Consider the following 114,109-nt stretch of genomic DNA (forward strand, 5'->3'; position numbering starts at 1 on the left):
CGGCAGCTATTACTACACCGTCAAGGCGCTGAACAGCGGTGGCATCGGCACGGCCAGCAATGGAGTGAAGCTCACAGCCGTCGCTCCGCCGCCGCCACAAAGCGTCTGCACCGTACCCGGCAAAACGTTGCTCACCGATCCGGCCGGTGACAACTCGGTAGGCGGCACCGGAGCCCCGGCACCGGCCGGCACCGACCTGCTCTCGTTCCAGCTCGCCCAGCCGCTCGCCGTGGACGGCAACATCAAGCTGGTCTTCACCCTCAACACGGACAAGGGCCAATCGCCGCAGCCCTCGGGCTCGGCCTGGTACGTCGCCATGAAGATCGCCGACCCGCCGCCGGCGACGACGTTCCACTACCGCGCCGTGCACATGGCCTGGTACGGCACGGCGCCGACGGCGCCGACGTTCGAGTCCTATACGCCCGCCGCGAATACATCCGGCACGGTCGACGGGCGTTTCGTCACGGCGGGCAGCACCAAGCCGGCGGACCCCAGCAGCAGCTACGCCGCGCCGTTCAACCAGATGGTCATCGTGGTCAAGGCCAGCGATCTGGGCTTGAATCCCGGCGACGTGATCAGTGGCTTCGCGTCGGCCACCACACAGAGCACCGATGCCGGCGGCGTCGGCCCTGGCGCCACCGAAACCTACGACCAGATGCCCAACAGCCTGAGCTACATGAGTCCCTACACGGTCGGCAACAGCTTCGATTGCGACGTGATCTTCAGGAACGGCTTCGAGTAGCCGGACTTGCCTGGCGCCGATCCGCATCGGCGCCAGGCTCACGCCTGAAAGACCGCGAACATTTCCAGATACGAGCGCACCGAGCGGGAAACACTCTTCCGTGCGATCGCCGGATGGATCGCGAAGCACGCACCGGATCCGTCGCGGCAGCGGCCGTAGGAACGAACCGCAACCCGCGCCGGAGGTTCTGGCAAGCGCGGGGCTCAAGGACGAGCCCCGCATCCTGCGCCCGCCAAACCCGCGACATCGGGAGACGCGCTGGCACAGCACGGGCCCGGCGCCCTGACGCAAGCCCACGGATCGTGTGTCGCGAGACGATGCCCGACGCTGCACTGCCGCCGAAGCGACGCAGCGATCAGTCGTCGTCGGACTCTACTTCGGCCGCGGGGGCGCGCTTCGGCTGACGCGCTGCCAGCGCCGCGTCCGCGATCACGTGAGCGACGAAGGCGTCGCTGCGACCACGCGCGATGGGCGCGGTGGGCTGCCCGCGCACCGCGAGTTCCTTGCTGAACGCTCCGGCGACGAAGGCACCCCCGCGGGTATCGGGCGCGATGGCAAGAACCTGTTGCGTACCGCGCCCGGAGAATGCCAGCGCATCGTCGACGTCGAGACCGCGATCGAACACGGCGAACCAGGCATCGCCCCCCTCGGCCACGAGTTCACGGTGCCCAAGCGGCAAGCGGCCGTTGAAACTGCCGGCAGCCCACAACCGGCCATCCTGGCCATAGGCGAGCCGCTCCAGCGTCGTCGCGCCGGTGCCGGATATCTGCACGTGATCGCGCAGTGCCAGATTGGCATCGAGACGCAGCAGCAACGCGTCGCTGGCACCGCGACTGGCCAGATGCAGCGCCCGCTCGCCGATCGTGAGTTCGCGCGAACCGGAAAAATAGCCGCCGACAGCGATCCCTTCGGCATCGGCCGCGAGGGTTATGAAGTCGTCCGGCGCTTCGCTGCCGATGCTGCAAGCGGCGATCACCCGACCGTCGGCGGAAAATCGCAGCAGCAGGGCATCGTTGGCGCCACGCGCGACGAATTCACGTCGGCTGCCGGCGATGTCGAGCGCCAACCGCCCGCGGTAGCTCGCCAGCAGGTAGCCGCCGCCATCGGGCGCGGCGGCCAGGGCCAGCGTTTCGTCATCCTCGGCGCCACCGACTGAAATCGCCCAGCGCACCTGTCCATCGGCACCGAGTCGCAGCAGGAATGCATCACTGCCGCCGTGACTGACCAGCACCCGCGCGCTGCCGTCCTCCTGTTCGCCGAAGCGAGCGTTGAGGCGAAAGCTGCCGGCGACATAGACGCCGCCTTCGGGCGCCGGCAGCAGCGCGCGTGCCGTGTCGGCGTACTTGCCGCCGAAGCGCCGCAGCCAGCGCAGATGGCCGTCGGCGCCGAGTGCGGCGACGAAGGCGTCGCTGCCGCCGTCCGATTCGACCGACGGGCCACCATTCGGTGCCAGCAGGCCGAAGCGACCGCTGAACCAGCCGGCGCCAAAGATCGAGCCATCGGTACCGCTCGCGACCGCACGCACGGCCGGGTGTGCACCGGGTCCGCCGAGACCTTCGGCCCAAGTCAGATGGCCGCGGCGGTCATAGGCGGCGAGCACCGCCATCTCCTCGGCGGACGCCGAGATCGCTTGCACGGCGCGCCCGTCGAACCCCGGGGACCCCGCCGTCTCGATGCCGACCACTATGCCGCCATCCGGCGACACCGCGAGTGCATGCGCGAAATCCACACCGGGGCCACCGATGCGCGCGAGGCGCTCCACGGCAAGCGGAGCCGGCACCCGTGTCGGCGCGGATGCACATCCGGCGAGCACGCCGAAAAGGGCGAAACGCAGAGCGTGTCCAAGGGTCGTCGGCATCAACTCGTATCCGGGTGCAAGAAAAGGAAGATCGCGCGGCCCCCGCGGGAGCGGGAAGCCGCGCGATCCGGATGATCGTACGCCTCCCCGGCGCCGATCCTGCTTCCTGCCGTCCCACCCGATCGCACGCTCGATGCGGGCGGGACCATTCCGCCGACGCCGCGGCGGGGAAGCCGCGGCGCCGGTTCCTCCCTCAGGGAAGGTTCGGGTTCGGGCAGATGTGCCCGCCGTCGAAACCCTCGGCGAAAATGTATTCGGAGACACCGGCCGTATTGGTGTGGTCGTGGTGCACCACCACCACGGCGTGTGCAGTGTCGCCGTGGGCATTGGCGATCGTGTAGGCGAAGTGGTCCTCGCAGACCGTTCCGCTGGGCTGGTAGACCAGCGTGGTCTTGTCGGCGCTGATGCTGACCGTACCGGAAGCCGGCTGCCCCACCGACGTGATGGTCAGCGCATCGCAACTGTTGGCCTGGTCGTTCGCCAGCGGATGCAGGGCGACGCTCGGCTGGTCGAGGTCGACGCTGAAATGATCGTCGTTGGCGAGCGGCTTGCCGACCGGCCGGCACATGTCGTTGCCGATCATCTGGTACGACAGCGCTGGCGCGGTATCCGCGGCGGTCGTCGAGGTGACCGGCTGCCCGCTCACATTGCTGTTGAAGGTGCGCACTTCGAGGCCGGCAAGCTGGTAGCCCGGTCCGATGCTGCAGCCGCTGCCGCTGCAGTCGTCGATCAGGTGGGTCGGCACCGAGATCGTCAGCGTGCCGTTCGGCTTCAGTTCGCAGTCGCCGGCGGCCAATGTTGCGGCGTCATTGCCGAGGTTCGAGTTCGGCGCGACGATCTTGCCGACATGGCACTCCACGCCGGTTGCGGTCATGCGCGCGTTGACCATTTCGCGGTCGCAGGCGGCCGGCGTGCAGCTGGCATCCGGAACGACGCGGTTCCACAGCACGATCCATGCATTGCCGGCCGTGGTGGTCGACGCATCGGTGACGTCGACCGTGAACACCAGCTTCTGCGGCGAGGAGACCTTGCACTGCAGGGGATCACCGAGGAACGGTTCGCCCAGGAACAACGCGCGGATGTCGAGCTGGTTGCCGCCGATCTGGTCACCGGCCGGGTCGGTGCCACGCTGCGCGCCGGGCGCCGTGCACGGGTCCGCGGCAACCTGTTGCACGGCACACGCTTCATAAGCCAGCGCGGATGCGCCAACCGCATTGACGGCCTGCACCTGGTAGCAATAGCCGGTGTTCATTTGCACGGTCGTGTCGACGTAGTCGCGCACGTTCGCACCGACGCTGGCGATCTGCCCGTAGCTGCCGCCCGGATTGACCCGGCGCAGCACACGATAGCCGGTCAGCGGCGAGCGGCCGTCCCACGGCCTGGCCCAGGTGACGTTGACGCGTGCCTGAGTCTGGTTGCCGGTCTGGATGGCCTCGAGATACGGCTGCAGCGGCGCGACCGGCGCGCTCGGCTTGAACTCGCTGTCGAACGCCGCGTAGAGGCTGCGCGAGCCGGGTTCCTGGCGCGCGACGCGCGTGTACGCGGTGCCGCTGTTGTGGCCGCCGGTCACGCAACCGCCGATGCAGCCGTCGGCAAAACCTACGTAGACACGCCCCTTCTCGTCCTTCTGGACGTCCATGAAGTCGAGCAGATTGCGGTTCGACGCGCAGGTGGTGCCAGCCAGGCAAACCGGGCCTTTCTGCACCGGATCGTTCTGCGTGGCGGTGACCGTGGTCCAGGTCAGGCCGCGGTCGTAGGTGGTGGCGACATACAGATACCAGTTGCCGCTCCATGCATTGGGATCGGCGCCGGTCGCCGCCGCGCCGGCGGTTGAACTGCCGAGGAACGCGAACGCGGCGCGGTCGCCGTCGCCGGCCACCATCGTGGCGAACACGCAGTTCTTGATGCCGAGCGGGGCGCCGACATCGAGCGGCGCGCTCCAGTGGTCGCCGTTGTCGGTGCTGACCGCGATCAGCGCCGCGGCATTGTTGCGGCCGCACTGGCCGTAGTACAGCGTACCGTCGGCGCCGGCGGCGATCCCTGGATCGCTGCTGCTGCCGCCGATGCCGGCCACCTTGATCACCTGCCAGGTGGTGCCGCTGTCGCCGCTGCGCGCGAAGCCGGCATCGCCGCCACAGTTCCTGTTCGGCACGAACACGTTGCCATTCGGCGCCACCTCGATGTGACCGTGCAGACCGCCGCAGGTCGCGATGGCGTACATCGGCACGGCCGCGGCCCAGGTGGTGCCGCCGTCGCGGCTCAACCCGGCCTCGGCCGCGGCGATATCCTGCGACGCGTAGTAGGTGGCGGTCGGATAGCCGTTCAAGCCGCCGACCGGATCACTGGTGGGGAACTTGCCGGTGCCGATGGTCTGGTGATCAACGCCCGAATTGATGCCACTGCCCTGCGGACTGTCGCTCCACGTATCACCCTCGTTGTCGGACAGCGACATGATCGAGCGTTTGCCGGCGAGCTGGGTCGAGATCGTTCTGCCGCTGATCGGATCGACCTCGAGGATCGGGTCGAGCGAGGTCTTGTGCGTTGGCGAGCTCTTGTCGCTCCAGGTGCCGATCGCCGGCGAGACCATGCTGTCCACGACCAGACGCAGCGTCTGCAGCCCGGCCAGGTACATGACGCGTGACTGCGTCGGGAACACCTGCTGCAGGTTGAGGTTGTGCTTGACCGGCACGCCGAGGGTCGGCTCGCCGGCGGAGAGGCCGATGCTGCTTGCGCCAGCGCTCGGGGCGTACGCATCCCAGTGCGCATCGGGCTCGGTCAAACCGAGCGGCGCATAGACGCGGAACGCCAGCGGCTCGGTGCCGTTCACGCCGCCACCGCCGCCCGTCACCGCGGTCAGTTCAGCACTGCCCTTGTAGGCGGTGACCGGCGCGTAAGGCGCGGAGGCGACGGTGTAGGTACCCGCGACCGGATTCAGCAGCACGACCGTCTCCGGCGTGCCGGGCCCGTTGCCGGACTTGCCGACCAGCGTGCCGTCGGGACCGTAGACCTCCAGATCCCAGTCGTCGGCGGCGCCGGCGGTCTGAGTGATCTTGACCTGGAACGGATAGCCCGGCGTCGAGACAGTGAGCAGGAAGTTGTCGCAAGCCGCATTGTGCGGGCTCCCGCAGGCAGCGGCGGTCGCCGTCTTCATGTCCCCGTTCCAATGCACGAGCGGATTGGCGTCGCTGACGGTGCCGGTGGCCGGCTGCGCGGCGCGCAACAGGCCGGGCGTGAGAGCAGCGAAACAGGTCGCGAGGCAGAACGCCGTGAAAGATGTGCGCATGGTCGGATCGTCCCCAGCCGGATTGTGTCGCGGGGGCCGACTCCTGCCGGCCCGCCGCCCCCTTAGTTTCGGTACGCGGAGCGCTCCGGCTCTCCGCCACGCAGCGCAACCGGACCGGATCCCTCGTGCCGCGTCACCACGCATGCTAGGGCCGGTAACGGGTCAAAACAGTCCGGGGAAGCACTCAGGCGAGATAGGGGAAAACCCTCAAGGGGCGCACGGAGACAAATATTTAAGCGACAATCGCTGCGTGTGTGGCTAGGATCGCCATTGCGCTGCACGCAGGTGAATATCGGCATCACGCCGATCCGCTCCAATTTGCTGACGCATGGATGCGCGGGGAATCCATGATCATGACCACGCTCCTTCGCCGGTTTCTCGGTATCGCCACCCTGCTGCTCGCCGCGATCGCGCCAGCGGCGCAGGCCGATGTCACCGTCAGCGTCTCCGGCAACACCGCACTCGCGAACATCAGCCTGCCGGGCGGAATGGGTGCGGACGTGACGCTGGTCTTCGACAGCGTGCAGAACCTCGACGCGAGCACACTCAACATCAGCGCGCAGCTCGTCAACGTGAATGACCCGGCCCTGCTCTCACGCTTGCCCAGTCCGGCCGCATCGATTCCGGCCGCATTCCCGGTACTGATCACCGTGGAACCGCCCGCGGCGGGTGGCCTGTCATTCCAGAACGCATACACGCTCGAAGTGCACACGCACAACCTCGGTTACGCACCGGGCACGCCGCTGCGACTGTTCAAAGCACCGCTCGGCGGCAGTTTCGAAGACATAACCAGCGACGTACTCGCCGGCAGCGTTCGTGCACGCGGTCGCGGTGGCGCGTTCTCGCAATTCATGATCGTCGCCGACATGCGCGCGACCAACGACGTGGCCAACGCTAAATTCTCCGCACTCGACTACCGCCTCAACAACGCGGTGATGCCGGCGGATCTGCGCAGCCAGCTCAACAGCACGCTGGGCCTGGCGCGCACCGCGTACAACAGCGCCGACTATGTCGCCGCCATCGCACGAATCGACGACCTGTTGAGCCAGGTGCAGGCCGCCGCCGGCACAAGTCTCGCCAACGTCTGGCGTGCGCAGCGCGACCTCGACAACATCGCCGGCGGGCTGCTCGGACAGGGCTCGACACTGCGCTTCACCTTGGCCCGGCTGCGCGACTTCGGCGCCTGACCGGCATGCCATGACGGCACGCTTCGAGGCCTACCCGCCGGACCGTGCATCGCTGGTGCGGTTCCTCGAACCGGGTCGAATCTATCGTGTCGGACGCAACAGCGCCTGCGAGCTGCGCATCGACCACGACAGCATCTCGCGCTTCCATGCTGAGTTGCAGGACGACGCCCGCGGCTGGCATCTGTCCGATACCGGCAGCAAGAACGGCCTGCGCGTCGACGGCCATCTGGTCCTGCAGGCGCATCTGACCGATTCGATCTGGTTCGCGATCGGCGATGTCTATTGCCACTTTGAACCGCTGTCGCCGGAGCAGGTGCACGAACTGCGTTCGCAACACAACACGCGCCGCTCGATCTCGCGGGCGCTGTCCTCGCGCCTGTCGCCGGATCTCGGCTTCGAACCACTGCTCGCGCAGACGCTCGATGCGATGCTCGAGCTTTCCGGCCTCGGCCGTGGTTTCGTGCTGTACGGAGAAAGCGTCGATGCGCTACGCGTGCGCGCCAGCCGCGGCATCGATCTGGACGAACTGGCGCGCTCATCCTTCGCCGGCAGCGTCGGCGCGGTCGATCGCGCGCTGCGTGAGCGCCGCAGCGTGGTCTGCGGCGATACCGGCGACACGCCGTGGCTCGGCGTGCGCCCGAGCGTGCAGCTTGGCGGTATCCGCGCTCTGATCTGCGTGCCGCTGCTGCACGATGGCGAATTGCTCGGCGCCGTGTATGCCGACAGTCGCCGTCCCGGCACGCCACTGACCGAACTCGACCAGGAACTGATCGAGAGCATCGCCGGGCATGCCGTCGCCACGCTCGCCATGGCGCGTCTGCGCGATGCGGTGGACAGCCTGCTCCAAGCGAGCAGCGCTGCCGGCGCGCGCGCGCCACGCTGGCAGGAAATACGAAGCGCATGCCGGATGGCATGAGCGCAGTGGCCTCCGAAGCAGCTGTCCGCATCAGAGAGGCAGCGCGCGAATCGGGCGTCCGCCGGGCGAGGCGCGACGCCCTCGCCGATCGCGCCGCCGGACATATTTCACGCTATCGTGCGCACATGATCGAAGTGGCGCCCGAACCCCGTCACACTCCGGCCGACGCGGCCACAGTGACCGGCATGCTGACCACGGCCGAGCTGCGTTCCGGCGATATCGTCGCCGGACGTTTTCGCATCGACAGCATGATCGGCATCGGCGGCATGGGCGTGGTGTACCGGGCCACCGACCTGTCGCTCGGGATCGAAGTCGCGATCAAGCTGCTGCGCCCCGAACTCGCGCGCAAACCCGAGGCGTTCGAGCGCTTCCGTCAGGAGCTGCTGCTGGCGCGCCAGGTGTCGAGCCCGCATGTCGTGCGCATCCATGACATCGCCCAGCACGGCGAGCGCTGGCTGATCAGCATGGACTATGTGGCCGGCGAGTCGCTGGAACACCGGCTCGACCGCGAGCGCAAATTGCCGACCGAGGATGCGTTGCGCATCGTGCGTCATCTGCTCGGCGGGCTTGCCGCTGCACACCAGCGCAACGTCGTGCACCGCGATCTCAAGCCCGCCAACATCCTGCTCGACGCGGCCGGCGACGCGTACATCAGCGACTTCGGCGTGGCACGCAGTCTTGGCGCGACCGGCCTCACCCAGACCGGCCTCGTCATCGGCACACCGGAATACCTGTCGCCGGAACAGGCGCGTGGCGAGACGGTCGACGCGCGCAGCGATCTCTACACGGCCGGGCTGATCCTCTACGAGATGCTCAGCGGCCAGCTGCCGTTCGCTGGTGGCACACCGGCCGAGACCGTGATGCAACGGCTGGTGCGACCGCCGCCGCCGCTGGCGCAGGCGCGTCCCGACCTGCCGGCGTGGCTCGGCGCGTTCTGCGACCGCCTGCTGAGGATCCGGCCCGCGCAACGCTTCGCGTCCGCCGACGAAGCCCTGCGCGCGCTCGATGCGCGCAAGGTGCCGCGGCCACCACTGCCGCGCCGGATCTGGCTGGCGGCAGCGCTCGCGCTGGTTGCCGCGATCGGCGCCGGCGATTGGCTGTCGCATCATCCGCTGCACTGGCCAGCGCCGCCGCCGGCGACGATTCCCGCCACTCCCGCCGTTGCGGTTCTGCCGTTCGAGACCGACGCAAGCCTGGCGCCGCTGGGACGTGCATTCGAGGCGCACCTGCGCACATGGCTGCGCGGCGCAGCGGCGCTCGCGGTGGTTGAACGTCAACGCACGCTCGATGCGCTCGCGCGCACGACGCCGGACGCGCACGGCGAGGCATTGCAGCGCCAGTTGCCCGAGGTCGCGCGCGCCGCGAATGTCGCGCGCCTGGTGCGCGCCGAACTCGACGCCGACAACGGCCATTACCGGATCCGCTTCACGCTGTATCCGGCGACCGGCGCGACCGGCACGCAGCGCTTTGCCGCCGGTGCCGATTCGCCCGCGACGTTGCCTGCGGCTTACCGGGAAGCGGCCGGCGCGCTCGTCGCCGCAGTCGCCGGCACGCCGCCGCCGGCCCCTGCTTTCTTCGCCGATGACAAGGAGGTCGCCGCGTTCGGCAACGCGCTGCTCGCCGCGGACCGCAAACAACCGCAGGCCGCGGCCGAACTGCTTGCGCCACTGGCGAAGCCGTCGTCCGCACCGGCGCTCGCCTGGCTCGCGCTGCTGCGCGCCGAGCAGGAGGGCGGACAGACCCTGCCGGCGCAAGCGACCCGCACCGAAGCGTTGGCGCGCTTCGCGCGCGACGACGCGCTGGACGCACGTGCGCTGCGGATCGAAGCGCTCGCAGGGAACGGCGACAGCGCCGCCGCACTGACGCAATTGCAGCAGCTTGCCGATCGCTATCCGCACGATCCCGAGCTGGCATTGAGGCTCGCCGAGACACTGGCCGATGCCGGCGACGGCGCTCGCGCGATCGAAGCGCTCGATCGCCGCCTCGCCGCCGATCCGCAGGATGCGCGCGCGCTGTTCCTGCGCGGCAAGTACGCGATCCGGCAAGGCGACGCGCAGCGCGCGGTGGATGACTATCTCGTACGTGCGCTGGTGCTCGACACGCGCGCCGGCGATGCCGCCGCCGAGGCGGATGCGCACAACGCGCTAGGCGTTGGCTATGAGCGACTCGGCCAGCTCGAGGCCGCGTCCGAACAGTACGCGAGGGCCGTCTCGATGCGCGACAAGCTCGGCGATCGCGCCGGTTTCGCGCGTTCTCTGCGCAATCTCGCGATCGTGCAGGCCGTGCAGGGTGACAAGACTGGCGCCGAGCACAGCCTGGACCGCGCCAAGAGCGTGCTCGAAGCGCTCGGCGACCGCGGAAGCCTCGCCGACCTGCACAACGACCGCGGCGTCGTCGAGGAGGAACGCGGCGATTTCGCCGCCGCACTCGCGGCCTACCGCGACGCGCTCGCGCTGCGCCAGCAGATCGGCGATCCCGCTCCGATTGCCGAGAGCCTCAACAACATCGGCTTCTGCTACTACCACATGGGCGAGTTCGACAACGCGCTCGTCTACTGGCAACAGGGACTCGCGCAGTACCGCAAGCTCGATGACCAGACCGGTGCGCTGCACATCCAGCAGAGCATCGGGTTGCTCGAGATCGCACGCGGCCATTTCGACGAGGCGCGCAAGCAGCTCGCGATCTCGTTGCGCACAGCCGAGGACCATCAGTTGCCCGAAGAGGAAGCGGTGGCGCAGACCTACCTGGGTGAACTCGATCTTGCCGTTGGCCGTCCTTCGGATGCGCTCGCCGCGGCGACTCGTGCAGGCCAGATCTTCGCCCGCCGTTCCGACCGGCGTGGCGCGATTGAAGCGCACCTGCTGACTGCACGCATCGAAGGCGCACTCGGTGCGGCCGAACCGGCTCGCGCTGCGCTCGCCGCGATTGGAGCGGACGCCGGCACCGAACAACGGGCCGCCCTCGCGCTGGCGCAGGCCCGCCTGGCCGCATTGGATGGTGACATCAAGCTGGCGGACTCACGCTTTGCCGATGCGCTGAAGCTCGCCGGCGAAGCGCATGCCGGCATGCTGGCACTGGAGGCGCGAATTGCGCAGGCTCGCCTGGAACTGGTCGAAAACGACGGCGTGCGCGCCAGCGTGCTGGTCACGGCGCTGCACATCGAGACATCGAAACTCGGCCACGTGCCCCTGCGTCTCTCTGCGATCGAACTCGAACTGGCGCAGAGCCTGCGTACACGACGCTGGGCCGATGCAGCCGGCCACTATCGCGAAGCGCTCACGCTGCTGCAGCACACCGGTGGCTGGCGTGATGCCGCGCTGCTGCACGCGCTCGGCGCGGAAGCCTTTGCGCGGGTTGGCGACGCCAGCCAGGCCGCCGCCGCACGCGATGCGGCAGCCGCGGCGCGCGCCGCCCTGCTGGTCGCCACACCGGCGGATCGGCGCACGGGTCTCGAACACCGTCTCGACACGTCGTACCGCCAGGATTCCGGCCAATGAAACCGGCACATGACCCCACTGATATCGAGGCGCTGAACCAGCGCCTCGGCCAGTTGATGAACCAGCACCACGAGCTGTTCGAGCGCCTCAAGCAAGGGCAGCGGCATTTCCAGCGTCTCGCCCGCTCGGTCTGGCGCGTGCAGGAGGAGGAACGGCGGCGCCTTGCACGCGAGCTGCACGATGGCATCGGTCAGAACCTCACCGCGCTGATCCGCCAGCTCGACGCGGCGCTCGCCGTGCTGCCGCCCGACGCGACTGCGGCGCGTGCGCGCATCGAGCAGGCGTGCGCGTTGAACCACGCGACGCTGGAGGACACCCGAGCGCTGTCACGCCTGCTGCGTCCGCAGATCCTCGACGATCTCGGCCTCGAGGCAGCGCTGAGCTGGCTGGCGCGCACCATCGGCGAACATCATGGCCTGCGCGTCGTGCTGAATGTCTCGCGTTCGCTGCCGCCACTCGACAGTGACCTGTCCACGCTGATTTTCCGCGTCGTGCAAGAGGCGCTCACCAATGTCGTCAAGCACGCCGCCGCTGCGCACGCCGAGGTGAGCCTGCGCGTGGACCGCGACGCGATCGAGCTCAGGGTCGACGACGACGGCCGCGGCTGCGAGCCGAATGCGGCGCTGGCGAGCGGCACGCAGGGCCACAGCAGCGGTCTCGGTGGCATGCGCGACCGCGTGCACCTGTTCAGCGGCGAATTCCGGCTGGAATCGACACCCGGACACGGATGCCGCGTCGTGCTGCGGCTGCCGCTGCCGCCCGAGGAAGATCCGCCGTCATGATCCGCATCCTCGTCGCCGACGACCACACCATCGTGCGCGAGAGTCTGGTCGCGGTGCTGAACGCCAGTGGCGAATGCCGCGTCGTGGGCGAGGCCGCCGATGGAGCGTCCGCCGTCGAGCAGGCACTGGCGCTGTGTCCCGACGTGGTGCTCGTCGATGTCTCGATGCCGCGCCTCAACGGCATCGAGGTCGTGCGGCGTCTCGCGCAGGAATTGCCGCAGGCGCGCACGCTCGTGCTGACCATGCACGAGGAGGAGGAGTACGTGCTGCACATGGTTCGCGCCGGCGCTTCCGGCTATCTGGCCAAGCACGCGGCCACCAGCGAGCTGATCGCTGCGATCAAGGCGGTGGCGGCCGGCAACGTGCACTTCGGCCCCTACGCGGCGAAGATTCTTGCCGGGCAGGTGCAACGGCCGGATCACGCGCTTGATGATCCGTACGGCGCGCTGTCGCCGCGCGAGCGCGAGGCGTTCCACCTGATCGTCGACGGCCTGACCACGAAGGAAGTTGCGCGAAAGCTCGGCATCAGCGTGAAGACCGCGGAAAACCACCGCTCGCGCATCCTGGACAAGCTCGGTGTGCGCAACACCGCCGAGCTGGTGCGCTACGCGGCGCGCAAGCGGTTGCTTCACTGATGCACTTCGTGGTCAAGACAGCTTCGCTGTCGCCCTTGTCTTGATCGACCGATGCCTTTCGGCGAGTCAGGAAAAACGTCGGCAGGGTCGACGGCGAACGTGACGTCGTTCAGTCCAGAGGCTTGCTGAAAACGCGCTGGGTTTTGGCGCATGTGTAACCCGCGCGCTCGTAGAAGCGATGCGCGCGTTCGCGTTCGACGCGACTGCGCACGCGCAATCGTCGTATGCCTTTCGCATGGGCCCATGCCTCTGCCGCATCCACGAGCTGCTTGCCGATACCGGCGCCGCGCGCGGCTTCACCGACGACCAGACCGAGGATTTCCGCGTCGGCATCGCCGGTCAGCTGCGCGGTCTGCGCAACCTGCAGCCAGCCGACGACGCGGCCGTGTGTATCCTCGGCGACGAGTACGCACGCCGCCTTCGTCGCCTCGATCGCGGCGAGGCGCGCGACGATCTGTTGTCGGTTCGCTGGGTAGCCAAGCTCGCCATTGAGTTCGGCGAGCATGGGAGCGTCATAGGTGCGTGCGGCGCGGATCGTCGTCATGAAAGCCTCCGTTCAGCGCAGCACGCTAGTGCAGGAATCGGCGCGATTCGTGGCGCGCACATGGCGAGGCAGCGGCGATGCAAGACGAAGCACCGCGAAGGCTCCCTCCTGTCATTCCGGCTTGCACCGGGATGACAGCATTTCCATTCACCGTTCCTAGTCGCAGCAGCCGTCACCGCCCTTGACCGTGTGCGCATGCGACGCCGCGACGCCCTGCGTGAGCCCCTTGCCGCTGGCGATGTAGTGGTCCGCGATCACCTGCGCGACGCACATCGACATGCGCTTGCCGGTCGGGATGTGCAGGAATTCGTTCGGGCCGTGCGCGTTCGAGTGCGGACCGAGCACGCCGGTGATCAGGAACTGCGCGCCCGGGAACTTCTCGCCGAGCATGCCCATGAACGGGATCGAGCCGCCCTCGCCGTTGTAAGCGACGGGCGCTCCGAAGAATTGCTTCGAGGCCGCGTCGACGGAATGCTCCAGCCACGGCGCCAGCGCCGGCGCTTCCCAGCCGCTGCCGGCTTTCTCGAGCTCGAACGTGACCTTCGCGCCGTATGGCGGATTCTTTTCGAGCAGGCGCTTGAGGAACTCACCGCCCTTCGCTGCATTCAGCGTCGGCGGCACGCGCAGGCTCAGTTTCACTGCCGTGTAGGGACGCAGTACATTGCCGGCCGAATCCAGCGCCGGCAGGCCGCCGACACCGGTGATCGACAGCGCCGGTCGCCACGTGCGATTCAGCACGAGCTCGGCGAGGTCCGCATTCATCGGCTGCATGCCGTCGACCAGCGGGAACTTGGAATACACCGCGTCGCCGAGGATCTCGGCGGTACGCTTGGCCTGTGCGACGCGCTGCGCCGGGATCTCGACATGCAATTCCTGCGGCAGGATCTTGCCGCTCGTTTCGTCTTCCAGACGCGACAACACCTGGCGCAGGATGCGGAAGCTCGATGCGACCACGCCGGATGCGTCGCCCGAATGCACGCCCTCCTCGAGCACCTTGACCGTCAGGTTGCCGCCGGTCAGGCCTCGCAGCGAGGTAGTCAGCCAGAGCTGGTCGTAGTTGCCGCAGCCCGAATCGAGACAGACGATCAGCGACGGTTTGCCGATGCGTGCGGCCAGATGGTCGACGTAGTACGGCAGATCGTAACTGCCCGATTCCTCGCAGGCTTCGATCATCACCACGCAGCGCGCGTGCGGGATGCCCTGCGCCTGCAGCGCGAGGATCGCGGCGAGTGAGCCGAAGATTGCATAGCCGTCGTCGGCACCGCCGCGGCCGTACAGCTTGTCGCCTTCCAGCACCGGCTTCCACGGTCCGAGGTGCGCGGACCAGCCGGTCATCTCCGGCTGCTTGTCGAGATGGCCATAGAGCAGCACGGTGTCGGTACTCGCCGCATCAGTGCCGGGGATTTCGATACCCCCGCTACGCCCCGTAGCGGGGATTTCGATAAAGATCAGCGGCGTGCGGTTGGGCAGGCGCACCACTTCGAGCTGCATGCCCGGAATCGGCTGCGCCTTTGCCCACGCCTCCATCAGCGCGACGGCCTGGTCCATGTAGCCGTGCCTGGCCCAGTCGGCATCGAACATCGGCGACTTGTTCGGAATGCGGATATACTCGGTGATCTGCGGAACGATCTGCTCGTCCCAAAGACCGCCGACGAAGCCGCTGAGTGCGTTGGAATCCATCTGTTCACCTGTTGATCGTGAGCGGGGGACGCGCTGAGCGGGCAATGCCGCCGCACGACAAGGGCCGATCGGCCGCGCATCGCAAGCGGCGAATCGTAGCGGATCGGAGGTCTTTCTTCGCGTGCCGAAGCACGCACCGGCGATTGATCAGTTCGGCCACGCACGGATCGCGCCGCAGCCGAGCCATGTGAACAGGGCCAGCAGCCGGCGCCACGGCGAGCGCGGTGCTTCGGGCGCTGGCACGGCGGCGAGACGCTGTGCCAGATCGGGATCGGCGATGTGGCCGTGCAGGAACAGCAATCCGGTCCAGGGGGTCGGCATAGACGGTCTCCGTTTCGTTGGGCTGTGCACTGCTATTGGTCGTGCGTTTCGCCGGACAGCGCGGTCGCGCGCATCGATGGCCGCATGCAGAAGCGCTCGTACCATGCCGCGAGCCGTGGCCGGCCGTTGCCGAATGCGTAGACGTCGCGGAATTCGATCCAGCTCAACGCCGTCGCGACCGCGATGTCGCCGATGTCGGGCGGGCGATCGCCGTCGAGATCGTGTTCGAGGAAATCGCAGGCGGCGGCGATCTTCTGCAGCTGGCCGTCGCGCAGAACTGGCCAGCGCAGCGCCGGTGGCCGGCGCTCGACTTCCCAACGCACCGCGATGCCGGCATCGGCGATGCCCTGCGCGACCGCTTGCGCGCGCAGCGCGCGCCAGCGCCGCGGCGGATCATCCGGGATCAGGCGGCGATTCTCATGCAAGCCATCCAGGTATTCACAGATCACGTCGGAGTCGAACAGCACGAAGCCATCGTCGCAGATCAACACCGGCACCTTGCCTAGCGGATTGAGCGCGAAGATTTCTTCATTCCGCAGAAGCGGACTCGTTTCGTGATGGATGACGTCCAGCCTCTGGTCGAGCCCCATTTCATGGGCCGCGACGAGGACCTTGCGCGCGTAGGGGGAGTGCGTCTGATAGAGGAGCTTCATATGGATGTCTTCCAGAGAAAGTAACGACGAATAGCGGGAACGGCGCCCCACGATGGCAGGTGTGGCTAAGGCTGCAGCAACCGGTCGCGCAGCTCGATCGAGATGTTTCCACCGCACAGGATCGTCGCGACGCGCCGTCCCGCGAAGCGATGCGGCTCCGCCACGACCGCGGCGAGACCCGCGGCTCCGGCTGGCTCGACGACGAGGCCGATACTCCGATGGATCAGCTTCATCGCCTCGAAAATCCGATCCTCCGACACTGCGACCACGGCATCGCAGCAATCCCGCAACAGCGCCAACGTCGCTGGGATCGGGACGCGGACCGCGATGCCGTCCGCGATCGTGTTTGCGCAATCTGTTTCGATGACGCGCCCGGCCTCGAGTGAGCGCTTCATCGCAGGAGCATTTTCCGCAACCACCGCGATGATCTCCGCATTGGGAGCCGCGTGACGGAGAGCCGTGCCGACGCCGGCGAGCAGCGCGCCGTTTCCCAGTTGCACGACGATGACATCGAACGTCGCCGCCGCCGCGAGCTCAAGCCCGACCGTTCCTGCGCCCTCCGCGATCGCCGGCTCCGCGCCGTCCTCGACGAAACGCATGCCGCATTCGCTCGCATGGCGTCGCGCGGCCTCCTTGGCCGCATCGAAATCCACGCCGGCGAAACGGACCTCGGCGCCGAGTCGGCGCATCGCATCGACCTTGACGGGATTGGCCGTCTCCGCGACGAAGACCGTGCACGCGTGACCTCTCATTGATGCAGCCCGCGCGAGTCCCTGCCCGAAATTTCCGGCGGACGCGCAAACGACGGCTTCTCCACGCTTCAATGCCTTCGCCGCGAACAGCTCCGTGCCGCGTCCCTTGAACGAGCCGATCGGATTTGCGATTTCGACCTTGGCCAGCACATGGCAACCGAGCGCCGCATCGAGCGCTGTGTCGGTTGTCGTCGGTGTATCCAGGAACACCGGATCGATCCGACGTGACGCCGTCAGGACATTCGCGATTTCGACCGTGGACCCCATGCGGAAGACCCTTGCGCGTTGGCGTTTGGAAGTACCGCCCATGCTAAAGTCCGGCCGCGCGGCATGGCCGCGAATCCCGCCGCGAGCGCGGGAATTTCCCCCGCGTTTCGAACCGTTTGCGCTAAATGCCACTGGAACTCGACAAGTACGACAGCCGGATCCTCGCGCTGCTGCAACGGAACGCGCGTCTGTCTGCCGAGATGATCGGCGCCGAGATCGGCCTGTCGGCCTCCGCCGTGCAACGGCGCACCGCGCGCCTGCGCGATGAAGGGGTCATCACGGCGGAAGTCGCGATCATCGATCCGCGCAGCGTTGGCCGGCCGTTGACGATGATCGTCGACCTGGAGGTCGAAGGGGAACGGCTCGAGTTGGTGGCGAACCTGAAACGCTGGATCGCCGGCGAAGCGGCTATTCAGGAAGCCTGGTACGTCACCGGTGACGAGGATTACGTGCTGATCGTGACGGCCCGCGATGTCGACACCTACGAGGCGCTCATGCAGAAACTGCTCGTCGAGAACGCCAATGTGCGGCGCTACCGCACGCGTGTCGCACTCGGGACCCTGAAGCGTGGCATGAACGTCCCGGTGGACCTGTAGTCGTTGCACCCGGCGGCCAGCCGTTGCGCGTGCACGCATATCGTGCGCTTCGGATGCCGATGCTCCATGAAGGAATTCCACTCCATGCGGGTGCAGGAGTGCGCGTAGGAAATTTCCTACGCGCCACATCGCCGTGTTCCTACGCCGGGTTGCGCCGCGCTGCGCTGCCGGCAGCGCAGCGCCCTGCCTAGACTTCCGGTATCCGCGCCCATGCGCCCATCGTTCGAAACAAGCTTGCCGATGAAGACGCTCCGACGACTCCTCCTGACCCTGCTGCTCGCGCTCGCGCTGCCGACGCTCGCGGCCGCGCAGGTCGACATCAACCACGCCGACGCGAAGACGCTGGCCGAATCACTGAACGGCATCGGCCTGGTCAAGGCCGAGGCGATCGTCGCGTACCGCAACGCGAACGGCCCGTTCAGGAATGTCGAGGACCTTGCCAAGGTCAAGGGCATCGGCGCGAAGACGATCGATGCAAACCGCGATGCGATCGTGATCGTCACCGCCCCGGCGAACCCGCACAACGCCGCCAGCAACGACCGGCCGTACGCCGCGCAGTGACGCCGCGGTCGCGCGGCGCCTGAAGCCATCCGCGCAGCGACACCGCGCCGCAGCCACGGCCCGGGAGCCGGCGTGCTAGACTCGCGGCCCGCCGAAGGGCGGTCCAGCGCATGATCCTCCCCCGTTACCACATCGGCCCGTCGTTGATCACGGGCGCAGGGCAAGGCTTGTTTCTCGACGAGCCGGTCGCGCGTGGGCGCCTGATCACCGCGCCGGACGCGATTCCGCAGGTCTACACGTTCGCTGAAATCCTCGCCCTGCCGGATGCGGACAAGCTGCTGCCGGCCACCGTGCGCTGGTTCGAGGACCGTTACACGGTCACGCCGGAATGGCCGGACGAGTGCTACATCAATCACGCTTTCTTGCCGTGCGGAGTCTGGCATCTCGGTTTCGTGTTCGCCGTGGCCGACCTCGACGCGGGCACCGAGATCACCGTCGACTATCGCCATCTGCTTGCGCCGGGCCAGGAAGAAGATTTCCGCGACTCGCAAACCGGCGATCCCATCGTAGGCTTCACCTGGATCGAAAGCCTGCGCGCGTCCACCACCGCGCTCGCCGCATTGCTGGCTTGAACCTTCCGATGATCGAAATTCCTCGTATCGAGACCGAACGGTTGCGCCTGACCGCATTCGGCGACCGTCATTTCGAGGCATATGCCTCGATGCTCGCAGATGCGAGCAGCACGCGCTTTGTCGGCGACGGCCAACCGCTCGACCGCATGAACGCCTGGCGCTCGATGGCCATGCTGCTCGGCCACTGGGCGCTGCGCGGCTACGGCATGTGGGCGGTGGAACTCAAGGACAGCGGCGAATTCGTCGGCCGCGTCGGCCTGCACAACCCGGAAGGCTGGCCCGACCTTGAACTCGGCTGGATGCTGATGCCGGCGCGACGCCGCAAGGGCTACGCCACCGAAGCCGCGCGTGCCGCACTCGATTTCGCCTTTACCCAAGTGAAGGCGTTGCGCGCGGTCAGCCTGATACGCGTGGAGAACAGCGAGTCCGAACGGGTCGCGCGACGTCTCGGCGGACGCCAGGCCACGACGATCGACTTCCTCGGCCACGCAACGCTGGTCTACGTCTATCATCCACCGGAACTCGATTGACGGAGTGAAGCCGCGATGCGTCTGATCGCCGCGAAGGACTGCCATCGCACACGCTGGAAGAACGACGGCGGCTGGACCACCGAGCTCGCGCGCGATCCGGCCGATGACGCCACCGACTTCCGCTGGCGCGTCAGCATCGCCGAGATCGAGAGCGACGGACCATTCTCCGCGTTTCCCGGCATTGCCCGCGATCTGCTTCTGCTCGAAGGCAACGGCATCGAGCTCGACATCGACGACAACGCGCCCGTGCGCCTGACCCGGCGTTTCGAGCGCGTGCATTTCAACGGCGAGTCGAGAGTGCACTGCCGCCTGCTCGCCGGTCCGACCCGCGACTTCAACGTGATGGTACGTCGCGACGCGCTGCGCGCCGAAGTCGTCGCACGACCGCTGGTCGGTTCGATGGTGATCTTCCCGGAACCCGGCGTCGAGTGGTTCGTGCACGCATTCGCCGGCCACGCCAGCGCGCGCGGCGGAACCGGAGAACTCGCGCTCGAGACAGGCGCTTCGCTGCATCTCGATTTCCACGGCGCCGACGCGGGCCGCGTGCTGCTCGATGGCGCGGGCGAACTGGTGCTGGTGAAGTTCGCGCCGGTCGCAGGCGGCTGAGTCCGCGCGGCGCGGCATGCGTCGCGTGCCGTTGCATCCGGCCGGCCATGCGTCGACGCGCATGGCCGGCCACGCACGCCGGCGATCAGAAGCGCAGGTTCACGCCAACCCGTAGCGAACGCGGCGTGCCCGGCGTGATGTTGTTGTTGCTGTTCGCGTTCGCGTAGTACTTGCGGTCGAACAGGTTCTCGACGTTCGCCTGGATGCGCAGGTTGTCGTTGACCGTGTAGTAGACGGCCGCGTCGAAACGCGTGAACCCTGGCAGCGTGACGTGATTGTCGGTCGAGGTGAACATTGCGCTGCGATGGATCGTGCCGAGGCCGACGCCCCAGGCGGGCGAGAAGTCGTAGCGATTCCACAGCGAGAACGTGTGCTCCTGCAACTGTGCCAGCCGGGCGCCGGCCTGCGCGCTCGCCGACTGCGTGCGCGTGATCTCGCCATCCTGGTACGCGTAGCCGCCGATCACCTGCCACGCCTGCGTGAGGTTGCCGGCGACTCCTAGCTCGACGCCCTTCGTCGTCTGGCCGTCGACCAGGATGGACAGCGTCGGATCGGCCGGGTCGGGCACCGCCACGTTGCTGCGATCGAGCCGGTAGACCGCGAGCGTCGCGGCCAGGTCGGGACGCAGGTCCCACTTGGCGCCGATTTCGACGTTGCGGAACTTCTCCGGTTCGAGCGAACGGTTGCTCGCCGACAGCGACGACAGTTGCTCGCCGGCACGTGGCATGTAGGCGACGCTGTAGCTGGCATACAGCGACAGCGGTTCGAGCGGTTTGTAGACGAGGCCGGCGCGCGGCGACAGCGGCGAATCGGTGGCGGAAACCAGCGCGCCGTTGCGGTTGTTGCGCAGGTCGATCTCGAAGCGATCCTGGCGGACGCCCAGAATCGCGCGAAGCCCGGGCGTCAACTCGATCTGGTCCTGCGCATAGAGCGCCGCCACCGAAGCCTGTCCGCTGTTGTTCGCGTCGGTCGCACTGGGTGCGAACACGATCGGCAGCGGCGCGATCGGACGGGTTACCGGCACGTTGACCGAGGTCGCATTCGCGCCGAGCGAGGTGAAGTAGCCGGTCAGACGCAGGTTGTCGGTGTCCTGGCGTCCGATCTCGCCGCCGACCAGGACCTCGTGCCGCAGCGCGCCGGTCGTGAAATTGAACGTTAGGTCGGTCTGGTTGAACAGGTTCGTGCGATCGGTCGCGTTGCTGTAGGCAGACAGCGCCACCTCGGTGCCGGCCGCATTCACCGCGCCCGGAAACACGTTCTGGTAGAACTTCGTGTAGTCGGCATAGCGCGTGCGGTTGCGCAGCGTCGCACCGTTGCCGAACTCGTGATCGATCAGCAGGTTCAGCGCATCGACCTCGGCATGGGTCGGGCTCAACGCTGCGCTGCCGAAGAACGTCGAGGGATCGGTCTCCAGTGGCCGCCCCTGGAACGACGGGATGCCGCGATCGGCGGTGCGCTCGTCGCGAAAATGCTCGTAGCCGGCGGTGATCAGCGTGCTTTCGCCAGCGCGGAACGACAGCGTCGGATTGATGCCCCAGCGTTCCAGCGAATAGCCGTCGCGGTAGCTGTCGGAATCCTCATGGACGCCGGTCACGCGCAGCGCGAGCGTGTCGCTGAGCGCCTGGTCGACGTCACCGGTAATGCGGCGGTCGTTCCACGATCCGGCGGTCAGGCCAAGCTCGCGCGTGTTGGACCAGCCGGGCGCCTTGCTGACGCGGTTGATCACGCCGCCCGAGCCGCCACGGCCGAAGATCATCGCATTCGGTCCCTTCAGCGCCTCCACGCGCTCGATGTTGTAGAGGTCGCGGAAATACTGCGTGTCGTCGCGGATGCCGTCGATGTAGAAATCGGCGGTGGAACTGTTGCCGCGGAAGATCGCGGTGTCGCGATTGCCCTCGCCCTGCGCGAAGCCGATGCCCGGCACGTAGCGCACGGCCTCGGCCATGCTCTGGATCGCCTGGTCGCGGATCTGGTCCTGGGTGACGACACTCATCGACTGCGGGATGTCGCGCAACAGCGTATCGGTCTTCGTCGCCGTCGAAGAGCGCTCGGCGCGATAGCCCTTGCCAGAGGCGCTGACCTCGACTGCGTCCAGCGCGGTACAGGGAGCGTCGAGGCGGTCCGCGTCGGCGTCTCCGGCATCAAGCTCGGTGGCATCCGGCGCCTCTGCCGCACGCGCCTCCGTCAGCGTGAGGTCGGGGCACATGCAGGCGGCTCCGAGAGCGGCGACAAGCAGGTGTTTCGGCGTTGCCGAGCGCGCAGCGATGAAGGGAGCAAATGACATCGTTACAGTCCTTCGATGGGGAGATGAAATGTCGGACGCACGCTCAGGTCGCGCCCGCGTTGGTGTTGTGACGCGGCCCTGCTCACAGGCGTGCGAATGCGCCGTCACGGCGAGCCGAGTTGCGCCGCGCCAGCCACAGCCACCAGCCGCTGATCGCGAACAGCGGCATCAGCAGCGCGATCCCGCGGATCGCATGGGCCGGATACGCGGCCCGCGCACTCGCGATCCATTGGTCCGGCGTCGATGTGCTGCGACCTTCGGCGGTGATGTGCAGCTCGGGGTTGAGCAGCGCAAGGATCGGCTCCTTGAAGCCGAGCAGGCCGCCGGTGAAGCCGACCACGGCCAGCACCAGCCTCGCGATGAGGCCGGCAAGCCAGTGCAGGCGGTATAGAACGCGCTTGAGCGGCAGACGCTTGAACGGAAGCGGCATCGACATCGGCGACTTTCGGGGAGGCGCCGCATTCAATCATTAATGCGAATCATTCGCAACTGCGTTTGCAATTATGCACCACTCCTGCTGCGATGCGATCTCATGCGCGCCTCGCCGGATCAAGCCTTCTGTGCGGGCTTACGTGCCATTGCGATGGACTATGCGCCGCGCTGACTCCCGCGCGCACGCCGACCGCGCAACCCGTGCAACAGCAACGGCAACGGCAGCGCGAGCCCCACGAGCCAATGCACGAGCGCCACGACTTCGTGCATGCGGTCGCCGCCTGCGTAGTACAGGAGATAGCCGCTGAGCACGAGCACCGACAAGAGTCCGCTCAGCACGATGCCACTCGGCCGCCGTCGTGATTTCCAGCCCGGCACCAGATGGATTGCCCATAGCAGGCCGATCAGCCACAGGCCCGCGAACGCGCCTGCGCCATGCAGGCGCAGCCACCACGCTTCCAGCGGATGCGACATCTCGCCGAACTCGCCGGCCTGGCGCAGGAAATAATGGAATACCAGCCAGCCGATGCCACTGGTCCAGAGCAGGCCGAGAATCCAGTACACGAGCGCCTCGCGACGCGGCGACAGGCGTGCCCGTGCCAATGCCGGATGCGCAGGCTGATGGAAGCGACGATGCTTCACGTGCAACCGAGCATGCGCCAGCCGCGCTTCGCGTCGTGCAGGCAGGCGCTCGCGGCGTGGCGTCGCAACAGGCGCTCACCGACGCGCGCATCCGCGAGCACGACCTTGGTCAGCGCGTCGGCGATCAGGCAAGTCGGGGCGACGACGCTGACCGCACGGTGTGCGCGGATCGTGCGACGCGTGCGCGCGTTCAAATGTCCGCCTCGCCGGCGTCCGCCGACGCGATGACTCGCGGCGTCGACGGCGCTCGTCGCAACCGCCGCATCTGCCAGTTCAACGACCGGCAGCGCGACATCCGGCGCCAGTGCAAACCGCAGCTCCACACGCTCCGATTGCGCCCCGAAGCAACGCAGATCACCGCCTGCGTTGACGCAGGCCGCGACTGCACCGCGCTGCCGCAGCACACCGAGCGCACGATCGACCGCGTAGCCTTTCGCGATGCCGCCGAGATCGAGCCACAACGGCCGCTGGAAACGCACCAATGATCCATCGAGCAGCTCGATATCGCGCCAGGTCGCCTGCGCGTCGGGCGATGGCGAGGACGCCGGTGCCGGCAGGAAATCCCAGGCGACCAGCTGCGCGGCGATCGTCGGATCGAAACGACCATCCGATTCCGCAGCGAGACACAGCGCAGCCTCGAGCACGGCAAAAGTGCGCGCGTCGACCCGCACGGGCGCGGACGCCGCCGCGCGATGCAGGCGCGACAGGTCGCTGGCGGGTTCGTGAAAACTCATCAGCCGATGCACCTCGGCGACCTCGGCGAACGCCGCGTCGATCGCAGCCAGTGCGTCAGCATTGGCGAGTCCGGCGACGCGGATCTCGACGAAGGTGCCAAGCCAGGGTCGCGCGCGCCGCATCTCGTGCATCGCATTCAACCGGCAGCGCGCAGGACGCGTTCGTACAGCTGCAGCAGCCGGTGCACGCCTTCGGTGACATGCCGCGACGACAAGGTCGCGCCGGAAATGTTCTTGATGTCTCGGTCGAGCTGCACCGGTTCCTGCGCAGTCTTGCCTACGAACTGCTTGCGCCACGCCGCGAGCCGCACTTCGCCGCCGTGCGTCTCGCGGTAGTCGAGGATTTCCAGTGAGCGCACCGCACCCGTCGCCTCCAGCGCGAGTGCGTAGGTGATCAGCTCGCTCTTGCCGATCACGCGGTCAACGATCAGCCAGCCGAGGCGCCGGTCACCCGCACGCGCCTCGAAGAGCTGCGGCGACCAGCCCGGTGCGCCGAGCGCAGCCGCGGTCGCCGCATCGATCGGCGGCAGCGCATGGAACTCCGCGGCGTCCGCGAACGCTGCGCGCTGCGCCGCCTCGACGCTCATGTACTGCGTCGCGTACGCAGCGTGGAAGGCCGGCACGGCGACGAGGCCGACCGGCAACAACCAACGCGATCGCGGACTTTTCATCATGGTCAGAATTGGTAGCCGACGCCGAGGTCGAAGCGATTGCCGTAACCCAGCACTTCGTCGGCGATATTGAAGTGCTGGTAGTCCGCCTTGAACACAACGGATGGCGTCAGATAGTAATTCAGGCCGACCGTCCAGACGCGCTCGGTGTCCGCGGTGGGCACGCCGAGGCCCTGCGGCACGGGCGCATACGAGGCCGCCGTGTTGAACGCCTCGTAGCGCAGGAACGGCGCAAGTGACGAATCGCCGCGCTGCCAGACGCGCCACGCGCCCTGCACGTAGCCGCCCCAGAACGACTTCGGCACCGGCGTCGGGTGGCCGACGAAGCTCAGGTTCAGCGCCTCGGTGTCGCTGATCTGCCCGCGCGCATACAGCGCGGACAGATCGAACGGACCCGGCTGCCAGCGCACGTGCGCTTCGCCGAGGGTCAGGCGCGCATTCTTCGCGAGAAAATCCTTCTGGCCCTGACCAACGCCGCCGGTGAACACACCACCGCCAACCGTGAAGCCGGGAATGCCCTGCCAGTTCGCCGCCGCGTACATGGACACATCGCGGGCCTTCGCCAGCTGCATTTCCTGGTGAATGCTGAACAGCGGCGACGCGCGGCCTTCGGTGGCCGTCGCATCCCATTTGCCCAGGTTGAAGCCGGTGGTCAAGCCGACGTTCCAGCTCAATCCCGAGTCGGTGCTGCCGAGCAACGAGACGCCGCCCTCGCGCCAGGTCGAAGGAATGATCGCGGTCTCGACGAAGTTGCGCTCGACCCCGTAGTAGTTGGTCGGCTCGTGGCGCTCGTTGATGAAACCGAGCGGAATCAGGCTCAGGCCGGCGCGCACCGCGACCGCGGGAACCACCTGGTGTTCCACGTAGAGCTGCTCGACCTCGCTCTCGCCGGAATCGGTGGCGGAGACGACCGCGTGCTCCCATTCGAGTTCACCGTAGACATGCGTGTCCTCATCGAACGCATGGCTGAAGCCGATCACCGCGCGGCGCACATCGGCCTTCGCGGCGGACGCTTTCGAGGTCGGCCGGTTGTAGTTGAGTTCACCATAGCCCCAGAGCCGCGTGGAATCGCCGACGCCGATGCCGGCAGGCGACGATGCCGGTGCAGCCGCCACGCTGGCGGTGCCTGCCGCAGGCATGGGCGCCGTTGTGGTTGATGTCGCCGGCTGTGTCGCGGCGATCGATGCCGTGGACGGATTCGCCGTCGGGGCCGCCGCGCGCAGCTGGTTCACTTCGGCCTTGAGCGCACTGAGCTCGGCGCGCATGGCAGCGAGTTCCTGGCGCAGGCTTCCCTCGTCGGCGTGCGCCGGGGCGGTGGCGGCCAGCAGGGCCACGCTCAACGCGGCCATCGGCATTGTTGTTCGCAACATTCAGTCTCTCCAATCAAAAAGTCAGTGCGCCGCCGGCACGTTGCGTGCCGGATCGGCCGTGTCGGTCGCCGGGTCGTAGCCGTCGGTCAGTGTTTGCAGGAACGCGACGAGGTCGTCGATCTCGGCCGCGTCGAGACGCGGTGCCTGGCCGGGCCGCCGGTCGTACGGCACCTCTTTCGTGTTGACATTGCGCTGCAGTTCGAGCGGCAGGTCGTCGAACCTCGAAAGCGTTCCGTCCGCGGCGCGCGGGTAGAACTCCTCGGGATGCGTGTCGCGACGCACGTAGAAACGCACCGCGTCGCGCAGCGTCTTGAACAGGCCGTTGTGGAAGAACACCTGGCGCGTGGCGACGTTGCGCAAGGTCGGTACCTTGAACGCCCCGCACCGATCGCGCAGCGCGACCAAGTCGGTGCGGTCGGGGCCGCACAAACCGAAATCGAAATAGCCGGGGTCCGCGTTCGCGGGAATCTCCCGATTGCGCGGCACGCCGAGATTGTCGTAGGTGTAGTCGGTGAACAGCGGCGGCGAGCCGTCGCTGCCACGGGTGCTTGGATGGCAGGCCACGCAATTGCCCTTGTCCTTGCGGTTGAACAGCGTCAGGCCACGCAATTCGGCCGGCGCGAGCATCACCCTGCCTTGCAGGAAGTAGTCGTATTTCGAATCGAACGGATGCAATTCGGGAGCAGACTTCTCGAACGCGGCGATCGCGAAGCGGGCGCGCAGCAGTGCGCCCTCGGCATCGTCGAATGCATCGTTGCCGAACTGCTTCCGGAACTCGTCGGCGTAGCTGGCCGCGGCGAGCTTTGCGGCGACGGTCGCCGCGTCGCCATTCGCCATTTCGTGCGCGGCGAGGAATGGACGCTCGGCCTGGTCGATCAGGCTCGCCGCGCGGCCGTCGCGATTGAAGCCGGCGGTCGGCGTGCCGTCCTTGGCGAAGAAGAAGGCGCCGCCGTTGAGATAACGCAGCGAAGGCACGCTGCGGAAACCCGGCACGTCGAGTCCCGCGCCGCCTGACTGCACCGCGAGCGCGTTCGACTGCGCGTGCGCATGCGCCGGATCGTGGCAGCTCGCGCACGACATGCGGCCCGACGCCGATAGCGAGGGATCGAGGAAGATTTCGCGTCCCAGCGTGGCGACCGTCAGCGCTGACGAGGCGGCATCGGCTGCAACGGCACTGGCGGACAACACGGTTAGGAAAACGGCCGCACACAAGTGGCCACGCAGCCGGCGAACCGGCGCCGGACAGGAATGCCGCATGGGAACCCCGTCAACAAGTCGTTAAATTAGATGCGAACGATTCTCAATCGTTCTATTATTTTTGTCAACGCACGTGGACGGCTTGCCGTGACATCGCCCGCCCCATCGCGGTCGGGCTCGATCCTCGCGTTGATTCCTGGGCAGCACACTAGAATGCGTCGATGCGCGTACTCATCATCGAAGACGATGCCGCGATTGCCGATGCGATCGGTGCGGCCCTGACCAATGCCGGACACGTAGTCGATCGCCTCGCCAGCGGGCGCCAGGCGGATGCGGCATTGCGTGACCACCCCTACGACCTGATCGTGCTCGATCTCGGCCTGCCCGATATTGATGGCGTCGAGTTGCTGCGCCGGCTGCGCCAGCGCGCGGACGCGGTGCCTGTGCTGGTCGCGACCGCGCGCGAGGAGCTCGAGGAACGCGTGCGCGCGCTCGATCTCGGCGCCGACGACTACCTGGTCAAGCCCTTCGCGCTGCGCGAGTTCGAGGCGCGCGTACGCGCACTGCTGCGTCGGCGCACGACCCAGGGGGTGCCCGAACTCCAGCTCGGCCACCTGCGCCTGGACCTGCCGCGGCGCCGCGCACATGTCGACGATGCGCCGCTCGAACTCACCCCGCGCGAATTCGGCCTGCTCGAAGCGCTGGCGGCGCGACTCGACCGCGTGATGAGCCGCGAGCAGCTCGTCGACGCGCTGTGCAGCTGGGACACCACGCTCACCGACAACGGCCTCGACATCGCGGTGTACCGCCTGCGCCGCAAGCTCGAAGGCAGCGGTGTGCGCATCCGCACCGTACGCGGCCTCGGCTACCTGCTGGAGGCCGGCGATGCAGCGGCCGGTTAGTCTGCGGCGGCGCCTGCTGACGATCCTGGCCGTGCCGATGACGCTGGCCTGGCTCGGCAGCGGTGCGCTGATCTATGTGCTCGCGCTGCACTACGCGAACATCAACTACGACCGTTCGCTGGTCGACAGCGCACATGCGCTGGAGCGCATGATCCGCAGTGAATCGGGCGAGCAGGAGCTGAGCCCGCAGGTGCGCATCCTGATGGAGTACGACTCGGTCGACCCGAGCTACTACGCGGTACGCAGCCTGCGCCACGGCGTTCTCGCCTCGAATCTCGAACTGCCGCTGCCCAGCCCGGTGCCGGCCGTCGGCGCACCGGCGCGACTCGACTCGATCGTTCGCGCCGGTCGCAAGCTGCGCATGGCCTCGCTCGCGCTGGCCGACCATGAGACCGGCGACACGATCGTGATCTCGGTCGCCGAAACCCTGCGCGAGCGACACGCACTGGCGCGCGAGATCCTGGTCGGCACGCTGCCGATCGTGCTGCTGCTGGTTGCGTTCGTCCTGGTGCTGGTCTGGTTCGGCGTCAGCCGCGGCCTGCGCCTGCTCGATCCGCTGACCGAGCAGATCGCGGCGCGGCGCGCGCGTGACCTGTCCGCGCTCGACCAGAGCCAGGTGCCGGTCGAGATCCGGCCGCTGACGCAGACGATCGACGCGCTGTTCGCGCGCCTGCGCACCCTGCTCGACCTGCAGGAACGCTTCATCGCCGACGCCGCGCACCAGCTGCGCACCCCGCTCGCGGGACTGCGCCTGCAGGCCGAGCGCGCACTCGCCGATCCGCGCCCGGAGAGCGTGCGCGACGCGCTGACCCACGTCGAGCGCCTGTCCGCGGGTGCCGGCCGCGCCGCCGGCCAGCTGCTCGCACTGGCACGCGCACAGACCTCAAACGACGACGATGCGCCGAGCAGCCCGGTCGACCTCGCCCATCTCGCGCGCGACTACATCGGCGAACGCGTGCCCGACGCGCTGGCTGCGCGTGTCGATCTTGGCTACGAAGGCCCCAGCCACGGCGCCGAGGTCGCGGGCGATGCGGTGATGCTGCGCGAGGTGCTGGTCAACCTGGTCGACAATGCGCTGAACTACGCGGGCGAGCACGGCACGGTCACCGTATCGGTCACTTCGGAAGCGCGCACGGTCGCGCTCGCGGTCGAGGACTCCGGTCCCGGCGTGGCCGAGGAGTGGTGGCCGCGCCTGGGCGAACGCTTCTTCCGGCCACCCGGCAGCTCGCGCGAAGGATCGGGACTTGGGCTCGCGATCGTACGCCGTGTCGCCGAACGGCATCGCGCCGCCGTGGTATTCAGCCGCGGCCGCGACGCACTCGGGCTGCGCGTGACCTTGCGCTTCAGCGCGCTGCCGCAGGGCGACGCTCAGCGGTCGTCACGCGTGTAGACAATGCCGTCCTCGACCTTCACCGGAAACTTGGCGGTCGGCTCGTAGGCCGGCGGACACAGCACGTCACCGGTGCGGATATCGAAACGTGCGCCATGGCGCGGGCATTCGATCTCGTGGCCCTCGATCACACCGCCGGTCAGCTCGCCACCGTCGTGCGTGCACAGATCCTCGATCGCGTACAACTCGCCGTCGATGTTGAACACCGCGATCGGCGTGTCGCCATCGTAGACGTTGCGGTATTCACCGGGCAGTAGTTCGGCGGTCGCGCAGACCCTGACCCACCCGCTCATGCGTACATGCCGCTCACAGCGATTTCACCAACAGCTCGAAACGCAGGTCGTCGCGCTTCGGGATGCCAAATCGCGCGTCGCCATACGGGAACGGTTTGTACTGGCCGGTGCGCCGGTAGCCGCGGCGCTCGTACCATGCGATCAGCTCGTCGCGGATCGAGATCACGGTCATCTGCATCTCGTTGCATTGCCATTCCTCGCGCGCGATGCGCTCCGCCTCGGCCAGCAGCGCGCGGCCGACGCCGCCACCCTGCAGGTCCGGACGCACCGAGAACATGCCGAAATAGCCGGCCTCGTCGAGCTTCTCGACATGCGCGCAGGCGAGTATCCGTCCGTCCGATTCGGCGAGCAGGATGACGCTGCCGGGCCTGTCGATCAGTGCCGCGACGCCCTCCCGATCAGTACGCTGGCCATCGAGCATGTCCGCCTCGGTGGTCCAACCCTGCTTGCTGCCTTCGCCGCGGTAGGCCGACTCGACCAGCGCGACGATCACATCGATATCCGCAGGCCGCGCGGCGCGGAAGATCAGGCGAGCAGGTGCAGCAGTCGCGTTCATGCGGACTCCGGTTCGGTAGTGGTGTGTGCGGTTCCAGCCAACGCCGCGCGCAGGGTCGCCCAAGGCAGCATCGCGCATTTTCGCCGGGCCGGATAGCGATGCAATTCGCGCATCGCGTTGAGCGGCCCAAGCGAGGCATCGTCGTCGCCCGTTTCGATCAGGCGTTCGAAGCGCGCGCCGAGTTCGGCAATGTCCCGCTCGGCGAGATCCACCACGAGCGAGCTCAGCATCGACGCGGTCGCGGTCGCGATCGCGCAGGCCTCACCGGAGAATCGCAGTTCCGCAACGCGCTCATCGAGGCAACGCAGCTCGATGCGCAATGCATCACCGCACAACGGATTCGATCCGTCCGCCGCGTGCGTGCAATCAGCCAGCGCACCACGATTGCGCGGCCTGCGATAGTGATCGAGTACAGCCTGCTGATAGAGCGCGGAGTCGGCCATGAGATCGTCGTGGTCGCGTCGGGACGGTTTACGCGAGCAACTTGCGCACCTTGACGATCGCCGCGACGAAGCGATCGACCTCGTCCCGCGTGTTGTAGAACGCCAGCGAGGCGCGCACGGTCGCCGGCACGCCGTAGAAGTGCATCAGCGGATGCGCGCAATGATGGCCGGAGCGAACCGCGACGCCTTCGTGGTCCAGCAACGTCGCCAGATCGTGCGCGTGCGCGCCCTCGATGAGGAACGAGATCACCGAGGCCTTGCGCGCGGCCTCGCCGAAGATGCGCAAGCCCGGGATCTCCTTGAGCGCATCCGTCGCGTAGTCGAGCAGCGCGTGCTCGTAGGCTGCGATGCGCTCGCGACCGAGCGACTCGACATAGTCGATCGCCGTGCCGAGACCCACGAAGCCCGCGATGTTCGGCGTGCCGGCTTCGAAGCGGTGCGGCGGATCGGCGAACGTGGTCTTTTCGAATCGCACCTCACGGATCATCTCGCCGCCGCCGAAGAACGGCGGCATGTCGCGCAGCAGTTCCTTGCGGGCCCACAGCGCGCCGGTGCCGGTCGGGCCGAACAGCTTGTGCCCGGTCAGCGCATAGAAATCGCAGCCGAGCGCACGCACGTCGACCGGCAGGTGCGGCGCGGCCTGCGAGCCGTCGACCAGCAGCGGGATGCCGCGCTTGCGTGCCGCACGTGCGAGTTCGGCTACCGGATTGATCGTGCCGAGCACGTTCGAGATGTGCGTGACGGCGGCGAGCTTCACGCTCGGCGTCAGCGCGTCAACGAACTTCTCGACGATCAGCTCACCGCTCTGCGAGATCGGCGCGACCTTGAGCTTCGCTCCGGTGCGCTCGCAGACCAGCTGCCACGGCACGATGTTCGCGTGATGCTCCATCGTCGTGACCAGGATCTCGTCGCCGGGCTTGAAGCGCGGCAGCGCATAGCTGTAGGCAACCAGATTGATCGCCTGGGTCGTGCCGCTGGTCAGCACGATCTCGTCGCGCGACGGTGCGTTGATGAAGCGCGCCAGCTTGTCGCGCGTCGCTTCGTACGCGGCGGTCGCTTCCTCACCGAGCTGGTGCACCGCGCGCGAGACGTTCGCGTTCGTCTCGCGATAGAAGCGGTCGACCGCCTCGATCACCACGGCCGGTTTCTGCGCGGTGTTCGCGCTGTCGAAATAGATCAGCGGCTTGTCGTGCACCCTGCGCGTGAGCAGCGGGAAATCCGCGCGGATACGTTCGACATCGAACACGGCGGCGTCTTCGTGCGGACGCGCGGTCATGACAGCGCCTCCGCCTGCGGCAGGCTCGCGGCGAGCAGCGCTCCGATGCGTTCGCGGAGTGCGGCCGGCTCGATGCCGCTGATCACCGCGCCACAGAACGCCGAAACCAGGATGCGACGCGCCGCGTCGAGCGGAACGCCGCGCGAGCGCATGTAGAACAGCGCGCGTTCGTCGAGCTGACCCACCGTCGCGCCGTGTGCGGCCTTGACCTCGTCGGCGTAGATCTCGAGCACCGGCTGGGTGTCGATCTCGGCGAGCGGCGACAGCAGCAGGTTCTTGTTGCTGAGCTGCGCATCGGCGCCATCCGCACCCTCGGCAACCGTGATTGCGCCATGGAACACGCCGCGCGCGCGCTGGTCGGCGACGCCGCGCCAGACGATGTCGCAGGTGGTGTCGCGTGCGTTGTGATCCACGACGAGATGCGTATCGGCATGCTGCCGCCCACGCAAGGCGAACACGCCACGCGAATCGAAGCGTGCGCCACGGCCGGCCAGGTCGACGCGAAAATCGTGGCGCATCGTCTGCGCACCGGTCTCGATCGTGTGCGCGGACAGCGCCGCGTTGCGGTCGAGACGGAACGTATTGCGCCGGATCAGGGTCGCCGCCTCCGCCGCGTCCTGGATCTGTACGAGATCAAGCCGTGCGCCGGCAGCAATCGCGTAATGCGCGACCAGGTTGCCGAGATGCGCGTTCGGGCTCGCGCCGATGTGATGCTCGACCAAGGTGAGTACCGCGCCCTCGCCGAGTTCGATCAGCGCGCGTGCCTGCCATGCAATGTCGGTGTCGGCCGCAGCACCGGCGAAGACCAGATGCACCGGCTCGGCAACACGCGTTCCGCCAGCCACGCGCAGCAGGATGCCGTCAGCCGCGAGCGCCGTATTGAGACGCACGAACGCATCGGCTCGCGTTTCCGCGCCGGCGGGAGCACCGCGCAGCGTCGATGCGAACGCGTCGGGATGTTCGGAGAGTGCCTCGATCGTCAGCCCAAGCTGAGCCGGCGCGACCGACAGATCCCGCCGGAACACACCGTTGACGAACACCAGCCGCGCGCCGGCGACTTCCGGCAGCATGAATGCGCCGGTATTGATCGCCCGCGTTGCTGCATCGGCATCGCCGTCGCGGTAGCGGCGCTGCTCCAGCGCGCGCAGGCTCGTATATTTCCATGCCTCGTCGCGCGCGCCCGGCAGGCCGTCGCGCAGCAGTGCGGTGACAGCCTCACGCCGTACCGCGGAGGCATCCGCGACACGTTCGCCGAGCAGCGATTCGAGCAGCGCGCTGGCCATCTCAGGTCGCTCCAGCCCGGATGTTGTCGGGCACGTGGCGTCCGGCAACCCAGGCGTAGCCATGCTCTTCGAGCTTGTGCGCGAGCGTCCTGTCGCCGCTCTCGACGATGCGGCCGTCCGCGAGCACGTGCACGACGTCCGGCACGATGTAGTCGAGCAGGCGCTGGTAGTGCGTGATCACCAGGAACGCACGCGCCGGATCGCGCATCGCATTGACGCCGTCGGCGACCATCTTCAGCGCGTCGATGTCGAGGCCGGAGTCGGTCTCGTCGAGAATCGCGAGCTTCGGCTCCAGCAGAGCCATCTGGAAGATCTCGTTGCGCTTCTTCTCGCCGCCCGAGAAACCCTCGTTGACCGCGCGGTGCAGCAGTTCGTCCTTCAGGTGAAGCACCGCGAGCTTCTCGCGCACCTTCTTCAGGAACTGCATCGAGTCGAGTTCGGATTCACCGCGGTGCTTGCGCTGCGCGTTCAATGCCGCGCGCAGGAAATACGTGTTGTTCACGCCCGGAATCTCGACCGGGTACTGGAACGCGAGGAACACGCCTTCGGCGGCGCGTTCTTCCGGTTCGAGTTCGAGCAGGTTGCGGCCGTTGTACTCGACCGTGCCGGCCGTGACCTCATAACCCTCGCGCCCGGCCAGTACGTTGCCGAGCGTCGACTTGCCGGCGCCGTTCGGGCCCATGATCGCGTGCATTTCGCCCGCTTTCACCTCGAGCGAGACGCCCTTGAGGATTTCCTTGCCTGCGACACGGACGTGGAGGTTGTCGATCTTCAACATGCTTCGGACTCGATGGCTCAGGTGATGGCTAGCTCGTGGCGGCGGCGCAGCACGACATAGGTAAAGGGTTGCTCGCGGCCGGCCGGAGTCATGTGCACATTGCGGCTGTCGGCGATCTTCTCGAAATGCGGAGCGAACACTGCAGCCAGCGCAGCGGCGTCGTAACGGTTGACCGGCAGATCGCTGCAGCGCTCGGGACCGTCCATCGCGAACGTTGCAATCACGGCGTGGCCACCCGGACGCACCGCGCGTGCAACGGCCGCGACGTAGCGCGTCCGATCCGCCGCTTCGGTCATGAAATGGAAGACCGCACGGTCGTGCCAGAGCGCGTAACCCGCGGCCGTCAATTCAGTCTCGGTCACGTCACCAACGATCCAGCGCACGTTCTCACTCTGCGCGCCGAGCCGAAGCCGCGCTTCGGCCAGCGCAGTCTCCGAGAGATCGATCACGGCGATGTCCTGGAAGCCGCGCATCAGCAGATCATCGACCAGCGTCGCGCGACCTCCGCCGACATCGAGCACCGGCGCATCCGGCGACAGGGCAAGCGCATCGATCAGGCGCAGCGACTCCTCGAGATGCGCGCGGAACCAACTGGTCTGCGTCTCGCTCTTGCCGCGATACACCGTCTCCCAGTGCATCTGGTGCGATGCATTCATCCGATCGCGCCCTCCAGACTCACTTCAAGCAACTTCTTCGCCTCCACCGCAAATTCCATCGGCAGTTCCTTGAAGACCTGCTTGCAGAAGCCGTCGACGATCATCGACACCGCGTCTTCCTCGCCGATGCCTCGGGCGCGGCAGTAGAACAGCTGGTCCTCGGAAATCTTCGAGGTGGTCGCCTCGTGCTCGACGATCGCGCCGGGATTCTTGACCTCGATGTACGGGAACGTATGCGCGCCGCAGCGCTTGCCGATCAGCAGCGAGTCGCACTGGGTGTGGTTGCGCGCGCCCTCGGCGCCCTTCTCGACCTTGACCAGGCCGCGATAGGTGTTCTGGCCGTGACCGGCGCTGATGCCCTTGGAGACGATCTTCGACTTCGTGTTGCGGCCGATGTGGATCATCTTGGTGCCGGTGTCGGCCTGCTGGCGGTGGTGGGTCAGCGCGACCGAATTGAACTCGCCGACCGAGTCGTCGCCGCGCAGCACGCAGCTCGGGTACTTCCAGGTGATCGCCGAGCCGGTCTCGACCTGGGTCCACGAGATCTTCGAGCGTGCGCCGCGGCAGTCGCCACGCTTGGTCACGAAGTTGTAGATGCCGCCCTTGCCGTTCTCGTCGCCCGGATACCAGTTCTGCACGGTCGAGTACTTGATCGTCGCGTCGTCCAGCGCAACCAGCTCGACGACCGCCGCGTGCAGCTGGTTCTCGTCGCGCATCGGCGCTGTACAACCTTCAAGATAAGACACGCTGGCGCCTTCCTCGACGATCAGCAGCGTACGCTCGAACTGGCCGGTGTCACGCGCGTTGATGCGGAAGTAGGTGCTGAGCTCCATCGGGCAGCGCACGCCCTTCGGCACGAACACGAAGCTGCCGTCGGAGAACACCGCTGAGTTCAGCGCGGCGAAGTAGTTGTCGCCGGTGGGTACGACGCTGCCGAGGTACTGCTTCACCAATTCCGGGTACTCGCGGATCGCCTCGGAGATCGAGCAGAAGATCACGCCGACCGCGGCCAGCTCCTTGCGGAACGTGGTGCCGACCGACACCGAATCGAACACCGCATCGACGGCGACGCCGGCAAGGCGCGCGCGCTCGTGCAGCGGTACGCCGAGCTTGTCATAGGTTTCGAGCAGTTTCGGATCAACCTCGTCCAGCGACTTCGGCCTGTTCTTCGGCTGCGAGAAATAGCTGATCGCCTGGAAGTCGATCGGATCGATGCTGAGCTTGGCCCAATGGGGCGGCGTCATCGTCAGCCAGTGTCGATACGCCTTGAGCCGCCACTCGGTCATCCATTCCGGCTCGCTTTTGCGCGCCGAGATCGCGCGCACGGTGTCCTCGTCGAGGCCCGGCGGCAGGCTTTCGCTCTCGATATCGGTGACGAAGCCGGCGTCGTAGCGACGGTTGAGCGCCGCCTCGACCGCCTCGTTGCCGGAGGCGGCAGGCGCAGGGATGCGTTCGCGCAGTTCGCTTTCGATCTGGATGCGTTCGGTGGCCATGTTTCGGGGCTGCCTACTCTTTACTTTTGCGATCTTCCCTGATCGCGAGCGTCACTAAGCAGCCATCCGTGGCAGCACTTCTCAAAAAAAACCAACTACGCCGTTGCGACGCGCAACGGAATCGTCGCGCCACGCTTCGGCGGCGGCTTGACCATGTCGGCCAAGGTCACGTTTTCAAGCGCGCTCGCGATCGCCTGGTTGATGCGCTGCCAGTTCACGCGTACGCCGCAATGTGATTCGAGGTCGCACAGGCCTGCGTGCGCGCTGCACTCGGTCATGCCGATCGGGCCTTCCATCGCGGTCACGATGTCGGCGATCGAAATGAGGTCCGGCGCGCGCGCAAGCCGGTAGCCGCCGTTGATCCCGCGCGTCGACACCACAAGCTCGGCCTGCGCGAGCTGCTTGAGCAGCTTGCTGACCGTCGGCACCTCGAGCCGCGCACGCTCGGCGAGGCTCTGCGCGCTGAGCACGCCATCGCCGGCCGTGACCAGGCAGGTCATCACGACGGTGGCGTAGTCGGTGAGTCGGCTGACGCGGAGCATGGCAGTTCGCAGCGCAGAATGGCGGCACAGAGCCGCGGGAGATAATGAGTACCGAAATAGTACTATTTAGCGTCCAACCGGTCAAACGCCGCACGCCGCTGCGCTAGACTTTCGCTTTCGTCCCCAACAGGAATTGCAGTGCCTCCCACAGCTGCCCGCATGGACGCGCTTCGCCGCTTCGCCGCGAGCGCACTCGCCAGCGACGCCATCACGATCGAACCCGCCTCGGCCGATGCGAGTTTCCGCAGCTACTGGCGCGTCGGCGGCGCCCACGGCACGCGCATTGTGATGGATGCACCGCCGGACAAGGAGAACATCGAGCCGTGGCTCGATGTCGGGGCACGCCTGCACAACGCGGGCCTGCACGCGCCCGAGGTGTTCGCAGTCGATCGAGCGCAGGGTTTCGTGCTGATGGAGGATCTCGGCGCGCGCGATTATCTGTCCGCCCTGAACGACGCGACGGCTGACGCGCTCTACGCGGACGCGCTCGATGCGCTGCTGCGCATGCAGACGCGGATCGACCCGGCCGGATTGCCAGTGTTCGACGAAACATTCCTGACGATGGAACTCGAGCTGATGCCAGAGTGGTTCCTGCGCCGCCATCTCGGATACACGATCGAATGCGACGACTGGGATGTGATCGAGCTCGCGTTTCGCACCCTGATCAACACGACACGCGGACAGCCGCAGACGTTCATGCACCGCGACTACCACAGCCGCAACCTGCTCATCGTCGATGGCGCCGATCCCGGCAACGGCACGGGCACGCTCGCGAAGCCGGGCATCATTGACTTCCAGGGCGCGGTCATCGGACCGGTCGCCTACGACCTCGCCTCGCTGCTGCGCGACTGCTACATCGCCTGGGATGCCGAGCGCGTCGACGGCTGGCTCGATGCGTATCGCCAGCGACTCCGGCATGCGCACCTGCTCGACGCGCGTGTCGACGCGGCGCGCTTCCGGCGCTGGTTCGATTTCGCCAGCCTGCAACGCCACCTCAAGGTGCTCGGGATCTTCTGCCGGCTCTGGTATCGCGACGGCAAGCCGCAATACCTCGCCGACCTTCCCCTCGTATGGCACTACGTGATCACGGTCGCGCGCTCGCACCATGAGCTCGCGCCGCTGGCCGATCTGCTCGAACGCGCGCTCGACGGGCGCGACATAACGCAACCGCGCGTCGCGGTCGCCGCGCGATGATCCGCCGCGCGATGATCTTCGCGGCCGGCCGCGGCGAACGCATGCGGCCGCTGACCGATGCAACGCCGAAACCGTTGCTGCGCGTCGGCGGAAAGATGCTGATCGAGCATCATCTGGAAAAACTCGCTGCCGCCGGCATCGAGGAGGTCGTGATCAACACCTCGCATCTGGCCGACCAGTTCGCGGCCGCGCTCGGCGACGGCGCGCGCTGGGGCCTGCGCATCCGCTACAGCTACGAAGGCCCGCAGCCGCTGGAAACCGGCGGCGGCATCAAGCATGCGCTGCCATTGCTCGGCGATGAACCGTTCATCGCAGTCAGCGCCGACATCGTCAGCGACTACGACTACGCGCGCCTGCCCGTCGAACCGGAAGGACTCGCGCACCTGGTCATGGTGCCCAACCCGGCGTTCCATCCGCGCGGCGACTTCTGGCTCGACGGCGATAGCCTCAACGAGGACGGCGCCGGCGAACGGCTGACTTTCGGCAATATCGGCGTCTACCGGCCGGAGCTCGTCGCCGGCGAACCCGCGGAACGTTTCAAGCTGCTGCCGGCGTACCAGCGCGCGATGCGCGCGGGACGATTGAGTGGCGAACGCCACGACGGGTCCTGGCGCAATCTCGGTACGCCGGAGCAACTGGCGGAACTCGCAACGACAATACGAGAACGCCCCCACCTCTCTTCGTAGGAGCGGCTTCAGCCGCGATGCCTTTCACTACCAGAAGCATCGCGGCTGAAGCCGCTCCTGCGAAGGAAGGATTGTTTCAGTCGGGGTCACGCAGCAGCCCGCGCAGGAACGGCACCGTGACGCGGCGCTTCGCCGCGAGCGAGGCGGCGTCGATGCGGTCGAGCAGTTCGAGCAAGGTCGCGATGTCGCGCTTGCGCCGCGTGAACAGCCAGTCGAGTGCCGGCTCGTCGAGTTCGATGCCGCGGGCGAGTGCGCGCTCACGCAGCAAGCTGCGCCGTTCGACTTCGCCGAGCGGCTTCAGCACAAGCTGGGTGCACGCGGACAGCCGCGAGAGCAGATCCGGCAAGCCGATACCGAGTTGCGCCGGCGCCGCGCTCGCGGCGAACAGCAGGGTTGCCTGCTCCGCCTTGCAGCGGTTGTAGAGGTCGAACAGCGCGTGCTCGGCGGCGCGGTCGCCGGCGATCGCATCGAGGTCGTCGATCGCGAGCAGGTCGCTGCCACCGAAGCCGCGGATCGCCTCCGCGCGGGGCGCGCGCAACGTGGCCAGCGGCAGATATTGGGCGCTGCGTCCGCACGCGTTCGCAGCAGCACAGGCTGCGATCAGCAGGTGTGTGCGACCGCTGCCCTGGGCGCCGGCGAGGTGCAGCCACGGACCACCGGATTCATGTGCGGCGGTACGCAGCAGCTCGATCGCGACGCCATTCGGCCCCGCGACGAAACTCTCGAAACGCTGGTGTGCAGGCCAGCGCAGTGCAAGCGGAAGCTGTCCGGTCATGGTTCCGTCGGTGACGTGCCCGCGCCGGATGGCGGACGCTCGACGGCCGCTGCATCGTTCCCGCCGATGTCCGCCATCGGCGTGCCGGCGACGACGATGACCGGCTCGGCGCGCGTCGTGTACAGCTCGCTTTGCGTATAGCGCTGATAGAGATAGCGCAGCATGACCATCACCACCGAGGCGACCGGCAGCGCAAGCAGCACGCCCAGGAAGCCGAACAGTTCACCACCGGCGAGCACCGCGAAGATCACCGCGACCGGATGCAGACCGATCTTCTCGCCGACCAGGCGAGGCACCAGCACGTAGCCCTCGAGGGTCTGGCCGACCACGAACACGCCGAGCACGAGCAGCACGTGATACCAGTCCTGGTATTGCACGAGCGCGGCGATCACGCCCATCACGACACCGGTGATCGCGCCGAGATACGGCACGAAGCTGATCAGGCCGGCGATCATGCCGATCAACGGGCCGACGCTGACGCCGACCAGCCACAGGCCGGCGCCATAGAACACGCCGAGCGCTACCATCACGCTGAGCTGGCCGCGCAGGAACGCGCCGAGCACGTCGTCGGATTCGTGCGCGAGCCGCGACACCACCGGTTCGATCGAGCGCGGAATCAGCGCATGGATGCGTTCGACCAGCACATCCCAGTCGCGCAGCAGATAGAACGCGACGACAGGGATCATCACCAGGTTCAGCACCCAGCCGACCACCGTGAGGCCGGATTTCGACACGCGCGCGAGCGCGCTGGCCGCGAACCCGCCGGCTTCCTTCCAGTTCGCCTGCAGTGCGCCGATCAGCTTCTGCGTGTCGAGCACGTCCGGCGAGATGCCGAAGCGCGCTTCCAGCCACGGGGTCGCACGGGTCTGGAACCAGTCGATCCAGACCGGCAGTTGGCCGAGAAACGCACTGATCTGACGCTCGATGAACGGCACCAGCACCAGCACGATCGCGGTCACCACGACCGCGACGACGAAGAACACCAGGCTGACCGCGAAGCCGCGGCCCATCCAGCGTTCGAGCCGGTCGACGATCGGATCGGCGAGATACGCGAACAGCGCCGCGGCGACGAACGGCATCAGCACCGGCGATAACAGGTACACGACTGCGCCGAGCACGAGCAGCAGGATCAGCCATTGCCAGCGCAGGTCGAGCCGGAATTCGTTGCGGCTGGCTTCGCTGCGGCCATTTTCGCTCATCTCGGATTCTCCGTACGCGATCGCGCTGCGCGCAGGGCTCGCGCGCTCCAGACGACCACGTAGTGCAGGCCGCTGGCCAGCGTGAGGCCCGCGGTGATCGCGATCAGCACCGCGCGCAGCGGCGACGGCACCTCGATCCAGTGCGACAGGTGCAGCAGCTCGGCGAGCACGAACACGATCTGGACCACAGTGGTCAGCTTCGACAGTCGGCTCGGCGCGGCATCGAAGCGCCCGATCAAGGCATGGTAAGCGACCGCACCGGCGACGATCGCCAGATCGCGCCCAACAACCAGCGCGGCCAGCCAGATCGGCAGTTCACCGGCCAGCGCGAGCCAGACAAACGCGGCGGTCAGCAGCAGCTTGTCGGCGACCGGATCGAGCATGCCGCCGATCCAGCTCTGCCAGCCGAAGCGCTTGGCGAGGAACCCATCCACCGCATCGCTGAGACCGGCGATTGCAGCGATCAGCAGCGCGCCTTCGTAGCGACCCGCTCCGATCAGCCAGCACAACGGCACGACCAGCACGATGCGCAGCGCGGTGATCAGGTTCGGAAGATGGCGCAGCATCAGCGCCGCCCGTTACGGCACGAGAGAGAGCGTCGCGTCGACCTTGTCGCCGGACGTGGGCGCGCTGGCCACCGTGAGCGTGCGCTCCATGCCGACCGCGTCGAGGAACCGCGCGAGGTCGGTCGCCAGCGACAGCTTGACCAGGATGCCGTCGCCATGCGCCTGCATCGGCTGCGCCCCGCGCACGAAATTGTTCTTGCCGAGGTAGCCGATCACGCGCGCATAGTCCTCGGCGTTGCGGATGCCGCCAATCCACACGGTCGCCTCGCTCGGCGTCTCCGACACGGCGGCCTTGCTGTCGGCGGAACCCAGGCCGAGCCGCTGCAGCATCCTGTCCACCGCCGCGCTGTCGAACTGCGCAACCAGGGTCATCTTCGCCTCCCCGGCGTCGCCAGCTACCGGGTTGCGGCGGTACTGGTACTGCAGCACATAGCGCTCCGCCTGCGCGACGGCCTTGGCGACATCCGGCCGCGCCAGCACGCCGCTGTCTCCGGTCTGCGCGACGACGACGTTCGCCAGCGCGGTCTTCAGCGCCTCGGCGCGCTCGTCATCGGACTGCGAATTGACCGGCGCGGTGCCCATGTAGCCGGTCGGGGCCGCCGCCCATGCGGCCGGGGCCAGCAAGGCCAGTACGAGCGCGCACACGCACAGCGGAAATTGGAATCGCATCTCGTCATCCGTCACTTCGGCGATGCCTGCCAGTCTGCCCAAAGCACGCCGGCACGTCCATTGCGAGCGGCCGCCGCATGCACCGGTGCTATCATGCGCGCCCGCAAAACCGCCGTTCCGCCATGTCCGCCGAGCACGAAGCCCTCAGTTACCGCGCCGCCGGCGTCGACATCGACGCGGGCAACGAAGTCGTCGAGCGCATCAAGCCACTGGTCAAACGCACGTTCCGGCCCGAGGTAATGGCCGGGCTCGGAGGTTTCGGCGCGCTGTTCGAGCTGGGCGGGCGCTACCGCGAACCGGTACTGGTCTCGGGCACAGACGGCGTCGGCACCAAGCTCAAGCTGGCCCAGCAACTCGGCCGCCATGACACGATCGGCATCGACCTCGTCGGCATGTGCGTCAACGACGTGCTCGTGCAGGGCGCAGAGCCCTTGTTCTTCCTCGACTATTTCGCAACCGGCAAACTCGACGTCGACACCACGGTCAGCGTGGTCGGCGGCATCGCGAAGGGTTGCGAGCTCGCCGGCTGCGCGCTGGTCGGCGGCGAGACCGCCGAGATGCCGGACATGTATCCATCCGGCGAATACGACCTGGCCGGCTTCACCGTCGGCGTGGTCGAGAAGTCCGCGCTCGTCGACGGCTCGCGGATCAAGGCCGGCGACGCGATCATCGGCATCGCTTCCAGCGGCCCGCACTCGAACGGCTATTCGCTGATCCGCAAGATCGTCGCGCGTGCCGGCATCACGCCCGACAACGGCGGGTTCGACCTCGATGTCGGCGGCGTGAGACTTGCCGACGCGCTGATGGCGCCGACCACGATCTATGTGAAACCGATCCTGCAGCTCCTGAAGCAGCAGGTCGATCATGCGAGTCCCTCGCAAAGTCCCGCACGTCCCGGTGCGGACTCTCAGATTCACGGCATGGCGCACATCACCGGCGGCGGCCTGAAGGAAAACATCATCCGCGTCGTGCCCGACGGCCTCGGCATCGCGCTCGACAGCAACGCCTGGAAGCTGCCGCCGGTGTTCGACTGGTTGCAGCGCGAGGGCAAGGTCGCGCGCGACGAGATGCTGCGCACGTTCAACTGCGGCATCGGCTACACACTGATCGTGCAGCGCGACCAGGTCGGCATCACGCTGGACGCACTGGAGACGCTGGGCCTGACCGCATGGACGATCGGCGCGGTCGAGGCGGCTCGCGGCGACGAGCGCGTGCACATCGCCTGACGAGGCGGACACCATGGCCGAGCGCTTTCCGATCGCAGTGCTCGCCTCCGGCCGCGGCTCCAACCTGCAGGCGCTGATCGACGCGCAGCGCGCCGGCCATCTGCCGATCAAGATCGTGCTGGTCGCCAGCGATAAGGCGCACGCGTACGCGCTGCGCCGTGCCGAGGAGGCTGGCATCGCCACCCTCGCACTCGATCCGAAGAGCTACCCGGACCGCGCCGCGTTCGATGCGGAGCTGTTTGCGCGCATCGCTGAGTACCAGCCGGGATTGATCGTGCTCGCCGGTTTCATGCGCATCCTCGATCCCGGCGCGCTCGCTCCGTGGGTCGGGCGCATCGTCAATATCCATCCCTCGCTGCTGCCGAAATACCGCGGCCTGCATACGCACCAGCGCGCGCTCGACGCTGGCGATGCGACGCACGGCGCCAGCGTGCATTACGTCACCGCCGAACTCGACGGCGGGCCGACGATCGCACAGGCCGAAATCCCGGTGCTCGCCGGCGACACGTCGGAGACGCTGGCCGGGCGCCTGCTGGACCAGGAGCATCGACTGCTGGTGGCCAGCATCGCGCTGATCGCGGCTGGCCGCGTCGCGCTCGCGGATGCCGGCGTGCTCTGCGATGGCACCCTGCTCGGCTCGCCGCTGCGCCTGGCTGTGGATGGAACGCTCGCGCGCGCTGCGTGAAGTGCCGTTCAGCCACCTGCGACGACACTGAGGCGATTCCACGTGGACGCCGCCTGATGAAAACCTTGTTGACCGTGCTCGCCCTGAATCTTTGCGCGATCGCCCCCGCCTTCTCCGCTGACCCCGCGATCAAACCGTTCCACGCCGAATACGCGACCCTGCGCAACGGCAGCGAACTCGGCCGCACGACGCTGGATCTCACCGACAACGGCGACGGCAGTTGGACCCTGCGCAGTGAGACCAAGGGCACTTCCGGCCTCGCCAAGATCGCCGGCGTGCATATCGTCGAGACCTCGCGCTTCCGCTGGAAGGACGGCCGTCCCGAAGCGCTCGTGTATGACTACCGGCAGGATGGCGCGTTCAAGCAGCGCACGCGCCATGCGGACTTCGACTGGAAGGCCGGCGAGGTTCGCGTGAACGAGGGCGACGGGATTTTCCACTACGCAACGGCACCTGGCCTGATCGACCGCCAGGCGGTCACGCTCGCGCTCGCCAGCGACCTCGTGCGCGGCACATCGGGCTTCGAGTACAAGGTCGCCGTCAAGGACCGTATCGAGGACATGCGCTACACGCGCGGCGCGGTCGAATCGCTGCAGGTTCCGGCCGGCACGTTCAAGGCGCAGCTGATGCAGCGCGACGGCGAACCCGGCACTGACCGCAAGCGCGTCGCGCGCAGCTGGTTCGCCGAATCGTTGGGCTGGCTGCCGGTGCAGATCGAGCAGACCGAGAAGAAGGGCGATACGGTCACGTTGAAGCTGGTTTCGTCGAAGCGCTGACGAGACGTCTCTCACGTCGTAGGGTGGACTTAGCCACCACAACACTCCGCAAATTCGTCGGTGGGCATCCAACCTACGCTGCTGACTTGCCTACACCCTTCCAAACTCGGGCTATCTCTGCCATAGACTCAACATTCACAGGATCGGTGAGCCCGAATACATTGCTCTGCGCAATGAATGCGGCAACTTCAATGACCAACGCTGCCTGACGTCGAGTAAATCCGGTCGTATTCGGATGGTGACCGAGGTTGACCAGCAGCATGTTCGCCAAGTTTCCGCCCGGATCCCTGACGCCTTGGCGCAACCAAGCCGGGAGGAACGCTAGATACGCGTCGTGCGATAAAAGTGGGAGAACATCGTCGTTTGAGTTGACAAATTCGCTGGGAACGTCGACCCACGTGATCCCTGCAAGATTGTCTCGCAGCGAGCGGCATTCATCGCAGTCGTGCGGAGCGATCGGGCCATCCACGACACGTTGTGGAAACACCGCAAGCAGTTGCTTTTCGATGTTCGCCACGTCTCCCATCGGGGTACTGCGCGCGTATCAGGCCGGCAACCGCCGGATATGCGCCCCGAGTCCACCGAGCTTCTCCTCGATGTTCTCGTAGCCGCGATCGATGTGGTAGATGCGGTCGACCACGGTGTCGCCCTGCGCAACGAGGCCGGCCAGCACCAGCGATGCCGACGCGCGCAGGTCGGTCGCCATCAGCGGCGCGCCGGACATCTTCGGGACGCCCTTGATGATCGCCGCGTTGCCTTCGAGCTGGATGTCGGCGCCGAGGCGCTGCAGCTCGTGCGCGTGCATGAAGCGGTTCTCGAACACGGTCTCGGTGATCACGCCGACGCCTTCGGCGACGCAGTTGAGCGCGGTGAACTGCGCCTGCATGTCGGTCGGGAACGCCGGATACGGCGCGGTGGTGACGTTGACCGCCTTTGGGCGGCGGCCGCGCATGTCGAGCTCGATCCAGTCCTCGCCGGTGTTGATGTGCGCGCCGGCGTCCTCGAGCTTGCTGAGCACGACATCCAGCGTCTTCGGGCGTGCACGCTTGGTCATGACCTTGCCACCGGTGATCGCGCCGGCGACGAGGAAAGTGCCGGTCTCGATGCGGTCCGGCAGCACTTCGTAGGTAGTCCCCGAGAGACGTTCGACGCCTTCGATGACGATGGTCGCGGTGCCGGCGCCCTCGATCTTCGCGCCCATCGCGTTCAGGCAGTTGGCGAGATCGACGACCTCGGGCTCCTGTGCGGCGTTCTCGAGGATGGTCGTGCCGGACGCCAGCGCGGCGGCCATCATCAGGTTCTCGGTCCCGGTCACGGTGACCAGGTCGAGGTTGATGCGCGCGCCCCTCAGGCGCTTCGCACGCGCCTTGATGTAGCCGTTCTCGACGGTGACCTCAGCGCCGAGCGCCTGCAGGCCCTTGAGGTGCAGGTCGACCGGACGCGAGCCGATCGCGCAGCCGCCCGGCAGCGACACGACCGCTTCGCCGAAGCGCGCGACCAGCGGACCCAGCACGAGGATCGACGCGCGCATCGTCTTGACCAGGTCGTACGGCGCGAAATAGCGCTTCGCCGGGCGCGGATCGACGTGGATCTTCATGCGTTCGTCGATGACCAGCTCGACGCCCATCTGGCCGAGCAGTTCCATCGTTGTGGTCACATCGTGCAGGTGCGGCACGTTGCCGATCGTGACCGGCCCGTCCGCGAGCAGACACGCGGCCAGGATCGGCAGCACCGCGTTCTTCGCGCCGGAAATCCAGACATCGCCGTTGAGCGGTTGCCCGCCGTTGATAACAATCTTTGCCACGCTGTTTCCTCGCAATGGACCATCCATGGTGCGTTCTCCTTTTCGCCTTCCCTGGCTCGCCGGCTCACGGCGTGATCTGCGCTTCAACGCAGATCACGAAAGCATCCGCGTACCACCTTCTCGCCTGTTGCCACCGTCCATGGAGGTTTTCCTGACGGGCTTCCTTGCCCGAACCAACAGCGGCCGTCCTGGCCGCACTTTTCAAAAGAGCGGGGCAACTCAGCCGCGCGCGGCTTCTTCCGGCGTCAGCGTACGCAGCGACAATGCGTGGATCGCGCCGCCCATCAGCTCGCCGAGCGTCGCGTAGACCATGCGATGGCGCGCCAGCGGCAACTTGCCGGCGAACGCCGGACTGACCACCAGTGCCTCGAAATGTACGCCGTCGGGGCCATGCACCTCGACTTTCGCGTCGGGCATGCCCTGCTGGATCAGATTCTGTACGGTGGAGGTGTCCATCTTCTGCGTTTCCTGGGCAAATCGCGGGGACGGCTATGCGAGTCCGGCGGGACGGTCGGCTGCGACGCTGTCGCCATTTGGGTCGTCCTCAGCCTGACCGCGGGGCCAATCCGGCCGGTGAAGCGGCTACAATGAGGCGGCGCATGGTACTCAAATTCCTGCAACAGCGCAGAAATCACGATGTTACGTACGCTTCCGAGCCGCTAACGCATTCTTCGCCGATGACCGCCCAGATCCTTTCCGCCGTGCGCTCCTTGAGCAACCCGCTGCTCGATGCGAGCGCTCTGGTACGCAGCGCGCAGGCGGTGATCGCGACCGAGGCGCACGCGATCGAGGCGCTGAGCGACCGCATCGACGCGAACTTCCTGCGCGCCTGCCAGCTGATGTTCGAGTGCCCGGGCCGGGTCGTCGTCTCCGGCATGGGCAAGTCCGGGCATATCGCGCGCAAGATCGCCGCGACCCTGGCCTCGACCGGCACGCCCGCGTTCTTCGTGCATCCGGCCGAGGCCAGCCACGGCGACCTCGGCATGATCACGCAGAAGGACGTCGTGCTCGCGCTGTCGAACTCCGGCGAGACCGATGAACTGCTGACCATCCTGCCGCTGATCAAGCGCCAGGGCATCCCGCTGATCGCGATGAGCGGCAACAACGGCTCCTCGCTGGCGCGCCTGGCCGATGTGCACCTCGACACCAGCGTGCCAGCCGAAGCCTGCCCGCTCGGCCTCGCGCCGACCTCGAGCACGACCGCGGCCCTGGTCATGGGAGACGCGCTCGCCATTGCGCTGCTCGAGGCGCGCGGCTTCACCGATGAGGACTTCGCGCGCTCGCATCCGGCCGGCAGCCTCGGCCGCCAGCTGTTGCTCAAGATCAGCGACATCATGCACACCAATGGGCAGATCCCGGCCGTCGCTCCCGACGTCACGCTGACCGAGGCGCTGGTCGAGATGACGCGCAAGGGCCTCGGCATGACCGCGATTGTCGATCCCGCCGACCAATCCCTGCTCGGCGTGTTCACCGACGGCGACCTGCGCCGCGCGGTCGACGACGACGACATCGACCTGCGCACGACGCCGGTCACCCGCCTGATGACCGCGCAGCCGAAGACGATCACCGCCGACAAGCTCGCGGTCGAGGCTGCGCAACTGATGGAGGCGCACAAGATCCACGCGCTGCTCGTTGTCGATGCGGACCGGCGCGTGGTTGGTGCGCTGAACATCCATGATCTGCTGCGGGCGCGGGTGGTTTGAGAAGCGACCGCCGAACAAGCTCCTGCGCAATCAACAAGAATTCCCGTCGTCCCGGCGAGGCGCGTCTCAACAGCGAAGCTGGTCAAGCCGGGACCCAGCGCTGTCAACGGAGGTCGCAAGACACTTGATCCCGGCCTACGCCGGGACGACGAGCAAGCAGGTTGCTTCTACCCCAACTACTTTTCAGCTTTGACACATGCCCTACAGCCACCTCGCCGACCTCCCTGCCGACATCCGCGAACGCGCCGCGCGCGTGAAGCTGGCCGTGTTCGACGTCGATGGCGTGCTGACCGACGGCAAGCTCTGGTACACCGCCGACGGCCACGAGTTGAAGGCGTTCAACGTGCACGACGGGCTCGGCCTGAAGCGCCTGCTCGCAAACGGCGTCGAGGTCGCGGTGATCACCGCGCGGCTCAGCAATATCGTCACCGAGCGCATGGCCGAACTCGGTGTCGCGCACGTCTACCAGGACCAGAAGGACAAGCGCGCCTGCCTCGGACACCTGCTGCATGCGCTGCGGCTTGCTCCCGAGCAGGTCGCCTACACGGGGGACGACCTGCCCGATCTCGCGCCGATGCACGACGTCGGCCTCTCGGTCGCGGTCGCGAACGCACATGCGTGGGTGCGCGAACGCGCGCACTGGCGCACGCGCCTGGCCGGCGGCTGCGGCGCCGCGCGCGAGGTCTGCGACCTGATCCTCGCCAGCCAAGGCAAGGCCGAGGCGGAACTCGCCACGTTCCTGCGCTGATCCGGATCGCCAATGGAACGTCGCTACTGGTTGATCGTCGTCGTGCTCGCCGTGCTCGCGGCCGGCAGCCAGTTCCTGTTGTGGCTCACACGCGAGCGTCCGAACGAGCAGACCTTCGCCGGCCCGCCACGCTCGGACTACACGCTGACCGATTTCACGCTGGACGCGCTCGATGCGGCCGGCCAGCGCACGTTCCAGGTCAGCGGTCCGCGCCTCGACCGCCGCGGCGACGACGGCTCGGTGTTCGTGACCACGCCGGACTACATGCTCATCGACGGAGGCGGCCATCCGTGGAAAGGCAAGTCGGACGCGGCCTGGGTCAACAAGGACGGCACGCTCATGAAGCTGCAGGGCCACGTCGAGATGCACCGCGAGCCGGGCAGCGACGGCAAGCAGGTCGATGTCGTAACCAGCGACCTCACGACCTGGCCCAAGGACAAGAAGATGGAAACCGCGGCGCCGGCCACGATCACGCAACCGGGCTCTATACTCCGCGGGATCGGCATGCGTGGCGATCTCAACGACAAGGCCCTGGAGCTACTTTCGGATGTCCACTCGACCCTGCAACCCAAGCGTGCGCTGCGCCCCGCGGAATGAAGCGCGCTTGCGCCTGCTCGCGTTCGCGTTGGCCGTGACGGCCGCGTCGTCCGCGCACGCGCGGTCCAGCGACCGCGAACAGGCGATGGACATCACCGCCGACTACCAGAAGACCCAGCTCAACACGAACAACAACCAGCCCGGCGCGACCCATCTCAAGGGCAACGTGCGCATGGTCCAGGGCACGATGAAGGTGCACGGCGACGAGGCGACGATGTACCAGCATCCGAACAACGCGAAGGATGCGCAGGGCAACGACCTGTCCGGCGGCGTGCAGCGCGTGGTCATCATCGGCAAGCCGGCCCACCTCGAGGAACAGCAGGACAACAACGCCGGCCTGGTCAGCGCGGATGCGGAAAAGATCGACTACAACGCCGACACCGGCATCGCCGAACTGACCGGCGACGTGAAGGTCGTGCAGCAGGGTCGCGGCGAGTTCCACGGCGCGCACATGACCTACAACACGAACACCGGCGAAATGGAGAGCGGCGACTACACGCCCGCGGGACGCATCCACATCATCACCCAGCCGAAACCGAAATCGAAACCGGCCAAGGACGCGCCTGCAAAGGCCGACGCGAAAGCGGCCGGCACGGACGGCAGCCTCTGATGCTGAGCGCATCGGGCCTGCGCAAGAGTTTCCGCAGCCGCGCCGTCGTGCGCGACTTCGAGTTTTCGCTCGACCAGGGCGAGATCGTCGGCCTGCTCGGCCCCAACGGCGCCGGCAAGACGACCTGCTTCTACATGGTCGTCGGCCTGATTGCGGCCGATGCCGGCACGATCCGCATCGACGAACGCGACGTGACCACGCTGCCGATGCATGCGCGTGCGCGGCTCGGCGTCGGCTACCTGCCGCAGGAGGCCTCGGTATTCCGACGCCTCAGCGTGGCCGACAACATCCTCGCGATCCTCGAATTGCGCGACGACCTCGACAACAGCGGTCGCCAGGCCGAGCTTGAGTCGCTGCTCGACGACCTGCAGATCGGTCATATCGCCGGCCAGAAAGGCGTCAGCCTCTCCGGCGGCGAGCGCCGCCGCGTCGAGATCGCGCGCGCACTGGCTGCGCGGCCGCGTTTCATGCTGCTCGACGAGCCGTTCGCCGGCATCGATCCGATCTCCGTCGTCGACATCCAGCGCATCGTGCGCCAGCTGAAGTCGCGCGGCATCGGCATCCTGATCACCGACCACAACGTGCGCGAGACGCTCGGCATCTGCGAGCGCGCCTACATCATGAGCGAGGGCGCGGTGCTCGCACAGGGCGCGCCCGCCGACATCCTCGCCAACGAGCAGGTGCGCGAGGTCTATCTCGGGCGCGAGTTCAGGATGTAGTCCCGCAGTCCACTGCAGAGCGCGCTTTTGCGGGATCGCCCGCGAATCCCGTCGCAGTCCAGACGATCCAGCCAGCCTCCGCTTGCTTTTCCGCGACGTCAAGCCCTGCCCGCCACCGGCCTTTGGCGCTAGGATGGCCGAAACGCGACTTGGCACGCTTCCGGCATGAAACCCGCCCTCCAAATCCGCCTCAACCAGTCGCTGGCGTTGACGCCGCAGCTGCAGCAGGCGATCCGGCTGCTGCAGTTGTCGCGGCTGGAGTTGGAGCTGGAGCTGAACACCGCGCTGGAGTCGAATCCGCTGCTCGACATGACCGAGGAACTCGTCGACGGCGAGGATGCCGAAGCCGATGCAGCGGCTGATGCCGAGGCAGCCGAAAGCCCGGCCGACGCGGCCGACACCGGCGACACCGACGAGCAGCCGCTCGATCTTGAATTCGAACGCACCGAATACCGTGGCACTGCGCTCGACGAGGACGGCATGGAGCCGCAGGACGCCGAGGTCGAGGACCTGCGCGATCACCTGCTCTGGCAGCTCAACCTGACCCCGATGTCCGCGCGCGACCGCGCGATCGCCGCCACCATCATCGAGGCGATCGACGATGACGGCTACCTCGGCGAGAGCGACGAGGTGATCCGCGACACCCTTGCTTCGCTGCACACGGTCTCGCTCGAGGAGATCGCATCGGTACGCCATCGCGTGCAACACTTCGATCCGGTCGGTGTAGCCAGCCGCAACCTGCGCGAATGCCTCGGCGTGCAGCTCGATGCGTTCAGTGCCGACACGCCGGGCCTCGCGCTGGCGCGCACGCTGGTCGCCGATCATCTCGAGGCGCTCGCGAAGCAGGATCGCGTACGCATCTGCCAGCGCCTGCACGCCGACGAGGCTTCTTTCGACACGGCGCTCGCGCTGATCCGCTCGCTGGTGCCGAAACCCGGCAACTGCTTCTCCAATGCAACCGCCGAATATGTCGCGCCGGATGCGTATGCGCGCAAGGTCGGCGGACGCTGGCAGGTGACGCTCGCGCCCGGTTGCCAGCCGCGGCTCGGCATCAACGAACACTATGCAAGCCTGATCGCGAAAGCGCGCCGCGACGACGCGAATTACCTGAAAGGTCAGCTGCAGGAAGCGCGCTGGCTGATCAAGAGCCTGAAGACGCGCGCAGAAACGATGCTGAAGGTCGCCAGCTCGATCGTGCGCGCGCAGGAGGCGTTCCTCGAATTCGGCGCCGAGGCGATGCGCCCGCTGGTGCTGAAGGACGTCGCCGACGAGATCGGCATGCACGAATCGACGATCAGCCGCGTGACCACGCGCAAATTCCTGCATACGCCGCGCGGCACGTTCGAGTTCAAGTATTTCTTCTCCAGCGGAGTGACCACGGTCGACGGCGGTGCGGCCTCGGCGACCGCGATCCAGGCGATGATCAAGAAGCTGATCGGCGAGGAGCAGCCCACGCGGCCGCTGTCCGACCAGGTGCTCGCGGCCGAGCTGAACCGGCGTGGCATCAACGTCGCGCGGCGTACCGTCGCGAAATACCGCGAGGCGCTCAACATTCCGTCGTCGAACGACCGCAGCAGGCTGGGCTGATGCGCAATCCGCACACGATTCCATTCGTCACAAAGGCAGGAGGGAACGCAACCAGCAATCGCTTGTCGGAAACATTGGAGCCCTTGCCTCGTTGCCTCGGGCGGCGACGCGGGCGGCATTCAAACCGGGGCCGGCCAAGAACGGACCCATCCAGTAAGGAGTCAGTCATGCAGATCAACGTCAAGGGTCACCAGGTCGAAGTCACTGCCGCATTGCACGATTACGCAGTCGGCAAGTTCGAGCGCGTCACGCGACTGTTCGACCAGCTGCATGAGATCACCGTCGTGCTCGGCATCGAGAAACTGCTGCACAAGGCCGAGGTGACGTTACTGCTGTCCGGAAAGACGCTGCATGCGGACGCGACCGCGGCCGACATGTACGCAGCGATCGACGTCCTGGTCGACAAGGTCGAGACGCAGCTGCGCAAGCACAAGGAAAAGCTCACCAATCACCATGCCGACGTAGTGCGCTCGGCGCGCTACAGTTGACCGTCGATCCCTTCGCGCGAGACCACGCACCCGCTATGCCCTTCCTCGATTTGCTGCCCACCGAGCGGGTGCGGACCGGCCTTGTCGTACGCGACAAGGCCGATCTCGTCGACCAGCTTGCGGGCCTGCTCGCCGATGGCGGCGAAACGGGTGTCGTGCGCGACGCGATCGCCGCACGCGAACGGCTCGGCACGACCGGACTGGGCCATGGCGTAGCGATTCCACACGGCCGCAGTGCCACCATCGGCGAGGCGCGCGCCGCCTTCGTGCGCCTCGCCACGCCGATCGACTTCGGCGCCGACGACAACCGTCCGGTGGACCTGATCGCCGCATTGATCGTCCCGGCCCATTTCACCGACCAGCACCTGCGGCTGCTCGCCGAGCTCGCCGAACTCTTCTCCGACACCGCGATCACATCGGCGCTGCGCGCGGCGCCGGATGCACCGTCGCTGCGCGCACTGCTGCAACGGGGAATGCGGGCCGAAGACGCAGGGATCCGCGCTTAGAGCTCAGGCGCGCGGGGTGGCATGGCCCACCCCGATGATCGTCATGTGACGACGCCCCTGCTGTACCCGTACACTCTTGCCCACCGAGTGTCCCCCGGTTGACCGAGTACCGCATCACCGTGCCCTCGCCCCTGACCGCCAATCCGTCGTCGTGGACCGCCTGACCGCCCGCCAATTGTTCGACGCCGTCGGCGAACGCCTCGCGTTGCGCTGGATCGCCGGCATGCGCGGCGAGAACCGCGCGATCGAGACCGGCGTCAGCCAGGAACGCCGGCCGTCGCTGGTCGGTTACCTCAACATCATCTACCCGAACAAGGTGCAGATCATCGGCACCGAGGAGCTGAATTACCTCGACAGCCTCGATTCGCGCCAGCGTTGGGAGACCGTCGAGAAGATCGTCGCCTACCATCCGACCGCGCTGCTGGTGACCAAGGACCAGGCGATTCCGGCGGACCTGCGTCAGGCCGCCGAGGAATCGAACACGCCGCTCTGGCACAGCCCCAAGCGCGGCCATGAGCTGCTGACCTATCTGCAATACCAGCTCGCACGCACGCTGGCGCGGCAGATCACGCTGCACGGCGTGCTGATGGAGGTCTATTCGATCGGCGTGCTGATCACCGGTGAGAGCGGCACCGGCAAGAGCGAGCTCGCGCTGGAACTGATCACGCGCGGCCATCGCCTGGTCGCCGACGACGCGCCGGAGTTCACGCTGATCGCGCCGGACGTGATCGACGGCAACTGCCCGGACATGCTGCGCGACCTGCTCGAGGTGCGCGGCCTGGGCGTGCTCAACGTACGCGACATGTTCGGCCAGACCGCGGTGAAACCTTCCAAGTACCTGCGTCTTATCGTGCATCTGAAGCCGCAGAAGCTCGATGCGCCCGGCGACGGCATGACCCGCCTGACCGGCGATGTCGGCTACCGGGAAGTGCTCGACGTGCAGGTTCCGCAGATCATCATTCCGGTTGCGCCCGGCCGCAACATCGCCGTGCTCGCCGAAGCCGCGGTGCGCAGCCACATGCTGAAGAGCAAGGGCTTCGACCCGGCGCAGACCTTCATGGATCGCCAGGCCCACCAGATGCGCCGCCTGCCGCCATGGTAGACACGACGAACCGCGGCACCGGCGAAGGCACCACGGCGCCGACGGACCAGCTGATCATCGTCAGCGGACTTTCCGGCTCCGGAAAGACCGTCGCGTTACGCACGCTCGAGGACCTCGGCTACTACTGCGTCGACAATCTGCCGGCCGCACTGATGCCGGCGTTCGTTCAGGCGATCTCGCAGGGCGGCGGCGGCCTGCAGCACAAGCTGGCGGTCGGCGTCGACGTGCGCAACCGCGCCGAGAACCTGAATCGGTTGCCGGAAATCCTCGCCGAACTCGCGCGTTCGGATGTCGGCTATCACCTGGTTTTCCTGGACACGCGCGACGAGGTGCTGATCAAGCGCTACTCGGAGACGCGTCGCCGGCATCCGCTGTCCGGCGACGGCCTCGGCCTCGCCGAGGCGATCGCCGAGGAGCGCCGTCTGCTGAAGCCGATGCTGGCGATCGCCGACCGCATCGTCGACACCAGCAACCTCAATGTGCACCAGCTGCGCCGGCTGGTGATCACCGAGATGGGCCTCGCCGCCGGCGCGATGACCCTGCTGTTCGAATCGTTCGCCTACCGCCGCGGCGTGCCGACCGACGCGGATTTCGTGTTCGACGCGCGCTGCCTGCCCAATCCGCACTGGGATGCGCAGCTGCGGCCACTGTCCGGCAAGGACGCGCCGGTGCGCGAATGGCTCGAGGCCAAGCCGGAGGTCGCGCAGTTCAGCGGCGACCTGCGCGGCTTCCTCACGACCTGGCTGCCACGCTTCGAGTCGGACGGGCGCAGCTATGTAACGATCTGCATCGGCTGCACCGGAGGCCGCCATCGCTCGGTGTATCTTGCCGAGCAGCTGGCCGAACATTTCCGCCAGCGCTACACGCAAGTGCTGACGTATCACCGCGAGATGGAATGATGATTGCCGTGATGGGTGATTCGGGATTCGTGATTCGGAACCGCGGGCGATTGCGGACGACCGGACGCACCTTCGCTCTGCGCTCTTCTCCAATCACGAATCCCGAATCACCAATCACGGCGTGCGGAGCACGCCCATGACCGTCGGTGTGCTGCTGATGACGCACGAATCGATGGGCGCGGCCCTGGTCAGCGCCGCGCGCCATGTGCTCGGCCGCCTGCCATTGCCGGTGGACGTGCAGGAAGTCAGCGCGAATGCAGACCCGGACCAGATGCTGCGCGCGGCCGTCGCGAACGCGCGCGAACTCGACCGCGGCGACGGCGTGCTCGTGCTGTCCGATCTCTACGGTGCGACGCCCTGCAACATCGCGCAACGCCTGCCCGACCTGGGCGTGCGCATGCATTGCGTGTCGGGATTGAACCTGCCGATGCTGCTGCGGGTCCTCAACTACCCGGAGCAGTCGCTCGACGAGCTTGCGCAGACCGCGGCCAACGGCGGGCGTGGCGGCATCGTCGTCGACACGCCCTGAGGAAACGCGATCAGCGAACCCGAATCATTCACGACAGGACTGCCATGCTCGAAAGGGAAATCACGATCAGCAACAAACTCGGCCTGCACGCGCGCGCCTCGGCCAAGCTCGTGCAGGCGCTGCACAGCTTCCAGGCCAGCGCGTTCATCGCCTGCCGCGGCAAGGAGGTCAACGCGAAGAGCATCATGGGCGTGATGATGCTCGCGGCCGGACTCGGCACGCCGGTCACGTTGCGCGCCGATGGCGTCGACGAGGAAGCCGCCATGACCATGATGGTCGACCTGTTCGAGCGCAAGTTCGACGAAGGCCAGTAGGATGAGCCGACCGCTCGCGGCAAGCCGCAGCGGAGGACCAGGCATAACCAGCAGCGGAGGCCAGCAAACGCGTGCGACTCGTACTGACCGGCAGTGGCGCCTCGCGCGGAATGGCGCTCGGTCGCGCACGCCTCGAGCAACCGAGCCGCTATCTGGTCGATGAGCGCCCGCTCGGCGAGGCCGAGGTCGAGGGCGAGATCGAACGCCTCAAGGCAGCGCTTGCCGCCGCGCGCGAGGAACTGCGCATCCTGCGCGAGAAACTGCATGGCACGATGGCGCGCGAAGTCGCCGAGTTCATCGACGCGCACAGCCTGATGCTCGCTGACCGCGAACTGACCACCGGCCTCTACGACTTGATCCGCATCGGCCGCTACCGCGCCAGCGCCGCCCTCAAGATGCAACGCGACCGCCTCGTCGAGATGTTCGAGGCGATGGACGACCCCTACCTGCGCAGTCGCAAGGAGGACGTCGACCACGTGATCGCGCGCGTGCAGGCCGGGCTCATGCGCGACTCCAGCCAGGAGGAACGCAAGCTCGCCTCGAGAGTCGGCGAGATCCTGGTCAGCGACACCGTCGCGCCGTCCGAACTGGTGCCGCTCGCCGAACATGGCGTGCTCGGTGTGCTGCTGAGTTCCGGCAGCACGGTCTCGCACAGCGCGATCCTGGCGCGTTCGCTGCGCCTGCCGATGATCGTCGCCGCGCACGATGCGCTCGCGCATATCCAGGACGACGACCTGATCCTGATCGACGGCGAGCACGGCGAGGTCGTCGTGCACCCGGCCACGCAGGACATCGCGCGCTACCGCGCCTGGCAGCGCGAAGTCGCGCAACAAGGCAAACGCCTCGCGCTGCTGCGCAACGTCGATACGCGCACCCGCGACGGCGTGCCGATCGCACTGTACGCGAACGCCGAATCGCCGGCTGACGTGGCCCAGGCGCGCGCGCTCGGCGCGGCCGGCATCGGCCTGTACCGCACCGAATTCCTGTTCCTGCAACGCAAGGAACTGCCCGGCGAGGAGGAGCAGTTCCTTGCTTATCGCGACCTCGTGCTCGGCATGGGCGGTCTGCCGGTCACGATCCGCACACTCGACCTCGGCGCCGACAAGGCCGACTCCAGCGGCCTCGTGCTCGATGACGAGGAAAACCCGGCGCTCGGCGTGCGCGGCGTGCGCCTGTCACTGCGGCGCCCGCAGCTGATGGCGAACCAGCTGCGCGCAATCCTGCGCGCGTCCGCCTACGGCCCGGTGCGCGTGCTGGTGCCGATGGTGTCGGCGGCCGAGGAAATGGTCAGCGTGCGGCGCATGCTCAAGGAGTGCGAACGCGAGCTGCGCTCGTCCGGCCACGAGATCGCGCACAATGTGGAGCTTGGCGCGATGATCGAGGTGCCGGCCGCCGCACTGGCGCTGCCCGGCATGATCCGCAGCCTCGACTTCGTCGCGATCGGCACCAACGACCTGGTCCAGTACACGCTGGCCGTCGACCGCAACAACGACCAGCTCGCGAACCTCTACGACCCGCTGCACCCAGCCGTTCTGAAGCTGATCGCGCAGACGATCGCGACCGCGCAGAAAGCAGGACGCCGCGTAAAACTCTGCGGCGAGATGGCCGGCGACAGACGCTATACCGCCTTGCTGCTCGCGCTCGGCCTGACCGACTTCAGCATGCACCCCGGCGTGCTGCTCGAAGTGCGCGAGACCGTCAACGCGCTGGACCGCTCCGCGCTGCGCACGCATGCCTCCGCGCTGTTGCGCGCGCCGACGCGCGAGCGCATCCAGCGTGTGCTGGAGCGGCTCGGAAGCTGATCATCCGGTCGGATCGATGCCATTGAAGTGCGGTCGTGGAGTGCGGCATGGCATCATGCGCGGCCATGACAGATACCGACCTTGCGGCGCTTCGCGCCTCCCATTTCGAAACCAGCGCACGTAGCGCGCCGACTGCCCTGCGCTGCTGATGCTCTTCACGTCGCTGCATTTCATCGTCTTTTTCATCGTGGTGCTGGTGCTCAACCAGCGCCTGAAGTCGTGGCCGACTGCGCAGAAACTGATGCTGCTGGCCGCGAGCTACTACTTCTACGGGCAGTGGGAATGGCAGTACCTGCTGCTGATCTGGTTCTCGACCATCGTCGATTACCTGATCGGCCGACGCCTGGCGAACACGACGCGTCCGCGGCGACTGATCGCGGTGAGCGTGCTGGTGAACATCGGTTTCCTGGCGATCTTCAAGTACGCGAACTGGCTGATCGCCACCGTCAACGGTGGCGCCGAAGCGCTTGGCACCGCCTTCCACATCACGCCGATCGATGTGCTGCTGCCGGTCGGCATCTCGTTCTACACGTTCCAGAGCCTGTCCTACACGATCGACGTCTATCGCGGCGAACTGCCGCCGCGCCGCAACCTGCTCGACTACGCGCTGGCGGTCGCCTTCTTTCCGCAGCTCGAGGCCGGCCCGATCGTCCGCGCCAAGGAGTTCTTCGCCGAACTCGACGGCGACAAGCGCATCAATGCCGGCGACGTGCAACGTGCGCTCGTGCTGATCGCACTCGGCTACGTCAAGAAACTGGTGTTCGCCGACAACCTCGCGCTGCTGGTCGATCCGGTGTTCGACCATCCCGCCGCGCACGGCTTCTGGGACACCCTGCTCGCTGTCTACGGCTTCGCGTTCCAGATCTATTGTGACTTCTCCGGCTACACCGACATCGCGACCGGCTGCGCACTGCTGCTCGGCATCCGCTTCCCGAAGAATTTCAATCATCCCTACGTCGCCGAGAGCTTCCAGGACTTCTGGCGGCGCTGGCACGTCACGCTGTCGCGTTGGCTGCGCGACTACCTGTACATCTCGCTCGGCGGCAACCGGAACGGCGCCGCACACACCTACGCGAACCTGATGATCACGATGCTGCTGGGTGGCCTCTGGCACGGAGCGAGCTGGAACTTCGTGATCTGGGGCGGTCTGCACGGACTGTATCTGTCGTTCGAGCGCGCCGTGTTGTTCCGCCTGCGCTGGTGGAACAGCGAGGCGCTGCCGATGCGCGCGCTGCGCGTGCTGGTCACGTTCCATCTGGTGTGCCTGGCGTGGGTTTTCTTCCGCGCGCACAGCTTCGAGCAGAGCCGCACGCTGCTGCACACGCTCGCGCATCCGACACTGGCGAGCTTCTCGGTCGGCGACCATCTCGGCCTGGCGGCGCTGCTGCTCGCGCTGTTCGGCGCGCAGTTCCTCGGCAACTACGGCCGGCTCAAGGACCGTCTCGCCGATAGCCGCGGTGCACTGTTCCCAGCTGCGATGGCCGCCGTCGTGCTGTTCCTGATCTGGTTCACGCCGGCAGCGACGATTCCCTTCATCTACTTCCAGTTTTGATTCCCGGGTTCTGACATGCGCGGCTTCCTGCTCAAATTGCTCGCGGCATCTGCGCTGATCGTGATGGCGGAAGCGGCGTTCCAGGCTGGCATCTGGGAGCCGCTGGCCAAACCGGACAGCCACGCCGGCACCAGCGTGCGCCTGAAGCGCGCGTTGACCGATCCGACGGTGCGACGCATCGACTACGTCACGCTCGGCAGTTCGCGCCCGGAATACGGCATCGACCACGCGCTGCTGGCCGCCACGGCGCAGCAATCCGGTCACGTGCATGCCGACCTGACCATGCCCGGTTCGCACTGGATGACGATAGGCATCCTCACGCGCTGGCTGCAACGCGAACATCCGGAAGTCCGTGGCGGCATCGTCGCGCTGTCGATTGCGGATCTGGCATACCCGGGCAATGGCAACTACGAGCTTGGCATCGTGTATCCATTCCGCGACATCGGCGATATTCCCTGGATCGCGCAGCACGTGCCGTTCGAGCGCAGCGACGTCGAAAGCTACGGCGCGTATTCGGCGCTGTTCGGCTGGCGCCAGGATGTCCGCGACTTCATTGCCGCACCGCGCCAGCGCCGGGTTTCCCTTAACTGGTTCGCGCAACTGCCAACTTCGACGATGCTGTTCTCCAACCCAGAGTCGCACGGCGACATGTGTGCGTTCGGTCTCGATAGGCTTTCGGCCTGCGACAGGGTGGATGCATCGACAGACCCTCAACACGATGGCCTCAAGCGCCAATGCAAGGAACTGCGCGGGATGGCCTCGGGCCGGAGCGATTTCCGGCTCTCGCAACAGCCACTCTCCGTGTCCATGCAAAAGACCCGTGACATCGTCCAGGCGCAGCTGCGCGCGACGCAGTGGCCCGAACCGCCGTTGGTCGTCCTGATGCCGGTACCCGGCATCTGGACACGCGATGTTCTAGGCATCGGCCTGCACGACTGGGCGCTCGCGATCCTGCAGCCGCTCGCCGACGAAGGCCGCATCCATCTCGTCGATGCGACCGGATTCTTCGATAGGGACGGTGACGCCGGATGCAGCGCGTTCTTCGATTTCTACCACCAGAACGCAGAAGGTCGCGAGCGCTTCACACGTTGGTTGTTGCCACAGGTAGAGTCAATGCTCTATGCGAACCCGGGCAGTTCAGGTTCACGACTTTCGACGACTGCCTCTCAAGCATCGAATCATTTGCCGACGCCCGCACGCAACTGAAAACAAGTGGACCCAGAGGTCGTCTTGTAGGTCGAATCCGCTCGTTGATCATGCCCGGAAGTGTGCCGCGTATCGAGCAGTCTGAAGTTACGATAGTAGGTTGCCCTGGAAATAGATGAGCGTATGCCCGCACGTTTGCGCATGTATGGACCCGCCATACTCATAGGGATCGGGATTGCTAGCTGTATCAGCGGCTTGCTCTGGTATCGGATGTGGCTCGCGCTGCCCTGGAGCCGGTTTTCCGAAAGCTTGGCAGTAGTCCTCATTTCGCTCCTATTGGCAGCCGCGATGCACCGCCTGCGTGGTTGGGCTTTGGCGCATGCTCTGGCTGCGATCGCATGCGCTGCACTGGTGTTTTTCGCCGGCATGCTACCGACGATAGCGACTCTCGCGCTCGCGGCCACTGCGATCGCGGTCGGCAGCCTGCTGATTCCACAGCGCGATGCGCTCGACGCAGTTATCGCGCTGCCGGTCGGGCTAGCCTTGATCGGCGGCTGTCTCGGCTGGTTAATGCCGCTGCCGCTGCACCATAGCGGGGTCTATTTGGTCGTCGCAGCTGTCCTCTGCATCTGGCGCGCACAGGAACTGCGCACTGCGGGTATCGCGCTCTGGTACGCCTGGCAGGACAACGTCGCTGCTGCGCCGTGGCATGCCGCCGCCGCCGTGCTTGCGCTTGGCCTCGCTACGACTGGGGCTTGGCTGCCGACCATGCAGTCCGACGATCTTGGTTACCATCTTGGACTGCCGAGTCAACTGCTGAGGGACGGCTTCTACGCACCCGATCCGGCGCAGCAGATATGGGTGCTCGCGCCGTGGCTCGGCGATGTCGTGCAAGGCATAGCCGAGGTCCTGGCCGGGCACGAAGCGCGCGGCGCCGTCGATACACTGTGGATGCTGTCAGCGGCGGCAGCGCTGGGAAGCTTGACGACGACTGTTCGCACAGACGCTCGCATCCGATGGCTGGTCGTCGCGCTGTTTGCAAGCATGCCGCTACTGGCGTCGCTCGTTGCCGGTATGCAGACCGAATTGCCGGCGACGGCGCTGATTGCTGCCATGGCGCTCGTGATCATGCGCATGCCGGGAGACCGACTGACGTGGTGCGCCGCCGTGCTTGCCGGAGGCTTGTTCGCGTTGAAGTTCGGCCAGGCAGTGGCTGCGCTGGTGCTGTTGATCTGGGCACTCGCGCGCGTACGCGACCGCGTCGACGCAAAGCGCGTGGCCGTGGCGATACTGCTGTTCTTGCTGATAGCAGGGTCGAGCTACTTCCATGCCTGGCGCATCAGCGGCAATCCGCTGCTGCCGCTGTTCAACAATGTCTTCCAATCCCCGGTCATGGCGCCGCATCAGCTCGACGACGTGCGCTGGCATGCCGGTTTCAGTCCGACTCTCTTGTGGGCGATCACGTTCGATACGAAGCGTTATCTGGAGGCCGAGCCAGGCGGGTACGGATTCGTGCTCGTGGCATTCGTCGGGGTATGGCTGCTGGCGTTGTGGCGACGCGAAACGCGCAGCCTTTCGCTGGCGGCTAGCGCCATCATCTTGTTGCCGCTACTACCTATGCAGTATGCGCGCTACGCCTTTCCGGGCGTGGCATTGCTCTTGGCGCCGCTGGTGATCACGGGCAGCACGGTGCTTGGTGTACGCCGTTTCGCTTACGTCGGGTTTGCACTGTGTCTGTTGAACTTCGCGTTCCATGCCAATGCGAGTTGGGTCTTGAGCACTGTCGCGCGCAAGCGCTTGCTCACGAATCTTGGCGATACCCAGCTCGTGTTGCAGCGCTTCGCGCCCGAGCGTTTGCTGATTGCAGAACTGCACGAGCGCGATCCGACCGATTCCGTGGTGCTCGCCCTCAATCCCGAGGCACCCTATATCGCAGAATTGGCTGGCCGCGGACGCACGGTGTCCTGGTATTCGCCGACGCTGGAAGCGGCAAGATTCGATGCCGAAACCGATGCAAGCGGCCGCCGCTGGAAAAACCTGATCGACGCCACGCACGCCCGCTGGTTGCTGCTGCGCCCTGATCTACTCAGCCCGGCACAGCGCGCAGCGCTTTCGCTCGGTGGGGCCCGGCAAGTCATTACTGCCGGCGTGGCCGAGCTGTGGTCGTGGGGCGATCCCGCCCTCGGCCGGACTGCACTCCCATGAGTCTGCTACGCCAAGGACGACACTTTGCGCTTATCGGCGTCGCGCAATGGCTGCTGGACTGGGGCGTCATGGTGATGCTCAGTCGATCCGGTGCGCCCGTCGCCATAGCGAACGTCGCCGGAAGAGTTTGCGGAGCGCTGCTCGGCTTCTGGATGAATGGCTCGATCACGTTCTCGCGTGGCGGCGCAAGACCTGGTTGGCCGCAGCTCGCTCGCTACGTGATTCTTTGGTGCGCAAACGCCGCAATGAGCACAATCGCAGTCAGCATGATCGACGCGTCGCTCGGATTGCGTGGTGCGTGGTTCTTCAAGCCTCTGATCGACGGCATCCTAGCCATCGGCAGTTTTCTCGCGTCGCGGCACTGGGTTTACCGATGAGGTAGTGCATGCCATCGTTCGTTGGGAGCAGGCTGCGGTTAAAGTTTCCCCACATTTACACATTGGTACGCCGCAGCATGGCCAGAGGTTCCATCTCCTTGTGGCCTACCTAGTGTTCCAGCGAAGCACTGACGATGCGGTAGGCGAGAGCGCGCCGGTCGCCCGAATCCGACGCTGCGCCGGGTATCCAGGTGTGCGCGGCGCGAATCGAGAGCCCGACCTCCTCTCCGGCCCGTGCCTGCAAACGCAGCGATACAGGCGTGCGCATGCCCGGGCGCAGCGCCTGTGAGAACGTCTGCCCGCCAAGCTCGATGCGCAACTCCTGCTCATTGCCGAGCTGCGGTGGCGACCAAAGCTCGAGGCGCAGGCCCTTGGCTGCACGCGTCGGCATGAGTCGCATGCTCATCTCGGCACCGGCCCAGCCGTCCGGCCACAGTCCTTGCACGCCCGCCGGCTGAGTCGCATAACCTTGCAGCTCGAGACGCTGCGCACTGCGGGCCTCGCCAAGCGCACGTTCCAGCGCATCGATCTGCGCACCAAAATGCTTCTCGCGATCGTAGAGGTAGCGCAACTGGGTGCGCAGACGACTGAAGCGTCCGGTCAATTCGCGCACATCCGCGTCGCCCAATGTGTATCCGCCTCGCAGATGCGAAGGCATCACCTCGGGCACGTAGATTGTCGCGTGCGGTGGCGCCGTCTGTGCGGCGGGACGTTCGCGCGTGTAGAGATAGATCGCGAACGATTTGCGCGAGAGATGTGCGGAATCGGCCGGCAGGCGGATCTGCGAGAACCCGTGCCATGACGCTTCGGTCGTCTCGAAAATCGCGCAGGTGTTGAATGCGGGGGCGATCCCTACCGCGTGGTCGGCCGCCGCGTTCCACGGATCGGAGTGCAGTTCGAGCATGCCGCCCCACGCCGCCGCCCAGTGCGGGTTGAGGTACACGATCAAGTTGAGACGCCGATGCCAACGCGTGCGCGGGTGGTAGTTGAAGTCCACATGCGCATCGAGACTTTGTCCATCGCGATTCTCGTGCGTCCCTCCACCAATGTAGTCGGGATCGTAGAGAAGATCGGGAATGCCGGTCGCGCGCGATACGAAATCGAGGAATTCCGCAGTCTGCAGGTAGCGATCCAGTACGCGATAGCTTTCCGAGATGTCGCGCACGTCCATGCGCACGGCCTTGCCGCCGACCTCGCCCATCTCGTTCAGCGCGTGACGGTCCTCGAAACGAGGGAAGTCGGCGAGCAGCTTTTCGCACAGCGAACGGTCAAGGAAATCGGGTATCACCACGTGGCGGAACGGCTGGGCCGCGACGAACCGGCGTTCGATTTCGTCCGCTTGCCTGAGGTTGACCGGATCAATGCACGACATGGATGCTTCCCGAACAAGGTCACGTGGCATTATACGAATCCCCCTGTACTTGCAGACTCCCCGGATGGCGCTCGATTTCCTGCTCGGATCCCCTTGTCGTGCCTGCGGGCGCCGCGCCCGCCTGCGGCGGCTCGGCGAAGTCGCGCCAACGCATCCCGGTTCGTTCCATACGCAACGCTTCGAACTCGTCCATTGCGAGCGTTGCGACGTGATCTATCTCGACCCGCCCCCCACCCCCGACGATTTACGCGTGCTCTACGAAGAGTCGGTGCAGTTTGCGGACCCGCACTATACGGACCCCGAGCGCGTCGCCAGCATTCTCGAGTACTACGGCGGCGCCGTGCGCGGGCTCGGCCTGCTGCCGGCGCCCGGTGAACGCGTGCTGGAGATCGGCGCGGGCCTTGCCTGGGTATCGCGCGCCTGCAAGGTGCTCGAACCCCGCGTGGTCACCGTCGCCCAGGACGTGAGCGCCGAATGCGAGGCAGGATGCGAATGGGTCGATCAGTACCACGTCGGCACGATCGCCACACTCGACAACCGCGAACCGTTCCGCCTGGCGTCGATGACGCATGTCATCGAACACCTCGTCGATCCCGCCGCGATGCTCGGCGAAGTCGCCAAGCGGCTCGCTCCGGGCGGCAAGCTGTTCATCACCGCGCCGTTCCGGCCGACCGGCTGGCGTCTGAGTGACGGCCTCGCCGGATGGCGCGACTACTCCTACCTCCATGTGCCGGCGCACGTCACCTACTTCTCGCGCGCATGGTTCGACAGCGAGGCGCCGCGCCACCGACTGCGCGTCGCGCACTGGGATGCGACGCACGAGCATGGGCAGGCGTTCGAGCTCGTGCTGGCGAAGTCTTGAGCGGAGATCCCACACGCCCCGCGAATGGGAGCCGCACGCGTGCGTCAAAGGCGGCTCATGCGTCAAGTGCAGCGATCCGCGACCAGAACTGCATCCACAAGCCCACATGGACGTTCCCTTGACATCCTCATCCTCCCGTTCGGTACACGCATCGACGCTGTCGCTGACGCTACGCAAGCTGACACGCTGGATCACGGTCACAGTGTTCGCGTGCGGTGCGGCGCTCTGGCTCTGGACTTCGCTGATCGCTATTGCAAACTTTGCATTCCGCTATCCTGCGTTTGACCAGTTCCGCCTGTATCGCCTCTATCTCGGCCTGCCGTTCCCAACCAACGCGATTCAGCTCGAAAACGGCCACCGACCGATTCTCCCGGCCCTAGTTCGCCTCGCTGAAATTCGCTGGTTCGACGCCGACCAGATCCTGCAAATCGTCGCCGGGTGTAGCGCAGCGTTGCTGGCTTTGATCGCGATCGTTGTCACGATCGCACGTGAAAAGACCATCCCGGCAACCACGCGCGCAGGCGCTTGTCTGCTCGCGGTGATCGCGCTGTTCTGGCTCGGCAATGCACGCATGCTTATGCATGGCAACGAACTCGTGCACACGTATTTCGTGGTCCTGTTTACGGCGCTCGCCGTCCTCGCGGTCCATGCGGCGCGCCTGCGTAGCCCGGTGTTCTGGATGGGTCTGGCCGGCCTCTGCTGCTTCGCGGCGACCTTCAGCTTCGGCACCGGCATGGCGAGCTTCGGTGCGGTGCTTCTGCTCGGCGTGATCCTGCGCCTGCGTTTGCGTGATCTCGCGATTCCCGTCGGCCTTCTCGTCGTCGCACTGACGATCTATCTGCTGGGTCTGCCCGGGAACGACGGAGTGCGCGGCACGCTTCTGCTCGACCCAATCGGAAATCTTGCTGTGCTCACGCGCTGGTTGTCGGCGCCATGGATGCGCACATGGCTTGGGCACACCGATCCGTCCATCGAACCCTGGCTGCAGTCATCCTTGCTGTCCTCCACATTGGGTCAACCGCTCGTCATCAGCGCGCGCTGGCTGGCTTCTCCATTTGGTGAAGGTGGAGCGATGCTGGAAAGCGTGGTCATCGGCGGCATTGGCGTGTGCGCGCTCCTGGTTGCGTCGGTCCATGCCTGGCGTCGCGGCAAGAGTCTGTCCGCAACGCGTGTGCTTGCATTTGGCCTGTCCGCTTTCGGGATCGGTGTGGCGGTGATCGTATGTTTCGCGCGGCTGCACGCATTCGGAACCTCGCCAAGCCAGGTCTTCGCCGATCGCTATCTTCCGTGGAGCTGCCTGTTCTGGCTTGGTCTCGCCTTGTACGCGATTGCCGGCCGGGGACCTCGTCCGGTCTGGCGCACAGCGGGAGTCGCCTGTGCGGTCGTCCTGACAGCGCTGGCCGCACTGCCGTCCCACCGCGCATTGGCCGGATGGAGCGCCGCAGTGTCCCGCCATATCCAGCAGTCCGCCGTCGCCGCGCAACTGGGCATCTGGGATGCCGCGCGGCTCGACTACGAACCCGCGGCCACCAACGACGATATTCGAACCAGCCTGGACTTGCTCAAGCAGCGGCACCTGTCGATGTTTGCCGAGCCCGCATTCAATCTTGTCGAGCATGGCTGGCACGCACCGGCGCAAATGCCTGCGCCGCTTGCCCGCGCCTATGCGCACGTCATGCGCGAATTCGACGATCCGCAGGGACATCGCCGCGTCGCCGATTTCGAGGGCTGGATGCCACGCGTCCGGGGAGTCCCGAGCGAGCCGGTGCTGGTCGTCGTCGATGCACAGGGCGCAATGCGTGGGCTCGCCAAGCTCAGTTTCATCGGACCCGGCAAGGATTCGCTGCGTTTCAATATCGCACACAAACGCGGATTCGACGGTTATGTGCTCGATCCGCAAGCGGACGAGCATCTATCGGTACTGGTTCTGGACACGTCAAACACGCAAGTTCTCGCGACCATACCGCTGCACGTACCGAACGACTCGACTCCGGGTGGTTGAACGAGCCGCCTTGCGTGGCTACGGCGCGTTTCGCTTGCGTTGCTCAGCAAGCGTCAACGCAACCTTGTCACGCAGGTACACCGGCAGCGCCTGCTCAGGCGCGACGCCCCCACCCTCGCGCGCGAGCGGTGCGGCGAGGCGCGCAATGTCGAGCGCTTGCGGATAGCGCTCGCCCTGAGCCCACAACGGCGCGGCCGGCAATCTCGCAGCGAGCGCATCGCGATAGCTCGCCCAGCCGCTGCCGATGACATTCCACGCCGCGGCCCCCGGCAATTGCAACGCGTCCGCCGAGCCGACGGATTCCACACCGATCGGTTCGACCCCACCCTCGCGCGTGCGCCGGAACGTGCCGGCGTAGACCTCGCCCATGCGCGCATCGATCACCGCGAGAATCGCGGCGCCATTGTCGGGTGCCTGCAGCGCCAGCGCCGCAAGCGAGGATACCGGCACGACCGGAATGTCGAGCGCCAGCGCGATGCCCTGCGCGGCCGAGATCGCGAGACGCACGCCGGTGAATGCGCCCGGGCCGCAGCCGACCGCTATCGCGTCGAGATCACGCCGTTTGATCCCGGCTTCGGCGAACAGCTCGTCGCACATCGGCAGCAGCAGCTCGGCATGCCGGCGCGGTGCAAGTTCGCTGCGCGTGAACGCACGCTCTCCAGCAAGCAGCGCGGCGGAACAGCATTCGGTGGCGGTCTCGATCGCGAGCAGGTTCATGGCCGCGAGTTTATCCGGCCCCGCTCCGCGCGTGCGGGCGACTGGGTGCCGGGCCGCTTTTGACACCACCTCAACGCGGCCGGTGGTAGGCTCGGGCCACCTGACGTGATCGATGACGGGAGGTCGAGGTGATGAATCCGATCGGTGATCGTTTGATCTGGCTGGTACTGGGACTCGTGGTCGGCTGGCTATCCGGCTGGCTGGTATTCGGATGGCGACGCGGCAAGGCCCCACCTGCCCCCCGCGCGGAGCTGCACCCTGCGATGCCGACCACCGTGGCGGCGCCGGCCGAAGCGCTGCCGGAACACGTCGAGGCGGTCGCGTCCTCGCGCCTGATCGACGTCGGCGCGGCTCGTGCGGCCGGCTTCAACATGAAGCACGCCGACGACCTGACCATCATCGAAGGCATCGGACCGAAGATCGATGAGCTGTTCCGCGCGAACGGCGTCGCCAGCCTCGTGCAGGTCGCACATCTGGGCGTGCAGGACATGCTCTACATTCTCGAGCGCGGCGGCCCGAGCTTCCACCTCGCCAATCCCGACACCTGGGCCGAGCAGGCGCGGCTGGCCTCGGAAAATCGCTGGAAGGAACTCAAGCACCTGCAGGAAGAACTGATCGGCGGGATCAGCCCGACAGCCGGAACCTGATCCCGCGGGAACATTCAGGATTCGACGAAAAGCGACTCCGTAAGCGACTCACTTCCGGAGCGCGGGCGCCAGGTCCCACACCCGTACCTCGAACGGCTGCAACTTCAGCGGCGTGGCCTGGCCGGCGTGCAGCGGCTGCGGGGCGCCCAGGGTGTAGACCGGTGTCGCTATCCAGTCCCGCGTCGCTCCTTGAGGCAGTTCCAGCGCGTGCTCCACATCCAGCGCGAATTCCTGCGGCTGGTCGCCCGGATTGCGCAGCGCAACCACTGCACGACCCGGGGCCCATGACGCCCAGCCGTAGACCTGCAGGCGCGCCGGATCGCCACCGATCCAGTGGCTGTCACGCAGCACGGCCGCGCGTTCACGCGCCCACTTCGCGGCGGCGGCGAGGTCATCCCAGTTCTGCGCGGTGAGCAGGTCGGGCGAGACGTACATCTCCTGCAGGCCGGTGCCGCCGGCGAAATACGAGCGCACTTCGTCGGCGAAGTCGTTGTGCGGATCCGCGTTCAAACCCTGCGCCTTGCGCGCGTAGATGATGCCGTGGAGCATCAGTGAATTCAGCGGGAACATCGGGCCCTGACGCACGATGCCACCGTAGGTGTCGGCGTCGCGATAGGTGATCCAGCGCTGGCGGTCGCTACCGACGCCGGCGAAAGAATGATCCTCGCCGCCGCGCCAGATCGAGTCGGCGGTGCGCAGCCAGAACGGCGACGGCCAGGTGCCGGTGGTGAGGTTGATGAACAAGTCCGGCTTCACCGCGCGCAAGTCGTTGATGAGCGCGATCGCCGCCGCGAAATCGCTGTCGAATTCGCTGCCCGGCGTGACCTTGTCCGGGCTGCCGGTGCCGTCGAGCTTGAACTGGTTGATGCCGTACCGCTTCAGCAGGTTCAGCGCCGCATCGTGAAACAGCGGGTAGTACTTCCTGCCCGACAGGGCGATGCCCTGGTCGTCCACTTCGTACCCCCCCGCCTTGGCGGTGGCAAGACGCTCCTCGCGCGGCGGGCCGTAGCCGCCCCAGGGCGACAGCCAGACGCCCGGTTCGGCGCCGAACTTCCCGGCCGCCTCGCGCACCGGTGTGAAGCCGTGCGGAAAGTCCTTGCTGAATTGCCATAGGTGCGCGTGGTCGTCCCAGCCGTCATCGAACAGGAACGAGTCCATCTTCACGCCGCGGTCCTGCACCAGCTGCTTGCCGTACGCGTCGATCACGTTGACCGCTTCGGCCTCGGTGTACGGCGTGAAGTAGCCGATGTCGTACCAGGAGTTGTAGTGCAGGAAGGTGTGGAACGGCGCCGCGCGCTCGTTCTCGAGATACGCCTGGAAGCCGCGGCGCAGCTGGCCGTGCGGAGCCACGCCAAGCACCGCCGAATATTCCGTGGCGACGCCACCGCGCAGCGGCAGCACGCGTTTGAGCGAAGCGGTGGCGCGGCCGTTGATCGCGCGGGCCTGCGCCATTGGATGCTCGAAGCCGAAGAAGCGGTCGTCGGCGATCAGCGGCGAGCCATCGGCGGTGCCGTCGACCCAGGCGGCTTCGAGATCCAGGTCGATCAGCGTGACCGAGGCCAGGTCGATCGTCGCGTTTGACTCGAACGTCAGACTCTCGCGCACATAGTTGCTGCCGTCGCGCAGCAGCGCGCGCCAACGCACCTTGAGGCCGCTACCCGGATCCGTGAACCTGGCGTCGAGTGCGATGCCGGCACGGCGTTCGGCGGCACGCGCCGCGCCGGGTGCGGCCGCGATCCGGTTGCAGCGGAGCGCGCCATCAAGCCGGAAGTTACTTGCATCGAGCTTCTTGCCGCCGCGCGGAAGCACCGAAAACAGCTCGCCGTTCAATGCGTGCCTTGCGGCGGCAAAGGCGTTGTCGAATTCAGCCGGGCGCACGCTCTTGCCGTTGATGGCCACGCCGAAACGCAGCGCGCCATTGGTCAGCTCGGCGTGGCTCGCATCGGTCCGGCAATGCGCGGCGCCGGGATCGCTCGGCAGCCATGGCGCTGGCAGTGTGGCCGCAGGACTCGTCCCGGCCATCACATCGACAGAGACGAGTGCAGCAGCCGCGGCGAACGCGGCGCTAAAAAACAGAAATCGGTTCATACGCGACCTCGGAGGAGTCTTGTTGACGATGATTCGATCACGCGCGAGCTCGGTCAGGCTCTGCAGGTACCAACGCCTGCAGTTCGTCAGCGGCGTCGCCGAGCGCAGCGAACAGCGTGAGCTGATTGCGCGCACGCTCCAGATTGTGTTGCGGCCGTTCGATGCGGAAGTAGCGGTCGCCATCGAGATGGTCGGTGAGGAAGCGCAGCGCCATCACGCCGGTGATCAGTCGCGCGCCGAGCACGAGATTCGCGCGTTCGATCGCGCTCAGCACGGAGCCGCATCCCTCCACGTAGCCCGCAGCGAGCGCGGCGAACAGATCGCGGCGTACTTGGATGCGATCCAACTCGATCGAGTCCTCGGCCACCGGATTCACCAGGGTGCGCACCAGATCGCCGAAATCGAACAGCAGCGAACCGGGCATCACGGTGTCGAGATCGATCACGCAGGCGGCGTGGCCCTGCGCATCGAACAGGATGTTGTTCAACTTGCAATCGTTGTGGACGATGCGCCGGGGAAGAGTCAGCCGCTGCCACGCGGCGACGATCTCCGCGTAGGCTGCCGCGGCCTCGCATTCGGCGATGCAGCCGGTGGCGCGTCCGACACGATCGCCCGCGCGCGCGCGTTCGAAGGCGGCGTAGCGCGCGTCCGGGTCATGGAACGCGGGAATCACTTCGCCGACCGAGTCGGCCGGCAGCCCGTCGAGCGCACGCGCGAACGCGCCGAAACCGCGGCCGGCCTCGCGGGCCATGGCCGGTTCGCTGACGGTATCGTGCGTGCACGTATCCGGCAGATAGGCATACATGCGCCACCAGCTCGCGTCGGGCAGAACCAGCGCGGGCGCACCGCCGAGCGTGGGCAGCAACTCCAGCACCGAGTAGGCATAGCGTCCGGCGGCGCGTTCGCGACCGAGATGTGCGGTCACCGCGTGGCAGTTGCGCATCACCCGATCGGGGCTGCGGAACACCTCGACGTTCAGACGTTGCAGCACGCGTTCGCGTCCGCCGTCGCGTACGCACAAGGTGCGATTGATCAGGCCGTTGCCGAGCGGGTTGAACTGCGCGCGCGGACTCAGGCCCCATGCGCTCGCGATCGCGTCGCGCGTCGTGGCATCGGGAAATGTGTCGATCGCATCCATGCTCAACCCCACAAGTGCGGTGGATAGCGGCCGACGGCATGCAGCGCGGCGAGACGTGCGGCGACGGCGTCGGCGTCGGCGGGATAAGTCACGCCGAGCCAATCGTCGCGGCTGTCGAGCACGCGCAGGCGCCGGCCATTCGCGGCGAGATAGCGGTCGATCGCGGCAGGCAGGAAATATTCGTCGTCGTCGCCGGCGCCAGCGAGGAAATCGCGCAGACCGGTTTCGAGCGTCGGCAGCAGGTCGGGCAGCAGGCCCCAGCAGTTCAGCGAGACGATCGCCTCGGCGGCCAGCGGCTGTCGCGCGTTCCGCACATCGAGCCCGCCCAGCCTGCCCGCGTCGACACGAATATCGGTGTACTCGACGATGCCGGCGAGATCGCCACGGTCGTCCAGCGCACAGAGGCCGCGATTGACGCCACCGTGCGCGGATAGCGTGCGCCCGAGGCGATAGCCGACCATCGCCGGTCCGTGAGCGCGAACGAAGTGCCCGGCGAGAAGTGAAAATGCAGCGGCGCCGTAGTAGTCATCGGCGTTGATCACCGCAAACGGCCGATCGAGCACATCGCGGCAGCACCACAGCGCATGGCCCGTGCCCAGCGGCTTGCGGCGCGCGGCCGATGGCCGGCAACCTGCCGGCACGCAACTCAGGGTCTGTTCGACGAAGGCGATGTCGGCGCGACTGCCGATATGCGGTGCCAAGCGCTGCGCCAGCGCGCCGCGCAGTTCCGCGCGGATGACCAGCACGATGCGCGTGAAGCCGGCGGCGAGCGCATCGTGGATCGCGTACTCGATCAGCCATTCACCGCCGGGGCCGAGCCCGGCGAGTTGCTTGTCACCGCCGAAGCGACGGCCAAGGCCGGCGGCGAGTATGACCAGGATGGGACCCGCCGCGTTCACTGCGCAACCGCCGAAAGACGGGCGAGCGCGGGACGGCGCGCATCACGCAGGGAGGCGCCGCGCAGGTCGGGGCGTGGTGTCGGGAAATGCTGATCCACGGGGTACCGTTCGGGAAGAATCCACTTTGGCGCGCCGCGGGATTCCGCTCCGCCACGTCGGTGGCTACGAGCGCGCTGTCCGGCCGCGAAGCCGTGATTAGAACAGAAACGGACGCGGCGCTTCAGCATGACAATGCGGCGCCGTGCGAAGGTTCCGTCGCCATGTCCGCGCGCTCAAGGGTGGCGCTTGTTCTCGGCTGCACCACGCCAGCGAAAACAGGTCCAGCCATCTGGACGTCCAGATGCGAACTGCGCGACGGTTTCGAAAAGATTTCAAAAGAAACTGTTGACAGCCGGATGCGGTACACCGTAGGGTCAGCCACATGTCGCAGCGCAACACCCATGGCCGCATCGCCGAACGGCACCGTCTCCTGACGGTTGCCGGCATGCTGCGACTTCGCAGCCAGCTTCTTCTTGCCCTTGTACTCGTACTCCTTATTACCAACGGAGGTGCGGGCTGAGGGCGCGTGTCCAGGTAAAGCAAAACTAACCTGAATACCCCAAAGAACCCCGCACCCGGAAACGGATGTGGGGTTTTTTATTGCCTTCGGCGCCGCCCATAGCGGAGCCATCATGACCCCCAGCGACACACGATCTGACGACTGCAGCGACGCCAACGGCGCCGCCGCCGCTCGCGTACGGATCTTCGACACCACATTGCGCGATGGCGAACAAGCGCCCGGCTTCTCGATGGATCGCCGCGCGAAACTGCGCATGGCGCATGCGCTCGAGGCGCTCGGCGTCGACATCATCGAAGCCGGTTTTCCGCAGGCTTCGCCGGATGATTTCGCCGCGGTCGCGGAAATCGCCAGGGTGCTGCGGGCGCCCACCATCTGCGGCCTCGCACGCTGCCAGTCCGGCGATATCGATACCACGGCGCGGGCACTGGAACCGGCCCGCCATTCGCGTATCCACCTGTTCCTGTCGACCAGCCCGCCGCATCGCGAGCACAAGCTGGGCATGAGCAAGAATCAGGTGATCGATACCGCGGTGGTGGCGATCGAGCGGGCGCGCGGATTGTGTGATGAGGTGGAGTTCTCCGCCGAAGACGCGCTGCGCACCGAACCCGACTATCTGGCCGAAGTGTTCAGTGCTGCCGTCGCCGCCGGCGCCACCACGCTGAATGCACCGGACACGGTGGGCTACACCACACCCGGCGAAATCGCCGAGCTGTTCGCGTATCTGCGCCGGCACGTGCGTGATGCGGACAAGGTGATCTTCTCCACCCATTGCCACGACGACCTCGGCATGGCCGTTGCGAACAGCCTGGCCGCGGTGAGCGCGGGTGCGCGCCAGGTGGAGTGCACCATCAACGGCATCGGCGAGCGCGCCGGCAATGCGTCGCTTGAGGAAATCGTGATGGCGCTGCGCGTGCGGGCACCGTACTTCGGCGTCGGCACCGGCATCGATACGCGCAAGCTCTACCCGACATCGCGCCTGCTGACCCAGATCACCGGGCAGGCCGTGCCACGCAACAAGGCCGTGGTCGGCGAGAACGCGTTCGCGCACGAGTCGGGCATCCACCAGCACGGCATGCTCAAACACCGCGGCACCTACGAAATCATGCGGCCACAGGATGTCGGCATCGCCGAAACACGGCTGGTGCTGGGCAAGCATTCCGGCCGCCACGCGCTGCGCCAGCGCCTGCAGGCGCTGGGGCACACGCCGGACGATGCGGCGCTGGACGATCTCTTCGTCCGCTTCAAGGCGCTGGCCGACAAGAAGCGCGAAGTGCATGACGAGGATCTGGAAGCGCTCGCGCTCGGACAGGACCCCGATGTCGCCGGCCCGTGGCGCATCGTGCACCTCAACACCAGTTCGCATCTGGGCGGCAGCGCTTCGGCCTCGGTGAGGCTGGCCCACGACGACGGCCACGAAGTCGGCGAGGCCGCGATCGGCGACGGCCCGGTGGATGCCGTGCTGCGCGCGATCGAGCGCGCCACCGGTGCCGATCTCGAGCTCACCCAGTTCCAGGTGCGTGCTGTCAGCGAAGGTGGCGACGCACAAGGCCAGGCCCAGCTCACCGTGCGCCACCTCAAACGCGACTGGCGCGGCAACGGCGTCAGCACCGACATCATCGAGGCGACCGCGCTGGCCGCACTCGCCATCGTCAACCGCATCGAACGACAGGGCGCCTCACGTCTCGATGCTCCTATTGAAGAGTGCGGCCATGGAAGGCCGCTTTTTGACCTTCGCGCGAATGGACGCGCGCAAAAGGAGATCACGCAATGACCACGCCATTCCTCTGGCACAACGGCTGCATCAAGCCCTGGACCGAAGCCACGGTCCACGTCAGCACGCACGCGCTGCACTACGGCTCCTCGGTGTTCGAGGGCGAACGTGTCTACGCAACGCCGCAAGGCCCGGCGTACTTCCGCCTGGCCGACCACACGCGCCGGTTGTTCGCATCCGCGCGCGTGTACGAGATCGAGATCGGCTACCGCGAGGACGAAATCAACGCGGCCTGCCTGGAGCTGATCCGCGCGAACCGGATGAAGTCGGCCTACGTGCGCCCGATCGTGTTCCGTGGCGCCGGCGGCCTCGGCGTGCTGCCGAGCGACGACACGCCGGTGGACGTGGCGATCATGGCGCTCGACTGGGGCGCCTATCTCGGCAGCGCGATCGAGCGCGGCGCGGATGTCTGCGTGTCCTCGTGGCAGCGGCCCGCGCCGAATACCTTCCCGAGCTGGGCGAAGGCCGGCGGCAACTATCTCAGCAGCCAGCTGATCGCGCTCGAGGCACGTCGCGGCGGCTACGCGGAAGGCATTGCGCTCGGCCACAACGGCCTGCTCAGCGAAGGCGCCGGCGAGAACCTGTTCCTGGTGAAGAACGGAAAGCTGGTCACCCCGCCGACCAGCGCCGGCATCCTCGCCGGCATCACGCGCGAATCGGTGATCACGTTGGCCGCGGACCTCGGCATCGAGGTCGAGGAGCGCGATCTTCCGCGCGAGGCGCTGTATTGCGCCGACGAAGTGTTCATGACCGGCACCGCCGCCGAGATCACGCCGGTGCGCTCGGTCGATCGCAAAGCCGTCGGAGCGGGCAACCCCGGACCGATCACCAAGGCGCTGCAACGGGCGTTCTTCGGTCTGTTCGACGGCAGCACCGAGGATCGCTGGGGCTGGCTGACAGCGGTGCACGACAAGGCGCAGAGCCAAGTCGTCCCGGCGATCGATGAGGAGCGCAGCCATGGAGGGCCGCTTCCTGATTCTCGCGCTCATGGACGAGCGCAAGAAGAGAGGGCCATCGCATGACGGCGCAAACGCTGTTCGAGAAAGTCTGGGACGCGCACGTGGTTGCGCCCGAGTCCGGCGATGCCCCGGCGATCCTCTACATCGATCTGCACCTGGTCCACGAAGTGACCTCGCCGCAGGCGTTCAGCGAACTGCGCGAACGCGGCCTCGCGCTGCGTCGACCGGATCGCATGCTCGCCACGCTCGACCACTCCACGCCGACCTTGCCGGCGATTGCGGACGGCGAGCGGCCGTATGCGAACGCCGAGGCGAAGGCGCAGGTCGCGCAACTGGAAGCGAATTGCCACGAGTTCGGCGTCGAGCTGCACGGCTGGGACAGCGCCGAGCGCGGCATCGTGCACGTGATCGGCCCCGAGCTTGGCGCGACCCAGCCGGGCATGACCATCGTCTGCGGCGACAGCCACACCTCCACGCACGGTGCATTCGGCGCGCTCGCGTTCGGCATCGGCACCACCGAGGTCGGCCATGTGATGGCCACGCAGTGCCTGCTGCAGCGCAAGCCGAAGACGCTGGCGATCCACGTGGACGGCCGCCTGGAGCGCGGGGTCGGCGCGAAGGATCTGATCCTGCACATCATCGGCGAGATCGGCGTGGATGGCGGCACCGGCTACGTCATCGAGTATCGCGGCGACGCCATCGAAGCGATGTCGATGGACGAGCGCATGACCGTCTGCAACATGTCGATCGAGGCCGGCGCGCGCGCGGGATTGATCGCACCGGACGACACCACGTTCGCATGGCTCAAGGACCGCCCGCGCACTCCACAAGGCACAGCATGGGACACCGCCGTGCAGCGCTGGCGCGCACTGCGCAGCGACGACGGCGCGCGATACGACCGCGAAGTGCGCATCGACGCGGGCAAGGTGCGCCCGACCGTCACCTACGGCACGCATCCGGGCATGGCGATCGCGATGGACACACCGGTGCCGGCCGCACACACCGCGCAGGATCGCCGCGCGCTCGATTACATGCAGAGCAAGCCGGGCCAGCCGATGCAGGGCACACCGGTGGACGTGGTGTTCGTCGGCAGCTGCACCAACTCGCGTCTGTCCGATCTGCGCGAAGTGGCACGTGTGCTGCGCGGGCGCCGCATCGCCGACGGCGTGCGCATGCTGGTGGTGCCCGGCTCCGAAACCGTGCGTCGCGATGCGGAACGCGAAGGACTGCACCACGTGTTCATCGAAGCCGGCGCCGAATGGCGCGTGCCGGGCTGTTCGATGTGCATCGCGATGAATGGCGATCTGGCCCAGCCGGGGCAACTGGTGGTGAGCACCTCCAATCGCAACTTCGAAGGCCGCCAGGGCAAGGGCGCACGCACCGTGCTGGCCAGCCCCGCAACGGCCGCCGCGTCCGCGCTGGCCGGCGTGATCGCCGATCCGCGCGAATACCTGCCCCAGGAGCAAGCCGCATGAAACCGGTCACCCGCCTCCACTCGCGCACAGCCGTGCTGGCCGACGAGAACATCGATACCGACCGCATCATCCCGGCGCGTTTCCTCACCACTACCGAGCGCACCGGACTTGGACGCCTGTGCTTCCACGACTGGCGTTATCAGTCCGACGGCAGCGACAACCCGGCCAGGGAGAATCCGGATTTCCCGCTGAACTCGCCGCTGGCACAAGGCTGCTCGATCCTGGTCGCCGGGCGCAACTTCGGCTGCGGCTCGTCGCGCGAGCACGCACCGTGGGCACTGCTCGACTACGGCATCCACGCGGTGCTGTGCAGCGAGATCGCGGACATCTTCCGCAACAACGCATTGAAGAACGGCCTGCTCGCGATCGTGATCGACGCCGCCGAACACCGCTGGCTGCTCGATCACCCGGGCATCGAGCTGATCATCGACGTGCGCGAGCAGACCATCGAGCTGCCTGACGGCGGACGCATCCAGTTCCAGCTCGAGCCGTTCGCGCGCCATTGCCTGCTGCACGGCGTGGACCAGCTCGGCTATCTGCTGCAGCACGCGGATCAAATTGATGCGTTCGACCGTGAACGCGAACGTCAGGAAGCGGCCATCCATGGCTGCACTCCTCAACAAAAGCAGCTTCGATCAAATGGAGTGAATGCATGAAAGCGCACATCGTCACTCTGCCCGGCGACGGCGTCGGCCCCGAAGTCACGGCGGCGGCGGTCGCCGTGCTCGATGCGGTCGCCGCGCATTTCGATCACGACTTCCGTTTCGAGGAGCACCCCATCGGCGGCTGTGCCATCGATGCCAGCGGCGATCCGCTGCCGCCGGCATCGCTGGCTGCGTGCAAGGCCGCCGACGCCGTGTTGCTGGGCGCCGTCGGTGGCCCGCGCTGGTCCGATCCGAATGCGCGGGTGCGTCCCGAACAAGGTCTGCTGGCGCTGCGCGCCGCGCTCGGCGTGTATGCCAATCTGCGTCCGCTGCAGGTGCATCCGGCACTCGCTGCGCTGTCGCCGCTGAAGAACGAGAAGTTGAAGCACGTCGACGTGCTGTTCGTGCGCGAACTCACCGGCGGCGCCTACTTCGGCGCGAAGACGCGCACCAGCGATAGCGCCTCCGACGAATGCCGATACACCGTCGCCGAAGTCGAGCGCGTGGTGCGACGCGCGTTCGAACTCGCGCGCGGTCGCCGCCGGCACGTCACCTCGGTGGACAAGGCCAACGTGCTGGAAACCTCGCGCCTGTGGCGCAGCACGGTGCAGCGCATCGCCGCCGACTATCCGGACGTGAAGGTCGAGCATCAGCTGGTCGATTCGATGGCGATGCTGCTGCTGACCCAGCCGAGCCGCTACGACGTGGTGGTCACCGAGAACCTGTTCGGCGACATCCTCACCGACGAAGCCGCGGCGCTCGCCGGCTCGCTCGGCCTGCTGCCCTCGGCATCGCTGGGCGACGGCAGGAGCGGCCTCTACGAACCGATCCACGGCTCCGCGCCGGACATCGCCGGCCAGGGCGTCGCCAATCCAGTCGGCGCGATTCTCTCGGCCGCATTGCTGCTGCGTCATTCGCTGAGCCTGGAGCGCGAGGCCCTCGCGGTCGAAGCCGCCGTCGATCGCGTGCTGAGCCACGGCCCGCACAGCCGCGATATCGGTGGCAACGCCGGCACCGCGCAAGTGCGCGACGCCGTGCTCGCCGCACTGGAAGAGGACGCGTGCGCGTCCGTCACCTTTCTGCGCTGGAGCCGGGCCTGCGGATGAACACGCCTCCCGATCAACCAACCGGAACACCCATGCGCAGCGATCTCATCAAGAGCGGCCCCGACCGCGCTCCTGCCCGCGCCATGCTGCGCGCCACCGGATTGGACGATGCCGCCATCGCCAAACCGCTGGTGGCCGTGGTGCATACGTGGTCCAACGTCAGCCCATGCAACCTCAACCTGCGCGACCTGGCCGAGCATGTCGCCGCCGGCATCCGCGCCAGCGGGGGTACGCCGATCGAGTTCAACACGATCGCGGTGACCGACGGCATCGCGATGGGCACGCCGGGCATGCGCGCTTCGCTGATCAGCCGCGAGGTGATCACCGATTCCATCGAACTGGCGGTGGATGGTCACTGCCTCGACGCGATGGTGGTGCTGTGCGGTTGCGACAAGACCATCCCCGCCGCGGCCATGGCGATGGCGCGCCTCGACATCCCGAGCGTTGCGCTGTACGGCGGCAGCATCGCGCACGGCACGCACGACAACCATCCGATCACGATCCAGCAGGTGTTCGAGGCGGTCGGTGCGCATGGCGCGGGCAGGATCAGTGATGAGGAACTGACATCGGTCGAACGCGACGCCTGCCCCGGCGCCGGCGCCTGCGGTGGCCAGTTCACCGCGAACACGATGGCGATGGTGCTGTCGACGCTGGGCCTGTCGCCGCTGGGCTTCAACGACATTCCCGCCACGCATCCGGCCAAGGCCGTCGCCGCACGTCGCTGCGGCGAACTGGTGATGGATTGCCTGCGCGAGCGGCGCACGCCACGCGCGCTGATCAACCGCACCGCACTGCGCAACGCGGCACGCATGGTTGCTGCCACCGCCGGCTCCACCAACGCGGTGCTGCATCTGCTCGCGATCGCGCGCGAAGCCGGCGTGCCATGGACGCTGGAGGATTTCGAACCGGCCTCGAAGTACACGCCGGTGATCGCGGATCTCCTGCCCGGCGGGCGCTACACCGCCGTCGAACTGTTCGGCGCCGGCGGCAGCGCACGCGTGGCGCAGGAACTGATCACTGCCGGCATGCTCGACGACGCGCCCACGGTCACCGGCCGCAGCCTGTTCGCGGAAGCTGCCGCGGCACCGCGTGCGCAGCATCAGGATGTCGTGCATCCCGTCACGCAACCGCTGAAGCCGCGCGGCGGCTATTCGATCCTCTACGGCAACCTCGCGCCCGAGGGCTGCATCCTGAAACTTGCCGGGAAGGGCGCCAGCCACTTCGATGGCCACGCGCGCGTGTTCGAGAGCGAGGAGCAGGCGTTCGCCGCCGTGCAGGGTGGCCGCATCGCCAAGGGCGACGTGATCGTGATCCGCAACGAAGGTCCCGCTGGTGGACCGGGCATGCGCGAGATGCTCGGCGTCACCGCCGCGCTGATCGGACGTGGCCTCGGCGACGACGTCGCCCTGATCACCGATGGCCGCTTCTCCGGCGCCACGCACGGTTTCATGGTCGGCCACATCGCACCGGAAGCCGCGCGCGGCGGCCCGATCGCGCTGCTGCGTGACGGCGACCGCATCCGCATCGACGCCGACCGCCGTGAACTCGCCACCGACGCGGACCTCGTCACACGCCGCGCGACCTGGCAGCCGCCGCCACCGAAGGTTACCCGCGGCGCGCTCGCGAAATACGCGCGCCTGGTCGGCTCCGCTTCCGACGGCGCCACCACGCACCCGGACACTGCAGTTGCCCCACCCACACACGCCCAAATCACCGCTACCGAAGGAGCCCCCGCATGAACAGCAGCACTTCCAACCCCGCTCTGGCCAAGGCCCGCATCGCCGTGCTCGGCTATGGCAGCCAGGGCCGCGCCCACGCCCTCAACCTGCGCGATTCCGGCCTCGACGTCGTGGTCGGCCTGCGCCAGGGCGGACCCTCGTGGCAACGCGCACGCGCCGAAGGCTTCAACGTCGCCGAGCCGGCCGATGCAGTGAAAGGCGCCGATCTGGTCGCGGTGCTCACGCCCGACATGGTGCAACCTGCGCTGTATCGCGAAGCGATTGCGCCGCACATCAAACCCGGCGCGGCCTTGCTGTTCGCGCACGGCTTCAACGTGCACTTCGGGCAGATCGCACCGCGCGCGGACATCGACGTGGTGCTGGTGGCTCCGAAGGGTCCGGGCGCGCTGGTGCGCAGCGAGTACGAGCGTGGTCGCGGCGTGCCCTGCCTGTACGCCGTGCATCAGAACGCCAGCGGTCACGCCGAGGCGAAGGCCAAGGCGTACGCCGACGGCATCGGCGGCGGCCGCGCGCTGCTGATCGAGACCGACTTCAAGGAAGAAACCGAAACGGATCTGTTCGGCGAGCAGGCCGTGCTGTGCGGCGGTGCCAGCGAACTGGTGGTGAAAGGTTTCGAGACGCTGGTCGAAGCCGGCTACAAGCCGGAGATCGCGTACTACGAGGTGATGCACGAGCTGAAGCTGATCGTCGACCTGTTCTACGAGGGCGGCCTGAAGCGGATGCTGGAGTTCGTCTCCGAGACCGCGCAGTACGGCGACTACGTGAGCGGCCCGCGCGTGGTCGACGCCGGCACCAAGCAGCGCATGAAGGCGGTGCTCACCGACATCCAGGACGGCACCTTCGCGCGCAACTGGATCGCCGAATACCAGGCGGGCCTGCCGAACTACAAGCGCCTGAAGCAGGCCGATCTCGATCATCCGATCGAACAGGTCGGCGCGAAGCTGCGCGCGCGCATGCCGTGGCTGCAGAACGCCACGCCGAAGCCTGCGGCCGAGCCGCTCAAGAAGGTCGGCTGACCCGTTCGAGTCCTCTCCCCTGCCGCGCGGGGGAGAGGGGAGCTGCCACCCCGTACTTTGAGGAATCACTGCCCGTGCATGCGCAATCGTTGAAAGCCGTCCCCGAAACCGATCGTCACCCGCTCGCCGGCCGCGCCATGAGCGGAGCCGAGACGGTCGTGCAGGTGCTGGCCGACGAAGGCGTCGACGTGCTGTTCGGCTATTCCGGCGGCGCGATCCTGCCGGTGTACGACGCGGTGTTCCGCTACAACGCCACCCACCTGGGATCGAACGGTGGCGAGCCGATGCCGCTGATCGTGCCGGCCAACGAGCAGGGCGCCGGCTTCATGGCGGCCGGTTATGCGCGCGCTTCCGGCAAGGTCGGCGTGGCCATCGTCACCTCCGGCCCCGGCGCCACCAACATGGTCACGCCGGTGCGCGACGCGATGGCCGATTCGATTCCGCTGGTGGTGATCTGCGGCCAGGTGCCCACCGCCGCGCTCGGCAGCGACGCATTCCAGGAAGCGCCGATCAGCAACATCATGGGCGCCTGCGCCAAGCATGTCTTCCTGCTCACCGATGCGACACGACTGGAAGCGACGATGCGTACCGCATTCGAGATCGCGCGCAGCGGCCGGCCCGGCCCGGTGGTGGTCGACATTCCGAAAGATGTGCAGAACACACCGCTGACGTTCGCCGGCGAGGGGCAGCTGTCGATTCCCGGTTATCGCGCGCGCCTGCACGCACTGGACAATACCGTGTTGAGCGACGCCGACTGCGCGGCATTCTTCGCTGCGCTGGCCAAGGCGAGGCGTCCACTGATCTATGCCGGCGGCGGCATCATCGCGAGCGCGGCATCCGACGCGCTGCGCAGCTTCGTCGCGGACTTCGGCCTGCCGGTGACGACCACACTGATGGCTCTTGGCGCCTACGACACCACCGAACCGCTGGCGCTGCACATGCTCGGCATGCACGGCACGGCTTACGCCAACTACGCCGTGGAGGACTGCGACTTTCTGTTCGCGCTGGGAGCGCGCTTCGACGACCGCGTCGCCTGCGTGCCCGACAAGTTCGCGCCGTGTGCGAGGTTCATCGCACAGGTGGACATCGACCCGGCCGAGATCGGCAAGGTGAAGTCGGTGCACTGGCATCACCACGGCGATCTGCGGCGCACGCTGGAACGGCTGCACCAGTACGGCATGCGCCACGACGTTGGCAAAGAGCATCGCTATGCCGACTGGCATGCGGACGTCGCCGCACTGAAGCGCTCGCATGCACTGGACTACGATCGCGCCAGCCCGCTGATCCAGCCGCAAGCGGTGATCGAGGAGATCAATCGGCACACGCAGGGCCGCGCGATCATCAGCACCGGCGTCGGCCAGCATCAGATGTGGGCCGCGCAGTATTTCGATTTCCGCGAGCCGCGGCATTGGCTCACTTCCGGCTCGATGGGCACGATGGGTTTCGGCCTGCCGGCGGCGATCGGCGCGCAGTTCGCGCGGCGCGATGCGGTGGTGATCGACATCGACGGCGATGCCAGCATCCGCATGAACCTCGGCGAGCTGGAAACCGTCACCACCTACGGCCTGCCGGTGAAAGTCGTCGTGCTCAACAACATCGGCGACGGCATGGTGCGGCAATGGCAGAAATTGTTCTTCCGCGGCCGCTTCGCCTCGTCCGACAAGAGCCTGCACAAGAAGGACTTCATCAAGGCCGCGCAGGCCGATGGCTTCGAGTGGGCGCGACGGCTGGAACGCAAGGAGGAGCTGGCCTCGACCATCGCCGCATTTCTCGCGTTCGACGGCCCGGCCTTCCTCGAGGTGATGATCGACCCGGATGCCGGCGTCTATCCGATGGTCGGCCCCGGCGCGACCTACGCACAGATGATCACCGGCGATTTCATTCGCGCGCGTCATGCGTCCGCGCCGCATGACGTCATCCCGACCGGCATGTTCTGACGAGTGAGGCCCACCATGAGACACACCCTTTCCATCCTGTTGCAGAACGAAGCCGGCGCGTTGGTGCGCGTGGCGGGCCTGTTCGCCGCGCGCCATTGCAATATCGACTCGCTGACCGTCGCCACCACTCGCGATCCCGATGTGTCGCAGCTGACCCTGGTCATGCACGGTGCCGAAGCCACGGTCGAGCAGATCATCAAGCAGACGCGCAAGCTGGTCGATGTGCTCGAGGTCAACCGCCCCGTCGTGCGCGCGCATCCATGAATGCGCAGCTGGCCAGGCAAGCGGCGACCAGCGATGCCACGCCGACGGCCGAGCCGGCGCTGACCGATCACGAGCTCCTGCGCCGCACGCTCGTCTCGCACGTCTACGATGTCGCGCGTGAAACGGAGTTGGAGCCGGCGCCGCTGCTGACCGCGCGCCTCGGCAACCAGGTCCTGCTCAAGCGCGAGGACCAGCAGCCGGTGTTCTCGTTCAAGCTGCGCGGCGCCTACAACAAGATGGCGAATCTGGACGCCACACAGCGCGCACGCGGAGTGATTGCCGCTTCAGCTGGCAACCACGCACAAGGCGTCGCGGTGGCAGCGGCGAAGCTCGGCATACGTGCGGTGATCGTGATGCCGGTGACGGCGCCTCAGGTCAAGGTGGATGCGGTGCGCCGGTTCGGAGGCGACCGGGTCGAGATCGTGCTCGCCGGTGACTCGTACAGCGATGCACACGCCGTCGCCGCAAAGTTGCAGGCCGATCACGGATACGCCTTCGTGCATCCGTTCGACGATCCGGACGTCATCGCGGGGCAAGCCACGGTCGGCATGGAAATCCTGCGCCAGCATTCCGGCCCGTTGCACGCTATTTTCGTCCCGGTCGGGGGCGGCGGCCTGCTCGCCGGCGCCGCCGCCTATGTGAAGGCGCTGCGCCCGGAAGTGAAGGTGATCGGTGTGCAGATGGTCGATTCGGACGCGATGGCGCGCTCGCTGGAAACCGGCGTACGCATTGCGCTCGACGAGGTCGGCCTGTTCGCCGATGGCACCGCCGTGAAACAGGTCGGCGTGCGAACCTTCGAATTGTGCCGCCGGCACGTCGATGCGATGTTGCGGGTGGACAGCGATGCGGTCTCCGCCGCGATCCGGGACGTGTTCCAGGATACCCGCAGCGTGCCGGAGCCGTCCGGCGCGCTCGCCCTCGCCGGTCTCAAGCAGTACGTCGCCGCGTACCATCCGCGCGGCGAGACGCTGGTCGCAATCGTCTCCGGCGCGAACGTGAATTTCGACCGCCTGCGCTTCGTCGCCGAACGCGCCGAACTGGGCGAGCAGCGCGAAGCGGTGTTCGCGGTGACGATTCCCGAAGAGCGCGGCAGCTTCCGCCGCTTCTGCGCGATGCTGGGTCAGCGCGGCATCACCGAGTTCAACTACCGCATCGGCAACGCGACCGAGGCGCATATCTTTGTCGGCATCCAGATCCGCGACCGCAGCGAGAACGCCGTGCTGGCGGCCGCCTTTCGTGCGCACGGATTTTCCGCACTCGATCTCACCGACGACGAGCTGGCCAAACTGCACTTGCGCCACATGATCGGCGGACGTTCGCCGCTGGCGGGCGACGAGTGCCTGTACCGCTTCGAGTTTCCCGAACGCCCCGGCGCGCTGCCGCGCTTTCTGGGTCACCTGCACCCGGACTGGAACATCAGCCTCTTCCACTACCGCAACCAGGGCGCCGACTACGGCCGCATCCTGGTCGGCATCCAGGTACCGCCCGAGGAACGGCCGATGTTCCGACGATTCCTCGGTACGCTCGGCTATCCGCACCGGGACGAGAGCGACAATCCTGCCTATCGGCTATTGCTGCGCGAATGACGCGCATCGGTGCACGTCGGAGCGAATCATGGGCATGTCCGTGATCCCATCGAATCCCGGACAGTCGCCTCGGCCTATGCGGATGCGCTCATCGCCGAAACCTGGAAGCCGCTGCCGTGGAGGTCGGACGATTGTCGCGCTGTCGCATCAAGGCACTCTTCCATCCTGAATGGATTTTCAGAAGGCCTTAAGGTTGGGGTTAGCTTGTGCGCCTACATTGCCAGCATTCGCGTAGCGTGCGGAATAGCTTGAGAAGCCTGGGGAGTGATCGCTTTCCTCCCTTTGCAACATCCTGGCATGCACAAAGGAACAGAATGAGAACCCTGTCAAAGCTCGTCTCGGCTTCGCTGATTGCAAGTGCGGTCTCGCTTGCAACATTGACGACTGCCATAGCGCAGACTACCGCAACAGCATCTGCCTCCGAAAAGAGGGCAAAGAACTGGACACCGCCCACACACAAGATCTATGCACAGGTCTTGTCAGACCAGATCATAGCGGCGCATCCGGATCTCCTGAACGTGACGTTCCATGGTGTACCGCCCGGCCTGAAAGAGGTCTACACCATGTTCGCCGGCTCCTACCCCGAACGCATCGGCAACCCGGACGACCCGGACGACATTGACGTGATCACCAAGGGCATCACCATCGTCGATCCGCGATGGCATCGCGCCCGGGACGCGGTAAAGAAGTTCGTCGTGCAGTTACCACTGCGCGATGCGGCAGGCGAGAATGTCGGTCTGCTCGTGCTCGCCTACAAGCTCGATGCGAATCCGGGCAAGGGCGAGAAGGACTTCTTCCTCGCCGCCACCGCGTTGCGCGACAGCCTGCGAGCGCAAATCCCGAGCTACGCGGGTCTTTTCGAAGCAGCGAAATAAACCACGCTTGCCCTTCCTGCCAGGTCTGCCTCAGCCTGTTTTCGAGCGTATCCGTATAGGACTAGCCGATCGCCTCGCTGCGAGGCTGCACGAAAACGGAGTTGATCCTGTCCGACAACCATCCCGGCCTGCGCGTCAGCGCATTTTCTCAGCCGCCAGAATCCCGTGCTGCGTAGCCCGTTCCGCGGTTTGTTTCGCTGTGTTCACACGCTCATGATCACGCGTCGACTCACACGGACCGAGCGAGAGCGATCAGGGTCAGCGTTACCGTGATCGCACCGCCGATGCGCGTCGCGATCTGTGCGAACGGCATCAGTGTCATGCGGTTGGACGCAGTCAGGATCGCGACGTCCCCGGTGCCTCCCTGACCGCTATGGCAGGCATTCACGATCGCGGTCTCGATCGGATACATATTCATCCATCGGCCGACGAAAAAGCCCGTTGCCATCAGCGACATCACCGTGGCGACGATAGTGATGAGGTTGGCCCATGTGAAGGCCGAAACAAGCTTGTCCCATGGCGTCATCGCGACACCGATTGCGAACAACAAGGGATAGGTCACCGCGGTGGAAAAGAACTTGTAGACCACGAACGCGCCTTCCTGCAGCTTTGGCGAAACCGCTTGGGTCAGCTTCACCAGCACCGCGAGGAACAGCATCGTGACCGGCGCCGGGAACGCGAACAGCCTGAACGCAAGAAGACCCACGAGATAGAGCGAGACTGCCGTGACGCCGGCGGCGGCAATGTGCGAGACATCCATATGTCCGCTGATCTCTTCCTGCGCCGGATCCATGTCGTCGTGCTCGCCCGGTTGCAAGCGGCCTTTGCCTGTGAGTTGGGGATATCGTTCACCGACGTAGTTCAATAGTCCCGACAGCAGGATCGCGCTCAGACTCCCGAGCATCACCGAAGGCAGGATCTGCGCGAACAGATCGCCCTGCTGCTGATGCAGGATGCCTGCGTAACCCACCGAGAGTGGAATCGCCCCCTCCCCGACACCGCCCGCCATGATCGGAACGACGATGAAATAGAACGTGCGATATGCGCCCAGACCCAAGGCGATTCCGACTCCCGTGCCAACGATCATCGCGACGATCGATCCGCAGGCAAGTGGCACGAAGATCTTGACAAACCCCTTGATGAGCACGCAGCGATCCATGCTCAAAATGCTGCCGACGATGATCGCGGCGATGAACAGATACAGGAAGTTGGTCGACTTGGTGAAGTCCGTCACCCCCTTCACCAGCGTCTCGGGCAACAGTTTGTGGAATGCCAGAAACGACGGAATGAAGGTCGCGCATATTGCCGCTGCACCGACATGGCGCAGATACGGCAAACGTTTGCCGAACTCGCCGCAAGTGAAGCCGCCGACTGCAAGCACCGCAATCGCCACGTTGATCTCCGTCGGCAACCCGCCGGTGAGCACGAATCCCGCGATCAAGCCGAGCAGCAGCACATAGACCGGCAGCGGAATGACACCAATGCGCGCTTCCATCAGCTTCCACCAGCCGTTGGGCCAGATGGGTTCGACTTTCAGGGGCAGCGGTTGGCCCGCGGGAGGAACGTTGGTCGTCGGCATGTGCAATCCTGAGGCGTCACTTGCGTGAATAGGTGAGCACCGTAAACGTATCGTCGAAATACGTGTTCGGGTAAAACGCAGACACCGCGGTGTTGATCTTCTTCGCCGGATCAGCGGCTCCTTCGGCGGTCACCGTGTACACCTTCCCGGATTTCGGATCGAGCGCCATGGTGCGCGCATAGGGCCGGGTCGTATCCGCCTCGATGAGCGCGTACGAATTCGCGTCGACCTGTGCGTAGATCACCAGGTTCGCGTCCACACCGTTCGATGCATAGATCTGGCGCGACTGCGCATTGAATACCACGCCGTCGTTGCCGCGGCCGATCGGCAACGTGGTGACGACCTTGCCCGTCCCTGAATCCATGACGGCGAGTACCGGCTTGTCGCCGCGGCAACCGATGAAAATGCGCTGGTTCGTCGAATCGAACGCCAGCCCCGTAGGTTGGCTGCATCCGTCGATGTTCCACTCCGCCGCGACCTTGCGCCGCTTCACATCGACTTTCGCGACGCGATCCTTGTCGCGTTCCGCGACGAAGAGATTGCCCTGCCCATCAGGCGCGGATGCATCGAGTTTGTGGCTGTCCATCGCGAGTTGGCCGACGACCTTGCCCGTGCCGGCATCGACGAAGCCGAGCGCATGGCTGTCGCCCATCGTGAACACGAGCTGCCTGGTCAGCGGTTCATAGAAGACCGCGTCCGAGTCTTTGCCGAACTGAACGCGTTTGAGCGTCTTCAGCGTGGACAGCTTGAACATCGTCGTCGAGCCGTCTTCGTTCGCCGTATAGCCCCGGTCCAGTTCCGGAACCAATTTTATCGAACCGGCGCCCTTGGAATTTTCGATCGTCATGACCTCTTTCTTGGCGGCGACGTCGTAGACCATCACGCCATCACCGCGCCGGCCGATGTAGAGATACGAGCGCACCGGATCGAGTGTCACGTAATCCCAGTCCGGCGCGGCCCCCTTGAGCACGACCGCCGATTCGAGCCGGTAGAACGGTTGCGCGGAAGCCGCGGAGGAGAGAGAGAACAGCGCGGCCGCCGCCGCGAGCCAGCAGGTGTTGCGACAATCGTTACGGAGAGTGGACTTCGGCAAGTTCGCTTTCATGTCGTTCCGGATTCGTGGATGGCCGTCTGTACGCTGTGAAAAATGGAGAACGCACTGGATGTCGTTGCAGGCAACAGGGCGCAGGGGATGCGGCTCGCCGTCGAGCGTCCGCGGCGCCGCCGGTTTGCTGGGCACCTGCGAACACGCTCCGGGCTGTCATCGGGCTGGACGCCGTGTCCGCTGCTACCCAGGCATTCTTCAGAACTTGATGCTGGCGCTGACGTAGAACAGGCGCCCGAGCGGCGAGTAGGTCGACACGTCGGCGTTGTTGTCGGTGTAGGCCTGCGGCGCCAGAGGCGGCATGCGATTGCCGATATTGTTGATGCCTACTGCGACGTCCCACTCCTTGATGAACCGCCATCTTTCGCTCGGCGTTTCTACCGAATAAGCCGCGCGCAGGTCCCACGTTGCGTAGGCACCAACATGGATGCGTTTCAAGGTCGTGCTGTTGGCGAATACGATGCCGCCTGGGCCAATGTCGGTAACGGAAGAAATGAAGTTGTTGCCGAGCATCAGGTCCCACTTGTCATAGCGCCAATCGAACGACGTATAGAAATGGTATTTGGGGATCGTGCCCTGCACGCCGGTGCCGCCGTTGGTTACGTAGCCCGCGTATTCGTAGAAGGGCTGCCCGGGCAACGCCTGGAACTTGTAGTGCAGGAATATCGCGCCCGTGGTCGCGACCGAGAATGTGCCCGCGGTCTCGGTCGGATGTTCGTAGCTGCCGCTGATGTTGATCGACTGTTCCTTGATGCCGCCGAGATTGCGGAACTGGTCGATGGCATACAGGTTGAGCGAGCTTCCGCCGCCCTTGAGGTACGTCAGCAGATCGCCGGGATTCGTGAATGGCTGAGTCGCACCGCTCGCACCGGGAAAGTTGCCGACGCCGAGATTGGCGAAGAACGGTGACGCCGACCCGTACTGGTTGATGCTCTGCAGGATGTTGGTGAACCCGATCCCGCCGGGAAAACCCTTTTGCCGGATGTCGGAATAGTCGATCGTCAGGCGCAGCCCCTTGATGACTTCGGGCACGAGGGTTACGCCGATCGCCGCCGTCTTCGCCTTGCTGGGGTTCAAGTGCGGATTGTTGCCGTCTTCACCATTGATCGGCATGGCAGGTAATCCGAACACCGACTGGATGACCCCCGCACCGACGATGCGCGTATCGGTCGGACCGAACATCGCGTACAGCGTCGGCGCGGTAAACGACTTCGCGTAGGTACCGCGCACCGTGACCTGCGCGTCGAATGGCTGCCAGTGGAATCCGATCTTCGGTACCACCGAGCCGCCGACGTCGCTGTAGTGCTCCGCACGCACCGCCCCGATCAGGTCGAAATCGTGCAATCCCGGTGCGTTCCAGTCCGCGCCTGTGATTGGCACGCGTGTTTCAGCGTACAGCGCCGAAATATCGCGGCTGCTCGAGAACGGATCGGCATAGGTGCCGCCGATCCAGCGCTGAGCGGTCGGACCGGTGTTGTAGCCGTTCGCATCGGGGCGGCCCTTGAGGGACTCGGTACGGTAGCTTGCGCCGATGGCGAGACCGGCACGGCCGGCCGGAAGATCGAACAGACTGCCGACGATCTTCGCGTCGACCGCGCGCAAACGGCTCGATGCGTCGATGGTCTCGGTACCGTACAAGTTGTTCAGCGACCCGGCAATCACGCCGCTCGCGCGGGCAAACGGGTCGAGCGACGGAACGAATACGAGCGGGTTGGATTCGTTGTAGCCCGGTACGACCCCGCTGTACGTACCACCGGTGACGGGATTTCCGTTGGCGTCGTAGCCACCGGCGATCGCACGCGCGAGGTTGGGCTTGTAGATCAGCCCGCTCTGCTTTTGCGTGAGCAGACTGCTGCTGTACACATAGGCCGCTTCCCAGTTCCAATCGTCGGTGATCTCCCCGCGCAGCCCCAGGGTCACGCGCGTATCGCGGCTCTCGTTGTTGAAATTGTGGGTGAACGGCAAATAGCCGAACTGCACTTTGGGGAAGGCAGTCTTGAGGGGATCGTAGGGTGCGCCGGCGGGAACGTTGACCGCGGTCACGACAGGCAGGAATTGCGTGTAGCTCTTCGTTTTCGCCAGCTCGACATCACCGAACGCCGTCAGTCGGTTGTCCGGCAGCAAGGCCGAGTTGAATGTGGCTGCCAGCGCGTTCTGATCTTGCTTCAGCAGCAAGGTCTGGTACTTGGACAGGTCGTACGTACCCGCGATGCCGGCCGGCGTGCTTGCCGAATACGTGCCATTGTTGATCAGGTCGCCGATCGATCCTGCCGTTGCCGACGAGCCCGTCGGATTTCGATCGCGAGGCGAATCGAGGCTCGGATTGAGCAGCGCGCCGGGATTAAGTCCGTTCGCGCCGACCGCACCGGGAACCTGGGACGAGCGCCCGGTGAGCGGCGTCGAGAATGGGCGCTGGTTCTGGAACAACGGATCGGTGTGCGAGGTACTGCCCATCACGGTGATATTGCCGCCATGGATGGGCGTCCCGGCGACGAAATTCGCCGAGCGTTCCTGATAGCCACCTTCGGCGAACCCGAAGCGCGTGCCGATCTCGACACCTTCGTAATCGGACTTCAGAATGATGTTGACGACACCGCCGATCGCATCCGAGCCGTAGATGGCGGACGAACCATCGGTCAGCACCTCGATGCGGTCGATCGCCCCGACCGGAATCTGATTGACGTCGACGAAGCTCTTGCCACCGATACCGTTGATGCCGCTGGTAGCGACGCGGCGACCGTTGATCAGCACCAGCGTATCGAGATTGCGCAATTGCACCTGCGAGCCGCCCGCGGTGTTCTGGTTGTTGTTGTTCGCGTTGCTGTTGCCTGCATTGCCGCGCCCCGCGAACGAAGGGATCATCTTGCGCAGGATCTCGAGCACGTTCGCGCTCACACCGATGCGCTCGATCTGCTCGGAGCCGAGGATCGTCACCGGCACAGCAACGGCGTCCGGCGTGGTCGGCAGGTTCGAGCCCGTCACGGTGATCCCGGTGAGCGTCTGCGCTTCCTTTTTCCCCTCGCTGTCCTTGTCTCCCGGTTCGGCGTCCGACCTGTCCGGCATTGCTACCGCCGCGGTCGAGGTTTGCGCGGAAGCGTTCGCACTCAAGCCAATGCTGATGCAAAGGGCCAAGGTCGACATCGCACCCAACGATACCCATGCCTGACTTTTCATTGTCTCCCTCCCGAGGAGTTGCGGCGGCGCGACGGTGCGATCGGCTGGCGTTCTACGTGGTAGTTCATCTGGATCTCTTCGAACCCATGGTGCCTTGACGGCAAACGCAACGGTGTGTCTCGTCTCCGAACGGCGCTAGTTCGCCACGTCGAAGACCAGTACAGCCGCCATGGCCTTCGAGTCGCCCGGCGAGGCCGCCACGAACAGCTTGTTCAAGCCCGGCACGAGAATGCCGGTCTTCGCGCCAGGTGCCGAAGGAACGCGCGCGAGTTCTTCGTAGTGATCGGCGTCCTTCTCATGGAACACACCGATGTAGCCCTCGCCGCCCAGCACATAGATGCGATGCCTCGCCTCGTCGAAAATGACCTGGTCGGTGCGTTCCGGCGCCTTGAAATCAGCGATCGATGCGCCGGTATCGGCGTTCACCACGATCAGCCGGCCGGGCTGGCGCGTCACCACGAACAAGCGCCGGTTCGCTTCGTCGAACGCGAGCGGCGCGTTCTTTTGCGCTTCCTTGATCGGCCAGGTGGCGACCACCGCCCGCGTCTTCTTGTCGAGCACGGCCATGGTGTTCTTGCCGGTGACGTTGATGTAGATCTTGTCGCCGTGCTCTTCGATCGCCATCGCCTCGACCTTGTCGGTGTCGAACTTGAGTTCGCCGTAGCTTTTGCCCGTGTAGGGATCGAGCTCGACCAGATGCGAATCGGGCTTCTTCATGTCGCGGCCACCGGCGACCACGTACAGGCGCTTGCGGCCCGCGTCATAGCCCATCGAATCGGCGCCGGGGGTGTGCTTGAACGAATCGACGATCTTGTAAGTCGCTCCGTCGATCACCTTGGTCGCGCCGTCGGAGCCGGTCTGGGTCACGATCAGCTTGTTGACATCCGGCAGGTACAAAAGGCCATGCGGCGTCTCGACGCCGGAGATCGTCTTCAGATGCTTTGCCGACTTGAGATCGAAGACCTCGAGCGTGTCGTGATCCTCGGCCGCGAGAAACAGGCGATTGCCCTTGATGTCGACTTCGAAGTGATCGAAGTCGCCGGTGTAGCCGGGCAACTCGGTGCGACCCGCTGGCGTCAGCACCGGCGCCGCGGCTTTCGACGGCACGACGCCCTGAGCCGGTGCGGCTGGGATCTGGCACATTGCAGTCGCGACAAACATGGACATCAAGGTCCGCATCGGTAGCTTGCGCAGGGTCATAGGGTCTTTCCTTGGAAGGTTCAGTTGGCGTGTTGCCCGCACCGCTGGCACGGGTGCCCATGTGCGTCGAGCGGCACTGGAGTGCTTCGGTTCGGCTCTGCTCGCGACGTGGGATCAGGGCGCGGGCTGCAGCAGCGCGTCGACCGTCGCAATCTGTCGGGCCATCGCGTCACGGACTTCGTCCGCTTTCTTGTGCAGCGCCTCCTGGTCGTCGCCCTTCTTGTAAGGGAAGACAACACCGACGGCACCGATCACCTTGCCGCCGGCATCGTGCAGCACTCCCTCGGATTCGAAGCGGTCGCCCGTTTCGTTGATCTCCAGTTTCGGCTTGCCGGTCTTGATCACGTCCATATCGTCCTCATCGGCCTTCTTGCCGATGCGACCGATGTTGGAGGCGATGATCGGATAGCTGGCGTTCGATTTCGTCGCGACGTGCATAGCGATGATGATGATGTCGCCGTTGGCATCCAACGCCGTATCGACGAGGTGCTGGGCGAACGTATGCGTGGGGACGGACGCATCGAACAGATAGTTCTCCATCAGGTTGGCGACGTGCGAGATGCGCCGCGCCAGGTCATCGCGGATCTTCTCCGCTTTCTTCTGCAAGGCATTCCTGTCGTCGCCGGCCTTGTAGGGGAACACGATGCCGATCGCGCCGATCGGACGATGCGAAGCGTCCTTCATGACTAGCTCGACCTCGTAGCGATCGCCGGCCTTGTTGACGCTGAGATTGGGCATTCCCGTATCGATCACGCGCTGGTCATCGGCGTCGGCCTTCTTGCCGATGCGGCCGATATTGGAAGCGATGATGACGTTGTCGCTCGCCTTCGGCGGTTTGACGTGCATGGCGACGACAGCGATCTCCGGATGCGCCGCTACGATTTGATCCACCAGCTCTTGCGCGTAGATCTTCCTGGGTGGTTCGGCCGCGAGCACGGGCGCGACCACCCCGGGCGTCAAGATAAAAAGGGCGGATGCCAAGGCGGCCACACGCAGCATATGCACTCCCGTTCCTGTTTGATGAGCTGTCGAGTTCACTGTCGATTTCGCGATTGATCTTGACCGCGCGGCGACCGTGAAGCGAATCCGGCTGCCGCATGGTCGTTGCACGGCGCGCACCTTAGCCCGCAAACCTGTCCTCGCCCTGAAGGCATCCTGAAAGAAAATTCAGTTGCGTGCTGCACCGCACATCGCTTCGGCCGCTGCACTCTGCTTTAGTGCATTGCAGCACTTCGCTCGCAAGAATAGTTTCGTCAATGAAAGTCCTGATCGTTGAAGACCAGCACGGCCTCGGCCAGTTTCTCAAGCAGGGTCTGGCGGAACGCAGCTACACCGTGACCTGGGTGCGCACCTGCAGCGACGCGCGCAATGCGCTGTGCGAAACCAACTACGACGTGATCGTGCTGGACCTCGGCCTGCCCGACGGCGACGGCCTCGACTTGCTGCGCGAATGGCGGCAGAGCGGCTTCGTCGAACCCGTGCTGATCCTCAGCGCACGCGATACGGTGGACGATCGCATCGCCGGCCTGAATCGCGGAGCCGACGACTACCTGCAGAAGCCTTTCAGTTTCGAGGAACTGCTGGCGCGTATCCGCGCCCTGATCCGGCGCCAGGGTGCGGTCAAGCAGACCGTCCTCGAATATCGCGGCATCCGGCTCGATCTGCTCAGCCACACCGTGCGCATCAACAGCAACGAGGTCGACCTCACCAGCCGCGAGTTCGCACTGCTCGAAATTTTCATGCACAACCCGGGGCGCACGCTCACGCGCACACTGATTTCCGAAAAAATATGGGCATCGCACTACGAAGTCGACACCAACCTGCTCGACGTCTACATGAGCCGCCTGCGCGCCAAACTCGAACCGGGTTTCGACAAGCCGTTGTTCAAGACCGTACGCGGCGTCGGGTATCAACTGGTGTGAGCCGGTCTCCATGATCCGCTCGATTGGCGCGCGATTGGCGACGTGGTACGCACTGGCTGCGACGGTCACCCTCGCCTGCCTGTTCGTGGCCGGCTATCGCCTGCTGGAGAACCGGCTGATGCATGGACTCGACCTGCTCAACGCGTCGGAGTTCACACAGATCAAGGCGCATCTGGGCAACGACTTCGGACAGCTCGATTTGCGTTCCATCGACCAGCGCATCCGCGAGACCACGGAATATGCCTCCGTGCTGTTCTACATCAACGTGCACAATCCGAAGACGAACATGTTGTTCTATTCGACCAACCTCAAAGGCGTGCCCATCCCGGACGTGCCAGGCGAGCACATCTACGATGCGGAACTTGCAGGTGTCGGCCGCGTACGAGTCGGCGAATTCATTCTGGGAGGCTTGGACGTTGTCATCGCCACGCCTTCGGCGCAAATCGACACGGTGATGCAGGGTTACGTAGAAGTGTGCGCCGCATTGCTGGTCGCGATGCTTCTGGCGAGCTTGGCCATCGGTTATGGCCTGAGCCGGTTCGCGCTGCGCCCGATTCGCCTGATCAGCGGAACTGCACTGCGTATCGGGTCGGACAACCTGAGCGAGCGCATCCCCGTTTCGTCCGTCCACGACGAAGTGTCCGATCTTGCGCGCCTGCTCAACGCGATGTTCGATCGCCTGGAATTGTCGTTCAACCAGATCCGCCGATTCAGCGCAGATGCCTCGCATGAGCTGAAAACGCCGTTGTCGCTGGTGCGGCTGCACGCAGAAAAGCTGCTCTTCGACGGCCCTCTGCTGCCGGAACAGGAAGATGGCTTGCAGATCCAGCTCGAGGAACTCGCGCGGCTGGACAAGATCATCGATCAACTGCTGTTTCTTTCGCGCGCCGAGGCCAACGCGATCAGGCTTGATCTGATGGCCCACAATCCCGCGATCTTTCTGCGAGGCTTCGTCCAGGACGCCGGGGCATTGGTCGAACATCAAGGTTTGCATTTCGAGTTCAGCCACCAGGGCAGCGGCAAGATCAGGTTCGACGGAAAATGGATCCGTCAGGTACTGCTCAACCTCATTGCCAACGCGATCAAGGTCTCGCCGCCGCAAGGAACCATAACGCTGAGTTCGGTCCTTGCGGAAGGCGTGTGGCGGGTCGGCGTCGAGGATCAAGGCCCCGGCCTGGCTGCCAATCAATGCGAGCAGATATTCGAGCGGTTCGTGCGTCTCACCGCTTCAGGGGGCAGGGATGACAAAGGCAGCGGCCTGGGCCTCTCCATTTGCCGCAGCATCGTCGGCCTGCATGGCGGCCGCATCTTCGCGCAGAACGCGAACGGACATTCCGGACTGCGCGTTACCTTTGAAATCTGACACTACGAACCACTCGACGCCGGCAGCTCCGCCGTCAGCGCATATCGTCGACGACCTTGCTTCGGATCGGAGTTTCCAGAACTTGATCGGAAGCTCGAATATCCGGCTCGGCTCGGCTGACGGATCCGCTAACACCCGTCGAAGCCGCTGTTGAAGATGACATCGTTCTGCTGCACCTCATAGGCGCCGACGTCCGCCGCTGCTCCGGAGACGCGTGGATAACCCGTCCCGCGCTGGTCCGTACCCTGATTGGCGGCGTTGTTGCCAGCGTCGATCGCCGGACTTCGGCTCATCAACGAATGCGTCTGCGTCGGACCGCCGTTGTCGCGCAACGGCCCCAACAAGGGGCATGCCGTGGTGACGGTGGGCGGATGCTGCGGCCCGATGGAGGCGCGAATCAGGCTGTTGGCGCTCGTGATGACGATCGGCGCGCCGCTGCTGGTGGTAATGGTGCTGAAATCCGCCGCCGTCGTGCCGTAGGCGTTGTTCGACAGGATCGAACTCTGCAGATCCACCGCAAACGACGTCAGGGTCGGATGGTTGTAACTGGAGACCACCGAAAGGCCGGCCGCGTGCAGGAACGTGTCGTTCGGCGCATGGGAAATCGCGGCTTTGTTGAACGCGATCGTGCTGTTCCGCACCGTCGTCGGCGAGTCGGAGCGCACGCCACCGACCTCGCCCGTCAGTGCCACATTGCCGGATATGGTGCTGCTGACGATCGTCAGCGTGGGCTGGACGCCGCCAGCCGCGACATACAGACCTCCCACCTCCTTCTGCGCGGTGTTGCCGGAGATGGTCGACTCGATGATTTGAGCGCTGGACGCTACCAGGGCACCTCCCCCGCTCCCGGCCGTGTTGCCGTTGATCGTGCTCCCCTTCATGTACAGGGTGCCTCCCGACCAGACGCCGCCTCCTGCCCCTCCGAATGCGGAAGTCGTCGTCGTTGCCGAGTTGCCGGCAATCTGGCTGTATTTCACGCGGAGGTTGCCACGGGCGTTCACGCCGCCGCCGTTGAATCCCACGCCCATTCCGGGTGACTTGATCGAGCAGCTGTACACCGTGGAGTCGAGCAGGGTCACGTTGCCCTTGGAATAGATGCACCCTCCGTTGCCCGCGCTGAACGCGCTCCCCGCGGCCGGAACGAGATTGCCGTAACTGACGTTGAGATACTGCAGTTGAAGGGTGCCGGCCCCCTTGTGGTAGAGGACGCGATCGTTCTCCAGACTGCATGCGTGGTTGAAGTAGTAGCACCCGGTGATCACCTCGTGTCGAGCCGGCCCCTGGATGTTCAGGTCGTTCTGCGCAATCGTGATCGCTCCCGTCGTCAGCGTGATCGTGCTGCAGGTGAGTCCGGACAGGTCGACGACGTCGCCGGACAGCGTGGTCGGCGCGGCAATCACCGCGCGCAGGCTGCCGGCGCCGCTGTCGTTGCAGTTGGTCACCGGCCAAGTGGTCGCGGCGAACGCTTCCGGCGCCGCCAGCAGGAACAGCGCGGTGAAGCAGGCGGCGAGCGGCTTGCGGCGAGCGGTCGATGGAAGGGAAGGCATCGAAGTCTGCACGATCATTCTCCCGAATCAGAGGGGTACGCGTGTCGCGGTGTCGACCTAGAACAGCGTCGGACACCCGTCGAAGCCGTTGTTGAACACGATGTCGGCCTGCTGCACTTCATAGGCGCCGATGTCCGCCGCTGCTCCGGACACGCGCGGATAGCCTGTCCCGCGTTGGTCCGTCCCCAGGTTGGCGGCGTTGTTGCCGGTGTTGATGGCCGGACTTCGGCTCATCAATGCGTGCGTCTGCGTCGGACCGCCGTTGTCGCGCAGCGTGCCGAGCAGGGGGCAACTCGTGGTTGTGGCCGGCACCACCGGCCCGAGGGCTGCGCGGACCAGGTTGTTGGCGCCGCTGATCGTGAGCGTGTGGTTGGGCGTGACGACCGAACTGAAGTCCAGCTCGGTCGCGCTGGTGCCCGAACCATAGGTGTTGTTCGACAGGATCGAGCTTTGCAGTTCGACCGCGATCGTCGTGCCGGTGGGTGCGGCGCCGGTCGTGACCGTCAGTCCGGGCGCGAAGCTGTAGGCCATGCCATTGCTCGCCATCACCGCGGTGTTGAACGCGATCGTGCTGTTCTTCACGGTCGTCGGAATCAGCGACTCCACGCCGCCGATGGTTTGCGCTGTCGCCGAATTGCCGGAGATCGTGCTGTCGATGACATTCAGGCGATCGTCGGCGACATGCCCGTTGACCAGCACGCCACCGACCGTTGCGGCCGCGTTGCCGGAAATCGTCGAATAGAGCAGGCCGGCGCCTCGACCGGCATAAGCTCCGCCCGCCGAGCCGGTCGCGGTGTTGCCGCTGATCGTGCTGCTGGCGAGCGAGACACTGTAACCGGCCCAGAGCCCGCCTCCATTTCCGGAGTTGGCCTTGTTTGCGAAAACCGCGCTGTCGCGCAGGGACAGGAACCCGCGTACGTAAATGCCCCCGCCATGGGCCTGGGCGCCGCCCGGCGCGGTGGCCGTGCAGCCGAACACCTGCGTGCGAAACAGCGACACGCTGGCGTTGGATGCGATACAACCACCGTTGGCCGGACCCGCGACAGGCGAAAGCCGTCCATCGTAGATGTCGAGATATTGCAGCGAAAGTTCGCCATTGCCGGTATGGTTGAAGACGCGATCGTTCTGATAGGTACCGTTGTACTTCCCGCTGATGCCGACGAGATCGCCTGGCCCCAGCAGCGTCAGGGAGTCCTGTGCAACCGTGATCGCGCCGGTGTGGAGGCTGATCCTGCTGCACGCATAGGTGGTCCGCAGCTTGGACAGGTCGACGGTATCGCCGGACAGCGTGGTCGGCGCGGCGATCACCGCGCGCAAGCTGCCGGGACCGCTGTCGTTGCAATTGGTCACCGTCCAGGTATTCGCGGCGACAGCCTCCGGAGCCACCAACGCGAACAGCACCGCGATGCAGGCTGCCAGCGGCTGACGTCGCACGGTCGACGGAATGCACGATGAAATCGTCATGCCTGCTCTCCGTTGAATCGGAAAATCAGTTGTACGTTTCCAGGAACCCGCTGCAGCGGATGGAAAGGACTCTCAGCAGTTGCTCGAAGCCGTTCGCGAAGATGCGATCGAGCGCGACCGACGACGAAGCCTCGCTGCTCGTAGCCGTTCGCATCGGTCGCGCCACGCGGATTCGGAACGGCCAGCGTACCGACCGTCGACGCGAGTTGGGCGCAGGCGAGCGCAACGCCCGGCGGCCATGGAACGGCACCGAAAACGTTCGTTGCGATGCGGAACCTGACGCGATGCCTGCATGTTCCCATGATCGCCGCTCTTTTTCGGAAGCCCGGTCATCCAGCAGACGCGGGCATACGCTCATGAATGCCGCAGCGCGCGAAAGCGAACAGCGCCCGGCTCACCGGTCGGAAACCGCTGCGCGGGAGCCGCTGTAGAATGGGGCAAACCGGGAGAACGCCGTGCTGACCGAACGCTTCACGCGCGCCACCGAGTACGCCCGCGAAACCCACGCCGGCCAGGTGCGCAAGGGCACGAGCGTTCCCTACCTGTCCCACCTGCTCGGTGTCGCGAGCCTCGTGCTCGATTACGGTGGCGACGAAGACCAGGCGATCGCAGGTCTCCTGCACGACATCGTCGAAGACCAGGGTGCACACCACGAGGCGATCGTGCGCCAGCGATTCGGCGAACGCGTCGCGCGGATCGTCATGGCCTGCACCGACGGTTCCCATGAATCGAGAGCCGAGGACGTCACGCCGGAACAAAAGCGCGCGAACTGGCAAGCCCGCAAGACCGCGTACCTCGAGCACCTGGAGACGCAACCGGACGACGTGCTGCTGGTGTCCGCCTGCGACAAGCTGCACAACGCGCGCGCGATCGTGCGCGACATCCGCGATCCCTCGGTGGGCGCCGCGGTCTTCGAACGCTTCACCGGCAAGCGCGACGGAACGCTCTGGTACTACACGTCGCTGGCCGACCTGTGCTCGTTACGCAATACGCCGGTCGCCATCGAACTCGCGGCGGTGGTGGAGGAAATGAGAGACATGCCGGGCGGTTCGCTGAGCGGCATGATCATCAATCGCGGCGCATTTTGACGCGCGGCTGACGGGCCTCGGCGCAGGCGTCCGTGAATGCCCGACGTGCCGAACGACGCCGGATGGGATATGGGCCGTGATCCTACCGGACAGGCATCCTATTCTATTGATTTACAACATTTGTATAGATGCTCAGTGGACAACTGACTCACAAAGGTACTCACGTTATTCGATGCTCGCCATTGCGGCCGCCGACATCGGGATTCGCTCGATGCCGAGCCGCTGTAGCACGATGACGCGAGCCATCCGCACGTGCTTTTCCCGCAGTCGTCCGTTCGGCTCTTTTGCTCTGGCGTTTCGCTTCGCTTTGTCGTCATGCCCGATCCTCGCTCCGGCAGCATCACAGCGATAACCGGCTCGCCAGCATTGCCCGGAGCGACGTGCAGCACGAATGCAACCGCCGCCAGCCGAGAACACGCAGCGATTAGATCGTGCGATGCTTGAGGCGGTTCTCTCCGGAAGATAAATGATGACGTGTCGAGTCGATGGCCGCGCTTTTGCGAACGAGGATGGCCGGGCCTGGGTTGAAAGGTTGGCTGCATACCGAATGCCGAGCGATCGGCGCGCCGTCTTCGAGTTGACCGTGACTGCGCTTCCGTTTCTCTCTCTTTGGAGCGCCATGGCACTGGCCGCGAACCACGGATTGCCGTGGCTTCTGCCGCTGCTCGTGTTACCCGCCGCCGGGTTCCTCGTTCGGCTTTTTCTCATCCAACACGATTGCGGACATGGCTCCTTCTTTTCGCACAAGACAACCAACGACTGGGTCGGCCGCGTACTCAGCATCCTCACCATTACGCCTTACGATCACTGGCGGCGTGGGCACGCGCTTCACCATGCCACGGCCGGCAACCTGGCGCGTCGCGGCATCGGTGACGTCGATACCCTGACGGTTTCAGAATATGAGGCTCGCTCTGCTTGGGGACGTCTGCGCTACTGGACGTATCGGCACCCAATCATTCTGTTCGGCATCGGTCCCACCTATCTTTTCGTCATCCAAAACCGCTGGCCCGCGGGGTTCACCCGCAATGGTTGGAGGCCGTGGTTGAGCACCATGGGCACCAACGTCGCCATCGGCGCGGCGGCAATCGCCGTCATCAGCATCGTGGGACTGCGGACATTCCTTTGGGTCGAAATCCCCACGCTTCTCTTGGCTGCCGCCGCCGGAGTCTGGCTGTTTTACATCCAGCACCAGTTCGAAAAAACTTTCTGGGCCGAAGGTGCTCTATGGAACGTTCACGACGCGGCACTGCGCGGCAGCTCGCACTACGATCTGCCTCTCGTCCTTCGGTGGTTCTCCGCGAACATCGGCATCCACCACGTCCACCATCTTTCGAGCCGCATTCCGTCTTATCGGTTGCCTTCAGTGCTCGGGGACTTCCCCGCACTCAAAGAGATCGGAAGGTTGACTCTTTGGCAAAGCTTTCGGTGCGTGCCGTTGACACTCTGGGATGACGAAGGCCAGCGCCTCATCTCATTCAAGGACCTACGTCATCGGCCCGCAGCTCACGCCTCCGGCTGACAACGCACCCGGCGTGGATGCCGTGGGCAACACCGCCTGCACCGCGGGAGGCGGCGGAGCCGGGGCAAGGTGGACGTGTAGCAGGACGCAGGGCCGCATAGAAATTGGTACGTCCCAACGGCTTGGCGGCGAACGCGGCCAGCGATGGATGCTGCGTCTTGGGGGAAGGCCGGCAACCGACAAGCGGTCATTGAGCTTCCACCATCGAATTCTCCGACTCCGTGCAAGATGAAGCGCGGTTGGTTCACAGTGGCCTGTAACTACTTGCAGGTTTCTAGACACCGAGCAACCTGTAGTCTCTGAACCCCAATGGGGACAAGGATCTCCGCCCCATGGACGACGACGCAATCCGTTTTCTCATTGACGAAGGAAGGGGAGCGCACATGAAGGTGAACAGTCCACTGCAACAGGCCAATGACCGCGCTGACGATGTCGCTGCTAAGGAACTGAATCTGTCGGCTGCGGACGCGGAAGCCGTCTCCGGCGCAATCGAGCAGTCGCGGATGACTCGAGATCAGGTGCTCCGCCGGAGCTTGGCGTGCCCGCCGATCATCGACAACTTGCGCTGCATCACGGTTGCCAACAATCTGCGTTGCCCGGCGGTCTCCAAGAGTCTGCGTTGCCCGGCAATCGGTTCGGCGCTGCGTTGTCCGGCGATCACCGATGCACTGAAGTGCCAAGCGATCACCGATGCACTGAAATGCAGCGCTATCGCGCTGGCGCTGAAGTGCAAGGCCATCCGCGAAAGCCTCAAGAACACCAAGGTTGCCGATCAACTCCGGCTCGGCAACTTGGCGATAGCATGACTTGACCGCCATGAGCAAGGAGTCCACGGCCTTCCAGGAGGTCGTGCGGTTCTGCTTGGGAAGCGTTGGCTACCGGTGCGAAAGGATTGGGGCATTCATCGGTGCTGTCGAAGCTTTGCCAACGGAGCCCTTGACGACGCTCCTTGGCAAAGCCCATTTGGCCGGGCTGTTCAAGTCCGTCGTCGCACGGCACGAGCTGCGCACCCGCAGGCTGCAGGCCGCTATTACGCGCATGGTGCCGGTGTTGCGCGCGCGCGCGATTTTCAACCGCAACATCCACGCCGAGCTGCTCAATCTGGGCAGCAAGCTCGCGGTCGCAGACGGCCGGGTGCGCCCCGTTGTGCTGAAAGGCATCGCCTGTTGGGACACGTACTATGACGACCCGATCGCGCGGCGCGTGCGCGATCTCGATCTCTTGATCGAGAGCCCGGATCAGGCCGATATCATCTGCGACGTGCTCGAGGAGGAGGGCTACGAGGCGCTGTTCTTCGTCGATGACAAACGCACGGTGCGCGAGCATTTCCGGTCTGGCGAGAGCTATAGCGTGCCGCCGTTGCGCATCCGCAGACGCGCCGACATCGAGGACGACGATGAGGTCGGTGATTTCCGGGAATTGGAAGACGTCGTCCGCCGTCACGGTGGCGACACCGGGCTGGAACTTGTGGACGACCTCGGGCCAATCCTCACTGTCGATGTGGAACTTCACAGGGCGCTGTTCGCGACGACGGAAGGCACGTTCGTCGGCTCCGAGCCAAGCGACTACCGTCTCTCCGCGACGCTGCCGCAGTTTCGCGAGATGACAACCGGTGCTGCTTTGGCTTACACCGGGGTGAAACTCGCGCTCGACATTTTGGAAACGCTGTCCTGCGGTGAGAACAACGTCAAGTGCCTCAAGCTCGCGGCGGATTTCGTCCGCATCCTCGAAAAGAGCGGCCAGCGAGATTTCGAAGAAGCTATTGTCGTCGCCCGCCGCTGGAACTGCTTGCATCACTTCGCCGACACGCTCCAGGCCGTCCGCGTGCTGACCCCGGAGGTAGCACTGCACGGTCTGCCTGCACCTGACGGCAACGATTCGCTGGATCTGCTGCTGGATGTTGCGGCAGACGCGCTCGAGGGGACCCTTCCATGCTCGGCATAACCCAGTATCTGGCTTGCCATCGCATCTCCATGGACACGATCCAAGGATACGTGCGTCCACTTGGAGATGGCGAATGCCTGCTGCTTGTCGGGTCCGTCGCGGAAGGCCTTGCCAATCCGGAATCGGATCTCGACCTGTTGTTGCTCGCGAACGATCGTGACGCCGGAGAGCACGAACTGCACGGCGACATGCTCCGCGCCATGCCCGAGGGCTTCGACCTCAATATCGAGGTGATCACGCATGCCCGCGCTGAGGCTGTGTGTCGATTCTTCCTGCACAATCTCAACGAGGCTAGGCGCCCCGCGGCAGCAGGCGCGCCGCGCTCGCTGACCTTCGTCGGCGCTGACGAGCTTCGTCTGCTGCACCGACTGCGTACCGGTATTCCCTTGATCGCGTCGGCGAACTCCGTTGACACCCTGCGCGACTGCTATGCGCTGCACGCGCTTCCCGATTTCTGCACCCTGCAACATGTCGCCTGCCATCTGCGGTTGAGAGCTGACGCGTCGCAGACCGTACAAGATGCGGGCGACCCGCACACGCCGCTGGTGATGAGCCAGCTGGCTGGCCAGCACCTGATCGCCGCCGTACTCGCCTCGATAGGCGAAACCAACCCGAATCCGAAGTGGTTGCTGCGGCTGCTGCGCGATCACCGCCGCATGCTGCAGACGTTCGATCCTGACCGCCTGATCCGTCTCGCCCTGCCGGGGGCGGCCTCCTCCGCCCGCGACATCGTGGACGAGCTGCAGGCGGTGTCGGAGATGACCCTGGCGCGGTTGGTCATCGAAGCCGGTCGGGCCGGGTCGCCAACCGCCGTGGCGCTCAGCGATCTGCTCCCGCGGCACCCCCGCGTCTTGCCCGCCGAACCTGTGGACTGCGTGGTATGAAGACAGAAACGATCCCCGGACTCCTGATCGAAGGCGTCGACTATTCTGGCAAGACCGCGGTCTCGACCGAGTTGGAGCGGATAATGCGGGAGCGCGGCTACGAACCGTATCGCCGCGCTTGCTTCATGCACGAGCATCCGATCATCGATGGCCTTCTGGCGCTTGCCAAGGCCAGCCAGCGGATGGACGAACGCGACATCTGCTACACCGCGAGCATCCTGTTGGACCTGACCCTGCCCGCGCTGCCATCGCCGCCGGGGTACCTCCTACAGGAGCGGCATGTGCAGACCCAGATCGGGCGCAACACCTTCTTCTATGAAGACGACGAACGCTGGCAAGTGACCACGCTAAGGCGGCTGCGCCGCTGTTTCTCAACCCAGGTCTATCTCACCTCCAATCTTGCGGCGAAGCGGGAGCGCACGCGTACGCGCACGCCCAAGAGCCCGCGCGACGCGCTGCTGGCAGAGGACGTGCTGCTGCATCAACGCTACGACGACTACATGCGCGACACCTTGCCCGGAGGCGAGGCTTGGCTGGTGATTGACACCTCGGTGTTAAGTATCGCCGACGTCGCTGGACTGATCTTGGACCAGATTGAGACCTTCGATGAATGCGCCGCATTCGCCCGCGTATGACGGCGACCCGCCAAGCCGGGTTGTTGCGTTCTACCGCCAACGCGGTGGCGGCGTGGAGATTGCGAACGCTCCTGTCTTGGATGGCGAAACGGCAGAGCTGCCGCCGCGCGACCGGCTGAAAGGCTGCGGCCTGCGCCTGTTCGGCGCTGATGGGCTGGAATACCTTGACGCCGTGTCGGGCACGTTCAACCTATCGCTGGGCTACAACCATCCGGCGGTAGTGCGCGGCGTACGCGCGCAGCTCGAACGGATCGTGCACATCAGCTCGCATTTCTCCGGCGAGGTCGTGGAAACGGTCAAACGCAAGCTGCTGGCCCATGCGCCGCCTGGCATCGACGCGGTCTGGCTGCGTGACGTTACCGGGTCGACCGCTGTCGAGGGAGCAATTAAGTTCGCACAAAAATACACGGGTAAAACCGACGTTATCAGTCTATTCCACTCGCATCATGGCCAGACCGCGTACACCACCGCGATCTCAGGCAACGCCTTCCGACGGGCGAACCAACCGGACGCGACCTCGAGTCATTCGATCAAAGTCCCGGCGCCCTACTGTCACCGCTGCTTCTTTGGCGCCGAATACCCCGGTTGCGGTCTGCCCTGCGTCAGCCGAATCCAAGACTTCATAGATTATGCCAGCAGCGGCCGCGTCGCCGCCGTGATCGTCGAGCCGGTGCAAGGCAACGGCGGGAATATCGTGCCACCCCACGGTTATTTCGACGAATTGCGCGCGCTGTGCGATCGCAACGGGATGCTGTTGATTCTCGACGAGGTGCAGACCGGTATCGGCCGCACCGGACACATGTACGCCAGCGAGACCTTCGGCATCCGGCCGGATCTCGTCGTGATAGCCAAAGGCCTCGGCGGCATCGGCATCCCGGTCGCTGCCATCCTGATGCGCTCGCCGCTGTTGGTGCTGGACGGCCACGAACATTCGTTCACCTCGGGCGCCAACCTCGTCGCGCTCGCGGCCGCGGAGGCCACGCTCGACACCATCACCGCGCCAGGCTTCCTGGAGAACGTACGGCGCAAGTCCATCCTGCTGCGCCGCTGCCTCGAGAGCATCGGCCGCGATTCGCAGATTGTGTCTGATGTTCGCGGCGTTGGCTTCATGTGGGGCCTTGAAGTGGTCGACGCTGCGCGACGGCCCTCGTCCGAAGTCACGGAACGAATCATCGAAGTGGCGCTACGCAAACATCGACTAATCCTGCGCAACGCGCGCTACGGACGCGGCAACGTGCTCAAGGTACGGCCTGCCTTGGTGGCCACTGAGGCGGACCTGATCGAGATCACGCAGCGCCTGCGCGAGGCGATCGCAGAAGTGGAAGATGGGGTAACCCGTGAATAGGGCGCTCACTTTTCGCGCGCCGTGGGACCTACGGTTGGAAGTCCGCCCCGTGCCGCCCCCCCCAAGGCCAACCGAAGTGCTTGTGAGAATCCGGGCGACCGGTATTTGCGGTACCGATCTTGGGATCGTCCGCGGGGAGTACCAGGCCAGGCCGGGCGTGGTGCTAGGGCACGAATCGGCAGGCGAAGTCGCGCGCGTCGGCCGTGCCGTGCGCGCCGTTCGGCCGGGGGATCGCGTGGTCATCGACCCGACGTTCTTCTGCGGCTACTGCCGAATGTGCCGCAGCCTGCGGCCTAACCACTGCGAGTCGAAGGCCGAGCGCGAATCTGGCGTAAGCCAGGATGGCACCTTTGCCCACTACTACTGCACCGACGAGCGTTTCGTGCACCGCATCGCCGACCAGGTGAGTTTCGCCGAAGCCTCACTCACCGAGCCCTTAAGTTGTGCGCTAACCGGACTGGAGCAGTTGCGCCTGCGCGCCGACATGGACACGGTCGTCGCCGGTGCGGGGCCCATGGGCATGCTCTACTGCTACGCGCTGGCCGCGCGCGGGTTCGTGGGCACAATGATCGAACAGTCGACCGGACGCCTGGCACTATGCCGCAGACTGCTACCGTCGGGATGGCAGATCTCGCCGACACCGGATGAAGTCGCGGATTCGCTGGACCTCGTGGTTGACACTACCGGCGCCGCGACCTCGTGGGCGTTGCGTAGTCTGCGTCGTGGCGGGCAGTTGCTGACCATCGGCCTGAACAGCACGCGCTGCGAGCTTCAACCCGCGCTGCTGGCCGATAGAAGTTTGAGCATTGTTGGCTCCATCGACTCCATCGGCACCTTCTCGCTCGCCAGGATGATGATCGACACCGGCTCGATTCCTGCGCAGCAGCTGGTCACCAACGAGCTGCCCCTTGATCAGTACGAACAGGGTTTCGCGTTGCTCGGCATGGATCTGCACAAACGGCAACGTTCGCTTGGCGAAATCCGCGCCCTCAAGGTTGTGCTCACCAGCTGAGCAATCCCCTCCTCGCGAATGCCTCCGAGGTGAGGCGTGGACCCGCGACTTCACATTTGGCCGCTGCCACCGCGGCGGCAAAACGCATGCGTTCATGCAGCGGTTCGCCACGAAGCAGTGCTGAGACATACCCCGCATGGAAGGCGTCGCCAGCACCGGTCGTATCGACGACAGTACACGGCGCCGCAGGCATGTGCACAACCGCATCGTCCCCGACCGCGACGCCAACCGAGCCCCGAGCGCCCATCGTCGCCACCACCGAGACCGGGCCCTTGCCCGAAAGCACGCGCACCGCCTCGGCTGGATCCTCGCGCTGCGCCAAGCGCCGCACGATCTCCAGGGGCGCGATCAGATGCCCCGCAAAAGTTGCCAGCACCATCGTTTGCTGTGTAAGCACCTCAATGTCCATCGCCAGCGGCGTTCCCGTTTCCGCCGCAAGCCGGGCAAGGTGCAGCGAAGCGGCGGCTTCATGCCCATCGGTGTATACCACCGCGCAACCGGCCACAGCCGCCGCCGAGATCGCGAAATGATCCATTGACAATCGCGGATCGCGGTACATGACAATAGTCCGATTACATCCCGCCACCAGAATGCAGGCGGCGTGGTGTCGGCAATCCGACACGGTAGTGGCGAGGCCCAGGTCGACGCCTGTCGTCGCGAAAGCTTCGCGGCTGACCCTCGCACCCACGTCGTCGCCGAACGCGCCGGCAAACATCACATCCAGATCAAGCAGGGAGAGTGTGGACGCGACGTTCGCTCCTTGCCCTCCGGCGTACACATCGTAGCGCTCGCTCTGGACCTTCGCGTCCGGAGCGAGACCGCCCGCCACTCTGAACACATGGTCCACGGTAGTGTTGCCCAGCACCAGAGCGCGCGCGCGGCTCAGGCCGTGCACTCACGCAGGAACGACATCACATCTGCGAGAGAACCGCAGATCATGTCAGCCGCTGAAACATCAGCGGTAGGATGGCTGACGCAGGGAATACCAATCACGTAGCAACCCGCGGCGCGCGCGCTGCGCATGCCCGTGGGCGAATCCTCGCAAGCGAAGCAGTCGCGCGGGTCCACGCCTAACGCCGCTGCCGCGGCGAGGTAAACATCCGGCGCAGGCTTTCCGCGCCCGGGCGGTACATCGTCGTGACCAGAGCGCCGCAACGGCAGATACCGGTCAAGATTCGCCGCTGCGAGCGAGGCGTCAATCTGATCGTGCGGCAGCGAAGATACCACCGCCATTGGCAGACCGCGTTCGTGCGCCCAGGCGAGCAGCTCCGGAGCTCCGGGCAGCACGTCTAGGCGCCTTCCGCGCAGAAGTTCGACATAGGCGTGTGTGCGCTTCAACACTGCGACGTCGGGATCAAAATCGAGCCCAAAACGTTCGTTGAGGCTGAGCCAGCAGGCTCGTTCGTCCCAGCCCACATACATTTCATACTGAGTGCGATCGATGATGACGCCGCGCGTGGCCAGCACTGCTGCGGTGCTCTCAAAATGCAGGTATTCGCTGTCGACCAGGGTTCCGTCAAGATCGATCAACAATCCCGCGGGTGCGGTGTCGCGAGGCCGTGCCTTCCGCATACACCAGTCTCCGTGGTGTAGGAATTTCCTCGGCCTCAGAGTGTACTCTTTTACTTATCATTTCAAGATGAAAGCGGTTGCCCATGCGGAGCAGTGCGCGCGAGGCTAGGCCGCGCGGCCTAGTGCTTCGTCTGCAAGACGTTCGTGGGCCTTTGTGTGCGCCTGGTAGAGCGCGTTGATGGCCTCAGGAACGTCACGGCGAACGTCGTCGGACGATATGGGACGGTGTCGGACGAGGAGATGGTGGGCCGTGATGGGATCGAACCATCGACCAATGGATTAAAAGTCCACTGCTCTACCGCTGAGCTAACGGCCCCCGTTTCAATCAAACAACGCCATCGCGCGTAGCGCGATTATCACTCCCCCTCTCCCGCTTGCGGGAGAGGGCAAGGGGTGAGGGCCACGTTGCGACTGCGTCCAACGAAGCCCCCGAGTACGTCCCTTGCGCCGATGCGCGGGAGCCGGGAAAACCCGCCAAGGCGATACGCGGTCGAATCGCCGCCATCGCGAGGGGCGCGAAGTTTACCCGTCCCGGCGCCTTAGCGGTAGCGCGTCGGGTCGGCTACGCCGGCGACGCGGAATCCGTCGGCACGCAGGCGGCAGGCGTCGCAATGGCCGCAGGCGCGGCCGTCGGCGTCGGCCTGGTAGCAGGACACGGTCGCCGCGAAGTCGATGCCGAGGCGCTGGCCTTCGCGCACGATGTCGGCCTTGCCGAGGTTCATCAGAGGCGCATGGACGCGCAGGCGCGCGCCTTCGACGCCGGCCTTGGTGGCAAGGTTCGCCAGCTTCTCGAATGCGTCGACGAACGCGGGCCGGCAGTCCGGATAGCCGGAGTAGTCGACTGCGTTGACCCCGCAGAAGATGTCCTGTGCACCGAGTACTTCGGCCCAGCCGAGTGCGACCGACAGCATGATCGTGTTGCGGGCCGGCACGTAGGTGACCGGAATGCCGCTGCCGCCGTCGTCCGGCACCGCGATGTCGTCGGTCAGCGCGGAGCCACCGATGCTGCGCAGGTCGACATGCACGGTCTTGTGCGCCTTCGCGCCGAGCGCGAGCGCGACGCGCTGCGCGGCCTGCAGTTCCGAGGAATGGCGCTGGCCGTAGTCGACGCTCAGTGCGTAACACGTGAAGCCGCGTTCACGCGCGATCGCGAGCGTGACGGCCGAGTCCATGCCGCCGGAGACGAGCACGACGGCGTAGCGGATTTCATTTGACATAGCGTGTGAGTGACTGATCCAGGCGGCTGACCGGGCTGAAGACGCTGGGTCCCGGCGTTCGCCGGGACGACGAGCAGGTATTCTTTCCCTATTCCCTATTCCCTGCTTTTCAGTGCCCCGGCTCTTCGCCCCACAGCAGCTTGTGCAGCTGCAGCTGCAGGCGCACCGGCAGGCGGTCGGCGAGGATCCATTCGGCGAGTTCACGCGGCGCGATGCGCCCGTACACGGGTGAGAACAGGACCTGGCAGCGCGCCGCCAGCGCATGTTCGCGCAGGCGCTCAACGGCCCAGTCGTAATCGGCGCGATCGGCGATCACAATCTTGACTTGGTCATGCGGCGTCAGGTGGGCAAGATTCGACCACAGGTTGCGCGCGACCTCGCCGGATCCCGGCGCCTTCAGGTCCAGCACCTTGCGCACGCGCGCATCGACCTCGGCGACATCGAGCGCGCCTGAGGTCTCCAGCGAGACTTCGTAGCCCGTGTCGCAGAGCTGGGCAAGCAAGTTGAGGCAGCGCTTCTGCGCCAGCGGCTCGCCGCCGGTGACGCAGACATGCCGCGTGCCGTGCGCGGCGACTTCGGCGAGCACTTCGGCGATCGAACGCCACTGGCCACCATGAAACGCGTATTCGGTATCGCACCAGACGCAGCGCAGCGGGCAGCCGGTCAGGCGCACGAACACGGTCGGCCAGCCGACTGCATCGGCTTCGCCCTGCACGGAGTGAAAGATTTCGCTGATGCGCAGGCGCTGTTCGGACTGCGCGGAAGGGACGGTGCCCGCGGCATCGCCGTCGGCGAGGTGGCGAGCGGTAACGCTCATGGAGGCCCCGCTCAGTGGCGGGCTTCCATCTTCAGCGCGCGCAGGCGGCCCTGCGCGAGACGCGCCACAGTCGTGTCCGGATACGTCTGCACGACCTTGTTCAACGTGGCTTCGGCCTGGTCCCATTGCTTCTGTTCGTACTGGCTGTAGCCGATCTTGAGCAGCGCGTCGGGCGCTTTCTGGCTGTTCGGATAGCGCTGCAGCAGCGTCTCGAATGATTGTTGCGCGATCTTGTAATTCTGCGTGACGTAGTACGACTCGCCGAGCCAGTAGTACGCGTTGCCGGTCAGTTCGCCGCTCGGGTACTGGTCGATGAAGGTCTGGAACCGGCGTGCCGATTCCGCATAGCGGCCGTCCTTCAACGCGGCGAACGCATCATTGTAGGCCGTGTTTTCGGTACCGGGATCGCCGGGCGCCGTCGGCGGATTCGCGCCCGCGACATCGCCAGGTGCAGCAGCGCGATCCGCATCGGTCAGGTCACCGACTTTCCCGTTACGCGCCGGCGCAGGCGGCGGGTTGTTCGCCGGGCTGCCGAGATCCACATCCGGCGGACGCGTGTCCGCTCGCGGGACGCTGGCGCCGGCAGGCGAGGCAGCCCGCGGCGCAGTGGCGCCACCGCCCTCGAGCCGGCCAATCCGCGAATCGAGATCGATGTACTGATCCTTGTTGCGCTGCTTGGCCTCGTCGAGTGCGTGCTTGAGTTCCTCGACCTGGCCCTGCAGCGATTGCACCTGCGACTGCAGTGCGGAGATCTGGTTGACCAGATCCACCGCATTGCCGTGGCCGTTCTGCGGGCTGGCTTGTTGCTCGAGCCGGTCGACGCGTTCGGCCAGCGACAGCCGCTGTGCATTCGCCGGCATCGCGAACGCGACAGCGGTGGCCACGAGGGCCACCGCTGCGATCGCATTCGGGATCGAACGCTTCATCGCGATTACTTCGCGGTGTAGACGATCTCGACGCGGCGGTTCTTCATCCAGCACGATTCCTCGTGCTGACGGCAGACCGGGCGCTCTTCGCCGTAGCTGACGACATTGAGCTGCGAGGACGAGGCGCCGGCCGCGCTCAGCGCGCCCTGCACCGCGTTGCCACGGCGCTCGCCGAGGCCGAGGTTGTATTCGCGCGAACCGCGCTCGTCGGTATTGCCTTCCAGCGTCACGCGCGCTTCCGGGAACTGCTTCAGGTACGCCGCATGGCAGGCCATCTGGGCCTGGAATTCCGGCTTGATCTCGCTCTTGTCGAGGTCGAAGTAGACCACGCGCTGGCGCAGGCAGGAATCGGTGTCGAGGCTGTCACGCGTGTAGCGGCCGGCATTCTCCATCGGTGCGGTCGTGGTCGACGGAGCGGTCTCGACCGGAGCGGTCGGCTTGACGGCCTTCTTCGCGCAGGCCGCAACGCCGGCGACGAGCAGGACGGAAAACGCGATACGGACAATGTTGTTCATGGTGTTTCCCTTCAGCTGGGCAGGATTTGTTGGATATTCGATTCGACTTGCTACTCAGTCATGCCCGGCCATCCGGCCGGCCACTGCTTCCTCTGTGTCAGCGCTGGCGGAACGGACCCCACGCGGGTTCACGCACGTCGCCCTCCGCAAGCCCCAATCGCTGACGTACGCGCCCGTCGGCGGACACTGCATACAACACGCCACGTGATCCTTCGCTGGCGGCATACAGCAGCATGC

111 protein-coding genes and 1 tRNA gene (1 of these 112 cut by a window edge) are annotated in these 114,109 nt (G+C 65.9%); 60 read left to right on the forward strand and 52 right to left on the reverse strand.

What is annotated here, in order from left to right; all coding sequences use genetic code 11:
• A partial coding sequence (locus ABD002_RS08360) for a hypothetical protein (protein ID WP_343789427.1) occupies positions 1–742 on the forward strand: 742 nt, incomplete at its 5' end.
• 355 nt (positions 743–1,097) lie between these two features.
• Here ABD002_RS08360 and ABD002_RS08365 read toward each other — a convergent pair.
• A complete protein-coding gene (locus ABD002_RS08365) occupies positions 1,098–2,600 on the reverse strand; it encodes a hypothetical protein (protein WP_343789431.1) in 1,503 nt (500 codons plus the stop codon).
• Positions 2,601–2,793: 193 nt separating this feature from the next.
• Complete coding sequence (locus ABD002_RS08370; protein WP_343789434.1) at positions 2,794–5,883, reverse strand: Ig-like domain-containing protein; 3,090 nt, start codon at positions 5,881–5,883, stop codon at positions 2,794–2,796.
• A 353-nt stretch (positions 5,884–6,236) separates the two neighbouring features.
• Between ABD002_RS08370 and ABD002_RS08375 the strand changes: the two genes are divergently transcribed.
• From ABD002_RS08375 to ABD002_RS08395, 5 genes are all read left to right on the forward strand, one after another.
• Positions 6,237–7,070, forward strand: a complete 834-nt coding sequence (locus tag ABD002_RS08375; RefSeq protein WP_343789437.1) for a DUF6689 family protein — start codon at positions 6,237–6,239, stop codon at positions 7,068–7,070.
• Positions 7,071–7,080: 10 nt separating this feature from the next.
• Positions 7,081–7,986: a GAF domain-containing protein gene (locus ABD002_RS08380; protein ID WP_343789440.1), complete on the forward strand. Its 906-nt coding sequence runs from the start codon at positions 7,081–7,083 to the stop codon at positions 7,984–7,986.
• 125 nt (positions 7,987–8,111) lie between these two features.
• Complete coding sequence (locus ABD002_RS08385) at positions 8,112–11,483, forward strand: protein kinase domain-containing protein (protein WP_343789443.1); 3,372 nt, start codon at positions 8,112–8,114, stop codon at positions 11,481–11,483.
• Positions 11,480–12,265, forward strand: coding sequence for a sensor histidine kinase (locus tag ABD002_RS08390; RefSeq protein ID WP_343789446.1), 786 nt, complete (start codon positions 11,480–11,482; stop codon positions 12,263–12,265). Before ABD002_RS08385 ends, ABD002_RS08390 begins: the two co-directional genes overlap by 4 nt.
• Entirely contained in the window at positions 12,262–12,900 is a 639-nt protein-coding gene (locus ABD002_RS08395; RefSeq protein ID WP_343789449.1) for a response regulator transcription factor, read from the forward strand. Before ABD002_RS08390 ends, ABD002_RS08395 begins: the two co-directional genes overlap by 4 nt.
• A gap of 109 nt (positions 12,901–13,009) precedes the next feature.
• Here ABD002_RS08395 and ABD002_RS08400 read toward each other — a convergent pair whose 3' ends face one another.
• From ABD002_RS08400 to ABD002_RS08420, 5 genes are all read right to left on the reverse strand, one after another.
• Positions 13,010–13,444, reverse strand: a complete 435-nt coding sequence (locus ABD002_RS08400; RefSeq protein ID WP_343789452.1) for a GNAT family N-acetyltransferase — start codon at positions 13,442–13,444, stop codon at positions 13,010–13,012.
• Positions 13,445–13,600: 156 nt separating this feature from the next.
• Positions 13,601–15,124 carry a M20 family metallopeptidase gene (locus tag ABD002_RS08405; RefSeq protein WP_343789455.1) on the reverse strand — a complete coding sequence of 508 codons (1,524 nt, stop codon included), beginning with the start codon at positions 15,122–15,124 and terminating at the stop codon, positions 13,601–13,603.
• 147 nt (positions 15,125–15,271) lie between these two features.
• Positions 15,272–15,445, reverse strand: a complete 174-nt coding sequence (locus ABD002_RS08410) for a hypothetical protein (RefSeq protein ID WP_343789457.1) — start codon at positions 15,443–15,445, stop codon at positions 15,272–15,274.
• 32 nt (positions 15,446–15,477) lie between these two features.
• Complete coding sequence (locus tag ABD002_RS08415) at positions 15,478–16,098, reverse strand: glutathione S-transferase family protein (protein WP_343789460.1); 621 nt, start codon at positions 16,096–16,098, stop codon at positions 15,478–15,480.
• Between the two features lie 65 nt (positions 16,099–16,163).
• Positions 16,164–17,117: a threonine ammonia-lyase gene (locus tag ABD002_RS08420; protein WP_343789463.1), complete on the reverse strand. Its 954-nt coding sequence runs from the start codon at positions 17,115–17,117 to the stop codon at positions 16,164–16,166.
• Positions 17,118–17,242: 125 nt separating this feature from the next.
• On the opposite strand from ABD002_RS08420, the gene ABD002_RS08425 reads away from it, so the two are divergent.
• The 5 genes from ABD002_RS08425 to ABD002_RS08445 all read left to right on the forward strand — a co-directional run bounded on the left by ABD002_RS08425 (position 17,243) and on the right by ABD002_RS08445 (position 19,982).
• The gene (locus ABD002_RS08425; protein ID WP_343789466.1) at positions 17,243–17,713 is read left to right on the forward strand and encodes an Lrp/AsnC family transcriptional regulator; all 471 of its coding nucleotides are present in this window, start codon (positions 17,243–17,245) and stop codon (positions 17,711–17,713) included.
• A 240-nt stretch (positions 17,714–17,953) separates the two neighbouring features.
• Positions 17,954–18,274, forward strand: a complete 321-nt coding sequence (locus ABD002_RS08430; protein WP_343789469.1) for a ComEA family DNA-binding protein — start codon at positions 17,954–17,956, stop codon at positions 18,272–18,274.
• A 110-nt stretch (positions 18,275–18,384) separates the two neighbouring features.
• Positions 18,385–18,846, forward strand: a complete 462-nt coding sequence (locus tag ABD002_RS08435; protein WP_343789472.1) for an SET domain-containing protein — start codon at positions 18,385–18,387, stop codon at positions 18,844–18,846.
• Between the two features lie 8 nt (positions 18,847–18,854).
• Positions 18,855–19,376: a GNAT family N-acetyltransferase gene (locus ABD002_RS08440; RefSeq protein WP_343789474.1), complete on the forward strand. Its 522-nt coding sequence runs from the start codon at positions 18,855–18,857 to the stop codon at positions 19,374–19,376.
• A 15-nt stretch (positions 19,377–19,391) separates the two neighbouring features.
• A complete protein-coding gene (locus tag ABD002_RS08445) occupies positions 19,392–19,982 on the forward strand; it encodes a HutD/Ves family protein (RefSeq protein WP_343789477.1) in 591 nt (196 codons plus the stop codon).
• 85 nt (positions 19,983–20,067) lie between these two features.
• Here ABD002_RS08445 and ABD002_RS08450 read toward each other — a convergent pair whose 3' ends face one another.
• The 7 genes from ABD002_RS08450 to ABD002_RS08480 all read right to left on the reverse strand — a co-directional run bounded on the left by ABD002_RS08450 (position 20,068) and on the right by ABD002_RS08480 (position 27,300).
• Positions 20,068–22,266 carry a TonB-dependent receptor gene (locus ABD002_RS08450; protein ID WP_343789480.1) on the reverse strand — a complete coding sequence of 733 codons (2,199 nt, stop codon included), beginning with the start codon at positions 22,264–22,266 and terminating at the stop codon, positions 20,068–20,070.
• Positions 22,267–22,348: 82 nt separating this feature from the next.
• Complete coding sequence (locus ABD002_RS08455; RefSeq protein WP_343789483.1) at positions 22,349–22,702, reverse strand: PepSY domain-containing protein; 354 nt, start codon at positions 22,700–22,702, stop codon at positions 22,349–22,351.
• A 152-nt stretch (positions 22,703–22,854) separates the two neighbouring features.
• Positions 22,855–23,340, reverse strand: coding sequence for a hypothetical protein (locus ABD002_RS08460; protein ID WP_343789486.1), 486 nt, complete (start codon positions 23,338–23,340; stop codon positions 22,855–22,857).
• Entirely contained in the window at positions 23,337–24,206 is an 870-nt protein-coding gene (locus ABD002_RS08465; RefSeq protein WP_343789489.1) for an FAD:protein FMN transferase, read from the reverse strand. The genes ABD002_RS08460 and ABD002_RS08465 overlap by 4 nt, the downstream gene beginning before the upstream one ends.
• A 5-nt stretch (positions 24,207–24,211) precedes the next feature.
• A complete protein-coding gene (locus ABD002_RS08470; RefSeq protein WP_343789492.1) occupies positions 24,212–24,745 on the reverse strand; it encodes an FMN-binding protein in 534 nt (177 codons plus the stop codon).
• A gap of 5 nt (positions 24,746–24,750) precedes the next feature.
• Entirely contained in the window at positions 24,751–26,115 is a 1,365-nt protein-coding gene (locus tag ABD002_RS08475) for a porin (protein ID WP_343789495.1), read from the reverse strand.
• Between the two features lie 21 nt (positions 26,116–26,136).
• Positions 26,137–27,300: a cytochrome-c peroxidase gene (locus ABD002_RS08480; protein WP_343789498.1), complete on the reverse strand. Its 1,164-nt coding sequence runs from the start codon at positions 27,298–27,300 to the stop codon at positions 26,137–26,139.
• 233 nt (positions 27,301–27,533) lie between these two features.
• Between ABD002_RS08480 and ABD002_RS08485 the strand changes: the two genes are divergently transcribed.
• Complete coding sequence (locus ABD002_RS08485) at positions 27,534–28,214, forward strand: response regulator (RefSeq protein WP_343789501.1); 681 nt, start codon at positions 27,534–27,536, stop codon at positions 28,212–28,214.
• Entirely contained in the window at positions 28,198–29,604 is a 1,407-nt protein-coding gene (locus ABD002_RS08490) for a sensor histidine kinase (protein WP_343789504.1), read from the forward strand. Before ABD002_RS08485 ends, ABD002_RS08490 begins: the two co-directional genes overlap by 17 nt.
• Here ABD002_RS08490 and ABD002_RS08495 read toward each other — a convergent pair.
• The 9 genes from ABD002_RS08495 to ABD002_RS08535 form a co-directional block, all read right to left on the reverse strand.
• Complete coding sequence (locus ABD002_RS08495) at positions 29,583–29,897, reverse strand: non-heme iron oxygenase ferredoxin subunit (RefSeq protein WP_343789507.1); 315 nt, start codon at positions 29,895–29,897, stop codon at positions 29,583–29,585. The two genes, ABD002_RS08490 and ABD002_RS08495, sit on opposite strands and share 22 nt — an antisense overlap.
• Before the next feature lie 13 nt (positions 29,898–29,910).
• The gene (locus ABD002_RS08500) at positions 29,911–30,453 is read right to left on the reverse strand and encodes a GNAT family N-acetyltransferase (protein WP_343789510.1); all 543 of its coding nucleotides are present in this window, start codon (positions 30,451–30,453) and stop codon (positions 29,911–29,913) included.
• Positions 30,450–30,896 carry a Fe-S cluster assembly sulfur transfer protein SufU gene (gene sufU / locus ABD002_RS08505; protein ID WP_343789513.1) on the reverse strand — a complete coding sequence of 149 codons (447 nt, stop codon included), beginning with the start codon at positions 30,894–30,896 and terminating at the stop codon, positions 30,450–30,452. Before sufU ends, ABD002_RS08500 begins: the two co-directional genes overlap by 4 nt.
• 28 nt (positions 30,897–30,924) lie before the next feature.
• Complete coding sequence (locus tag ABD002_RS08510; protein WP_343789516.1) at positions 30,925–32,172, reverse strand: aminotransferase class V-fold PLP-dependent enzyme; 1,248 nt, start codon at positions 32,170–32,172, stop codon at positions 30,925–30,927.
• Entirely contained in the window at positions 32,169–33,455 is a 1,287-nt protein-coding gene (sufD, locus tag ABD002_RS08515) for a Fe-S cluster assembly protein SufD (protein WP_343789519.1), read from the reverse strand. The genes ABD002_RS08510 and sufD overlap by 4 nt, the downstream gene beginning before the upstream one ends.
• Position 33,456: 1 nt before the next feature.
• On the reverse strand, positions 33,457–34,233 hold the full coding sequence (sufC, locus tag ABD002_RS08520; RefSeq protein ID WP_343789522.1) for a Fe-S cluster assembly ATPase SufC: 777 nt from the start codon (positions 34,231–34,233) through the stop codon (positions 33,457–33,459).
• A 17-nt stretch (positions 34,234–34,250) separates the two neighbouring features.
• Positions 34,251–34,889: a class I SAM-dependent methyltransferase gene (locus ABD002_RS08525; RefSeq protein WP_343789525.1), complete on the reverse strand. Its 639-nt coding sequence runs from the start codon at positions 34,887–34,889 to the stop codon at positions 34,251–34,253.
• Positions 34,886–36,382: a Fe-S cluster assembly protein SufB gene (sufB, locus tag ABD002_RS08530; protein WP_343789528.1), complete on the reverse strand. Its 1,497-nt coding sequence runs from the start codon at positions 36,380–36,382 to the stop codon at positions 34,886–34,888. Before sufB ends, ABD002_RS08525 begins: the two co-directional genes overlap by 4 nt.
• 95 nt (positions 36,383–36,477) lie before the next feature.
• The gene (locus tag ABD002_RS08535) at positions 36,478–36,924 is read right to left on the reverse strand and encodes an SUF system Fe-S cluster assembly regulator (protein ID WP_343789531.1); all 447 of its coding nucleotides are present in this window, start codon (positions 36,922–36,924) and stop codon (positions 36,478–36,480) included.
• Positions 36,925–37,083: 159 nt separating this feature from the next.
• Here ABD002_RS08535 and ABD002_RS08540 point away from each other — a divergent pair, with 159 nt between their 5' ends.
• Positions 37,084–38,118, forward strand: a complete 1,035-nt coding sequence (locus ABD002_RS08540) for an aminoglycoside phosphotransferase family protein (RefSeq protein WP_343789534.1) — start codon at positions 37,084–37,086, stop codon at positions 38,116–38,118.
• Complete coding sequence (gene murU / locus ABD002_RS08545) at positions 38,118–38,804, forward strand: N-acetylmuramate alpha-1-phosphate uridylyltransferase MurU (protein WP_343790176.1); 687 nt, start codon at positions 38,118–38,120, stop codon at positions 38,802–38,804. The genes ABD002_RS08540 and murU overlap by 1 nt, the downstream gene beginning before the upstream one ends.
• Before the next feature lie 76 nt (positions 38,805–38,880).
• Here the strand turns inward: murU and hda are convergent, their stop codons facing one another.
• From hda to ABD002_RS08565, 4 genes are read right to left on the reverse strand one after another with little or no spacing between them, the layout of a single operon-like run.
• Positions 38,881–39,579 (reverse strand): DnaA regulatory inactivator Hda, encoded by a 699-nt coding sequence (gene hda / locus ABD002_RS08550; RefSeq protein ID WP_343789537.1) that lies wholly within the window; start codon positions 39,577–39,579, stop codon positions 38,881–38,883.
• Positions 39,576–40,778, reverse strand: coding sequence for an AI-2E family transporter (locus ABD002_RS08555; RefSeq protein WP_343789540.1), 1,203 nt, complete (start codon positions 40,776–40,778; stop codon positions 39,576–39,578). Before ABD002_RS08555 ends, hda begins: the two co-directional genes overlap by 4 nt.
• Complete coding sequence (locus ABD002_RS08560) at positions 40,775–41,344, reverse strand: CDP-alcohol phosphatidyltransferase family protein (RefSeq protein WP_343789543.1); 570 nt, start codon at positions 41,342–41,344, stop codon at positions 40,775–40,777. Before ABD002_RS08560 ends, ABD002_RS08555 begins: the two co-directional genes overlap by 4 nt.
• Before the next feature lie 12 nt (positions 41,345–41,356).
• Complete coding sequence (locus tag ABD002_RS08565) at positions 41,357–42,013, reverse strand: DUF2066 domain-containing protein (RefSeq protein WP_343789544.1); 657 nt, start codon at positions 42,011–42,013, stop codon at positions 41,357–41,359.
• Positions 42,014–42,135: 122 nt separating this feature from the next.
• On the opposite strand from ABD002_RS08565, the gene purM reads away from it, so the two are divergent.
• From purM to ABD002_RS08580, 3 genes are read left to right on the forward strand one after another with little or no spacing between them, the layout of a single operon-like run.
• On the forward strand, positions 42,136–43,239 hold the full coding sequence (gene purM, locus ABD002_RS08570) for a phosphoribosylformylglycinamidine cyclo-ligase (protein ID WP_343789546.1): 1,104 nt from the start codon (positions 42,136–42,138) through the stop codon (positions 43,237–43,239).
• Between the two features lie 13 nt (positions 43,240–43,252).
• Positions 43,253–43,924, forward strand: a complete 672-nt coding sequence (purN, locus tag ABD002_RS08575) for a phosphoribosylglycinamide formyltransferase (protein ID WP_343789549.1) — start codon at positions 43,253–43,255, stop codon at positions 43,922–43,924.
• A gap of 56 nt (positions 43,925–43,980) precedes the next feature.
• Entirely contained in the window at positions 43,981–44,700 is a 720-nt protein-coding gene (locus ABD002_RS08580; RefSeq protein WP_343789552.1) for a DUF3108 domain-containing protein, read from the forward strand.
• 73 nt (positions 44,701–44,773) lie between these two features.
• Here ABD002_RS08580 and ABD002_RS08585 read toward each other — a convergent pair whose 3' ends face one another.
• The 3 genes from ABD002_RS08585 to ABD002_RS08595 all read right to left on the reverse strand — a co-directional run bounded on the left by ABD002_RS08585 (position 44,774) and on the right by ABD002_RS08595 (position 46,960).
• Entirely contained in the window at positions 44,774–45,217 is a 444-nt protein-coding gene (locus ABD002_RS08585; RefSeq protein WP_343789554.1) for a hypothetical protein, read from the reverse strand.
• Positions 45,218–45,244: 27 nt separating this feature from the next.
• Positions 45,245–46,504: a UDP-N-acetylglucosamine 1-carboxyvinyltransferase gene (gene murA, locus ABD002_RS08590; RefSeq protein WP_343789557.1), complete on the reverse strand. Its 1,260-nt coding sequence runs from the start codon at positions 46,502–46,504 to the stop codon at positions 45,245–45,247.
• Positions 46,505–46,723: 219 nt separating this feature from the next.
• Positions 46,724–46,960, reverse strand: coding sequence for a BolA family protein (locus ABD002_RS08595; protein ID WP_343789560.1), 237 nt, complete (start codon positions 46,958–46,960; stop codon positions 46,724–46,726).
• A 221-nt stretch (positions 46,961–47,181) separates the two neighbouring features.
• On the opposite strand from ABD002_RS08595, the gene ABD002_RS08600 reads away from it, so the two are divergent.
• From ABD002_RS08600 to ABD002_RS08680, 17 genes are all read left to right on the forward strand, one after another.
• Positions 47,182–48,207 (forward strand): KpsF/GutQ family sugar-phosphate isomerase, encoded by a 1,026-nt coding sequence (locus tag ABD002_RS08600; protein WP_343789563.1) that lies wholly within the window; start codon positions 47,182–47,184, stop codon positions 48,205–48,207.
• 196 nt (positions 48,208–48,403) lie between these two features.
• Positions 48,404–48,955 (forward strand): KdsC family phosphatase, encoded by a 552-nt coding sequence (locus tag ABD002_RS08605; RefSeq protein ID WP_343789566.1) that lies wholly within the window; start codon positions 48,404–48,406, stop codon positions 48,953–48,955.
• A gap of 12 nt (positions 48,956–48,967) precedes the next feature.
• On the forward strand, positions 48,968–49,552 hold the full coding sequence (gene lptC / locus ABD002_RS08610) for an LPS export ABC transporter periplasmic protein LptC (protein ID WP_343789569.1): 585 nt from the start codon (positions 48,968–48,970) through the stop codon (positions 49,550–49,552).
• A gap of 7 nt (positions 49,553–49,559) precedes the next feature.
• Positions 49,560–50,162 (forward strand): lipopolysaccharide transport periplasmic protein LptA, encoded by a 603-nt coding sequence (lptA, locus tag ABD002_RS08615; RefSeq protein WP_343789572.1) that lies wholly within the window; start codon positions 49,560–49,562, stop codon positions 50,160–50,162.
• Positions 50,162–50,881 carry an LPS export ABC transporter ATP-binding protein gene (gene lptB, locus ABD002_RS08620; RefSeq protein ID WP_343789574.1) on the forward strand — a complete coding sequence of 240 codons (720 nt, stop codon included), beginning with the start codon at positions 50,162–50,164 and terminating at the stop codon, positions 50,879–50,881. Before lptA ends, lptB begins: the two co-directional genes overlap by 1 nt.
• A 165-nt stretch (positions 50,882–51,046) precedes the next feature.
• Positions 51,047–52,468 (forward strand): RNA polymerase factor sigma-54, encoded by a 1,422-nt coding sequence (locus tag ABD002_RS08625; protein WP_343789577.1) that lies wholly within the window; start codon positions 51,047–51,049, stop codon positions 52,466–52,468.
• 167 nt (positions 52,469–52,635) lie between these two features.
• Entirely contained in the window at positions 52,636–52,956 is a 321-nt protein-coding gene (hpf, locus tag ABD002_RS08630; RefSeq protein WP_343789579.1) for a ribosome hibernation-promoting factor, HPF/YfiA family, read from the forward strand.
• Positions 52,953–53,462 (forward strand): PTS sugar transporter subunit IIA, encoded by a 510-nt coding sequence (locus ABD002_RS08635; protein ID WP_343789582.1) that lies wholly within the window; start codon positions 52,953–52,955, stop codon positions 53,460–53,462. The genes hpf and ABD002_RS08635 overlap by 4 nt, the downstream gene beginning before the upstream one ends.
• A gap of 151 nt (positions 53,463–53,613) precedes the next feature.
• On the forward strand, positions 53,614–54,564 hold the full coding sequence (gene hprK, locus ABD002_RS08640; RefSeq protein ID WP_343789585.1) for an HPr(Ser) kinase/phosphatase: 951 nt from the start codon (positions 53,614–53,616) through the stop codon (positions 54,562–54,564).
• Positions 54,558–55,463 carry an RNase adapter RapZ gene (gene rapZ, locus ABD002_RS08645; protein ID WP_343789588.1) on the forward strand — a complete coding sequence of 302 codons (906 nt, stop codon included), beginning with the start codon at positions 54,558–54,560 and terminating at the stop codon, positions 55,461–55,463. The genes hprK and rapZ overlap by 7 nt, the downstream gene beginning before the upstream one ends.
• Before the next feature lie 136 nt (positions 55,464–55,599).
• A complete protein-coding gene (locus tag ABD002_RS08650; RefSeq protein ID WP_343789591.1) occupies positions 55,600–55,992 on the forward strand; it encodes a PTS sugar transporter subunit IIA in 393 nt (130 codons plus the stop codon).
• A 44-nt stretch (positions 55,993–56,036) separates the two neighbouring features.
• A complete protein-coding gene (locus ABD002_RS08655) occupies positions 56,037–56,306 on the forward strand; it encodes an HPr family phosphocarrier protein (protein WP_343789594.1) in 270 nt (89 codons plus the stop codon).
• A 71-nt stretch (positions 56,307–56,377) separates the two neighbouring features.
• Complete coding sequence (gene ptsP / locus ABD002_RS08660; protein WP_343789597.1) at positions 56,378–58,108, forward strand: phosphoenolpyruvate--protein phosphotransferase; 1,731 nt, start codon at positions 56,378–56,380, stop codon at positions 58,106–58,108.
• A 148-nt stretch (positions 58,109–58,256) separates the two neighbouring features.
• Entirely contained in the window at positions 58,257–59,660 is a 1,404-nt protein-coding gene (locus ABD002_RS08665) for an MBOAT family O-acyltransferase (protein ID WP_343789600.1), read from the forward strand.
• Between the two features lie 15 nt (positions 59,661–59,675).
• Entirely contained in the window at positions 59,676–60,866 is a 1,191-nt protein-coding gene (locus ABD002_RS08670; protein ID WP_343789603.1) for a hypothetical protein, read from the forward strand.
• 210 nt (positions 60,867–61,076) lie between these two features.
• Entirely contained in the window at positions 61,077–63,011 is a 1,935-nt protein-coding gene (locus tag ABD002_RS08675; RefSeq protein ID WP_343789606.1) for a hypothetical protein, read from the forward strand.
• On the forward strand, positions 63,008–63,388 hold the full coding sequence (locus ABD002_RS08680) for a GtrA family protein (RefSeq protein WP_343789609.1): 381 nt from the start codon (positions 63,008–63,010) through the stop codon (positions 63,386–63,388). Before ABD002_RS08675 ends, ABD002_RS08680 begins: the two co-directional genes overlap by 4 nt.
• Positions 63,389–63,497: 109 nt before the next feature.
• Here the strand turns inward: ABD002_RS08680 and ABD002_RS08685 are convergent, their stop codons facing one another.
• Positions 63,498–64,760 (reverse strand): 2OG-Fe(II) oxygenase, encoded by a 1,263-nt coding sequence (locus tag ABD002_RS08685; RefSeq protein WP_343789612.1) that lies wholly within the window; start codon positions 64,758–64,760, stop codon positions 63,498–63,500.
• 19 nt (positions 64,761–64,779) lie between these two features.
• Entirely contained in the window at positions 64,780–64,953 is a 174-nt protein-coding gene (locus ABD002_RS08690) for a hypothetical protein (RefSeq protein WP_343789615.1), read from the reverse strand.
• Between the two features lie 57 nt (positions 64,954–65,010).
• Between ABD002_RS08690 and ABD002_RS08695 the strand changes: the two genes are divergently transcribed.
• A complete protein-coding gene (locus ABD002_RS08695; protein ID WP_343789617.1) occupies positions 65,011–65,622 on the forward strand; it encodes a class I SAM-dependent methyltransferase in 612 nt (203 codons plus the stop codon).
• 118 nt (positions 65,623–65,740) lie between these two features.
• Positions 65,741–67,624, forward strand: a complete 1,884-nt coding sequence (locus ABD002_RS08700) for a hypothetical protein (RefSeq protein WP_343789620.1) — start codon at positions 65,741–65,743, stop codon at positions 67,622–67,624.
• 18 nt (positions 67,625–67,642) lie between these two features.
• Here ABD002_RS08700 and tsaB read toward each other — a convergent pair whose 3' ends face one another.
• Complete coding sequence (tsaB, locus tag ABD002_RS08705; RefSeq protein ID WP_343789623.1) at positions 67,643–68,341, reverse strand: tRNA (adenosine(37)-N6)-threonylcarbamoyltransferase complex dimerization subunit type 1 TsaB; 699 nt, start codon at positions 68,339–68,341, stop codon at positions 67,643–67,645.
• A 128-nt stretch (positions 68,342–68,469) separates the two neighbouring features.
• Here tsaB and ABD002_RS08710 point away from each other — a divergent pair, with 128 nt between their 5' ends.
• Positions 68,470–68,988: a hypothetical protein gene (locus ABD002_RS08710; RefSeq protein WP_343789626.1), complete on the forward strand. Its 519-nt coding sequence runs from the start codon at positions 68,470–68,472 to the stop codon at positions 68,986–68,988.
• Positions 68,989–69,036: 48 nt separating this feature from the next.
• Here ABD002_RS08710 and ABD002_RS08715 read toward each other — a convergent pair whose 3' ends face one another.
• The 4 genes from ABD002_RS08715 to ABD002_RS08730 form a co-directional block, all read right to left on the reverse strand.
• Positions 69,037–71,076 (reverse strand): enterotoxin, encoded by a 2,040-nt coding sequence (locus ABD002_RS08715; protein WP_343789628.1) that lies wholly within the window; start codon positions 71,074–71,076, stop codon positions 69,037–69,039.
• A 37-nt stretch (positions 71,077–71,113) separates the two neighbouring features.
• A complete protein-coding gene (locus ABD002_RS08720) occupies positions 71,114–72,214 on the reverse strand; it encodes a phosphotransferase enzyme family protein (protein ID WP_343789631.1) in 1,101 nt (366 codons plus the stop codon).
• Positions 72,215–72,216: 2 nt separating this feature from the next.
• Positions 72,217–73,113 carry an NTP transferase domain-containing protein gene (locus tag ABD002_RS08725; protein ID WP_343789634.1) on the reverse strand — a complete coding sequence of 299 codons (897 nt, stop codon included), beginning with the start codon at positions 73,111–73,113 and terminating at the stop codon, positions 72,217–72,219.
• A 220-nt stretch (positions 73,114–73,333) separates the two neighbouring features.
• A complete protein-coding gene (locus ABD002_RS08730) occupies positions 73,334–73,783 on the reverse strand; it encodes a hypothetical protein (protein WP_343789637.1) in 450 nt (149 codons plus the stop codon).
• A 1-nt stretch (position 73,784) separates the two neighbouring features.
• Here ABD002_RS08730 and ABD002_RS08735 point away from each other — a divergent pair, with 1 nt between their 5' ends.
• The 11 genes from ABD002_RS08735 (at position 73,785) to ABD002_RS08785 (ending at position 87,044) form a co-directional block, all read left to right on the forward strand.
• Positions 73,785–75,443: a 2-isopropylmalate synthase gene (locus ABD002_RS08735; RefSeq protein ID WP_343789640.1), complete on the forward strand. Its 1,659-nt coding sequence runs from the start codon at positions 73,785–73,787 to the stop codon at positions 75,441–75,443.
• On the forward strand, positions 75,440–76,465 hold the full coding sequence (locus ABD002_RS08740; protein WP_343789642.1) for a branched-chain amino acid transaminase: 1,026 nt from the start codon (positions 75,440–75,442) through the stop codon (positions 76,463–76,465). The genes ABD002_RS08735 and ABD002_RS08740 overlap by 4 nt, the downstream gene beginning before the upstream one ends.
• Positions 76,462–77,877: a 3-isopropylmalate dehydratase large subunit gene (leuC, locus tag ABD002_RS08745; protein WP_343789645.1), complete on the forward strand. Its 1,416-nt coding sequence runs from the start codon at positions 76,462–76,464 to the stop codon at positions 77,875–77,877. The genes ABD002_RS08740 and leuC overlap by 4 nt, the downstream gene beginning before the upstream one ends.
• Positions 77,874–78,533, forward strand: coding sequence for a 3-isopropylmalate dehydratase small subunit (leuD, locus tag ABD002_RS08750; protein ID WP_343789648.1), 660 nt, complete (start codon positions 77,874–77,876; stop codon positions 78,531–78,533). Before leuC ends, leuD begins: the two co-directional genes overlap by 4 nt.
• Positions 78,530–79,627, forward strand: coding sequence for a 3-isopropylmalate dehydrogenase (gene leuB, locus ABD002_RS08755; protein ID WP_343789651.1), 1,098 nt, complete (start codon positions 78,530–78,532; stop codon positions 79,625–79,627). The genes leuD and leuB overlap by 4 nt, the downstream gene beginning before the upstream one ends.
• Before the next feature lie 32 nt (positions 79,628–79,659).
• Positions 79,660–81,366, forward strand: coding sequence for a dihydroxy-acid dehydratase (ilvD, locus tag ABD002_RS08760; RefSeq protein WP_343789654.1), 1,707 nt, complete (start codon positions 79,660–79,662; stop codon positions 81,364–81,366).
• Positions 81,363–82,382, forward strand: coding sequence for a ketol-acid reductoisomerase (gene ilvC, locus ABD002_RS08765; RefSeq protein WP_343789657.1), 1,020 nt, complete (start codon positions 81,363–81,365; stop codon positions 82,380–82,382). Before ilvD ends, ilvC begins: the two co-directional genes overlap by 4 nt.
• A gap of 137 nt (positions 82,383–82,519) precedes the next feature.
• Positions 82,520–84,319: a biosynthetic-type acetolactate synthase large subunit gene (gene ilvB, locus ABD002_RS08770; protein ID WP_343790179.1), complete on the forward strand. Its 1,800-nt coding sequence runs from the start codon at positions 82,520–82,522 to the stop codon at positions 84,317–84,319.
• 15 nt (positions 84,320–84,334) lie between these two features.
• A complete protein-coding gene (ilvN, locus tag ABD002_RS08775; protein WP_343789660.1) occupies positions 84,335–84,583 on the forward strand; it encodes an acetolactate synthase small subunit in 249 nt (82 codons plus the stop codon).
• Positions 84,580–86,169, forward strand: coding sequence for a threonine ammonia-lyase, biosynthetic (gene ilvA, locus ABD002_RS08780; RefSeq protein ID WP_343789662.1), 1,590 nt, complete (start codon positions 84,580–84,582; stop codon positions 86,167–86,169). The genes ilvN and ilvA overlap by 4 nt, the downstream gene beginning before the upstream one ends.
• A gap of 476 nt (positions 86,170–86,645) precedes the next feature.
• Complete coding sequence (locus ABD002_RS08785; RefSeq protein ID WP_343789665.1) at positions 86,646–87,044, forward strand: hypothetical protein; 399 nt, start codon at positions 86,646–86,648, stop codon at positions 87,042–87,044.
• A 229-nt stretch (positions 87,045–87,273) separates the two neighbouring features.
• Here the strand turns inward: ABD002_RS08785 and ABD002_RS08790 are convergent, their stop codons facing one another.
• From ABD002_RS08790 to ABD002_RS08810, 5 genes are all read right to left on the reverse strand, one after another.
• On the reverse strand, positions 87,274–88,623 hold the full coding sequence (locus ABD002_RS08790) for a 2-hydroxycarboxylate transporter family protein (protein WP_343789668.1): 1,350 nt from the start codon (positions 88,621–88,623) through the stop codon (positions 87,274–87,276).
• Between the two features lie 16 nt (positions 88,624–88,639).
• Entirely contained in the window at positions 88,640–89,728 is a 1,089-nt protein-coding gene (locus ABD002_RS08795) for a YncE family protein (protein WP_343789671.1), read from the reverse strand.
• Between the two features lie 198 nt (positions 89,729–89,926).
• Positions 89,927–92,902, reverse strand: coding sequence for a TonB-dependent receptor plug domain-containing protein (locus tag ABD002_RS08800; RefSeq protein WP_343789674.1), 2,976 nt, complete (start codon positions 92,900–92,902; stop codon positions 89,927–89,929).
• A gap of 135 nt (positions 92,903–93,037) precedes the next feature.
• Positions 93,038–94,102: a YncE family protein gene (locus ABD002_RS08805; protein ID WP_343789677.1), complete on the reverse strand. Its 1,065-nt coding sequence runs from the start codon at positions 94,100–94,102 to the stop codon at positions 93,038–93,040.
• A gap of 114 nt (positions 94,103–94,216) precedes the next feature.
• Complete coding sequence (locus tag ABD002_RS08810) at positions 94,217–95,221, reverse strand: hypothetical protein (protein ID WP_343789680.1); 1,005 nt, start codon at positions 95,219–95,221, stop codon at positions 94,217–94,219.
• A 137-nt stretch (positions 95,222–95,358) separates the two neighbouring features.
• Between ABD002_RS08810 and ABD002_RS08815 the strand changes: the two genes are divergently transcribed.
• Both ABD002_RS08815 and ABD002_RS08820 read left to right on the forward strand, forming a co-directional pair.
• Positions 95,359–96,024 carry a response regulator transcription factor gene (locus ABD002_RS08815; RefSeq protein ID WP_343789683.1) on the forward strand — a complete coding sequence of 222 codons (666 nt, stop codon included), beginning with the start codon at positions 95,359–95,361 and terminating at the stop codon, positions 96,022–96,024.
• 247 nt (positions 96,025–96,271) lie between these two features.
• On the forward strand, positions 96,272–97,387 hold the full coding sequence (locus ABD002_RS08820) for a sensor histidine kinase (RefSeq protein ID WP_343789686.1): 1,116 nt from the start codon (positions 96,272–96,274) through the stop codon (positions 97,385–97,387).
• 128 nt (positions 97,388–97,515) lie between these two features.
• Here ABD002_RS08820 and ABD002_RS08825 read toward each other — a convergent pair whose 3' ends face one another.
• The gene (locus ABD002_RS08825) at positions 97,516–98,946 is read right to left on the reverse strand and encodes a choice-of-anchor Q domain-containing protein (RefSeq protein WP_343789689.1); all 1,431 of its coding nucleotides are present in this window, start codon (positions 98,944–98,946) and stop codon (positions 97,516–97,518) included.
• 45 nt (positions 98,947–98,991) lie between these two features.
• The gene (locus tag ABD002_RS08830) at positions 98,992–100,398 is read right to left on the reverse strand and encodes a choice-of-anchor Q domain-containing protein (RefSeq protein WP_343789692.1); all 1,407 of its coding nucleotides are present in this window, start codon (positions 100,396–100,398) and stop codon (positions 98,992–98,994) included.
• Here ABD002_RS08830 and ABD002_RS08835 point away from each other — a divergent pair.
• From ABD002_RS08835 to ABD002_RS08875, 9 genes are all read left to right on the forward strand, one after another.
• Entirely contained in the window at positions 100,386–100,829 is a 444-nt protein-coding gene (locus ABD002_RS08835; RefSeq protein WP_343789695.1) for a hypothetical protein, read from the forward strand. The genes ABD002_RS08830 and ABD002_RS08835 overlap by 13 nt on opposite strands.
• A 24-nt stretch (positions 100,830–100,853) precedes the next feature.
• A complete protein-coding gene (locus ABD002_RS08840) occupies positions 100,854–101,486 on the forward strand; it encodes an HD domain-containing protein (protein ID WP_343789697.1) in 633 nt (210 codons plus the stop codon).
• A gap of 619 nt (positions 101,487–102,105) precedes the next feature.
• The gene (locus ABD002_RS08845; protein WP_343789700.1) at positions 102,106–103,005 is read left to right on the forward strand and encodes a fatty acid desaturase; all 900 of its coding nucleotides are present in this window, start codon (positions 102,106–102,108) and stop codon (positions 103,003–103,005) included.
• Between the two features lie 332 nt (positions 103,006–103,337).
• Positions 103,338–103,811: a hypothetical protein gene (locus tag ABD002_RS08850; RefSeq protein ID WP_343789703.1), complete on the forward strand. Its 474-nt coding sequence runs from the start codon at positions 103,338–103,340 to the stop codon at positions 103,809–103,811.
• Positions 103,812–103,821: 10 nt separating this feature from the next.
• The gene (locus ABD002_RS08855) at positions 103,822–104,949 is read left to right on the forward strand and encodes a nucleotidyltransferase family protein (RefSeq protein ID WP_343789705.1); all 1,128 of its coding nucleotides are present in this window, start codon (positions 103,822–103,824) and stop codon (positions 104,947–104,949) included.
• Complete coding sequence (locus tag ABD002_RS08860; RefSeq protein ID WP_343789707.1) at positions 104,937–105,833, forward strand: nucleotidyltransferase domain-containing protein; 897 nt, start codon at positions 104,937–104,939, stop codon at positions 105,831–105,833. The genes ABD002_RS08855 and ABD002_RS08860 overlap by 13 nt, the downstream gene beginning before the upstream one ends.
• Entirely contained in the window at positions 105,830–106,468 is a 639-nt protein-coding gene (locus ABD002_RS08865; protein ID WP_343789710.1) for a hypothetical protein, read from the forward strand. Before ABD002_RS08860 ends, ABD002_RS08865 begins: the two co-directional genes overlap by 4 nt.
• On the forward strand, positions 106,440–107,813 hold the full coding sequence (locus ABD002_RS08870; RefSeq protein ID WP_343789713.1) for an aspartate aminotransferase family protein: 1,374 nt from the start codon (positions 106,440–106,442) through the stop codon (positions 107,811–107,813). The genes ABD002_RS08865 and ABD002_RS08870 overlap by 29 nt, the downstream gene beginning before the upstream one ends.
• A gap of 76 nt (positions 107,814–107,889) precedes the next feature.
• A complete protein-coding gene (locus tag ABD002_RS08875) occupies positions 107,890–108,825 on the forward strand; it encodes a zinc-dependent alcohol dehydrogenase (protein ID WP_343789716.1) in 936 nt (311 codons plus the stop codon).
• On the opposite strand, the gene ABD002_RS08880 is transcribed toward ABD002_RS08875, so the two are convergent.
• The 8 genes from ABD002_RS08880 to tolB form a co-directional block, all read right to left on the reverse strand.
• Positions 108,815–109,720 carry a carbohydrate kinase family protein gene (locus tag ABD002_RS08880; protein ID WP_343789719.1) on the reverse strand — a complete coding sequence of 302 codons (906 nt, stop codon included), beginning with the start codon at positions 109,718–109,720 and terminating at the stop codon, positions 108,815–108,817. The two genes, ABD002_RS08875 and ABD002_RS08880, sit on opposite strands and share 11 nt — an antisense overlap.
• Positions 109,708–110,355, reverse strand: a complete 648-nt coding sequence (locus ABD002_RS08885) for an HAD family hydrolase (RefSeq protein WP_343789722.1) — start codon at positions 110,353–110,355, stop codon at positions 109,708–109,710. The genes ABD002_RS08880 and ABD002_RS08885 overlap by 13 nt, the downstream gene beginning before the upstream one ends.
• A 283-nt stretch (positions 110,356–110,638) precedes the next feature.
• Positions 110,639–110,713: transfer RNA gene (locus tag ABD002_RS08890), tRNA-Lys, on the reverse strand.
• 223 nt (positions 110,714–110,936) lie between these two features.
• Complete coding sequence (gene queC, locus ABD002_RS08895) at positions 110,937–111,602, reverse strand: 7-cyano-7-deazaguanine synthase QueC (RefSeq protein WP_343790182.1); 666 nt, start codon at positions 111,600–111,602, stop codon at positions 110,937–110,939.
• A 121-nt stretch (positions 111,603–111,723) separates the two neighbouring features.
• The gene (gene queE, locus ABD002_RS08900) at positions 111,724–112,431 is read right to left on the reverse strand and encodes a 7-carboxy-7-deazaguanine synthase QueE (protein ID WP_343789725.1); all 708 of its coding nucleotides are present in this window, start codon (positions 112,429–112,431) and stop codon (positions 111,724–111,726) included.
• Between the two features lie 11 nt (positions 112,432–112,442).
• Positions 112,443–113,357, reverse strand: a complete 915-nt coding sequence (ybgF, locus tag ABD002_RS08905; RefSeq protein WP_343789728.1) for a tol-pal system protein YbgF — start codon at positions 113,355–113,357, stop codon at positions 112,443–112,445.
• Positions 113,358–113,362: 5 nt separating this feature from the next.
• On the reverse strand, positions 113,363–113,872 hold the full coding sequence (pal, locus tag ABD002_RS08910; RefSeq protein WP_343789731.1) for a peptidoglycan-associated lipoprotein Pal: 510 nt from the start codon (positions 113,870–113,872) through the stop codon (positions 113,363–113,365).
• Positions 113,873–113,969: 97 nt separating this feature from the next.
• Positions 113,970–114,109, reverse strand: partial view of a Tol-Pal system beta propeller repeat protein TolB gene (gene tolB, locus ABD002_RS08915; RefSeq protein ID WP_379988890.1) — the 3' portion only. Its footprint extends 1,183 nt past the window's final position; the window shows 140 of its 1,323 coding nt (coding positions 1,184–1,323); its start codon lies beyond the right edge, outside the window; it ends in the stop codon at positions 113,970–113,972.

It is taken from the genome of Dokdonella soli (genome assembly GCF_039523175.1).
Lineage (GTDB): Bacteria > Pseudomonadota > Gammaproteobacteria > Xanthomonadales > Rhodanobacteraceae > Dokdonella_A > Dokdonella_A soli.

What these genes read in the sequence shown, in the direction of transcription:
- ABD002_RS08365 (WP_343789431.1), bottom strand. Translation starts at nt 2,600, where the DNA reads ATGCCGACGACCCTTGGACACGCTCTGCGTTTCGCCCTTTTCGGCGTG.
- ABD002_RS08370 (WP_343789434.1), bottom strand. Translation starts at nt 5,883, where the DNA reads ATGCGCACATCTTTCACGGCGTTCTGCCTCGCGACCTGTTTCGCTGCT.
- ABD002_RS08375 (WP_343789437.1), top strand. Translation starts at nt 6,237, where the DNA reads ATGACCACGCTCCTTCGCCGGTTTCTCGGTATCGCCACCCTGCTGCTC.
- ABD002_RS08380 (WP_343789440.1), top strand. Translation starts at nt 7,081, where the DNA reads ATGACGGCACGCTTCGAGGCCTACCCGCCGGACCGTGCATCGCTGGTG.
- ABD002_RS08385 (WP_343789443.1), top strand. Translation starts at nt 8,112, where the DNA reads ATGATCGAAGTGGCGCCCGAACCCCGTCACACTCCGGCCGACGCGGCC.
- ABD002_RS08390 (WP_343789446.1), top strand. Translation starts at nt 11,480, where the DNA reads ATGAAACCGGCACATGACCCCACTGATATCGAGGCGCTGAACCAGCGC.
- ABD002_RS08395 (WP_343789449.1), top strand. Translation starts at nt 12,262, where the DNA reads ATGATCCGCATCCTCGTCGCCGACGACCACACCATCGTGCGCGAGAGT.
- ABD002_RS08400 (WP_343789452.1), bottom strand. Translation starts at nt 13,444, where the DNA reads ATGACGACGATCCGCGCCGCACGCACCTATGACGCTCCCATGCTCGCC.
- ABD002_RS08405 (WP_343789455.1), bottom strand. Translation starts at nt 15,124, where the DNA reads ATGGATTCCAACGCACTCAGCGGCTTCGTCGGCGGTCTTTGGGACGAG.
- ABD002_RS08410 (WP_343789457.1), bottom strand. Translation starts at nt 15,445, where the DNA reads ATGCCGACCCCCTGGACCGGATTGCTGTTCCTGCACGGCCACATCGCC.
- ABD002_RS08415 (WP_343789460.1), bottom strand. Translation starts at nt 16,098, where the DNA reads ATGAAGCTCCTCTATCAGACGCACTCCCCCTACGCGCGCAAGGTCCTC.
- ABD002_RS08420 (WP_343789463.1), bottom strand. Translation starts at nt 17,117, where the DNA reads ATGGGGTCCACGGTCGAAATCGCGAATGTCCTGACGGCGTCACGTCGG.
- ABD002_RS08425 (WP_343789466.1), top strand. Translation starts at nt 17,243, where the DNA reads ATGCCACTGGAACTCGACAAGTACGACAGCCGGATCCTCGCGCTGCTG.
- ABD002_RS08430 (WP_343789469.1), top strand. Translation starts at nt 17,954, where the DNA reads ATGAAGACGCTCCGACGACTCCTCCTGACCCTGCTGCTCGCGCTCGCG.
- ABD002_RS08435 (WP_343789472.1), top strand. Translation starts at nt 18,385, where the DNA reads ATGATCCTCCCCCGTTACCACATCGGCCCGTCGTTGATCACGGGCGCA.
- ABD002_RS08440 (WP_343789474.1), top strand. Translation starts at nt 18,855, where the DNA reads ATGATCGAAATTCCTCGTATCGAGACCGAACGGTTGCGCCTGACCGCA.
- ABD002_RS08445 (WP_343789477.1), top strand. Translation starts at nt 19,392, where the DNA reads ATGCGTCTGATCGCCGCGAAGGACTGCCATCGCACACGCTGGAAGAAC.
- ABD002_RS08450 (WP_343789480.1), bottom strand. Translation starts at nt 22,266, where the DNA reads ATGTCATTTGCTCCCTTCATCGCTGCGCGCTCGGCAACGCCGAAACAC.
- ABD002_RS08455 (WP_343789483.1), bottom strand. Translation starts at nt 22,702, where the DNA reads ATGTCGATGCCGCTTCCGTTCAAGCGTCTGCCGCTCAAGCGCGTTCTA.
- ABD002_RS08465 (WP_343789489.1), bottom strand. Translation starts at nt 24,206, where the DNA reads ATGCACGAGATGCGGCGCGCGCGACCCTGGCTTGGCACCTTCGTCGAG.
- ABD002_RS08470 (WP_343789492.1), bottom strand. Translation starts at nt 24,745, where the DNA reads ATGAAAAGTCCGCGATCGCGTTGGTTGTTGCCGGTCGGCCTCGTCGCC.
- ABD002_RS08475 (WP_343789495.1), bottom strand. Translation starts at nt 26,115, where the DNA reads ATGTTGCGAACAACAATGCCGATGGCCGCGTTGAGCGTGGCCCTGCTG.
- ABD002_RS08485 (WP_343789501.1), top strand. Translation starts at nt 27,534, where the DNA reads ATGCGCGTACTCATCATCGAAGACGATGCCGCGATTGCCGATGCGATC.
- ABD002_RS08490 (WP_343789504.1), top strand. Translation starts at nt 28,198, where the DNA reads ATGCAGCGGCCGGTTAGTCTGCGGCGGCGCCTGCTGACGATCCTGGCC.
- ABD002_RS08495 (WP_343789507.1), bottom strand. Translation starts at nt 29,897, where the DNA reads ATGAGCGGGTGGGTCAGGGTCTGCGCGACCGCCGAACTACTGCCCGGT.
- ABD002_RS08500 (WP_343789510.1), bottom strand. Translation starts at nt 30,453, where the DNA reads ATGAACGCGACTGCTGCACCTGCTCGCCTGATCTTCCGCGCCGCGCGG.
- sufU (WP_343789513.1), bottom strand. Translation starts at nt 30,896, where the DNA reads ATGGCCGACTCCGCGCTCTATCAGCAGGCTGTACTCGATCACTATCGC.
- ABD002_RS08510 (WP_343789516.1), bottom strand. Translation starts at nt 32,172, where the DNA reads ATGACCGCGCGTCCGCACGAAGACGCCGCCGTGTTCGATGTCGAACGT.
- sufD (WP_343789519.1), bottom strand. Translation starts at nt 33,455, where the DNA reads ATGGCCAGCGCGCTGCTCGAATCGCTGCTCGGCGAACGTGTCGCGGAT.
- sufC (WP_343789522.1), bottom strand. Translation starts at nt 34,233, where the DNA reads ATGTTGAAGATCGACAACCTCCACGTCCGTGTCGCAGGCAAGGAAATC.
- ABD002_RS08525 (WP_343789525.1), bottom strand. Translation starts at nt 34,889, where the DNA reads ATGAATGCATCGCACCAGATGCACTGGGAGACGGTGTATCGCGGCAAG.
- sufB (WP_343789528.1), bottom strand. Translation starts at nt 36,382, where the DNA reads ATGGCCACCGAACGCATCCAGATCGAAAGCGAACTGCGCGAACGCATC.
- ABD002_RS08535 (WP_343789531.1), bottom strand. Translation starts at nt 36,924, where the DNA reads ATGCTCCGCGTCAGCCGACTCACCGACTACGCCACCGTCGTGATGACC.
- ABD002_RS08540 (WP_343789534.1), top strand. Translation starts at nt 37,084, where the DNA reads ATGGACGCGCTTCGCCGCTTCGCCGCGAGCGCACTCGCCAGCGACGCC.
- hda (WP_343789537.1), bottom strand. Translation starts at nt 39,579, where the DNA reads ATGACCGGACAGCTTCCGCTTGCACTGCGCTGGCCTGCACACCAGCGT.
- ABD002_RS08555 (WP_343789540.1), bottom strand. Translation starts at nt 40,778, where the DNA reads ATGAGCGAAAATGGCCGCAGCGAAGCCAGCCGCAACGAATTCCGGCTC.
- ABD002_RS08560 (WP_343789543.1), bottom strand. Translation starts at nt 41,344, where the DNA reads ATGCTGCGCCATCTTCCGAACCTGATCACCGCGCTGCGCATCGTGCTG.
- ABD002_RS08565 (WP_343789544.1), bottom strand. Translation starts at nt 42,013, where the DNA reads ATGCGATTCCAATTTCCGCTGTGCGTGTGCGCGCTCGTACTGGCCTTG.
- purM (WP_343789546.1), top strand. Translation starts at nt 42,136, where the DNA reads ATGTCCGCCGAGCACGAAGCCCTCAGTTACCGCGCCGCCGGCGTCGAC.
- purN (WP_343789549.1), top strand. Translation starts at nt 43,253, where the DNA reads ATGGCCGAGCGCTTTCCGATCGCAGTGCTCGCCTCCGGCCGCGGCTCC.
- ABD002_RS08580 (WP_343789552.1), top strand. Translation starts at nt 43,981, where the DNA reads ATGAAAACCTTGTTGACCGTGCTCGCCCTGAATCTTTGCGCGATCGCC.
- ABD002_RS08595 (WP_343789560.1), bottom strand. Translation starts at nt 46,960, where the DNA reads ATGGACACCTCCACCGTACAGAATCTGATCCAGCAGGGCATGCCCGAC.
- ABD002_RS08600 (WP_343789563.1), top strand. Translation starts at nt 47,182, where the DNA reads ATGACCGCCCAGATCCTTTCCGCCGTGCGCTCCTTGAGCAACCCGCTG.
- ABD002_RS08605 (WP_343789566.1), top strand. Translation starts at nt 48,404, where the DNA reads ATGCCCTACAGCCACCTCGCCGACCTCCCTGCCGACATCCGCGAACGC.
- lptC (WP_343789569.1), top strand. Translation starts at nt 48,968, where the DNA reads ATGGAACGTCGCTACTGGTTGATCGTCGTCGTGCTCGCCGTGCTCGCG.
- lptB (WP_343789574.1), top strand. Translation starts at nt 50,162, where the DNA reads ATGCTGAGCGCATCGGGCCTGCGCAAGAGTTTCCGCAGCCGCGCCGTC.
- ABD002_RS08625 (WP_343789577.1), top strand. Translation starts at nt 51,047, where the DNA reads ATGAAACCCGCCCTCCAAATCCGCCTCAACCAGTCGCTGGCGTTGACG.
- hpf (WP_343789579.1), top strand. Translation starts at nt 52,636, where the DNA reads ATGCAGATCAACGTCAAGGGTCACCAGGTCGAAGTCACTGCCGCATTG.
- rapZ (WP_343789588.1), top strand. Translation starts at nt 54,558, where the DNA reads ATGGTAGACACGACGAACCGCGGCACCGGCGAAGGCACCACGGCGCCG.
- ABD002_RS08650 (WP_343789591.1), top strand. Translation starts at nt 55,600, where the DNA reads ATGACCGTCGGTGTGCTGCTGATGACGCACGAATCGATGGGCGCGGCC.
- ABD002_RS08655 (WP_343789594.1), top strand. Translation starts at nt 56,037, where the DNA reads ATGCTCGAAAGGGAAATCACGATCAGCAACAAACTCGGCCTGCACGCG.
- ABD002_RS08665 (WP_343789600.1), top strand. Translation starts at nt 58,257, where the DNA reads ATGCTCTTCACGTCGCTGCATTTCATCGTCTTTTTCATCGTGGTGCTG.
- ABD002_RS08670 (WP_343789603.1), top strand. Translation starts at nt 59,676, where the DNA reads ATGCGCGGCTTCCTGCTCAAATTGCTCGCGGCATCTGCGCTGATCGTG.
- ABD002_RS08675 (WP_343789606.1), top strand. Translation starts at nt 61,077, where the DNA reads ATGTGGCTCGCGCTGCCCTGGAGCCGGTTTTCCGAAAGCTTGGCAGTA.
- ABD002_RS08680 (WP_343789609.1), top strand. Translation starts at nt 63,008, where the DNA reads ATGAGTCTGCTACGCCAAGGACGACACTTTGCGCTTATCGGCGTCGCG.
- ABD002_RS08685 (WP_343789612.1), bottom strand. Translation starts at nt 64,760, where the DNA reads ATGTCGTGCATTGATCCGGTCAACCTCAGGCAAGCGGACGAAATCGAA.
- ABD002_RS08690 (WP_343789615.1), bottom strand. Translation starts at nt 64,953, where the DNA reads ATGGACGAGTTCGAAGCGTTGCGTATGGAACGAACCGGGATGCGTTGG.
- tsaB (WP_343789623.1), bottom strand. Translation starts at nt 68,341, where the DNA reads ATGAACCTGCTCGCGATCGAGACCGCCACCGAATGCTGTTCCGCCGCG.
- ABD002_RS08715 (WP_343789628.1), bottom strand. Translation starts at nt 71,076, where the DNA reads ATGAACCGATTTCTGTTTTTTAGCGCCGCGTTCGCCGCGGCTGCTGCA.
- ABD002_RS08720 (WP_343789631.1), bottom strand. Translation starts at nt 72,214, where the DNA reads ATGGATGCGATCGACACATTTCCCGATGCCACGACGCGCGACGCGATC.
- ABD002_RS08730 (WP_343789637.1), bottom strand. Translation starts at nt 73,783, where the DNA reads ATGGCTCCGCTATGGGCGGCGCCGAAGGCAATAAAAAACCCCACATCC.
- ABD002_RS08735 (WP_343789640.1), top strand. Translation starts at nt 73,785, where the DNA reads ATGACCCCCAGCGACACACGATCTGACGACTGCAGCGACGCCAACGGC.
- ABD002_RS08740 (WP_343789642.1), top strand. Translation starts at nt 75,440, where the DNA reads ATGACCACGCCATTCCTCTGGCACAACGGCTGCATCAAGCCCTGGACC.
- leuC (WP_343789645.1), top strand. Translation starts at nt 76,462, where the DNA reads ATGACGGCGCAAACGCTGTTCGAGAAAGTCTGGGACGCGCACGTGGTT.
- leuD (WP_343789648.1), top strand. Translation starts at nt 77,874, where the DNA reads ATGAAACCGGTCACCCGCCTCCACTCGCGCACAGCCGTGCTGGCCGAC.
- leuB (WP_343789651.1), top strand. Translation starts at nt 78,530, where the DNA reads ATGAAAGCGCACATCGTCACTCTGCCCGGCGACGGCGTCGGCCCCGAA.
- ilvD (WP_343789654.1), top strand. Translation starts at nt 79,660, where the DNA reads ATGCGCAGCGATCTCATCAAGAGCGGCCCCGACCGCGCTCCTGCCCGC.
- ilvC (WP_343789657.1), top strand. Translation starts at nt 81,363, where the DNA reads ATGAACAGCAGCACTTCCAACCCCGCTCTGGCCAAGGCCCGCATCGCC.
- ilvB (WP_343790179.1), top strand. Translation starts at nt 82,520, where the DNA reads ATGAGCGGAGCCGAGACGGTCGTGCAGGTGCTGGCCGACGAAGGCGTC.
- ilvN (WP_343789660.1), top strand. Translation starts at nt 84,335, where the DNA reads ATGAGACACACCCTTTCCATCCTGTTGCAGAACGAAGCCGGCGCGTTG.
- ilvA (WP_343789662.1), top strand. Translation starts at nt 84,580, where the DNA reads ATGAATGCGCAGCTGGCCAGGCAAGCGGCGACCAGCGATGCCACGCCG.
- ABD002_RS08790 (WP_343789668.1), bottom strand. Translation starts at nt 88,623, where the DNA reads ATGCCGACGACCAACGTTCCTCCCGCGGGCCAACCGCTGCCCCTGAAA.
- ABD002_RS08795 (WP_343789671.1), bottom strand. Translation starts at nt 89,728, where the DNA reads ATGAAAGCGAACTTGCCGAAGTCCACTCTCCGTAACGATTGTCGCAAC.
- ABD002_RS08800 (WP_343789674.1), bottom strand. Translation starts at nt 92,902, where the DNA reads ATGAAAAGTCAGGCATGGGTATCGTTGGGTGCGATGTCGACCTTGGCC.
- ABD002_RS08805 (WP_343789677.1), bottom strand. Translation starts at nt 94,102, where the DNA reads ATGACCCTGCGCAAGCTACCGATGCGGACCTTGATGTCCATGTTTGTC.
- ABD002_RS08815 (WP_343789683.1), top strand. Translation starts at nt 95,359, where the DNA reads ATGAAAGTCCTGATCGTTGAAGACCAGCACGGCCTCGGCCAGTTTCTC.
- ABD002_RS08835 (WP_343789695.1), top strand. Translation starts at nt 100,386, where the DNA reads ATGAAATCGTCATGCCTGCTCTCCGTTGAATCGGAAAATCAGTTGTAC.
- ABD002_RS08830 (WP_343789692.1), bottom strand. Translation starts at nt 100,398, where the DNA reads ATGACGATTTCATCGTGCATTCCGTCGACCGTGCGACGTCAGCCGCTG.
- ABD002_RS08845 (WP_343789700.1), top strand. Translation starts at nt 102,106, where the DNA reads ATGGCACTGGCCGCGAACCACGGATTGCCGTGGCTTCTGCCGCTGCTC.
- ABD002_RS08850 (WP_343789703.1), top strand. Translation starts at nt 103,338, where the DNA reads ATGGACGACGACGCAATCCGTTTTCTCATTGACGAAGGAAGGGGAGCG.
- ABD002_RS08855 (WP_343789705.1), top strand. Translation starts at nt 103,822, where the DNA reads ATGAGCAAGGAGTCCACGGCCTTCCAGGAGGTCGTGCGGTTCTGCTTG.
- ABD002_RS08860 (WP_343789707.1), top strand. Translation starts at nt 104,937, where the DNA reads ATGCTCGGCATAACCCAGTATCTGGCTTGCCATCGCATCTCCATGGAC.
- ABD002_RS08865 (WP_343789710.1), top strand. Translation starts at nt 105,830, where the DNA reads ATGAAGACAGAAACGATCCCCGGACTCCTGATCGAAGGCGTCGACTAT.
- ABD002_RS08870 (WP_343789713.1), top strand. Translation starts at nt 106,440, where the DNA reads ATGAATGCGCCGCATTCGCCCGCGTATGACGGCGACCCGCCAAGCCGG.
- queE (WP_343789725.1), bottom strand. Translation starts at nt 112,431, where the DNA reads ATGAGCGTTACCGCTCGCCACCTCGCCGACGGCGATGCCGCGGGCACC.
- ybgF (WP_343789728.1), bottom strand. Translation starts at nt 113,357, where the DNA reads ATGAAGCGTTCGATCCCGAATGCGATCGCAGCGGTGGCCCTCGTGGCC.
- pal (WP_343789731.1), bottom strand. Translation starts at nt 113,872, where the DNA reads ATGAACAACATTGTCCGTATCGCGTTTTCCGTCCTGCTCGTCGCCGGC.